The following is a 115,343-nucleotide window of genomic DNA, read 5'->3' as shown; positions in this document are numbered from 1 at the left end:
GAACGGGACGACAACGCGAGTGTGCCGTAGAGGACGACGGGGAGCTGGCAGTTGTTGGCAAACCGACGGTCTGGTCCCCCGTCCTTGTTCACGAACCGCCATGTCGTCCCCAAGACCCGGGCGTCGCGCGGGACGCTGCCATCCTCAATGAATTGGACCTGCCCGGCCTCGATCCGGAGGTCGAGGTACGGGACGGCGCGGACACCACCTCGGCCGAAGATCAGCAGCCGGTCGGGGAAGAAGTAGAGTTGCGTCCCCTCAACATCGAGGAAGCCGACCCGGGCATTGGTCTTAATGAACGACGGGGCACCCCATCCCACGTTGACCCGGCGGCGGCCCACCGAGGTCCCTGCGCCGGCATTACGTTTCCATTCCCCATGGACATGCTCCGTGTGTACCGACCAGACAACATGCGTCCGTTGGAAGGCGGCCAGTGTTTTGCTTCAGACGGAAATGGAGAGACGCCCCACCCGAGTTATACTAAAACTCGGCAGGAGTCTCACTATGCGAAAGATCCGAAAGAACTATACGCCTGTCGAGAAGGTCGCCATTCTCCGGCGTCACCTGATCGACCACGTCCCCATCTCCGACCTCTGCGATGAACTCCAACTCTCGCCCACGCTGTTCTACCTCTGGCAGAAGCAGTTCTTCGAGAACGGCCCCGCCGCCTTCGAACGCAAGAACGCCGCGCCCAACACCGACCACCTCCGCACTCCGCGACAAGCTCCAACGCAAGAACGAGGTCGTCGCGGAATTGATGGAGGAACATATCAAACTAAAAAAAGAGCTTGGGGAACTCTGACCGGGGCCTGGGTTCCCCATGATACCCGCGACTCCATCATCGACTTTGTGCGGCACTGGTCCCAACGCACTGAGATCCCCCTCAGGCGGTTCATCAATTGGCTCGGCATCGCCGCCAGCAAGTTCCATGACTGGAGGACTCGCTACGGCCTGGTCAACGAGCACAATGCGCTGGTCCCCCGCGACTGGTGGCTCGAACCTTGGGAGAAGCAAGCCGTCTTGGAGTTCCACGCCGCTCATCCCCTGGAAGGCTACCGCCGGCTCGCCTTCATGATGCTCGACGCCGATGTCGTCGCCGTGAGTCCCTCGAGCGTCTACCGAGTGCTTTGCGACGCCGGGCTGATGAAGCGTCATAGCAGCAAACCTTCACTCAAAGGAAAAGGCTTTCAGCAACCGCTCCGAGTGCATGAACACTGGCACGTCGACATCTCGTACATCAACGTCGCGGGGACGTTCTTCTACCTCTGTAGCCTCCTGAATGGCTGCAGCCGGTTCATCGTCCACTGGGAGATTCGCGAAAGGTAGCCGTTCACGACCCCAATACACTTACTGTGGTAGGCATCCCAGTTTTGCGCGCACTACCACCCATTTCGCGCAATGGGTGTTTTGCGAACGAATGGCTGAATTCCTTTCTGGACTCTCGGATCAGTTAGCGCATACCACTCCCTTCGATCTTGGCTGGCGTTCGCGTCGCATTCGTGACTTCCCGGTCTCTCGACCTTGCGTCTTAACCAATGCTGGCGACGTCAACCCACTCGCGTGAATCACGATTCCCAATCACTCACACTCGTCGCATCTCTGCTCTCAAGTCGGTGTTTCCAACGGTAAGAGCGATGGCGACGGCAGTCCGTTGAACCAATTCTCAACGCTTTCCTTCAGATAACCAAACACCGACCGGCCCTGTCCAGCACACGTGGCGATCGTCGTCCAAATCCGTTCGCTCCACCGCCGCCCGGTTTCGCTTCGCGTACCCTGCGTAATGTGGCGATCAATCACCACGAAGCGAATCGCTTGCTCCGCACGGTTGTTGGTCGGGTCCACCTCCGGCGTCGTGATAAACGTAAAAAACGCCGCACCGTGATTGCGAAATCGATTGGCCATGTTTTTCGCTTCCCGGGTCGGCGGCACGTCTGTCATGCCGGCGTTCAGCACCACGTCGCGGGCCGCATTCAGTTGCCTCTCAAAGTCCACCGCCGACAGTTCATCGCGGCGATGGATCACCGCGAACAACCCCTTCAACCCCTGGCGCAACCGCTCGCCGTAAGCCTTCGTCGCCGCGTCCGGCAACGTCGTCAGAAATTTCACGTCGCGGATCAAATGCGCCAAACAAAACTGAATCGTGATGTCGCATTCACGCATGAATCTCCGGTAAGCCGAGAAATAATCGCAACCGATCGTGCCCTCGAAATCGCGTCCGAGCAAATCCATCAGCACGTCGGCACTGCGATGCGGGTCGATCTTGAAAACCGTGTACAAGTCCGCTCGCAAGCACCATGTCCACCACAAATCCTTGTTGCACTTGTGGCCCGTTTCGTCGATGTTCAACACGCTCTCATCGGGCAGCAGGCGGAGCAATTCGTCATAGGGACCGTCCAGAGCTTCACTGACTTTGCGAATCGCATTGGCCAACGTGCTTCGCGCCAGAGTGACGCCGACACAATCGCGGAGAAACGTCCGGATCGTCGAAAACGAAGCGTGACACCCTCCTTTCATGAACGCGATGAGCGCCATGAGGTGCGGGCCGACCAAGCCGCCACGCTCGATTTTCAGTGGCGGCGACGCCCAGAATGGCATTCGACAGCAATCGCACCAGTACTCGGGGCAGGTGTGCTGTTCGATGGTCAACGGCGTCGTTTCGATGTCGACCTGTTGGACGACGCGCGGATTGGTGGGGTTGAGCCGCAAGGTGCCACCGCAACTGGGGCAGGCCTCGAGTGAGTGGGTCTCAAACTTAGTGACTTGCTCGGGCGTGAAGGGTTCGCGTTCGTGCTTGACGTGGCCGGGTTGACCACCGATGGAACGCTTTTGGCCATCGGAACGCTCGGGCGGCTTGGGCTTGACGATGTCCGAAGAGGGAGGCTTCGACGACGTCGCGGAAGTTTTCTTGGCTGCGGCCAACTGCTCGCGCACTCGCTTCAGTTCCGCTTCGAGTGACGCCACCTCGGTCGCAAGAACTTGGCACTGGGGGCACATGTCCGATGTAGATTTCATCGTTGAACTGTAACCGAGTTCAAGCCGAAAAGGCTAAATAGCTCCTTGCAACTGGGAAAGTCCTACGGTCCAGCCTCTTACGGCAAGTGACGAAATTTCGTCACCCCCGCTGCTTTCCCTGTTGCGAGGAGCTATTTAGATTGGGTCGTGAACGGCTACCGCGAAAGCATGACGGAGGCGGAAGTCGAGACGATCGTCCAGCGGGGCCGCGAACGCTTCCCCGGCGAGCGGCCCCGGATCATCTCGGACAACGGCCCCCAATTCATTGCCAAGGACTTCAAGGAGTTCATTCGGATCTGTGGAATGACTCACGTGAGAACATCACCGTATTATGCTCAGAGCAATGGGAAGATCGAGCGGTGGCACAAGACCCTGAAGGGCGAGTGCATCCGAGTCAAGACACCCCTGAGCCTGGAGGACGCGAGAAGGCTCGTCACCGAGTTCGTGGCCCATTACAACGAGATTCGCTTGCACAGTGCGATCGGCTACGTCGCGCCGGCGGACAAACTGGCCGGTCGCGACCAGGCAATCTTCGCCGAGCGGGACCGCAAGCTTGATGCGGCGAGAGAAAGGAGGAGAGCCGCCCGCGCGCAAGTTCAGCCCGCCGTCTGAGCGTGTGAACGTCGGTCGAAAAACGTAGCGCGCGCCGGTCTCCGATGTTCGGTCGAAAAGCGTAGCGCTCATGGATTCACTCGTGGCGTCTGGTACACCAAGGTGAACATTGTTTCGCCTCGATACCCCACGCGTCGCGAGGTCTATGGGTGTTCACACACATGCAAAACTGGGCCGAGATCCGCCGTCGCGTCCTCGTGGACAGGCAGAGCAAACGTTCCATCTGCCGCGAGTTCGATATCCACTGGGACACCCTCCAAAAGATCCTCCTCCATGACGAGCCTCCGGGCTATCGCAAAGCCAGGTCCCGCGCTCGTCCCAAGCTCGAACCGTTCTTGCCGGTCATTCATCAAATCCTTCAGGACGACCGCAAAGCTCCGAGGAAGCAGCGACACACCGTTCGTCGCATCTTCAAACGACTCAAAAATGAACATGGCTATCTTGGTGGATTAACCATGGTTCAAGGTGTCGTCCAGGACTGGCGGCAAGGGCAAGCCGAAGCCTTCATCCCCCTCGTGCACCGCCCCGGCGATGCTCAAGCGGATTTCGGACGTGCTGTCATCTGCATCGCCGGGCAATCCTGCACCGCCGCGATGTTCGTCATGACGCTCACTCATTCCGATGCGATCTTCTGCGCCCTCTTCCCGCGGGAATGCACGCTCGCCTTCCAGGAGGGACATCGCCTCGCCTTCGCCTGCTTCGGCGGCATTCCCCGTCGGATCACCTACGACAATACCCGGATCGCCGTGGCGCGGATCGTCGGCCAGCGGGGGGAGGCCGGGACGACCGAATTCCTCAGACTAAAAAGTCATTATCTGTTCGAGTCGCATTTTTGTCGAGTTCGTTCACCTAACGAAAAAGGACATGTCGAGTCACTCCTGGGCTACGCACGACGCAACTTCCTCGTGCCGGTCCCTGATGCCGATTCCTTCGCCGCGCTCAATGCACGCCTGGAGCAGGACTGCCGGAGCGACCTGGACCGCACGACGCGGGGCCAGACGCTGACCAACGGCCAACTCCTGGAGCAGGAGCGAGCCGCGCTGCTGGCCATGTCCGAGGAGCCTTTGAGCATCCGCCAGGTGGAGACGGTCCGGGCCAATTCGTTGTCGCTGGTGCGCTTCGACCGCAACGATTACTCCGTCCCGACTCGATACGCCCATCGGCGGCTGACCGTCGTGGCGGACGTGGAACGGGTGCGGGTGGAGTCGACCGAAACGATCGTCGCGGACCATCCGCGATCCTGGGATCGCGGTCGGACGATCTTCGATCCGGTCCATTACCTGGGCCTGCTGGAGCGGAAGCCCGGCGCGTTGGACTTCGCCCTGCCCCTGGAGGGCTGGGAGTTGCCGGAGTGCTTCGCCGCGCTCCGTCGCCGCCTGGCCGAGGACAGAGGGTCGCGGGGCCAGGTGGAGTACATTCGGGTCCTGCGGCTCCTGGAGCAAGCCACGCTCGAGGAGTTGACCGTGGCGGTCGAGCAGGCCTTGAGCCTGGAGGTCTCGGCGGCTGACGGGGTGCGATTGATCCTGGAACACCGGCGGGATCGGCCGACGGCGCCATTGGATCTGGAAGGCCGCCCCCAGTTGCAACGGGTGAGCGTTGCACCACCGGATCTGAGTGGCTACGGCTCGTTGTGTGGGGAGGTGCCGTCATGAGCAAGCCCAACTCGGCGCCAGGGGATTTGGTGCGTTTGAAGCCGATGCTTCGGTCATTGAAGCTGCCGACGATCGGGGCGGAATGCGAGAAGGTCGCCCGGCAGTGCGCGAGCGAACGGGTGGACCATCTGGGTTATCTGCCTCGAGTGTGCGAGTTGGAGATGATCGAACGGGAGCGTAAGGCGTCGGCGCGTCGGCTGAAGGACGCGCGGTTCCCGGCGGTGAAGACGCTGGGCGAGTTCGCGTTCTCGGCGCAGTCGGTGATCCCCGAGTTTGTGATCCGCGATCTTTCGCGATGTGGATATGTCGACAAGCGAGAGAATGTTCTGTTGATTGGTTCTTCGGGAACGGGGAAGACGCATCTGGCGACGTCGCTGGCGGTGGAGGCATGTCAGCGAGGCAAACGGGTGCGTTTCGTGCGGGCGACCGAGCTGGTCACGAGCTTGCTTGAGGCACGGGATCAACACCAACTGACGCGGTTGAAGGTCCAGCTGAGCAAACTGGACCTGTTGGTGCTCGACGAACTGGGCTATGTGCCGGCGAGCAAAGTGGGGGCCGAGTTGCTCTTTGATGTGATCAGTACAGAATATGAAAGAGCAAGCATGATTGTAACGACGAACCTGCCGTTCGAGCGTTGGCCGGAAGTCCTGTTGGACGCGAGCTTGACGGCGGCCGCGTTGGATCGACTGACGCACCGCTGCCACATTGTAGAAACGGGCAGTGAGAGTTATCGCCTCAAGGAGGCGAAGCGTCGTCTCGTCGCACCAGATAGCCTGAATCGCGAAAGGAGGGCATCGACCACTGGCCCAGTGAACGAAAGTCGAGTGCCTGAGCGGTCGTTCCCTGTGGACGCCCCGAGCTCAAACAGGTAACGTCTGTTTACCGGGCGCTACGTTTTTCAACCGGCGCGCGCTACGTTTTTCGACCGACGTTCACATCCTGGGCTGCATTCGGCATAAGTTGTTTGTTCTGAATGCGTTACTGGGTGTCCATGGTCCCGATCAGGTCGCCGTATTCGTATTTTCGTCGGTGGGAGCCCGAGGGCAACCTAAGTTGGCCACGGTCCCTACTTTTGAGCTTGAGGCGGGTAAGCAAAACGCGTTCCAGGACGCTCGATACTCTGCCGTGCGGGCGTGGCCACTACTCGCTCGTCAGGCCAGTACCCTGACGATCACCAAGGTTCGCCATTGCCGAATGACCAATCCTCGCGGTCGACGAAGACCAGACTGATGAAGACATCCTCGGGACGCACACTGAGCCGCCGATTTAATTCGTCGGCAAGGTAACGGAAGAAAGCAAGCTTCTGGTCCTTGGTATTTCCGACGGTGCTGGTCACCTGGACGTAGATGAGATCTGGCGATCGCTTGATGCCGAGGAAGTCAGGATCGTAGATGAAATTCGCCGGTGCATGTTCGCCGATGATCATGAAGCGGTCGCCATCCGGCGCCTTCAAGATGCCGACGATCCCCTCGTAAACGACGTCCGCCACAGTGGCTCGATACTCTGAGGGTTTCCCCTGGGCCAAATCGATTCGCGCAAACGGCATGAAAAGCTCCCTAGATAGCGTTTGCCCATCCGCGCGTTGCTTCACGGGACCTCAACCACGTCGAGCGGCCCGAACCATCTTACCCTGATTCTGCTGAGGAGCCAGAAGTCGCTATCGGTCCGCACCTAGCCCACCCCAATCCTCGTCATCCGCTCGGCAGAAATCAAAATCGACCGGCCGTCGACACCCGTGGTTCCCAGTGAGGCCGGTTCTTTCAACCGACGTGGGCCGGAGGAGAAAGGTTGGGATTTCTTGTCCTCGCAGGTCCGTTACCTATGATCCGTTAGAGTTCTCAATGGGCCGCGATATAACAGGATGGATGCGTGTCGTCGAGGGAGCCATGCTTGCAATGTCGATCAGCCGCTCTTCCTGCCTGACTCCGAGCGTCGAAAACCTCGAACCTCACCTGGCCCCGAGCGGCGTGGGCGGCCCAATCCTGGGATCGCTCGCAGCGGACCGGTCCGCCCTAATCGCGGACGCCTCCGGGATTTTGCAGCTTCTCCACAAGGTAGCGCAGTCGCAGAGAGCGACGGTTCGCGAGGCCCGTGAAATAGCGAGGGAAGCTCAGCACAACGTGATCGGTCAGCAAGCTGCCAAAATGCGGGAAGCTGCGAACTTGTCGCTCGCCTCCGGGATCGTTTCGGGGGTAGCTTCCATCGCCAGCGGCTTCGCGAACATCCAGCAATCTGCCCAACTGATACGGACCGAGCACCTCAAGCACACTCCCCCGATTGAGTTCGACTACGCCTTGGCCGAGCTGGATCACCGCATGGGGAAGACAAGCCAGGACCTCTCGAAGGTCGATGATCGAGCCTTACCGAACTTGACGCACAACATGGAGGCGATGATGCAAAAGGTGAGAGACCACATGGCTCAACTGGTCGCGGCCCAACGGGCAACGCTGGAGGCCATTACGAGAGGGCACCCCTAAGCCGTTGGTCTCGGTTTTCTTTGATTTTCTGATGGGTGATCGCGGGGATGCATAGCCCACTGGGTGCCACGGGTTGTACTCAACCCGTGAGCGATTGCCCGGGTTTTTGGCTCACGGGTTGAGTACAACCCGTGGTACCCAGGGCTTGTACATCATTTAATGTTAAGGAAGACCATGTCCACCTGCTTAGCGGCTGAGAGCCCGGCGAGATTGACTTGTCGCCATTCCCACAAAATTACTTCTCGACTCCTGGGCGGGTGGTGCGAGATCACGTTACCGGGCTTTGGCCTGAACCTCCAAACTTGTCACAGGCACCGGCCCGTCCCCAGCCATTAAGAGATCGCGCACAGGGTCGTCATGACGACCGTCTCGCCGACGCCCTTCATGGCTTCTTCCTGTTTCGATACGCGTGGAACTCATCCTGCACCCGGCCGAACATGTCAAAGTAGTTGATGGCACGGGCTTCGGCTTCGCGTTTCTCTTTGGCGAGCTTCGACGAACTGGCCTCCTCGTCGGTTAGGGCCTTCGCCACAATGGCAAGTTCGTTCTTGAGCCGGAGGATCTCCGCTCTCAACCTTAGCCTGTCCGAGACATGCCAATCGGACATCCTCTTGGTTGGCGAGTCAGTCATCGCTGGCCCCACCGGCCAACCCGCAATCAGAGCAAGGCACCGCCACGCCACGGTGCCGGTTGCTTTCACATCGAGGGCAGTCGGGGGGTGCCGGCATCAAGGGCTTCTGGTCGCTGAATCCGGTCATCATAGAAGTCCGCGTTACATCGGGTAATTCAACTTCGACGGTGTGACCGTTCTTGACCAGAGCCTTCCAGTACAGATCATGCGGTGTAATCAAATGGCCGCCCGGGTCGTTATTCCAAAGTTGTTCTGGAGTACCATTGTAAAGACCGGCGGCGATGACGTACTCGCACATTTCTTGGCCTGAAATCGCTGGGGGGCTCCTTGCCGTCCACGAAAATATCTCCTACCAGCATTTGCTTCCCCCATCTTTAAAATCGTTCGTCGGACGCCATACAGTGGTAGGGCCGTCTTCCGGTTGCAAAATAGGAACAACATTCTCCGCGCTAATCCACCTCAACGTCTTGAACCATTCGAGGAATTCCTCCTGCGGAAAGTGATTGAAGCCCGCCCCCGCAACCTACGTTCCGCACATCTCTGGTTCATTATCTCCGAATTTCCGGCGGCCTGCAATTTCAGCGATCGTAGGCCGTCGCCATGCCAAGCAGGTTCAGAATCTGGCGTTGCAACTTGGAGAGCTCGGTCGTGAATTCCACTGGCGCTTGCCCCTCCACGATCAGCTGATGACGCTGCACCTCCTCGAACAAATCAATCACCCGACGTGCCGTCGGGCGATGGCACGCTCGACCTTCCGGGTACAGAGGCACACTCTTCACACCATCGCGTTTCATCGCCGCACGCAGTTCCCGCTCCAGCAGCGCCTCGGTCAACAGGGCCAAGAAATAGACGCAAAGCAGCGACTGGATCCGCCCCACGTTCTGCAGGTACACGGGAGCCACTTCGAAGTCTGTCTTGAGTTGCGAAAACCGCTTCTCGATTACCGGCTGACGCTTGTATGCTAATAGCAATTCTTCCTCAGTAAGCAATAACTCGTTGGTGATTAGGGGAAAGACACCGTCGACGCACATTTCCGCCGCGAGAGCAACATGGTCGATGCGGTAAGTCAATGCGATGCGAACGGTCTCCTCTTTCACGTAGCGCGTCTTGTCGTTGGGACGGCCACGCCCCTCCTGACGGTAAGTTTCCTCCCGTTTTTCCACGACTTCGACTGTGATCCACCGGGCCAAGTCCCGCGGCTCCAGGATGGCCGCGACCGCCTCCTTGACCTTTCCGAGTTGGCGATAGCGGCTACGCGGCGAGCTGAGTTTTAACCGCAGTTCCGACAACGCCAGCAACGCACGCTCCACTTGCTGATGACGTGATGATGCGTCGACTTCCGCTTTCCGTGTGCTGTGACACCAGATCAGACGGTAGCCCTCGGCACTGAGGGTCGCCTGGTCGGCCACGCTGTAGCGTTCCAGGAGAACTCCCTTCTCATCCCGCTTCTCATGGATCGGCTTCCAGGTCACCTGGTCCTGGTACAACAACGCGCGGAATTCGCCATCTTCGGAGCGGGTACGAGGCAGGATGCTCAGGAATCGGCCGCCGTGCTGGTGCAGGTAAGCCATGTTCTCGGCGGTGGCGAGCTTGCAGTCGGCCACATAGAGAAAGTCCCGTCGCCCGGTCAACTGGCACAGCAGGTCCCAGGTGGCACGATGAGTGCGGTCGTCGGTGGTATTCCCGCTTTCGACGCGGAAGTGAACCGGTACGCCGCCATCGCGAGTGACGGTCAGGACGTAGAGCAGTTGTTTGAGGTCAGGGCGATGATCCTTGTTGTGCCCCCAGGTAATGGCCTGGGTCTTCTGGCCCCGCATCAGGTCCTCTTGGGCCGCCTCGCGATAGTCGCCGTGGAAGGTGATTGTGGTCGAGTCGTTATGGAGTTCGTCCAATGCGACGTTGAACTCCGCCACGGCATGGGTGGCGACGGCCAGGGTGAACGAGGGGACATTGGCGTCGAAGAGTCGGTCGAGACAACGTCCGACGCGGTCGTCGTTCCAGTGGGGCAGTTGGGCCGGGGTCAGAGCGAACCACTCGGCGGGGTGGCGACTCGCCCATTGGCCGACGCCATACATGGGTTCACGGGAGACGAGAAGGTTCTTGAGCAAGAGAAGGAGGCCGGTGGAGGTGGCGATCTTTTGGCGGGCATCCTCGGGGGGAAGGTATTGGCGGAGGAAGTCATCCAGTCGAAGTCGGCGGATGATCCGATCGAGGATGGGAAGGGCGCCGAGCCGGAAGGACTTGAGGGACTGACCGCCGGTGTGGGCCGCCTCGCCGGGACTGAGATCGGGAGCGGGATTCGACTGGCGCGGTCGTTTTTGTTCTGGCATGGACCATGGCCTCGAGAGGGATCAAATCGTCCTCGACATGCCCGCGATTGGCGACAGGCGTCGGGTTGTGATTCCCGTCGGCATGATTGTCCGAGAGTCGAGCGGGTCAAGGTGGAAAATTTTGTTGACTTGCAGAAATAATTACGCCTTGACGTAAGTCTAGGCCCGCAAGACTTACGTCAAAAGCGAATCCTCAAGTTTGACTCCGAAAGGAGGCAGGGAACGGTTGGGACATTGCCTTGCATGGGAAACAAGCGAAGAATCGATGGGGAACGATCACGATGGGTTGGCGGGACGAGGAGGCGTGATGTGAGCAAGTCAGTGGCGGAGATCATGGAAGGAGCGGGTCGCGGGAGCCAATACATCAGCGTATGCCAGAAATAGCAGGAGGTGAAAATTCCGAGAAATTGCAGGCGAGATGTGCGGAACGTATGCTCCAATGGCAAGCGGGAATGAATTCGCCCAAGACTATGCGGATCGGCGAAGATGGCCCCCCTCTGCATGTAGAGAGAATCAACGAGTGGCTGAGTGCCAACTATCGCGGTGGCACGCTGAAGATGCTGGAAGACTACACCGGCGGAAAAAAACGCCCCCAAATGAGCATTGCGGCATACGTTCCGCACATCTCGCCTGCAATTTCTCGGAATTTTCACCTCCTGCTATTTCTGGCATACGCTGATGTATTGGCTCCCGCGACCCGCTCCTTCCATGATCTCCGCCACTGACTTGCTCACATCACGCCTCCTCGTCCCGCCAACCCATCGTGATCGTTCCCCATCGATTCTTCGCTTGTTTCCCATGCAAGGCAATGTCCCAACCGTTCCCTGCCTCCTTTCGGAGTCAAACTTGAGGATTCGCTTTTGACGTAAGTCTTGCGGGCCTAGACTTACGTCAAGGCGTAATTATTTCTGCAAGTCAACAAAATTTTCCACCTTGACCCGCTCGACTCTCGGACAATCATGCCGACGGGAATCACAACCCGACGCCTGTCGCCAATCGCGGGCATGTCGAGGACGATTTGATCCCTCTCGAGGCCATGGTCCATGCCAGAACAAAAACGACCGCGCCAGTCGAATCCCGCTCCCGATCTCAGTCCCGGCGAGGCGGCCCACACCGGCGGTCAGTCCCTCAAGTCCTTCCGGCTCGGCGCCCTTCCCATCCTCGATCGGATCATCCGCCGACTTCGACTGGATGACTTCCTCCGCCAATACCTTCCCCCCGAGGATGCCCGCCAAAAGATCGCCACCTCCACCGGCCTCCTTCTCTTGCTCAAGAACCTTCTCGTCTCCCGTGAACCCATGTATGGCGTCGGCCAATGGGCGAGTCGCCACCCCGCCGAGTGGTTCGCTCTGACCCCGGCCCAACTGCCCCACTGGAACGACGACCGCGTCGGACGTTGTCTCGACCGACTCTTCGACGCCAATGTCCCCTCGTTCACCCTGGCCGTCGCCACCCATGCCGTGGCGGAGTTCAACGTCGCATTGGACGAACTCCATAACGACTCGACCACAATCACCTTCCACGGCGACTATCGCGAGGCGGCCCAAGAGGACCTGATGCGGGGCCAGAAGACCCAGGCCATTACCTGGGGGCACAACAAGGATCATCGCCCTGACCTCAAACAACTGCTCTACGTCCTGACCGTCACTCGCGATGGCGGCGTACCGGTTCACTTCCGCGTCGAAAGCGGGAATACCACCGACGACCGCACTCATCGTGCCACCTGGGACCTGCTGTGCCAGTTGACCGGGCGACGGGACTTTCTCTATGTGGCCGACTGCAAGCTCGCCACCGCCGAGAACATGGCTTACCTGCACCAGCACGGCGGCCGATTCCTGAGCATCCTGCCTCGTACCCGCTCCGAAGATGGCGAATTCCGCGCGTTGTTGTACCAGGACCAGGTGACCTGGAAGCCGATCCATGAGAAGCGGGATGAGAAGGGAGTTCTCCTGGAACGCTACAGCGTGGCCGACCAGGCGACCCTCAGTGCCGAGGGCTACCGTCTGATCTGGTGTCACAGCACACGGAAAGCGGAAGTCGACGCATCATCACGTCATCAGCAAGTGGAGCGTGCGTTGCTGGCGTTGTCGGAACTGCGGTTAAAACTCAGCTCGCCGCGTAGCCGCTATCGCCAACTCGGAAAGGTCAAGGAGGCGGTCGCGGCCATCCTGGAGCCGCGGGACTTGGCCCGGTGGATCACAGTCGAAGTCGTGGAAAAACGGGAGGAAACTTACCGTCAGGAGGGGCGTGGCCGTCCCAACGACAAGACGCGCTACGTGAAAGAGGAGACCGTTCGCATCGCATTGACTTACCGCATCGACCATGTTGCTCTCGCGGCGGAAATGTGCGTCGACGGTGTCTTTCCCCTAATCACCAACGAGTTATTGCTTACTGAGGAAGAATTGCTATTAGCATACAAGCGTCAGCCGGTAATCGAGAAGCGGTTTTCGCAACTCAAGACAGACTTCGAAGTGGCTCCCGTGTACCTGCAGAACGTGGGGCGGATCCAGTCGCTGCTTTGCGTCTATTTCTTGGCCCTGTTGACCGAGGCGCTGCTGGAGCGGGAACTGCGTGCGGCGATGAAACGCGATGGTGTGAAGAGTGTGCCTCTGTACCCGGAAGGTCGAGCGTGCCATCGCCCGACGGCACGTCGGGTGATTGATTTGTTCGAGGAGGTGCAGCGTCATCAGCTGATCGTGGAGGGGCAAGCGCCAGTGGAATTCACGACCGAGCTCTCCAAGTTGCAACGCCAGATTCTGAACCTGCTTGGCATGGCGACGGCCTACGATCGCTGAAATTGCAGGCCGCCGGAAATTCGGAGATAATGAACCAGAGATGTGCGGAACGTAGGTTGGAGTGCCCTTGAGATCAAGAATGGAAGGAGTCCATGGTGGCCTCATGCACAGTATTCCAGCCAAGTGAGCGCTTGAGAGCGGGATAGGAAGCGTGGCGCGCATTTTTCATAAGGAAGGCATCACATGGCAGCAACGATGCCTTCAAGGCGACGGGCTTCTCACTTGGGAAAGAACCCGCAGATGGGGCGGAGAAGGGGGGCCTGGCTCCGGAGCAGCGAACGATCACTACAAGGTGGCCATAATTTGCCAGGGGTCACGCACCGGGATTCAGTGTGTTCGTTGGGATATGGGCTGTAGATCCAACCAGCAGGGCGGCTGATCGGCTCGAGAATAGGACGGCCGTCAGGGGACATGGGGCCTTTTAGCGATAGAATAGGGGAGTTGATCGAAGACCGAAAACCCAAGGAGGCACGCCATGGGTACTCAGCATGAAGCGACCGCTTCCGGCGGTATTTCACTTGGCGGAACGGCGACCGCACGCATCGAGAGGAATCTCGGCATGACCCCCGAGGCCGACAAATTTCTCGGCGACTTGGCCAGCAGGTCGGGCTTGAGCGAGGGGGATGTGATCCGCTTGGCTCTCGGAATGTTCAGGACGGCGCTTGACGCCAAGCGGGATGGCAAGCATTTTGGCGTCGCCTCTTCACCCGAGGTTTTGGATATCGAACTCGTCGGCTTCTAAGGGGCATTCATGACTGCTCCCAAGCAGCCGAAGACGGTCGATCTTGCCGCGTTCAAAGAGGTTGGTGAGTTCTCGCTCAAATCGTCCGAAACGCCGGATGAGCATACATCCCGATTAACACGGGAAGAAGCCGAAGCTGACCACAAGCTTCGCATGCACGAAGCGGAGGAGACTCACAAGCGGAAGCTCAGCTTGTGAGTTCACGTCTTCGTGCTGGGTGTCGTCGGGGTCACCTTTCTGGTCAGCGCCTCCATCGCGGCGAAAGGCGATCCGAAGTCCGGGCTGACGGAAAAGGCGATGAACGTCATCACGGCCATCGTCGCCGGCGGAGTGGGCTTCATCACGGGTAAGGGGAGCAAGTAGGAGATGACCGACCTCCTGGCCGAAATCAGCCATCTGGTTGGTACTGTCCATCCCGGCGTACCTATCGCCGCCCGAAATGGTAACAATTTGGTAACAGGACTGGCCGTATCAGCCCAACGTGGCTACAATGAGCCAGGTGAATTCAATCACCATAACCACTTTGCAAATTAACGAGTTAACTGTCATTCCAACGCCACGCCAGCCCCACTCTCACGGCATACGCTGAGGACTTAAAATCCTCAGGGGGGTAACCCCCGTGCCGGTTCAAGTCCGGCCGCCGGTATTTATCGTCAGGACACGTCTGAAGGCGACAAGAGGCGTCTAAAGCCTCATCTTGCATGGCTTTACGGCTTGAAAATGCGCCGTCGCCGTACGGCCTTGCGCAAAGAAAAGCCCCGCGATCTCGCAAAGAATCGAGTGACGGGGCCAGGGTTGCGATACCGCGTGACGATCCAGAGTGACGATGGTTGCCGTGACTGCCCCAACGTCGTGCGATTTCCGATGGACTCAGTCGGATCGCTCCTGACGGCGACGGGAATGTACCAGGCATCCGGCTGCGGCGAGGCAAACCAGGGTCGCCGATGAGGGTTCGGGCACCGTCGACGCCGTCAAGGACGTGACCGTGCCGGTGAACATAGTCTGTGTGATGCCATCGTGGGCCCACGTAACGTTGAGAATCCCCTCCGAGAAGTTTGCGAGGCTCAGGGTGGACGTCGGTCCGTACGATCCATAAACAAGCCCGACCGGGTTCATCAATTGGAGTTCCGTGCGGAACCATCTCCCGTCGCCCGAAGAGGTAACCACCCCCATGATATCCATCCTCGACGCGGGAGGGTCATTGGACGTCACATTGAGAAAGGTCGAGCTCTTGACTTCTTCCCCACTTGCTGCAAACGTCATCGTCGGACTGCCGGAATAGGGGGGATCGAACGGCCGCGTGTAAGTGGCTGTGCTCCCCAAATAATCGCCTGGCTCCGCATTAGGGTCGTACGTGAAGGTGCCCGCGAATGGGGTCCCGGGAGCGAAGCCTGTCGAGGCATCAGCCGTGTTGATTGTGCCGGCGAATTGATATGTGATTGGGGCAGCGCGGGCCGCCGTGAGGTGACCGATCGCGAGCCAGAGGGCCGCCGTGTTCAACAAGACAACGAAAGGGCGGGGGGGCTTGCCGTTAACATCGGATCATCCATGATTCAAAACGGGATGCGTACACTACTGGTTGAGATCATCGCCGAAGCCGGTGTGGTATTCAACCCCAGTAATTACGGGGCCATTCCGTCCTCCAGCGGTTTGCCCTCGAGTTGCGCACGACTGGGTGGCTGGTGTCCGTACGCGGACCCGGTACGCGGGCCATCAGGAAAACCAGGGTCCGCGTACGGACACCAGCCACCCAGATCGCTTGACCTGTGGTCCATCCGAGCGCAAACCGCGAAAGTGCGGCTTTCCCATCGTCGCTGACGCTCTTGAGCCGGTACTCACGATGTCTCTGTATCACGCTGCGTCTTGAGCGCGACGGGATGTGTCCGAAAGGAAAGAGCACACAACCGCATGGGGAGAGCCGGGCTGCGTCTCAGAGAATCAATGGAAAAGACCGGCCAGCGGCTTGGAGCGATCGCCCTCCGGCTGACGCGTGGGACATGGGAGACGATTGCAACTCGCCCGAGATCGCCCACTCCGGGCTCAACCTCTTTGGGCGCGACCCCATCGAAAACCACTGTGGATGCTTGACGTCATGACCATGATCGTCGTCGGGAGCTGAACGTAGGTTTGCGCGGCGTGTCTTGAATCAAACGATTCTTAGCCATAAGCCTCAATAAGCCGATGGCATGTATCGTTGGTGGTCGTTATGTCGCGACTTGTAAGCTTGTGGAAACTTGGCGATCGAAGAACTCGACGTGGTAAGCCGTGATCTGGAGTTCGATTTGTTGGATCCTATCGTATTGTCACGTTATTTGTTGAACAATGGACGGATGCAATTCGGGCGTTGGAGCATTGCATTTGCTTTAGAAGGTATTACGATGATGGCGAACTCGCGGATCTGCAATCCTTGTTGCGAGTTACAAGGACAACGTTTGGCTGTTGGGCCTGGTCTCCGCTTTGCCAGGGCGTGTCGTACCCTGAACCTGGGCGAAGTTGCCGGCTGGGCAGGCGGATTGGACGTGATTCACTCCACGTCAAGAGTTCCCTCCATCCGTTCGAGCCATCATTGCAGGGAATCATGATATTGGTGTGCATGTCGTCAAAATGGGTTGGCGCATGCATTATGAGGATTGCAAACGCTTGCTCTGCAACATTGCCGTTTCCGAGGATTATGCCGTGGATCGGAACCTGATGGAGCGATTTTCCGAAGCCTGTGGCGCTGCCGGACCATTGCTTGTTGACGTCGAGGATGATGGGGCGGTCCACCGAGCGCGGCGAATCGTCCGCCAGCCGTTCTTGATTTGCGGGCGGCATCCTGATGCCGACGTGGAACTTCAGAATGAACAGGTCGGCCGACGCCACTGCTATGTGCAGACCGTGGGTGGGCGTCTGTTCGCCCTCGATCTCGGCTCCCGAGCGGGACTGGTCGTGGACGGAACCGAGTGCCGGGCGGGTTGGCTGGATGGGTTACGCGAGTTGCGACTGGGGCCGGTCGGGCTCAGGATGCGCGGGGGGGATGGACGGGAGCATGCTTCCCTCCCGGAGTCGCCGAGTCCGCTCTCGGCGGATTATGCGAAAACGCATCCGATGCCTGCGGTGACTCTTGAGGTCAGTAACGGGGGAGCCCGGCCGCAATCGTGGTCGATGAGTCGGGTCATGGTCCTCATCGGTCGCGCACCGACCTGTCAGCTAAGGCTTCACTCGCCCTTGGTTTCAGAGGTCCATTGCGCACTCTTGCGAACGAAGTCAGGAGTCTGGCTCATCGACCTCCTCTCGCACGGCGGGGTCTATGTGGATGACATGGCGACTCGCATCGCCTACCTGGCGGAGGGGGCGGAAATCGGCATCGGTCCGTTCACCGTTCGCATTCGCTATGACGCGGGGGGAGACAGTTTGGTCGCCGCGGAGTTGTCTGAGACAAGTCCGCATTTCGGCGATCTGCCGATTTGCGAGGATGATGCCGATCGGCTCGCTTCGCTCCAACCCTTCGAAGAACCGGCGTCGATGCCCGACCAGCTTCGGCAGGTTTTGATGATGTCGAGGGTCGTCGCCGCAATGCACCGCGATCATCGCGATGCGATGGACGAAGAGTTACGGGAGCTCAGAGGGCTTGCGGAGGAACTCCGCGGCCTGCGCGACGAGCTCTCATCGCGACGTGTTGCCACGCGGGACGTTGCGTCTCCGTTTGAGTCCTTGTTTGAGGATGGAGACGCGGAGTCGGCCGGCTTCCGTTGGCATGATGAGGTGGAGTCGATTCTCCGGAACGCGATGGAGGAGGTTCCCCCCTCGTTGGGGCGAGCGACCTCTCCGATGGATTCTCATGCTTTCGGACGAGTTGCCGACCATCGATCGCGGGCGGAGCCTGCCCGAGGTTCCCAACGCGATCCGCAGGTGCTCCATGCGATCGCCACGGAATTTCTCGCCGCCTACAGGCTGGAGAGCCGGAACCTGAGAGCGAAGCTGGTGAGAATCTTGCTCGGTTCGCATGACTCGGCGATGGACCTCACTCGTCCATCGCGCTGAGCCATTGGTTTCGCCCGACACGCCGGCCGTACGACGGGCTCAGGCCTTGCGGCCGGCGACTCGGCGCGGACGCTTCCGCGTGGTGCAGATGTCGATCACACGGCCATTTTCTTGAAGCGCCATATGAAACCGCTGCTCGCCCTCAAAGCGATGGAGGGTCATGTGGTACGCTTCGCTCGTCTTCGCCAGGTAAGGACGTTGCTCAGGGGAGGCGGGCGAGCGGAGCTTGCCCCATGACCCGTCACCCAGATAGAGGATGCCGTTGGCGTTCACCATCCCGTCTTTGAGAGGATGGGTTCGTTTGAACGTATGATCGTGGTGCTCGAGGACCACGTCGACGTTATGCCGCTCGAACAGAGGCACCCACTGGGTGCGGTTCAGCTCGCCGGTGCCGGCCTTGCCTCCCTCGGCCTCGAACTTCCGGAACGACGGGTAGGCCGGGACGTGGTTGACGGCGATCACGTGCGGCCGCTCGGCGCGCTCGGCCAGCACCTTGTCGAGCCAGGCGGTCTGCTCGCCGTCGATCGGAGCGATGTGCCCGGTATCCAGCAGGATCAGGCTCAGGTAGTCGCCGAAGTCGAGGGTGGCGAACGTGCGCTCGGCGTAGAGGCCGTCGTGGACGGCGAGGTAGAACGGGCTTTCCTTCCGCGTCTGGCCGTAGCTCCCTTTGACCTCGTGGTTGCCGATGCCGACGACCATCGGAATCAGCCGGCCCTCCGAGTCGATCATGTGCTGGCTGTAGTTGCGGAGAAAGCTCAGGCTTCGCTCAACGCTGGTCCCATTGTCATAGGCCAGGTCGCCACCGATGAGGGTGAACATCGGGTTCTGTTTGGCGGCCAGGATGTTGTTGGCGATCGCGTGTTGATTGACGTCGCAATCGCCGCCGGAGACGAACTGGAACGAGTCGGTCGCTTTGGCGGGCATCGTGCGGAAACGATGGACAGGCGATTGATTGTTGATCTGGAACTGGTATTCGGTTCCAGGCGTCAGTCCGGTCAACTCGGCCCGAAAGACCTTCAGGTTGGTCATCGGATAAGGGGATTGTTTCGTGGCGACCGTCTGGGACGCCACCGGTTTGCCGCGCTCCGCGCAGTCGACCGTCGCCCCTTCGGGTGCGGCCGGGGCGACCCACTGCACGGTCATGGTCGTCGTGGGGTCGCGCTGCCAGGTGAGGAAGAGGGTGTCGGGTCGGCCTTCGGCGTTCGCCTTCGAGTCGCGCTCCTGAGCCAGGAGTAATGTCCCCGTCGCGAACATCGACAGGCCGCCGAGGGTCGTGCTCATAAACGTGCGGCGATCGAGCGAATTCATGGCGGCTTTCCTACGGGAAGATGAGGAGCGCGAGCATGACCGAATCCTGAGAGGGTGTCCACCATACCCGAGGTCTGGCTCGGACGCAAAACGTCACCGGGCTTGGTTCGTGTTGGCGAATTCGCCCCGCCTCCTCCCTGAGGAAGAGATCGGGGCTGGGAGATCCCGGCTTGCCGCGATTGTCGAAAATGGGAAGGTATGGTAAGGTCCGCGACAGTCGGTTCCACGACGTGGAAGCCCAAGCAGGGCGGAAGTCGGTCACGACGAGAGCAGGGAGGCTCCGACGGTGAACGCGTCGGGACGATCAATCTGGTTCGTCGGCGACCTGGACGACCCCTGGGTGGTCGCGATCGTCGATGCGCTTCCTCGAGCCGTCCTGCGAGTCAACTGTGCGGGGGAATGGTCGGACGGCCTGCTCCACGAACTCCCCGATCCCGCGACGCTTGTCATTCATCGCACGCTCCTGACACGGCAAGATGCCGATCGGCTGGCCCGGCTGCGGAAGGATCGGGCGACTTCGCTCCGGGTGATCCTCTGCGTCGGGCCGCACGTCCGCTACGCCGACCTCTTGCGCTGGTCGGTCCTGGTGGACGTGGTCCTGCCCGAGGCCACCGCGCGTGAGACAATCGCTCGACACTTGGTCGGGAGCGTCGGCGTTGGCGTCGGTGAGGGCAGGGGGGACGGGCGAGGAACGACGCCCCGCCCTTCGATCGACGTCGTCAGCAGCAACTATGAGTTGCGCGAAGCGCTGGGCGACGTCTGTGCATCGGCCGGTTACCCGATCCGGAAAGCGGTCGACTGGAATGAAGTGGAACCGGGGGGCCTGGCGATTTGGGATGTCCCCGTCTTGGAACCTGACTGGGGTCGGACGTTGGCTCGGCGTGCTCAGGTCGGGACGGTCGTCGCCCTGATCGGCTTGGCCGATCGTGGGTTGGTCGGACAGGCCCGCGCGCAGGGGGCCTCGGCCTGTTTAGAGCTCCCTTGTGACCCGGCCGACTTGATCGACGTGCTCGACCGACTCGGTTCGTCCGCGCGGTCGGACCGCACGCACGAGGTGCCGCCGCCGCCCCGGGTGTTACGGCGGGGGCAGCAGAAGGTAGTGGTCGAACCGGGGAACGAAACTTACAATGAGTTGTGGCGTGTTCGGACCCGAGAGGCGGACTAGTCCGCCTCCCTTCATTTTCATGGATGGGATGGGCTTACAGACCGTCCGATGACTCGCCAATGGCCAAGGCTTCGTCCGCGCCCGTCGCGCCGGTCCGTGAACTGAAAGATCTGACCCGTCTGGTCCAGCGCGCCGACGGGTTCCCGGAGTTACTCGCCGCCCTCAAAAACGGGCGCAGTGGCACACTCGACGGCGCCTGGGGCTCTGCCGGCCCCCTCGCGGCCGCCGCCCTCGGTCTGCACGCGCCTCAAACTCTCGTGATCGTGCTGGCGCACGTCGGCGACGTCGATGACTTCCGCGATGACGTGGCGACCTTCGCCGGCATCACGCCCGAAGTCTTTCCCGCCTGGGAACGGCTCCCGCGCGAGGCGAACGTCGGCGATGAGGTGTTCGGCCGCCGACTCCAGGTCATCAAGCGGCTCTCCGGACCCGCCCCCCCTCGCTTGATCGTCGCGCCGTTCCAGGCGTTCTTGCAGCCGGTGCCGACCCCGGCCTTGCTCGCCCGCTCGTCGCGGACCATCCGGGTCGGCGATACGATCGCGATCGAGGAGTTGACGGCCTGGCTGGCAGCGCGCTCGTTGGCCCGCGCCGAGGTGGTCGAAGTGGCGGGGGAGTACAGCCTTCGTGGTGGAATTCTCGACATCTTTTCACCCGATTCCTCCGAGCCGGTTCGTATCGAGTTTTTCGGAGACGACGTCGAGTCGATCCGGCCGTTCGACCCCGAGACTCAGCGCTCGCTCGACCGTTGGGACTCGGTTACGCTGACCGTCTCCCCTTCGTTCGACGGCGACGATCCGACTGGCTTTGGCCATATCGCCGAGTACCTTCCCAAGGACGCCTGGGTGGCCTTGGTTGAACCGAACGACCTCAAGGAGGAGGGACGCCACTACCTCGGCCGGACCGACGACCCCCGCGGTCTCTACACGGTGGATAGTACGCTCTCACGCTTGTTCCAACGTCCCTCGATCACGCTTTCGACGCTCGCCGCCGACTCGCTCGAAACGACCTGCCACCTGCGGATCGAGAGTGTCGAACGCTTCTCCGGAGAACTGGCCAAGGTCAAGGTCGAGCTCGATAGCGCCTCGGGCGGCGATCGGGTTCTGATCGCCTGCCACAATGAGGCCGAGATCGAACGGCTCGGCGAGGTCTTTGCCGACACCGCGATCGCGCAGTCAGGGCGACTTCAGCTCACCGTGGGCCGGGTGCGGTCGGGGTTCCACCTGACCGACGCGAAGACGCTCGTGATCGGCGATCACGAGCTCTTCGCCCGGACCGACGTCCGCCGGCCGACGACCAAGCGGCGGTACGAGAGTCGAGCGATCGACAGTTTTCTCGACCTGAACGAGGGCGATCTGGTCGTTCACCTCAACCACGGGATCGCGCGCTATCGCGGTCTCCAGATGGTCGATCGAACGGCCGACCACACGGAAGAAACGCTGCTGCTCGAGTTTGCCGAAGGCACGAAAATGTTCGTGCCGATCGCCAAGATCGACCTGGTTCAGAAGTATGTCGGCGGCGGCAAAGGGGATCCTCCGCTCTCCAAGATCGGCTCCTCAGCCTGGGAGAAGCGGAAAAAACGCGTGGCCGACGCGGTGGTTGACCTCGCCGCCGAGCTGATCGACATCCAGGCCGCGCGGGCGAGCCAGCCGGGCATCGCCTATCCGGCCGAGGACAGCCACTGGATGGCCGAGTTCGAGGCCGCCTTTCCCTATCAGGAGACGCCCGACCAACTCTCGGCGATCGATTCGGTCAAGGAGGACATGGCAAAGAACCGGCCGATGGATCGCTTGATCTGCGGCGACGTCGGCTACGGTAAAACCGAGGTGGCGATTCGCGCAGCATTCAAGGCGGTGGATGGGGGCAAGCAGGTCGCCGTCTTGGTGCCGACGACCATCCTGGCCGAGCAGCACCTGCGCAGCTTCTCCGCGCGGATGGCCGAATTCCCGTTCGCGATCGAGGTTGTCAACCGGTTCCGCCCCAAGTCCGAGATCCGCAACGTCCTGAAACGGACCACGGCCGGTTCTGTCGATATTTTGATCGGGACCCACCGAATCGTTCAGAAGGATGTGGCGTTCAAGGATCTGGGCCTCGTCGTGATCGACGAAGAGCAGCGCTTCGGGGTCGAGGACAAGGAGTGGCTCAAGTCGCTCCGCTCGACGGTGGACGTGCTGACCCTCTCGGCCACCCCGATCCCACGCACCTTGCACATGAGCCTGCTCGGCATTCGCGACATCTCCAACCTGGAAACGCCCCCTCCCGACCGCAAGGCAATCGAGACCCGGATCCTCCGTTTCGATGCCGAGACGGTGAAACGGGCGATCCACCGCGAGCTCAACCGTGACGGCCAGGTTTACTTCGTCCATAACCGGGTCCACGACATCCAGAACGTGGCCGACCGAATCCAGGCGATCGTCCCCGAGGCCCGGATCACGATCGCGCACGGTCAGATGGGGGGCGAAGCGCTCGAGCGGACGATGCTCGCCTTCATCCGCCGCGACTTCGACATCCTGGTGGCGACCACGATCATCGAGTCGGGTCTGGATATCCCCAACGTCAACACGATCTTCATCAACGAGGCCGACAAGTACGGCCTGGCCGACTTGCACCAGCTCCGCGGGCGGGTCGGCCGGTACAAGCACCGCGCCTACGCTTATCTCCTGCTCGAGTCCGAGAAGCCGGTGACCCCGAACGCGGTCAAACGGCTCAAAGCGATCGAAGAGTTCACCGAGCTTGGGGCCGGCTTCAAGATCGCGTTACGCGACCTCGAGATCCGAGGCGCCGGGAACATTTTGGGCGCCGAGCAGTCGGGACATATTGAGAGTGTCGGATATGAGCTGTACTGCTCGCTGCTGGAATCGGCGGTCCGTGGCTTGACCAATCAGCCCGCGGAGGCGAAATACGACTGTTCGATCGAGCTTTCGTGGCGTGCCTACCTGCCGAAGGATTACGTCCCCGGCCCTCGAATGAAGGTCGAGCTCTACCGCCGCCTGGCCCGGCTCCGGAGCTTCGAGCGGCTGGCTGACTTCCGCCAAGAACTGATCGATCGCTTCGGCCCGTTGTCGACCCCCGCCGAGAACCTGATCGCCGAAGCCGAGCTCAGAATTTTGGCGGCACGGTGGCAGCTTGAACGGATCCACGTCGAGGACGAATACGTGGTCCTCACCTACCGGAATGCGAAGCGGATCGCCACCCTGGCCAAGCTTCATCCCGGGCGGGTTCGGGTGGTCGACGAGAAGACGGCGTACGTCCCGATCGAGGAGAAGCGGCCCCACGGCTCGGTGGTCGTCGGCCTGATCAAGCCGCTCTTGCGGGTTCCCTGAGACTTCGGCTGGGTCGAGACCCCGCCTCCGTGGCACATCCGTGAATCGTTCTGGAATCGGGAAGTGATTTGCGTTCCGTTCCTTGAGGCGCAATCGCCCGGGTCACGAAGTGAAGCGGCCACCGGGTTCAGTCCGCCGCCTGATCGGCTTTCTGGAAGATGGAAGCGAGCAGACGATCATGGTAAGAGAGAGTCTGTGAGTCGGCAGGGGACGATAGAATCGGACGGTCTGGATCCGGTTAATCTGACGGGCCGATGGGTCGGGTTCTGCCGCCACCGTTCGGAAGCGATGGGCTTCTGCCCGATTCCCGCGGAAATCCAGGACGGGCGACTCACAAGGTGAGTTGGACGACCAGGTCTTCCTTCGGTGCGTGCCACTCTGGCTTGTCCCTTGTTCACGCGGAGGGGAGAGTGGAGAGGAGGTTGTCAATCCGTCGGACAAAGGGGTGATCACGGTTGACCGATCGATCCACGATCGCCCCAGTCATCTCATCGAGCTCTATCCTGTCCTCCTCTTGCATACCCCCGCGGCTTCCGCGTCTCCGCGTGAGTCAGTCCTCCGGTCAAGCAATAAACATTAAAGTTGTAAAACTTGTTTGCGCGCAAGCGATAATAGGAGTGAATTGATGTTGTGTCAACGCGAACGCGGCCATGGCAGTTGGATCGTCTTGATCGCTCTGTCCGCAGTGAACGTGGTTGTTGTTCCCGCGTCGGCCCAGGATCTTCTGGGTGCGAAGGGGGCGATGCAACAGGTGCGGAAAGAGGCGGCAAAATCGACACCGGCGCAGGAAGCGGCGGAGCTGAGGAAGACGATTCGAACGCTGCCGAAGAAGTTGGAAATGCTGGCCCCGGCCGAGGCGGCAGCGGCCTGGCTGGCGATGTATGACGAATGGCAAGCGAAACCGCTGGCCGTTCGGGCGGAACAACAGCAGTTGCAGTTCAGCGAACTCTTCGACGCGCTACCGTCGCCCGAGGCGTGGCCCGAATTGGCGGCCTTGATCGATGCGCGTCCCGTCGCGGGAAACGACGAGGCCCAGATGCGAGCACTCGCACTGCGAATGCTGGGGCATCGGCTGACGAACCGAACGGATTTATTGAAGCAGGACCTCGAGCACGCCTTGAAATTTGTCGAGACACCAAAAAAACCGGGCGAAAACGAAAACGAAGGCGGGCAGGGGGCCAAGCTTGGAGGAGACTTCCGAGCCCGTGATGGCTTTGACGATTGGAGGCAGAATCTGCGGCGCGAACTCGTGCTGGTGAAACAGGAGGTTGATCCCCTCTCAGCGGTCGAGCAATTTCGCCTCGACTTGGTTTCACTCGACTTGGAGCAAGGTAGTTCTTTGACGGTCCCAGACCTGGTTCGCTTGATCGGACCGGAGGCGGCGACCCCGATGTTGGAGCAGGCGCTGCTGAAGAACGTCCAGCTCGAATTTCGCTCTCTTCGCGGTTTCGACCCGATCGAAGACGAGACCGTCAAGCTGGCTCGCGAGCTCGCGCGGAAACATTTGAAAGAGCTGACTCATCCGCACTGGGAATTGTGCCAATCGATTGATGCGAGCGATCTGTTTGAGGCGTTTGCCGCGATGCCCAAGTCCGCCGGCGCGTACTCCAATCAAGTCGATCGATCCGCAATCGCGGCTTACGTCGCCGGGTTAATCATCCGGGATCGTCCCAAGGACCTGGTCAAATACTTGACGGAATCGCCGAGCAAGGACGCCGGCACGCGGTCGGATCAAATCGCGATGTCGCTTCGATCTTCCATTGTGCCGCAACTGGAGCGTGCCGGTCACGCTCAGAAAGCCCATGCGTTCTTGGTCGAGGCGTTGAAGAGTCATCCCGAACTGCCACTCTGGGACACTTTCATCGAGTTATCGGCGCGGCTTGGTCAAAGCCCCGAGGCGCTCACCATTTTGGACTCGGCCTTGGCTCGCGACACCCTCTCGCCCGCGAAGCGACGATCGCTTCAGCAGGTTCGCGCCGATGCGCTGCTGGCCACGGATCGCATTGAAGACGGAGTGGCCCAATCGCTGAAACTGGCCGCCGATGACGGGGGCAACGGCGACTCATGGCAGGGAGGCCAATCGCGGTTGGGGCTGGCGTTGCGCGTGGCCGAAATCGGCCGGTTGCAGGAACGTGACGAGTGGCTCCGCCAGGGGACGGACCTCGCCGAGAAACTACTGTCCGATGAATCCCAGGGCGGTGACATTGCGGATCTCGTGGGTTTACTGATCGACGTGGGTCAATTGGCTCGCGCGGAGCGCCTGATCCTCAGTGACTTGGCCAAGCAGACGGCGGAAGAAAAGCCGATCGTACGATTCCAGCGCTCGCGCGATTTCGGCAACGATTCACCGCTCGAGCAACTGCTGCGGGTCTATGACAAGGCAGGCCGGGCCGCGGATGTCGTCACGCTGTTGGAGGAAGCTCCGTGGTGGAGTCAGACCGATATCGGCGAATTCCTGGTCGCGAATTCCACACTTCACGGCAAGCACGGCGAACGGCCGACGGTTCCGACACCGTTGATCGCGGCACGATCGCTCGTGGCTGTCGGGCGAACGGATGAGGCCCGTCGAATCGCCACCGCGATGGTGACCCAATGGCCGAGCTTCGATCCGGGCTGGCAGTTGGCGCTGGAGTTGACAGGCGACGAGTTCGCTCCGCTCGCCGAACGTGTGTTCGCGCGCGATCGATTCGAAGAGCGGCCGTTGATCTGGCTGGCGAAATTTCACCTCGATCGGGGTAACGTCGCCAAGAGTGAAGCGCTGGCCCGGCAGGCGATCGTGATCGATCCGTCGGACGGCGAGCAGGGACGCGGGGACCGGATGCGCGCCTACGCCGTCCTCGCGGAAGTCCTCAGGAAGCGAGGGGACGCCAAGACGGCCGCGATCTATGAGGGGGCGGTCAAGGCGATCCGCCTGGCGGAACGAGCCGACCAGTTCCATCAGGCCGGGATGCTCAGCCGCGGTATCCGGATGTATCGTGAGAGCCTCACCTATTTTGCGGACGCCTACTGCATCCAGTCGCGACTGGCCGTGCAACTCGCTCAATCAGGGGACCTCGAAGCCGCGTCGGAGCATTACAAGCGTGCGTTTGAACTGATGCCCGAGAGTTTTGGACGGGTCGAAAGCCACTGCTTCGGGTGCGAAGGCGTGTTCGGCGGCCTGATCGCCGAACAGATTGCCGAACAGGTGTTCATGAAACTCGTTGCCGCTGAGCCAGAGAACCCGCGAGTCCACTATTTGCTCGGCTACTTGCGCAAGTCGGAATCGCGTGACGCCGAAGCCGTGAAGTCGTTCCGCGAGGCTGTGCGGCTCGACCCGGATTACCTCAATGCCTGGCAAAAGTTGTTGAGCTTCGCCGACCCGGCTCTGACCGCCGAAGAGCGCGACCAAGCGACGTTCGAGGTGCTCCGCCTCGACCCGTTCGGCCGTCACCTCAGTGCTGACGTTTCCAGGCGGAATGAGAGCATCGACATTGCGAAGGTTCACGATCTGGCTCGCCTTTGGACCGTCCTGCGCGATCAGGCACGCTTGGTGTCGGCCGACCCGTCTTCACCCTTGTTCGAACTGAAGGCGGCCAAGGAGGCATTGGCCGAAGCCGAAACCAGACTCCGCGAGTCGGGCCTGGATGAGGACCAGTTCGGCCTGGAATTTGGTGCTCGCACCGGGCTCTCGTCGCACCGCACCCTGAACGCGATCGCGACCCTCATTCAGATCGCCGAACGCTGAGTCGAGCTCCGGTCGTTGCTGAGACCAACTGGGTCAGGAGCGAACGGTACAAGGTTGAGAGTAGGCACGGAGGGAAGGAAACAGGGACGTAGCTCGCTCGGAAGTCGGAAGGGCGGGGGTCAAAATTCAAAACGATGACTTTTTCTACCAGGCATCGCATCGACTCCCGTTCGCTTCGGGAATTGATTGCTTAGATGAACACTAAGGGAGATGCAATCAGTGCGTAACTATGAGAAGGAAATGGCAGAAGGGTGTCGAGGCGTCGCCAGGGTTGACGCATTTCGTGCATCACTTGTGTTGCTATGTTTTGGTTTTGTCGGCCTGCTGTCTTCGTGCAACTATGTGGCGCCGGAAGGCGAAGATAGTTGGCAAAATTATGTCGATGGTGGAATGTTTGTTACGGCATCGCCGTCGCTATCGCCAATTGGTGATCGCATGGTGTATGCGTCCGCCTGTACGGGGCATGGCGACATCTATGTCATGAACGGCACTTCCGTTGGCCCGGTTCGTTTGACCCACAACGACGATTTCGAGGCGTCGCCGATGTTCACGCCTGATGGCAAACGAATTGTATTTGCTCGCGAGCATGACAAGTTTCGCCATGTGTGGATTATGAATTCCAATGGATCGCACGAAAGCCAGCTTACACAAGGAGCTACGCTTGATGATCCACAGTCTTTGTCAAGCGACGGTCGCTATCTGCTGTTCAGTCGCTCGTTGTGGACAGGCGGCCTGGGAAGAACGTCGAAGATGTACTTGATGCGTATTGATGTAGTAGCCGGTAAGTCTATCCACGTGGGTGACATTGCGATTTTGTCTCCCGATTCTCGATTCGTCATTTATTCAGACGCAGGAGAACTTTGGCGGCTAGAATTGGATGGCAAGGAACGCAATCGCCGTCGGATATACGGGACAGGCTGGCCAACTGACACATCGGAAGATGGTAGATTGATCTTGATTATGCGACCGATTGCCGGGAAGGCATGGACCGGTGAGGAGGAGATTTGGGTGTTGGACACCGTTACAAAGAGCGAGAAGCTCCTGGGCATTGGTCATTCTGCGACTCTTTTCGGAGCGAATCGAGACAATGTTCTGTTTTTAGCGGGCGCTGACCAGATTCCCTATGTCACAACAATCGATGGCGGAATGACGAAACGCATTGATTGCCCATCAGGTTACAAAACAAGTGTTAGTGCGTCCTGGGATGGAAGAGGGGTGTTAGTAGGATCTTACGCAGCAGGTCAGAGGTCTGACTCCAGTGTTATCTTCATCGACTTCGAAGGACTGCGAGCCACCACGATTGCGTCGATTGCATGTGACGGTTCAACATTTCGATCGCCTTGAATTAGCCGATTGGATATTCGTCCCCGAGGCAAACTCCATCCGTGCGGGTTTGCTTAGTTCAAGTTTCGCACTTTTCCCAAATGTCAAATTCCGACTTGTAGATTCAATAGGGCTCCAAAAAAAACGTCGGCGTCTCTGTCAGTTTTTGGCAAATTGTTTGGGCCTTACACCGAACAATTTCCCCTGACACAGGACGCCGACCCATGGAACTTACACCCTCCTTCCTCCTCTTGCTACAGCAATTCACACCCGTCTTCACCAATCCCTCCTTCCACACCTTCACCTTGATCGCCTCCGGCTGGATCCTCTCGAATCGCCACCGCTATATTACCGAACTCATCTTCTCCAGCGGCCAGGTTGGCATCGGACATTGGTCACGCTTCCATCGCTTCTTCAGCCATGCCGCTTGGGACCTCGATCACTTCTCGATGTCCCTGGCCAAGCTTGTCGTCTCCATCCTCGCACCGGGCGCCACTTTTTACTGGGCCGTCGACGACACCCTCTGCCGAAAACGCGGACTCACCCTCTACGGCGCCGGCATGCACTACGACCCACTCATCTCCAGTCGAGCCAAAGCTCTCGTCAGTTGGGGACACGACTGGGTCGTCCTCTGCCTGATCGTCGTCCACCCGTTCTGGGCACCGACCAAAGTCTTTGCCTTGCCCATCGCCATGCGGCTCTATGTCAACCGCCAAGGCTTAACCAAGGGCAAAAAGAACCAGAAAAAGAAAAAGGCAAAGCCCGATCCCAATCATCGCACCCGCCCCGAACTCGCGATGGAATTGATCCACTTGGCGGCGGACTGGTTCCCCGACGACGAGATCGTCATCACCGGCGACAGCGCCTATGGGGGCCAGAGCATCCTCGGCCAACTTCCGCCCACGGTCCATCTCATTAGCCATGTCCATCCCAAGGGGGCCCTCTATGAGCCAGCGCCTCCCAAGGAGGAGAAATCCAAAGGGGCGCCCCGCAAGAAAGGCCAGCGCCTCCCCGGCATGAAGGAGTGGGCCGAGGATGCGAATCAACCCTGGACCCCACACGACTTTGACCAGTTCGGGCTCCATGCCAGCTTGGCGGTCAAGACGATCCAGGCCCTCTACTACAAGGCCGGCAAGGACCGACTCCTGACGATCGTCTTGGTGCGTGACCTCCAGGGGAAACGTCCCGATCAGATGTTCTACTGCACCAAGCTCGATTGGACCGTCCCGCAGATTCTCTCGGCCTACTCGTACCGTTGGGCAATCGAATGTACTTTTGAAAATACCAAGCAACTTCTCGGCCTCGAGGATCCCGCCAATCGCCTCCCCAAGGCCATCGAGCGAACCGCGCCGATGGCGTTGTTTCTCTACAGCTTGGTGGTGGTTTGGTTCCACCAGACCGGTCATCGATTTCTTCGTTTTCCGGTCCGCCCGTGGTATCCGAAGAAGCAAGAGGCCTCGTTTGCCGACCTGCTGACGACCTTGAGGCGGGTCAGCTATGAGGAGAAAACCGAGGGAGCGCTATCCAACCGGTATGACCTAAAAGCCTGGATTGCGCAGCTCACCGAGTTTCTCAGCCGCGCGGGCTGAGCCGACATCGGCCGGAGATTTCGGCCCTCACTCGCACTTGATCAAGGGGTCGCCGGGGTCGATAACAGGCCTCGGGCCGCTCCCGATCCGTCCCTGTTTATGCGAAACTTGAACTTAGTTAGAGTGTGTTATGAACTCCACACAACAGCGGAGCAGCTTTGTGGAGCACCAGGAAACCGAATGCGACGTAGTGCAGTTCCGCGAGCGTCTCGGATATTCGTTGGTAATCGCTCGCCAGACGGCGAAACTTCGCCGCCCGGCCAACGGAATGCTCAATTACCCAGTGTCTCGGCAAGAGAGCGAATCCCCGCGTTGCATCGGCCAGTCTGACGTCCTCTAACTTGATCCAGGTGCTCGGGTCGAGCACTGGACCGTGATCCGTGTGATCTGGTCCGTCCCCACCACCGGCACCAGATTCGGTCGGTCGATCGGATTCAGGGCAAAATGCGCTCTTGTCACCGATAAGTGTTGCGGCTAATCTGTCGCGGCCTATCCCTGCTCTGGCTGGTTCGAGCCGTCGCATTACAATGCATCTCCGGAAGCTTGCACGAACCTGTCGACACGAAATTCCCGACTTTTGGCCAGGAAGGCCGTCCGGAGTTTGCTTTGTTATTCCGAATCTCCAAGGATGGAGAATGCCGATGAACCGCCACGTCGTTGCCGGACTTCTCGGCCTGGCCCTGGCGGGCTGTGCTCAGAACCGCTCGGCCATTCCGGGTCGGGGGCCGTCCGCGGGGCCTGTGGGCCTCACGTCGTTCCCGTCGATTCATGAAACCATCAATCGTGAGAATCCGAAGTTCGATCCCCGGTCGTTGCGTGCCAGCGCGGCGACGCATGGGCCTGAGAACGGGATGATCCCTGGCCGGGGGTCGGATCCGCGCCGGCCCGACTCCGTGGCCGTTGCCCCCGCGATCGACTCGCCGGCCGCGCGGTTGCCTTCAACGAAGCTTCAGTTGGAAGCGGTTGAATCACCGAATTCTCTTTCAGCCAACGCTGCGTCCGGGGCGAATCCTCCGGACCTGGATGCCGCTCACCGGCACGACTTGCCGGCCGAACCGACGGCGGCTTCGCCCCCAGGCCCCGCGCCTGAAGCCTTGCTTCCGCCCGCGGTAGATGGCGGGCCCGACTTACTCTCGACGGCAGTTCCTCCGTCGGGTGCGGTCCCCGAGGCCGCGTCACCGTCGGCTCCCTCGGAACTCGCGCCGCCCGAGGTTGCCGCGCCCTCGCTGCCGGCTCCGGTCGAGGGAACGGGACCGGCGGAAGCGCCCGCGCCCCAGTCGCCCGAGACCCCCGCGGCGTCGGCTCCGGTTCCCGAGAATGCGCCCCCCGGGACGCCGTCTGAGCCCTCAGGCAGCCCACTTCCGCTCGATTCGGTACCGCCGATCGCGGTGCCGGCCGATCCCCCTGCGCCTGCGGCGGCTCCCGCACCGGCGCCCGCGGATCCGGCGACGATACCGCCGGCCTCCGAGGCCCCCTCAATGCCACCGCCCGCCTCTGAGGCCCCCTCGGAGATGCCTCCCCCGTTGGAATTGCCGTCCACTCCGCCGGCCTCGATGTCCGAACCGGCACCGAGCCCCGCGCCAGTCGGTGAACCCGGTGTGGGGGCGGAATTGCCGCAGGGCTCGCCGGAGCCGAGTGCGCCGGTCGCGCCCCCGATTCCCCCGATGCTGCCTCCGTCGCCCTCGGCCGAAACGCCAGGCGGCGACGTGCCGCCGAAGGTTGATTCCGCCTCGGTGGAGAAGATCGATCCTGCCGTCCAGCCGGTCGCGGCCGACTCGACGATGATTCGGTCGGAGATCCGGCCCCGCAACGCACAATCGGCCGGCAAGTGGGCCGCCAGGGTTGGTGACGAGGTGATCACCCTGAACGAGCTGAGGAAGGGCGTTGCGCAACGGCTCCAGGGAGTCGATCCCGCGCAGCCTCCCTCCGAACAGGAAGTGGAGATGGTGGCCGTCTCGGTCCTCCAGGAACTCATCGAACGGAGCATCGTCGTCCAGGAGGCGAAGCGCGAGCTGAAGAAACCCGAAGCCTTCAAAATGGTGATGGCGGATGCCGAAAAGAGTTGGCGGGCCGAGGAACTCGACCCCCTGTTGCGTAAGTATGCGGCTACGAATGAATACGAATTAAAACAAAAACTCAAAGATAAAGGTCAATCGCTCGATGATATGCGAGAAGCTTATTGCAGGTATCATCTCTCGCAAAGCTTCATGAAAGCGAAGATCGGGCCGAAGATGACGGTCTCGCTGCCCGAGATGCGCGAATACTACCTCGAGCATCTTCACGACTTTGACCGGCCCGCGCAAATCGTCTGGCGTGAAATTGTGATCGACTTCGACAAATGCAAGTCGCGCACCGAGGCACGCGCCAAGATCGACGCCCTGCTTGGGCGGCTCCGGCGTGGTGAGGACTTCGCGAAGTTGGCCGCGGCCGAATCGCACGGTCCCAATAAGGCCAAGGGCGGGATCTGGGAGACTTCTCCGGGCGGTTATGGGGTCGAGGTCGTCAACGCCGCACTCGAAGTGTTGCCGAATGGCCGGATCAGTCAGGTGATCGAGGCCCCGACGAGCTATCACATCGTCCGGGTTGAACAGCGCCGCGCCGCGGGCCCTGCCTCGTTTGCCGAGGTTGAAGTTCAAGATAAGATCAAGAGTACCATTTTCAATGATAAGATTCGCCGTGAGACCTCGGGCTTTGTCGCCAAGCTGCGGAAACAGACCCTGATCAGCACGATGTTCGACCCCCCCGATCGCGATCCGGCGACGATCCAGGCGGGAATGCCTCGCTGACCAGAAACCGATCCCGATTCACCTCCCTCTCTCCCCCCCCCTACACACCGCCGGGAACTCTCCGCCCGGCCCGACCATTTCTGGCTGAAAAGTCGGTCCCCTCGCGCTCCGGGCAAGTCCGACCTCGTCCCGCGCGTCGCGTGCGATGGCGCACCTCCTTGCCACTGAAGGGTGAGCAAGTCGTTGCGGAACTCGTGTGGCTTGGGTAGCATTCCTCAAGACTTTGATGCAGCCGGGCCAGTCGCGGTGGAAGTGTGAGGCCCTTGCACTTAACGGGGCGCGATCACCGATGGCCACGGCCTCTCTTAAACGGTCCGAAGATCCCCTGGACACGACGGTCCGGCTGATGACGCCGGAACGGATCGTATTCCAATATCCGCTGGCGGGTCCGTTTCGCCGGTACTTCGCGTATCTTCTTGACCTCGCGATCGTACTCGTCGCGGTCATCCTCACCACGATCGCACTTGTCGTGCTCTCACTTGGGTCGACGTCAGGGATCGGACCGATCTTTGTGGCCTATTTTGTGCTCATGTGGGGATACCGGGGCGTTTCTGAAGCCCTGTTCAACGGCCAGACCTTGGGGAAGCGGATGCTCGGGCTCCGCGTGGTCTCGGAGCGAGGCGTGCCGATCACAGGGGCCCAGGCCGTGCTCCGAAACCTAGTCGGCTCGCTCGACGGCACGGTCCCTTATTTCCTCCGACCCGACCTGACGAGCCTGCTGCTGCTGACCGGTCTGACGAGCATGCTCCTGACTCGGAAGTTCCAGCGGCTGGGCGACCTGGCTGCCGGCACCATGGTGGTGGTCGAGCAGCGTCGGAAACGGTCCGGATTGGTGCGGGTTGAGGAACCGGCGGTCGTTGCGCTGTTGCCCTGGCTTCCCCTGCGGGTGGAGGCGGGCCCCGAGCTGGCCCGAGCGCTCTCCGACTACGTCAATCATCGCGCCCGGTTGCCCCGCGCCCGGCGTGAAGAGATGGCCATGCACCTGGCGCGGCCGCTCAGCGTGCGTTACGGGTTGCCCGAGAACGTTCCGGCCGATGTCATCGTCTGCGCCTTCTATCATCGCGTGTTCGTTGGAGAGTGACGATGAGGGTCGCTGACCGTCTGGCCCAGCGCGAGGCCTCGTGGCGCGAGTTGGATACTCTGCTCGACGGACTCAACCGCCGCCGCCAGCTTCCCTCCGCCCGCGCGGCGGAGGTCGTACGGCTGGGAGAACTCTATCGCGCGGCCTGCACCGACCTGATGCTGGCGGAAACTCACGACCTGCCCCGCGAGACGGTGGCCTACCTTCACGCCCTGGTCGGGCGAGCGCACAATGCGGTCTATCGGGCGCAGGGGTTTCGCTTTGTCGACTGGGCGAACGCCCTGTTCGGTACGGCTCCGCGCCAACTCCGAGCCGATCCCGCGCTCCGAATCGCGGCCTTGGTCTTCTTCGGCAGCTTCTTGGTTTGCGCGCTCCTGGGGGCGGGACGTCCTGGGTTCGCAACGGCGGTGGTTGGCGAGTCGATGATCGAGATGATGGAGCAGTCTTACGCCGAGCCAATGGGGGCCGACCGTAAAGACGGGTTGAGTCGGAACGACACGATGATGGCGGGATTCTATATTCAGCATAACACCACCATTGGTCTTCAATGCTTCGCGTATGGTCTCTTGTTTGGCCTGGGAAGCCTGTATGAGCTGGTCTCGAACGGGGCGATTCTCGGGACGATATTCGGCCACATGGCGACCAGCCCGAGCGCCTCGAACTTTTATACGTTCGTGACAGCCCATGCGCCGTTTGAGCTGATGGCGATCGTCTTTTCCGGAGCGGCCGGGCTCCGGCTCGGCTATGGTTTGATCGACACTCAGGGACAGACCCGGCTGGGCTCGTTGCAGCGTGAGGCGCGACGGGCGCTTCCCACGGTGGGGGCGTCGGTCGTCTTGTTTTTGCTGGCGGCGTTTCTCGAAGGGTATGTTTCGGCGTCGGCTCTCCCTTATTCGGCCAAGGCGTCGATCGCGTTGGTCTGTGCCGGCCTGCTCGTCGCCTATCTCGCCCTTGGGGGGCGAAGGCGGGTCGTGGAACCCGATTGAGTCACGGTGGGGGTGGGGGTTGGCCTACGATCAGACCTTGGTACAAATCCGCGAACGCTCGTTTCTGGAGCTTCTCGACCTGGCCCTGGTCGTGCTTCGGCGTCGGCCGTTCACGATCGGATGCGCCGCGGTCGCGGGTGCGGCCCCGTTCGCGATTTTCAACGCCTGGCTCACCCGGGAGCAGGATCTTCCGTTCATCGGCTACCTGTTCGTGCTCGCGCTCGAGATCCCTTGGGCGACCGCTCCGCTCACGATCGTGCTCGGGGGCTTGATGTTCGCCGAACGCCGCTCGGTGGGACGCGTGCTCAAAACGATGATGCAGTCGTTCGTCTCGATGGTCCTGTTCCAGTTCATTCTCCGCGGCTTCTTGCTGGTCACGGTGCTTCTGATCCCGTTGATTCCGGTTCGAATGGCCTTTTTGAACGAGGTGATCCTGCTCGAACGCGGGCGGTGGCGGAATGCCCTTCGACGGAGCTCGACGCTCTGCGAACCGCGGGGCGGCGAGTTGCTGGGTCAATCGCTGGCGCAGTTCTGCTTCGGCACCTTGTTCGTGTTGGCCTTCTGGGCCGGTTCCGGAGCGTTGATCCAGGCCCTCTTCAGCAGCGAGCTGACCTGGGAGCCGACCTGGAACGACCTGGTAGGCCCTCGGTTCCACATCGCCATCTGGGTAGCGATCGAATTCTTCGCCATCGCCCGCTTCTTCAACTACATCGATCAGCGCATCCGCTTGGAAGGTTGGGAAGTCGAACTCCGACTTCGCGCGGTGGGACGTACTCTGGAGGATGCGAGACGATGGTGAGCCTGACGCTCTGGCTCATTCTGGGAGTCGCCGGCGCCGTGGGACCGGATTCGCAGCCCGACAGCGAAGCCGATCTCGCCGTGCGCGCTGCGCTCGGGCGCGGAGGATATCCCTGGTACAACGCGAAAACCGATTCGGTGATCCCGCTCTGGCCGCCGCAGCCAAGGTCGTTTCGCGGGTTCGATCGCTGGTTTGGCTGGCTGGGTCGGTTGCGGCTCGGGAGGCTCCATCTCGGCGAGCTCCTGATCATCGGCATGGTCATTCTGGCACTCTCGGTCCTGCTCGTCGTGCTCGTGGAGCTCTGGCGACGCTATCGGCCGATCTCGAGCGACTCCGAACCCGGGGTGACCTCGATCGCGAGGGCCAACCGGATCGAAGGGCTCCCCGCCGGCGTTCGCCCCGAGACCGATGATCCCTGGGCCGAGGCGGTGCGTTGGCGCGCGAGTGGAGACTACGCGAACGCGATCGTCTGTCTGTTCGCCCATCAGCTTCTGACGCTCCATCGGCTCCGCATCCTCCGCCTCAAACCAGGGCGAACCGGCCGGCAACTCGTCCGCGCCATCGACGATCCTCGATACCGAACGCCCGTCGACGCGACGCTCGGCCTTTTCGAGTCGGTCTACTACGGACACCTCACGCCGTCGCCCGAGGCCTTCGACGGGGTCTGGACGCAGGCCGAAGACTTTGAGCGGCTCGTGGCCGCGGGACCGGTCTCATGAACAAGCGGTCCTGGTTACGATCGACGTCGACGATTCTCCTGACCGTGGCGGTGCTGCTCCTCTCCGGATGCGCGACGCGACAGGTTGATACGAGCTACGGACGGGCCCGAGATCAAAGCATCAACGGCACGAGGACGCTCGTCGAACTTTTCAAGAACCAAGGACATACGGTGCGGACGGCGGTCCGACTCTCCGATGAGTTGGCCGATTGGGCCGACGTGATCGTCCGGATCGCGCCCTACTCGGGCCCCCCTGAGAAAGAGGAAGGGGACTGGTATTTCCATTGGTTGAGCCAGATCGGCGAGCGGCAGATGATTTATGTCGCGCGCGACTACGATGCGCTGGCCGACTACTGGCAGGAGACCATCGACCAGCTTCCCAAAGGGGGGGATCAAGCGCTCCGGGCACGCGCCGAGACGCTGCGCAATGAGGCGGCAAAGCAGGACGTGGGGGAGGGGGCCAGGCCCAAGGAGATCGCCCGTCCGGAAGAATGGTTTGCCGTGAACCCAGCTCCAGATCCGGCGACGACCTGCAAGACGCTCGATGGTTTCTGGAGCCAGGGGATTGACCCGGCCCGGGCGCGACTGCCGCGCCACGAGACGCTCAAGGTCGAGTCGGAGTCGGTCTTGCTCGAGGGGGATGGGAAACCCCTGGTCATCGACTGGACCCTGTTCAACGGAAGCAGTGTATTGGTCGCGGCCAACGGTTCCTTCCTCTTGAATGGAGCGTTACTCAATCACGCGCGTCGTACGCTGGCGATGCGGACCGTGGAGTGGGTGGGGGAGGACGCGCTGAACGTGGCGTTTGTCGAGGGCCGATACCTCCTCAACGGTCCCCCGGCGGCTCCGTCGGTGTTCGCCTTGCTGAAGATCTGGCCGTTCGGTTGGGTGGTGGCTCAGCTCTTGCTCCTGGGGCTGGTGGCCTGCCTGGCACGTGCGCCTCGGCTGGGGCGGCCTCGGCCGGATCCCCCCTCCGGTGAAGATCGACCGGTCGCTCATCCCGAAGCGATCGGCTCGCTGTTGGCCCGAATCGGCCAAGCCGCCGAGGCTCGGGCCTTGCTGGAAACGTATCGTCGCTGGCGCTTTCCCTCGAACCAGACGCGAGTCGGCCCGACCCCGGCCGCGCCCTTGCCCTCTGCGTCGGTCGACTCGACCGAGAAACCACTTCAACCCGGGTCTCTCACGCATGAATGACTTTGATTCTCCTGCCGAGTCCGAGATCCAATACCCTGATGAGCTGGCTGCCTCGGCCGCGTTCGAACCCCCGGAGCCGGGGTCTGAGAGGGCGTCAACGCCTGACTCCGGGCCCGTGGCGGCGTGGTCGAAGCGGATCGGGGCCGAGATCAACAAGGTCTTCATCGGTCAGGACCCGCTGGTGCGCGGGGTCATTGCCGCGCTCTTGGCCGAGGGGCACGTTTTGATCGAGAGCGTCCCCGGTCTCGGTAAGACGCTCCTGGTGCGGGCGCTGGGACGGGTCCTCGGGTGCTCCTTCAACCGGATCCAGTTCACTCCGGACTTGATGCCTTCCGACGTGACCGGTTCCCCCGTCTACGACGAACGGATCCATGATTTCCGGTTTCGTCCCGGCCCGGTCTTCACCCAGTTGCTGCTGGCGGACGAGATCAACCGCGCGCCTGCGAAGACGCACTCCGCGCTCCTCGAGATCATGCAGGAGACCCGCGTCACGATCGACGGAGTCGCGCATTCGATCGAACCCCCTTTTCTCGTCATGGCGACGCAAAACCCGATCGAGTCGGAAGGGACGTACAACCTTCCCGAGGCCCAACTCGACCGCTTCCTGTTCAAGCTCGTGGCCGACTATCCGAACCTGCACGAAGAGACCAACATCCTGCGACTGCACACGCGCGGGCTCGGCCCCGACGTGGCGCTGAGCCAGGACCTCGAGACAGTGACCGGACCCGACGAGATCCTGGCGATGCAGCGGCACTGCGCGGCGGTCCTCGTCGACGAACGCGTCCTCGGGTACATCGCGTCGCTGGTCCGAAAGACCCGCGAGTGGCCGACGTTTGCCCTGGGGGCGTCTCCGCGGGCCGGCGTCGCGATTCTCCGCGGTGCCCGTGCGATCGCGGCGCTCGAAGGACGTGACTTCGCCCTCCCCGACGACGTTCAGGAGGTGATTCTGCCTGCGCTCCGGCATCGGGTGATGCTGACGCCCGAGGCCGAAGTTGAGGGCCGAGGGGCCGATGAGCTGCTCACCGAACTGATCCGCTCGGTGGAGGTCCCCCTGCGATGATCTGGCCCGGCCGCGCGCTGGCCTTCTCCCTGCTGATCCCTGCACTGCTCTCCCTGGGCCTGTTCGTTTCCGACAGCCTGGGGCCAGCGGTCCTTGCGCTCGATCTCGTCGTCGGCCTCGTGGCGGTGGCCGATTTGGCCACGCTGATCGGCGCCGGGGCGTTCCGCGCCGAACGGCGCTGCGGGACGGTCAGTTCGCTGGGCGAAGCGCAGCAAGTCGAACTGAGCCTTTTCAATCTGGGTCGGCTTGGTCGGATCTTTCGAGCCCGCGATGACGTGCCCGATGCCTTCACCGCCGACCCTGCCGACTTCGTTGTGAGCGTCCCGGCTCGCGGGCGGGCCACGCTCTTGTACACGATCGTCCCCAAGCAAAGAGGGACCTATACGTTCTGCTCGGTGGATGCCTTGGTCTCGAGCCGCCTCGGGTTCTGGCAACGCGCTGTCTCATGGCCGGTAGAGACCGTCGTTCGGGTCTATCCCGACATCCGCCAGATCGGCCGCTACACCGTGCTGGCCCGCCGCGATAAGCTCAGCACGATGGGTGTGCGCCGGACCCGCCGACTGGGGACGGATAACGAGTTCGAGCGGCTCCGCGACTACACCGAGGGGGATGAGCCGAGGCACATGGACTGGCGGGCGACCGCGCGACGACGCAAGCTCACCGTGCGCGCCCACCAGGTCAACCAGAGTCAACGATTGATCTTTCTCATCGACTGCGGTCGGATGATGGCCGGGGATACGGGGCAGGGGCTCTCGCCCTTGGACCATGCGCTGAACTCGATGCTCATGCTCGCGCATATTGCCTTGATCCGAGGCGACCAGGTGGGCCTGCTCGCCTTTTCCGACCGCGTGCTCGCCTATGTCCCTCCCAACGGAGGGGCCAAGCGGGTCAAGCGGCTGGTGCACAGCGTGCACAACATCTTTCCCGAGATGGTGGAGTCGAGGTACGACCGCGTCTTCGTCGAGCTCGAGAAGCGTTGCCGTAAGCGATCGCTCGTCGTCATGATGACGAACCTCTTCGACGACGTGAATGCCCAGATCATCGGCGACCATCTGGCCAACGTTGTGGGGCGTCATCTGCCCTTGGGCGTGTTCCTCCGCGACCACGACATCTTTGCCCTGGCCGACAATGCGCCGAACCAGGGGCTCGGCCTCTATCAAGGAGCCGCCGCGGCCGCCCTACTCAACTGGCGAGAGCGGGCGCTTTCCTCCCTGAGAACCCGCGGCGTCATGACACTCGACCTCTTCCCCAACGAGTTGACAGCACCCCTGATCAATCAATATCTTCAGATCAAGGCCCGCCACTTACTCTAAAGCGGTTGGCCTGTGCATTGCATCCGAGCCAAGAATTCGAGGAGAGCGGCATTGGCACCGTCTCGTCGTGATTCGTTTTTAGCCCCAACAGGGCGGCCCAAGGAAGCCCAGGCAAAGCCCTGGGGATTCGGTCACCAAGGTTCCAAAGCCCTGCAGGGGCGGCCTAACCGGTTACCCTGGCCAGGCCGACCAGCCCAGGTCGATCATTCGGATTAGACTACTCTTGTATGGCTATTGCGTGCAAATATGTTGATTTGATGTGGTATTGCCTCGGGCTACTTTGGGCTGCCCCGTTGGGGCTAAAAACGGTGGCAGCGTGCGCAACGCGTTTGCAAACCATTGTAATCAATGCGAGACGAAACCAGCCTCGATCTTTCCAGAGTTCGTCTCATAAATAAGTGATGAGCATCAATTTTTCTTGTCACACGTCCCAATACGGAAAGGAATTCACCCTTGTCGTCGTTTGATCCCTCTTCGACGCAGGAGTCTCTGAATCCCTACGCCGCTCCGCTCGCCGACCTCGGAGCCGTCGAAACTGAGCGAGCTGGGGACGATTCCGAGGCGGAAATCGTTCGTCGGCTCTACCTCGGCCATGAAGCCGCGGTGAAATCCGTCGGATCGCTTCATTATTTTGGCGCATTCCTCGGCGCGATGGGCGTCATGGGAGTGGCGGTTGTCATGACGTATTCGGTTCAACGAGATCCGCAGTTGCCCACGTTCGCCGTGTTGGCCGTCTATGGCGGAATGACCGTAGTGAACTTCGGGCTGGGTTACGGCCTCCGCCATTTGCAGAGTTGGGCGCGATGGACGGAAACCGCATTCTTGCTGCTCGGTGTGCTCAGCATGGTCGCGGTGATGATCGGCCTGTATTTCACGGGTCACGGTGGACTCGTGGTGACCTATCTCTTCGTGCTCCTGATCTATTTCTACGTCCTCTACCTCTTACTCTCGCCGAAGGGGACGATGGTCTTTTCGCCCGGCTACTCTGCCATTATCGAAAAGACTCCGCACGTGAAGTACAAGACGAGCCGGATCGTCAGGATTGCGGTTGCGATCTTCCTTGGCTTGATCGTCCTCGGGGTCATCCTCGGCGTGATCGGCACAATCTTCGGGGACGTGAAAGTGAAGTCATGACGCTCGATCCACGTGCCCCACGTTCCGGGTGGCCGGCCGTCGGAAATTAGCGCGGCGGTGCCGTGTCGGCGGGGCTTTCGGCGGCAGGGATCGATTCGTTTTTCAACGCGCCGGTTGGGTTTGTGGAGAGCTTTTCGAGAAAGTCGACCACCGAGGGATCGTCCCATTGCGCGGACCCAACCTCGGAGACGACGACCCGCCCGTCAGGCGCGATTACGAACGTGGCCGGGATTCCCTCGGTCGCGAACGCGGGCGGAATATCGCTTGCCATGAGGATGGTCATGGGCCAGTTCTTGCCTTTCAAGAACGAGCGGACCACCTCGGGTGACTCATCGGTGGAGACGCAGAGAAAGGCGACATCCTTGAGCCGGGGGTTGCCGGCCAGGTTGGCGATCGCGGGGAGCTCCGCCACGCAGGGCGGGCACCAGGTTGCCCAGACATTCAGGAAAATCGTTTTCCCCTGATATTTCTCGAGGGGGACGGAGCCCCCCGCAAGGTCGTGGAGACTCCAGCCATACGCCGCCACGCTCGCTGGAATCGGTGCCTTGAGCTCAGGCACCGACAAATTGCCGCTGCCCGAGCGCGGGCCGAAGAGGAGCAGGAACACAATCCAGGCGGTCGCCAGGCTCGCCGTCACGATCAACCAGGTCCGAGCAGGCGTGGGTTTGGATTCGTTCATCGTTCGATTGACCGCAAGTCCTGGAATGATTTCATGTTCCTAACTCCTCTTTCACATTCTCTCAGTCATCGCCACGGGTGGCGGCGACCGGGGCGAGCAGGTTTTCGACGGGGGCGTAGTCGTCGGTCAAGATGATGCCACGCGACCGGATCTCGACCTGGCGCTGATCTTCCTTGCCGAACGGTTTCGGTTCAAAGAGCTGGTCGCTCTGGAAGAACTTGGGGTCGTCGTCCTGGCTACCCAGATCCTTGATCAGGTCATCGAGCGGCTGCTTCGAGGCGACCACCACGAACGTTTCACGCAGTCCCGATCCCGGCGTGTTATCGGTTCCAAAAATATACACATGCGGGAAGGTGAGCTTGGCGGTTTTCACCCAGGCCCCGAGGAATCCGCCGTAGCCGAGAGCACGTTTCTGCTCGTCGCGTTCGACCTGGGCTTTGGCATCGGCCCCGGTGATCTCGTCTTTCGCGATCTTGGTGCGCGCTTTCTCCTTGGAAATTTCGTCGGACTCGTAGGCATCGATGATGTTGATCATGTAGATGCCGTTCGGGGACATCATCTTGGCGATCTTGTCGTTGAACTGCTTGGTCGTCAGGTGCCAGGGGACGGAGAAGTCATTGAAGGCGTCGCCGAAGACGAGGTCATATTGCTTGTTGTTCTGGTTGCGCTCGACGAACTGGCGGGCGTCACCCCAGGTGGTCTTGATCGTCGTGTCTTCCGGGAGGCCCAACGCCATGTGGTTGGCCCGCGTGACGGCGGGGTCGATCTCGGCGACGTCCACCTCGGCCCCGGGATAGGTGTGTTGCATGTAGCGCTGGAAGGTGTAGGCACCGCCGCCGAGGAAGAGGTTGTTGAGCGGGGTCGACTTCGCCTTGGCCGCGTCGTTCTCCTTCTTTTTGGCCTGGGCCTGGCGATGGGCTACCAGGGCGTAGATGTGCTCGTAGTCGTAGTCGAGCCGCTCCGGGTGGCCGAGGATGAAGTAGCCGTGAATCAGGTTGTCGAGGACGAGCGTGCGTTTCTGGCCCTCGGCGTCGGGTTCGTTGGTCACCTTGATAAAGTAGTAGTCGCTTTCATCGATCCAGGCGATTGCGTCCTCGGATGTGGCCGGGTTGCCGATCTCCTCGCGAATGCCCCACTGAAGCCCCTGCTTCTGGAACCAAGGTGCGGGGAAAAACGCGATCACGCAGAGCCCGAGGGGAATCCCAGCCCAGGCGGCGTGCCAGACCGAGCCGAGCGAGGTCGCCGCGAACGCGAGTGCCGCCGCCAGAACGAGCAGGACTCCCTTGCTCCCCATGGTGTCGATCAGGACGAACCCGGTCAGGAACGTGCCGAGGATGCTCCCGACCATGCCCCAGGCATAGACCTGGCCAATCGCCGTACCGGTCCGCTTGCTCCCGCGCAGCCGCTCGACGGCGAGCTTGGCGACGACCGGGCTGACCGTCCCCATCGCGACCGAGGGGAGGAAGAACACGGCAAAGACCGCGAGCAAGACCCGCGCGGGCCATTGCAGGTGGACTTCAGCGCCACCGGGCAAAGTCAACTTGCTGACCGAGATCGGCAGGCTCAGAATGGCCTTGCTATCCCCGTCCATCCATTTTTTGGCGGCCCATTGCGGTGGCGTTTCCAAAAGCAGGATGCTCAGCGTCAGGACCGAGGCCACCAAGAAGAGCCAGCTCGCCTGCTTCTCGCGCTGGATGTAATCGGCGATTTTACCGCCGAGCAGGTTGCCCAGGCTCAAGCCGCCCAGGAGGACGCCGATGATGCTCGTCCAGCCGTAAATGCTCGACCCGAGGTGGCGCGTGACCAACCGGCCCGCCACCATCTCGAGCGACATGAACGCCAGGCTGGCCACGAACGAGAGGACTGCCAGGTCGGCGAGGCTCGTCTTGCCGGCGGTTCCCTCGTGGCCCGTACCGATCACGTCGGACGCGGCCTCAACCGCGCTCGCGCGTCGCGCTTCCAGGAGCCGGCGGACGCCGATGATCGCCAGCGCGACCGAGAGGACGTGTCCACCCAGGGCGAGCGGATTGATCGGGATCGACCCGAGCGTGATGCCGTGAACCGGAATCAACCGGACCAAGGGAGCAATCGACCCGAGCCCGAGCAGCGCGGCGGTCAGCAGACCGACCCCCGTGCCAATCGGCGTCCCGATCAAGGCGGCCGCCAGCAGGGCGAGGGCCGCCGCCACGATGGTGACGATCGTGGAGATCGGCGCCAGGTACATCAGGATGAAACCGGCGAGGAACGTCCCGACGATCGACCCGACCGCGCCAAAGAAATAGACGTCGCCAATCGCGCTGCCGGCCTTTCTCGACTGCTCGACGGCCATCTTGGCGACGACCGGCCCGATCATCCCTAGCACGGTGGCCGGGATCAGGAAGTCGAGCGTGACGACCACGACCGTGCGGAGGTTCCACGGCATCGACTCGAGGCCGGGGGTCAGGCCGACCACCGCATTCATCCAGAGGCAGCTCAAAGTCAGGAACGCTCCGAGCGCGTACAAGGGACCGACCGCTTTGGAAGGATCCACCCGGTCCGCCAGGCGTCCACCCAGGACGTTGCCCAGACAGATTCCACCGAGCATGATGCCGATCACGCTCGTCCAGACGCTGAGCGAGGCCCCGACATGGGTCGCCACGAGCCGGCTGGCCACCAGCTCCAGGATCATGATGCAGAGACTGCTCAGGAACGAGAGAAGATAGGGTAGCAATCGAATGACGAGGCCCATCATGCGGGGGCAACTCCTGGATGCGACAGTCCGACTCGTTGTAAATACAAGGCAGGTCCACGATATCCGACGGAGAGAAGGCCGACAACCAGTTACCGTTACCGCACCGCGTCGGCCCGAAACGAAGGGAAGTCACGTCTCCAACGTCGGTCTTTCTGAAGGCGAATGAAACTTTTAGGTGAGCGAAGCCATGACGGTATGCAGACCGTGCCGGGCCCGTTTCGCCTCATCGGGATTTTCGAGGCGTTTTTTCCAAAGACGAAGAGGTTGCTCTTCGCGGCGATCCGAAGAGAATAGCATCGTGAATCCACTTCCAGCCGCTACCCATCGAACCGGTCGCTCCATGATTCTCTGTGTCACTCTGAACCCTTGCCTCGATAAGACCTTGACCGTCCCCGCCTGGCAGCCCGGCGACTCGGTGCGCGGACAATCCGTGCGCGAGGTGGTCGGCGGCAAGGGGAACAACGTGGCCCGCGCACTGAAGCGCCTGGGCCGAACGGCCCGCCCGGTCACGTTCCTGGGAGGGCCGGTGGGCGACCACTGTGCCGCCTTGCTCCAGCGCGACGACGGCCTCGACCCGTTGATTACCTCCACCGAGGCGCTCACCCGCGTTATCCTGACGGTGCGGACCGAGCACTCCCCACTCCAGACTGCCTTCTTCGACCCCGATCCGGCCGTCACCGTGACCGAAGCCGAGGCCCTGTTTCATCGCGTCGAGGGGGCGCTGGCCGAGGGGACCGTGACCGCGCTGACCCTCTCGGGATCGAGCCCGGCGCCGGTCACCCACGGCCTCTACAGCGACCTGATCGCCCTGGCCCGATCGCGGCGGATTCCGGTCTTCCTCGACACCTACGGCCCGGCCCTCGAAGCGATCTGGGGGTTCTGGCCCGAAGTCATCCAGCTCAACCGGCGCGAGGCCGCGCTCCATCTCCGCAAGCCGACCGTCACCGACGCCGACGTACTCGGCATGCTCGAGAGCTGGTCGCGCCACGGGGTGCGCTACGGCCTCGTCACCGACGGCCCAGGCCCCGTCTTGATCCGGCACCGCAACACGATCTTCCGCGCGACCCCGCCTTCGATCGACGCAGTGAACCCGATCGGCTCGGGCGATTGCCTGCTCGCAGGCTTGGCCGATGCCTGGCTGTCGGGTCTCGACCCCGAAGCGACGCTTCGCCACGCAGTGGGTTCGGCCGTGGCGAATGCCCTGGTCTGGGATGCGGGGGCGATCGACCCCGAGGAAGTGAAGCGCCAGGGAGAGGCCGTCGAGATCGCCGTGTTGGATTGATCCGACGGAGTTACGCACGCTTTCAGAATGATGCTTCGATGCGGCCGGGATGCTTGAAGTCCGAAGCGGATTCTGCGTCCCGGCCATGAGGTTAGGTCATTGGAAGCTGCCACCCTTGTCTGGTGCCGGTTTCAATCGCTCCTGATCGAGTCGCCATCCTTCCGCCTTGAGCTTTTTGATTTCATTGAGGGTCTTGAGCATATCCACCAGTTCACTCGCTTCGTCGGGCGTGAGCTCACCCCGCTCCGCCTTGCTCTCCAAGTTGGTGAGGGGGTTGTCTTCATCGTCCTCGTTGGAGATGAAGAGCACCCCATCCTTGACCTTGTAAGCGAGCCCGATTTGACGAAGCAGGAGAGAGAGGGTGGTTTTGAGCGGTACTCCCTTCAGGTCGATGGTTACCGGCGAGGTCATCGTCCTTTCGGCCGTCTGCAGGCCGACTGGGTCGACGTAGATCGGGATTCCCTTTCCCTTGGGACCCGCCAATGTGGAATTGATGTGCTTGAGAATATCTTCAAGAGGCGTTTCGTCGCTGAAAACCATGTCGATCGGTTCCTCGAGCTTTTCAAGGAGGGCCTTCGACTTGGGATCTTCATCGGACCGTTTTGGCCCGGGGCGAGGGCCGGGTACTGGTCCTTCTGAGTCGGTTTTTGCCCGGGCCAACATCTGGTTGGCCTCTTGCTGGTAGTATTCCACCTGGAGGAGCAGGTTATTCTTCGCCGCACTTGGCTCGAGACGGATCACAATTTCCCTCAGAGTACGCATGCGGCCAAGATGGTCCGAGAGGGCTTCGGCCCGCTGGGCGGCCGTCTGGTTCGAGTCGTTCAAGATCGCTTTTGACCAATGGATGAGGCTAGTGAGCTTGGCCCCAGCCGGGTCATCCTTACCTCTGAGTTCTTCTTGAAAAATCTGGTTGGCCAGTTGGCTTTGCGACTTGGCCTGGGAGTGACGCTCCGGGTCGAGGTTTGGCCTCTCAACCGCCTTGACTTCGTGACCGGCGGGTGACGAGGCTGCCTTCTCCGCTGCCTGGTCATCTTGACCTCGGATTTTCAGCGTCTCTCCGATCACGGGTTCGGCCGGACGTTCTTCGTTCGACGGCTGGGCGACGACGCCTACGCTTCCAGCCAGAAACCCCAGAATCAACAGGGCCGCTGTTGTGGTTCTCAGTTTGGTCCAGAACATCGTTGTAAGCACCCCTTCCAGGAGAGCGGCCACCGAAGCCGAGACCATCCCGGCCGTGATCGGGCCAGCCGCCACTTTCATGGCTGTTGCCACCGTAGTCGCACGTAGGGTTTCGGGGACGACGGCCAACGACTTGCGCGACAGCGTCGTGGCCGTGAGGGCAAGGGCGAGGCTGAGGCCACGGCGGATGAGCCTTACCTTCAAGAGTTCGCGAGCCCGGACGAGCCGGCCTTTGACAGTGCCCAAGGGCCATTGGAGTTGGTTGGCCGCCTCTTCGTGGGTGAATCCTTCGAGGTGGCAGAGCACGATCGGTGCGCGGTACTTCGTGGGCAGGCGGCCCAGCTCCTCGTCGAGAAGCGGCCCAAGCTCAAAAGTGGTGACGTCCGTTTCGGGAGCCACGGGGGGAGTCGCCATACTGGGCTCACGCCACCGCCGTTGCGCCGCCTCGGACCGTGCTCGCAGCGCCACGCGATGGGCGACGCCGTAGAGCCAGTGGCCGATCGCGTCGCGCTCGCCCAGCGAGTTCGCTCGTCGCACGAGGACGAGGAATGTGGCCTGGAAGGCATCATCAACGTCGTTCGGATCGACGAGCAGGCGACGACAGACCCCGAGGACCATCGGCCCGTGACGCGCCACGATCGCTTCAAAGGCGACTTCATCCCGATCGTTTAGGTACCGGCTAAGCAGTTGCCATTCCGACAGGCCCGCAACCGTCCCTCGGCCGAAGAGTCGACCGAGCTGGTGCAGGACTGCGCCTTGGTGCGCGCTGGCCATTTGAGTGGAACCCCTCTGCCCTCGACAGGTCTTCCCATAATGCGGGAACGAGGGCCTTGGGATACAACTTTTTTTGGGGAATTCTGAGGCGAGCCGGGAACGCACGCTCCCGCTCGCCTTGGGAGGGCAGAAGACAGGGAGCACGCCAACGTGGGATCGTCGATTCAGAGCTGGGTTTCGGCGATCTCGATCGCCTTGAGCAGCCCGCGCGCCTTGTTGATCGTCTCTTCGTATTCGTCGGCGGGGACGCTGTCGTAGACCACGCCGCCCCCGGCCTGGACGTAGGCGGTCGTCCCCTTGAGCACCAGGGTTCGCAGCGCGATGCAGGTGTCCATATTGCCGGTGAAGTCGATGTAGCCGACCGCGCCGGCGTACGGACCGCGTTTTTGCGGCTCGACCTCGTCGATGATCTGCATGGCGCGAACCTTGGGCGCGCCCGAGACCGTTCCGGCCGGCAGGCCGGCGCGCAGGGCATCGAAGGCCGTCTTGCCCGCGCTCAGCCGGCCGGTCACGTTTGACGTGATGTGCATGACGTGCGAGTAGCGCTCGACCTTCATGACGTCGGACAACTGAACCGTCGTGAAGTCGGCCACCCGGCCCACGTCGTTCCGGCCCAGGTCCACGAGCATGATATGCTCGGCGCGCTCCTTGGGATCGTTCAAGAGCTCCTCGGCCAGCGCCTGATCCTCGGCCTCGTCCTTGCCGCGCCGGCGCGTTCCGGCCAACGGGCGGATTGTGACGGTGGAATCTTCGACCCGGACGAGAATTTCCGGCGAGCTGCCGATCAGGCAGAAGTCGCCGAACGGGAGATAAAACAGGAAGGGGCTCGGATTGACGACCCGGAGTACGCGATAGATGTCGAAAGGGGCGGCCGTCGTCTCGAGCTGAAACCGCTGACTGGGCACCACCTGGAAAATATCGCCCGCCTTGATGTATTCCTGGCAGTGGCGGACGACCTGCTCGTACCCTTCGCGTGTGAAGTTCGACTGGGGCGTCAGCCGCAACGGGCCGTCGGTCTCGATGTCGCGGACCGTCAACTCGGGCCCCGGCTGGGCAAGGCGGGCGGCCAGTTCGTCGACTCGGGCGCAGGCCTGGTCGTAGGCGGCGCGGAGGTCGCTCTTGGGGCCGGCCGCGACGTCGGCATGGGCGACGACCAGGATCGTCTTGCGGATGTGGTCGAAGAGGACCATCCGGTTGTAGAAGGCGAACAAGAGGTCGGGCAGTCCGCGGTCATCGGGCGGGCCGTTCGGGAGTCGCTCGGTGTAGCGGACCGCGTCGTAGGCGGCGTAGCCGACCGCTCCCCCCGCGAACCGGGGAAGACCCGGGAGCTGGACCGCCCGATAGCGTTCGAGCAGGCCTTGGAGGTTCTCGAACGGATTTTCCGACGTGAGCCGGAGCGCATTCTCGGGAGCGACGGTCTCGGTGATCGTGACCTCGGTCCCGCGCGCCTCGAACGTCAGATAAGGCTCGGTGCCGAGGAAACTGAACCGGCCGACTTTCTCGCCGCCGATCACGCTCTCGAACAAAAACGAAGGGGCTGATCGCTCGATCCGATGGAAGGCCGAGACCGGAGTCAGGCCGTCACCCATCAGTTGGCGATAGACCGGAACGCATGGCGCCTGTTCGGCCAAGCGACAAAATTCTTCGAAAGAAGGACGGTGGGGGCCCATAACCTTCGCTTGCTCGCCCGGACCGGTCTGTCGTGCCCCGAGTCCTCAACGTGATGCTCGTTCGCGCGATCCCGGCCGCACCGATCCGGGCTGGCCGAGGCGTTTGATCTTAGCAGCCAGGGGGCGGATAGGCAAGTCGTCCGCCCTCCGATCGGTCGCGGGTCGGCGGGACCGCCCCCTTGTCCAAAAGCCTTTTGATGTCAAGATTTAACGCGTAACCGTTTAACAGGGGCGAAGGGCTTGCTCGGGGGGCTGGGTTGCTTGACACCCCGGATGGCCGAATTACAATAGGATTCAGCGGAGCCCCGTGTCCGCGGAAGTCGAGTGCAACCGGTCCGCGGCGATCGACCGCGGACCAGGGGCAAAGGTCGTCGGCAACCGGTCGGGGTCGGTGGAGATTGCCAGATGAAATGCCAGAAATGTGCCAAGCCGGCCACGTTTCATATCACCGACATCGAACGGGGAAAACCTCGCGAATATCACTTTTGCGATGAGCATGCGCGCCAGCACCTGACCCCGGTCGAGGAAGCGCAGGAGCCGGCTCCGATGAGCGAGCTGGCCAAGAAGTTGATCGTCAGCGGAACCGGATCCGCTCGTGAGTCGTCTCCGGCCGACCGCCAGGCTTGTCCGATCTGCCAGATCACCTTCTTGGAGTTCCGCAACTCGGGCCGGCTCGGTTGTCCCTACGATTACGAAGTTTTTCGCGACGAGTTGATGCCTCTCCTCGAGAATATCCACGATGAGACGCGGCACTCGGGAAAGGTTCCGAAACGCGCACCCCGGAATAGTCAGCAGCAGACGACGTTGATTCAATTGCGGAACGACTTGAAACGTGCCGTCGCGGCCGAAGATTATGAAACGGCGGCGCATGTGCGTGACAAGATCAAGTCGATCGAGCACGAACAGGGGCGTTGAGAACCGCCTCGTCGGATGGATGGTCGACTCATGACGTGTCAGCACTGTCAGGACGAAGCGACGGTCCATCTGACCGAGACGGTCGATGGCCAGCGCCGTGAACTTCACCTGTGCGTGGCCTGCGCCCGCGAGGCGGGCGTGGCCTTGCCCGAGTCCGCTCCGAGCCTGGCGCTCGATGCGGTCATTCAGAGTCTGATTGTGACGAATGTAGGCGAGTTGGTGGGCGAGCTCGCCAGTCTGACTTGTCCCGACTGTGGCCTTAAGTTCATGGAATTCCGAGCCAAAGGCCGGCTCGGATGTCCCCACGACTATCGCGTGTTCGCGCGGGGCCTGCTCCCCTTGATCAGCCGTACGCACGGTGCGACGCGGCATGTGGGCAAGGTGGCGCGGAGGCGTCCGGCTGAGAGCGAGCGGCTCCGGCTCCGGACCCAATTGCGAGACGCGATCGCCCGCGAAGATTATGAGCTGGCCGCGCGGCTGCGCGACCAGCTCCGCCCCAAGGACGCCGACGCATGAATCTGGATGACTTGACGAGAAACTCCGGCGAGTGGCTTCGTGGCACGGGCCCCGAAAGCGATATCGTCATGTGCTCGCGCATTCGACTGGCGCGCAACCTAGCCGACTTTCCCTTCAGCAACCGCGCGAGCCGGGGCGAGAAGACCGAGATCGAGGGAAACTTTAAGTCCTGCCTGACCACGGCCGGCCTCGACCTGTCTTACTTCGACGTCAACAACATGACGTCGCTCGACCGCCAATTCCTCGTCGAGCGCCAGCTCGTCTCGCGCGAACTCGCCAACGGCGAAGGAGCCCGGGGCGTCGCGATCGGGCCGCTGGAAAACATCTCGATCATGGTCAATGAGGAAGACCACCTGCGGATCCAGGTCATGCTCTCGGGCCTGTCGCTCCACGAGGTCTGGGACCGGATCAACCGGCTCGATGACCAGCTCGAAGAATATCTCGCCTACGCCTACAGCGCCCAGCTCGGCTACCTCACCGCCTGCCCGACCAACGTCGGCACCGGAATTCGGGTGGGCGTGATGCTTCACCTCCCCGCCTTGGTCCAGACCAAGCAGATTGATAAGGTCTTCCGGGCCCTCCAGAAAATCAACCTGGCGGTTCGCGGCCTCTACGGCGAAGGAACCCAAGCGTTCGGCGACTTCTACCAGATCTCGAACCAGCAGACCCTCGGCAAGAGCGAGCTGGAATTGATTCGGATCCTCACTGATGTCGTCCCGCAAGTCATTCAGTATGAGAGGACCGCCCGCCAAGTCCTCATGAATGAGCGGCGACAACACCTCCACGACCAGGTGAGCCGGGCCTACGGCGTCCTCAAAACCGCGCACACGATCTCGAGCGAAGAGACGATGCTCCTCCTCTCGAGCGTGCGGATGGGGATCAACCTCGGCCTGATCGACGACCTCGAGATCGCCACCGTCAACGAGCTCTTCATCCAGACTCAGCCCGCCTATCTCCAGAAAATCCAAGGGACGGAACTGGGAGTGGAGGAGCGAAACGTCGCCCGCGCCTCGTACCTTCGAAGCCGTTTGTCGAACGGCCGGCACGTGGAACCCGAATGAGCGACCGCTCGTTGTCGACCGATCCTTTCCAACACTCACTCACTCTCCTCTGGGTATTGTAACCTAGACTTTTCTCTGAGAGCCGGGCCTGTGCGCAGTCGACCGATTCGATTCGCGACGCCCGCAATGCGCTTTGAGTCGTCGAAGGCCGGCCTTCCCAGGGGATAGGTGTGATCGCATTCAGCTTTCAAGTCGAGCCGCACGTGGTCCTGGAAGTGACACCTGAGGCCACGCTCCGGGAAATCCACGAGGCCTACCGACGCCAAGCCAAGAAGCATCACCCAGATACCGGCGGAACGGCTTGGGCGTTTCGGATCGTGTCCCAGGCATACGAGGTTTTAAGCACGGCACGGCTGGAGCAGGCGAGCCGCCGGGTGACCGAGGCGGAAGCGCGGTCACGCTCGCCCCGGCCCGAATCCGCGACCACCGCGGCTCAGAACGAGCACGAAGAGGCCCCGAATCAACCGACGGACCCCAGGCGACGGGTCGGCGTCGAGAAGCTCTGGGTGCGCTACGAGTCGGAACCGCTCTGGTTGATCCAGGACCCGATGCGCGATGAGCATTCCCTGAGCTGTTCACTCAATTTCAAGTGGCCCGACCCCTCGTTCGAACGCGTGCCGGTGGAATCCGCGGAGGTTGAGCCAATCCTCAATCAACTGGCGGGGGTCTTCGAGGCGATGTGCGGTAAGACGACGGTTGATACGTCTCGAATCCGGATCAATGACGATTCCTTTACCGGTTGGCTGAGCTATTCTTCGGGCGAAAAGGCGGTTGCGGCCTACCAGTTACTCCAAGAAATGCTTCTGAGTTATGGGTTTGCCGTTCGGAAATGGGATCGTGATCTGCTGATTCCTCACACCTGGATCTGACCGCCATTCTGCCCGCGGGTTGGGTGGGTGGCCGTTTGCCTGCCGAGGCGAAACCTGGTGGGCCGTGCCTACCCTACAAGATAGATCGTTATATAGACACGGCTCGACAGTGGGATTTCAGCCGGACTGCCCCTGCATCTTGGCCATGATCGGGGCGATGATCTGCTCGGGAACGAATCGGCCGAGCGAGGATGCTCCGCCGTAACGGGCGATCTGTTTGATGAGTGAGCTCGAGACGTGCGAGTATTCGCCGTCGGCCATGAGGAAGACGGTCTCGACGAACGGGTCGAGCCGGTTGTTCGTCAAGGACATCCCGAACTCATATTCCATGTCGGACAGCGTGCGAACCCCGCGCAAGATCACCCGTGCGCCGATCCGACGGACGAACTGGACGGTCAGCTCTTCGAACGACTCGACCGAAACGTTCGGGAATGAGGCGACGATGTCCCGCGCCAGGGCCACGCGCTCGTCGATGCTGAAGAGTGAGGCTTTGTTCGGGTTGACGCCGATTCCGATGACCACGTGCTCGAAAAGGAGACGGCCGCGGCGGATCACGTCGAGGTGCCCGAGCGTGAGCGGGTCAAAGGTGCCGGTGAACACGGCCGTGCGCGACGGGTCGGAAGTTCGCGGAGTCATGATCATCTTGGGTTGGAGGAATGAGGGAAAGACCAGCGGTTCGGCTCACCCCGAGGCGCGGGCCTGACTCGAGACGAGTCCGATTCGGAGCCGTTCGAGGTCGGCATCATTATTATAAACATGCGGACTGATTCGGAGGCGTCCCCGCCGCGAGGCCACCGCAATTCCGTCGGCGCGGAGCCGACGAACGACCGCGTCGGGGTCGATCCCCTCGCGCTCGAGGGCCACGATCCCCGAAAGGTCGTCCGCGCGGGGCGAGCCGTAGACCTGCCAGCCGGCCGATCGGGCCAGCTCCCGGACGGCCTCGGCTCGCTCGAGGATGCGTTCCGAGACCGCCTCCTTGCCAAGCTCCATGATCAGGCTCAGGCTTGCGCCGAAGGCTTGAAGACCCGGCATGCTAAATGAGCCCCCTTCCCACCGTTCCGCACTCGGTTTCAAGGTGAAGTTGAATCCGGGGGTGTTGAAGGAGTTGACCACGCTGTGCCAGCCGACGCCTAGGGGGCGAAGCCGGTCGATCCAGTCGCGGCGCACGTAGAGCAGGCCCGCTCCCTCGGGACCGAAGAGCCACTTGTGGCCGTCGGCCGCGAGGAAGTCGATCGGCGTCCGCTTCACGTCGATGACCAACGGGCCGAGCCCCTGGATCGCGTCGACGAAGAAGGCGATCCCGCGTGCCTTGCAGAGCTCGGCGAGGGCGTCGAGGTCATTCCGGTAGCCCGAGGCAAATTCGACGTGGCTGATGGTCAAGAGCCGGGTCGAGTCGTCGATCGCCGCGGCCAGGTCACGTGCCCAGACCCGACCGTCGCGGCTCGGGACGGTGCGCAGCTCCACGCCTCGGCTCGCCAGGTTCATCCAGGGGTAAATATTCGATGGGTATTCCTCGGCCGCGGTGACGACGTTGTCGCCATTGCGCCAGGGGAAACCCTCGGCGATCAGGCCGATGCCGTGGGTGGTGCTGTTGACGAAGGCGATCTCATCGACCTCGGCATTGATCAACTCGGCGATCTGGCGGCGGGTCGTCCCGAGTTTGCGCTCCCAATCGAGCCAGTGGATCACCCCGTTCTGTTCCTGGTCGTCGGCCCAGGCTCGCAGGACGTTGCCCGTGCGACGCGGAATCGGTGCCACCGCCGCGTGGTCGAAGTAGGCCCAACGCTCGGTAATGGGGAACTCGGCCGCTCTCAGGGATTCCCAATCCAAGGGCTGATGACTCCGAACGATCCTGTCGACCGGGTTGAAAACTCTCGACAAGCCTAACGATCGGCGGCCGGACGCACCATCCCCGACTCTTTCTCAAAATCAACGCTCAAGAGCTTGTGAGGGCGTCGATCAGCCGAGAGATGTCCTCATCGTGGTGGGCCGCGGAGAGGCCGATGCGGAGCCGAGCGGTCCCATCGGGGACGGTCGGGGGCCGGATCGCCGGGATCAGGAAGCCCCGGTCTCGGAGTCGCTCGGCCAGTTCCAAGGTTTTTTGCGGGGAACCGATCAGGACCGGCACGATGGGGCCGGCCGACGCACCCACGTCGAGGCCGCTGGCCATGAGGGCTTGGCGAAGCCTGAGGCTCATGGCATGGAGCCGTTCCCGGCGCCACGGTTCCGCTCGTGCGATTGCGAGAGCCTGACTCGCGGCGGCCGCGGCAGGGGGGGGCAGGGCCGTCGAATAGATCAGCGGACGGGCGCGATTGATCAGCCAGTCGATCAGCCGTTGCGAACCCGTGACGAACCCTCCCACTGACCCCAGGGCCTTCGAGAGCGTGCCCACCCGGATCGTCACCCGTTCGGCCACGCCGCAAGCGGCGGCCGAGCCTCGGCCGTCGGGACCGAACACGCCGGTCCCGTGCGCTTCGTCGACGAGCAGCATGGCCTCGAACCGGTCGGCGAGGTCGGCGAGGTCGGCGAGCGGAGCCAGGTCGCCATCCATGCTGAAGACGCCGTCGGTGGCGATCAAGGAGCGGCGAAACCGCCCTCGATCCCGCTGCAAGATCGTGCCGAGCCGGTTCGCATCGTTGTGGGGGTAGACCCGAAGCCGGGCACCTGCGAGCCGGGCCCCGTCGATCAGGCAGGCATGGTTGAGGCGATCGACGTAGACGGCGTCGTCGGGGCCGACCAAGGCCGTGATCGTGCCCAGGTTTGCGGCGAAGCCGGAGGGGAACAGGGTGACCGCTTCGGTCTGTTCGAACGCTGTCAGGTCCGCGCAGAGCGATTGGTGGGCGTCGCTCCAGCCGGTCACGAGGGGAGAGGCCCCCGCCCCCCAGCCTTGCGCCTCGGCGGTCCGGACCGCGGCCGCGATGACGCGGGGATCGGTCGCCAAACCGAGGTAGTCGTTGGAGCCGAAGTTCACCAGCCAACGACCGTCGCGCTCTTGCCGGCCGGGAGTGGCGGTCCCGTGAGGCACGAGCGTTCGGGCGAGCCCACGCTGGCTCCAATCGGCCGATTCGGCGTCGATCCAGGCGAGTGGATCAGCCATAGGGTTGCTCCCTCGGTCGTCGAGCGGGGGTCTCGGGTTGCCGGAGCAGGGCCGCCGCGAGGTGGCCGCCGAACCCAATCGAAAGCTTGAGCGCCGAGCGAATGGGCGTCGCGCGGCCGGTATGGGGCGTGCCGTCGAGGTCGCACGCCGGGTCAGGATCGTTCAGGTTCAGGGTCGGCGGAACAAAGCCGTCTCGGATCGCCAGGCAGGTGATTGCCAACTCCACGGCCCCCGCCGCTCCCAGCAGGTGGCCGATCTGGCTCTTGTTGGCCGAGCAGGCGACGCGGTCGGCATGGGGGCCGAGAGCCAGCCGGAGCGCCCGGCACTCGATCGGGTCGTTGATCCGAGTGGCCGTGCCGTGAACGTTGATATAATCGAGCTCCGAGGCTGAGACCCCCGATTGCGCGAGCGCCCGGCCGATCAAGGCCGCCAAGCCGGCCGGGTCGGGGTTCATCGTCGTCTCGTGGTAGGCGTCGGCCCCGAGCGCACCGCCGGCGACTTCGGCATAAGGGAGAACGCCTCGTGCCTGGGCGTGGTCAGCCCGTTCGAGGACGAGGATGGCTCCCCCTTCGCCAACGACGAACCCCGATCGCGCCTGGTCCCAGGGGCGTGCCGCCTGAGTCGGATCTCCGTCGGAGCGGGCCAGGACCCCCATCCTCCGAAATGCGCCCAGGAGCAACGGTTGCAGCGAGGCGTCGGCACTGCCGGCGAGCGCGACGTCGCAGACGCCGTTGCGGATCAATTCCGCCCCCTGGAGGACGGCGACCAGGCCGGTGGCGCAGGCGGCGACCGGCGCCAGGCAAGGGCCGCGCAGGCCATGCCGCGCGGCGACCCGACTTGCGCCGGCGTTGGGCCAACAGAGGTGTTCCCAGATCCATGAATCTGCGGGACCGTCTGCGAACTCGGCTCGATCTCGCCCGCCTCGAGCGAGCCGGGCAAAGTTCTCCATGCAGCCTTTGCTCAAGCCGATCAAGGTGGCGACCCGGTCGGAATCGACGATGAGCGCTCGCCCGGGTTCCGCATGCCGCGAAATCAGGCGGGCATCGTTGAGGGCTTCAGTCGCGGTCTGCTCGACGATTGAGAGCGTCCGTCCCTGGGGCCCGATCGTGCGGTCGTCTTCAAGGAGCGGGCATCCCACGGCGGGACGGCCCCCCGCCGAGAGCGCCTCGGCGAGTGGACGGGCGGCGCTGCAACCGGCTCGGAGCGCACTCCAGGTCGACTCGCGATCGACCCCCAGGCCGGTCCACAAGCCGATGCCGGTGACGACGACCTTGGCTGCGCTCGGAGTTGGGCTTGGAGACACGGAAGAACGCCCCGCGGGGCCAGGCTCAGGAGCCGAGCAAAGAAAAAACCATCAAAAAAATAGGTTTACGTGAATTGTAGGGTGGGCACGGCCCACCATCTTCGTCTTCGCGCACCAGGAAGCCAGGGAGCGCTCAGCGCCCCGCGGAATATTCCTGGTGAGCGAGCGGTGGGCTGTTCCCCTCAATCTCCCAGGCGGATTCCTTGGTGGGCCGTGCCCACCCTCCAAGAGAAACCATCCCGGGAGCGATCCATGGGGCGAATCAGCCGGCGTGGACCTGGTCGGCGGTCATTTCGAGGGGCCGCGGGGTCAACCCGAGGCGTTCGAAGAGGATCCGGTCGCGGTCGACCTTGGGGTTGGGGGTGGTGAGCAGCTTGTCGCCCGCGAAGATCGAGTTGGCCCCGGCGAGGAAACAGAGCGCCTGGTCGGTCTCGCTCATGTCGACCCGGCCGGCCGAGAGCCGGACCATGGACTCGGGCATCAGGATCCGGGCGGTCGCGATCGTGCGGACCATCTCCCAGATATCGACCCGCGGCCGGTCGGCGAGCGGCGTGCCCTCGACGGCGACCAGGGCGTTTACCGGAACCGACTCAGGGGGCTCGGGGAGCGTGGCCAAGGTGTGGAGCAGGCCGATCCGGTCGTCCTCGGTTTCTCCCATCCCCACGATGCCGCCGCAGCAGACCGAGATCCCGGCATCGCGCACGTGCCCGAGCGTCTGCAACCGATCTTCATAGGTCCGGGTCGAGATGATCCGATCGTAGAATTCCTGCGAGCTGTCGAGGTTGTGGTTGTAGGCGTCGAGACCCGCCTCTTTCAGCCGTTTCGCTTGATCTTCGCTGAGCATCCCGAGGGTGCAGCAGGCTTCCATCTCCAGCGTCTTGATGCCGCGGACCATCTCCAAGACCTGGTCGAATTGGGCGTTGTCCCGCACTTCACGCCAGGCGGCGCCGATACAGAACCGGGTCGCACCATCGTCCTTGGCGCGACGGGCCGCGGTCAGGACGTCGCCCACGGCCATCAACGGCTGGGCCTCGACGGCCGTGTGATACCGGGCGGCTTGCGGACAGTAGCCGCAATCCTCGGGGCAACCCCCCGTCTTCACCGACAGGAGCACGCAGACCTGCACGTGCGAAGGGTCGTGGTGCTTGCGGTGAACTGCCGCGGCGCGAAAGATCAGGTCGAGGACCGGGGTCCGATAGATCTCCGCGACCTCGGCGAGCGAGAGGGAAGGATTGGTGACCGGCATCGTTCAAAGGATCCAGGGGTCATCGAAATCATCGAAAGCAGACATGACGATGAGAACTGATCTCAGTCGGCCGCTTTGAACCGGGAAACGAGCGAGGTCGGGGTGCCCTAGGTTCCGTGCACGGAACTTTTGTTCCTCGGCCCCGGTACCCGGCTGACGCTCTTGATTCGTGGTGATCGGCTGTTCGATCCGCCCAGAACCGAGATCGTCTCTCAACGGCGAGCGGACTTGCCAACGACGAACAGGGCCAGGAACGCGAGGATCGCCGTGGCGATGTAACCGTCAACCGGGCGGCCGGACGCCTCTCCCTCCGCGCCCGCGGGGGCTGGCTCCTGGGCGGTCACGGGCCTTGGTGCCACGGCGAGACCGAAGGTGGCCGCCAGGAAGAGCGTGGCACACAAGCGGGAGAATCGAATCATTGGTCACGCTCCTTGAGTGGTTTGGGACGCCTGGGAGCCTCGATCGTCATCGGCAGCCATTCTTGCAACGGACGGACGCGGCGGCGGAACGCGGCTCGGGCCATGGCCACCGCCTTCCAGGCCGGCCCTCGCGACCGCAGGTGGGCGATGTAATCGTCCAGCCCGACGGCCCAGAAGCGATAGTCCAACCCACGGAACTCGAAGGCGCCGTTCTCTCGAGGAAGCGGGAACGGTTGCAGCGGCTCCGCGTAAGCGAAGGTCAAGATCGCCCGAAACCCGGGGCCGAACATCTCCTGCCAGCTCGTCAGCCCGCTGAGATCGTCCGTGGTCACCCAGTTTTCCCAAGGCCTCCGACCCTTTGCGTTCTTGCCGCGCTTGCCTTTCACTTCGACCACGAGGTTGGGACCACATCGAGGATACAGCAGAAAGTCAGGGTTTTTAACCCCCCCGTCGCCGAAAAAGGCGCGCTTCGCCTCATCCACGGCCACGCAGGGGATCCGGATCGACCGGATATAGGCCTCGAACGCCGCCTCGTAATGGTTGGAGCGATTGGCCATCGAGGTCTCGGCCGTCCGGTGATGAATTAGTTCAGCGTGACGATGGGAAGTAATGGGCCGCCCGCGTTCGCCTTGCTTGCTCGACGGCGCGGAGGCAGGACGGCCTCGGCATATTCCCACACCTGCTCGGGGGTCTCAAAGACTTTCTCGAAGGTCCAGTCGGTGTCGTACTCGCACTCGTCGGTCGTATAACTCTGGCAGACCTTCGGCCGGCTGAGATAGATCTTGCAACGGTTGTCCGCCGCCAGGTACTTGCACTTGCTCATCACGACGATGAACCAGTCCCCTTTTTCGACATAGACCAAGGTCTGTCCGTGGGCCAAGTACCAGCGAATCGCGTCGTAATCGTCCCAGGTGGTGGGAACGTCGAGCGGTACGGTGAAGTAGCGACAGCACTTGCCATAGCAGTGGTCGCAGAGGCAGGTGCCGGGAACCACGTCCTCCCGTCGGACTTTATTCTTCTTCACGGCACGTCAGCCTCTTCCTCAATCCACTCAACGGCCGCCGTCGCTTCGTCTACCGGCCAGTTCCTCCATGATACCAGGCCGCGCGCAAGGCGGCCACATGGGACTCGTTGGACCCGCAACACCCGCCCACCATGACCGGCGCCAGGGCCAGGAGCGCGGCGGCCTCCCGGGCGAACGATGCGGGACTGGCCATGACCTCGCCCGGAAACCCCACGCTCGGTTTGACGATTAGCGGGAGACCGGTGACCTGCCTCAGCGACTCGGCGATTCGAAGGGCCGATTTCATGCCGACCACGCAGTTCAGGCCGACGGCCGAGGCGCCGCGGTCGGCAAGCCGACACACGGCCTCGCGAGGGGACTCGGGCCAGGCGAACAGACTGACCAAAAGCGGCACGGACGAGCTCGGAGCCACTTCCCCGAGCGCGACCTCGGCCTGGTCGAGGCGGTGGGTCTCAAACAGCAGGCCATCGACCCCGGCGTCGACCAGAACCTCGGCCTGTTCGCGATAGGACCTGGGGGCTTCGGCTGCCATCGGGCTGATCGAGCCGACCACGAAACCGTTGGTGCCTGCCTCTCGACGTGCCAGTTCCACGGCCCGCCGGTTGATCGTCGCGAACTCGTCGGCCCGGCCGAACCGGCTGAGCCAGTTGCGGTTGGCGCCAAACGTGTTGGTCAGCAGAACCTCGGCACCGGCCGCGATGTCGCGGCGATGGATCGCGGCGATGACTTCGGGCACCGAGAGGTTCCAGAGTGCGGGGTCGTCGTCGGCGAGCCGGAGCCCCTGTTCTCCCACCAGCCGCGTCCCCATGGCGGCGTCGAGCAGCAACGGACCACGTGTCATGGCGGCGCGGAACCGGTCAGTCATGAGCCTTGGGCCGGTTGCGATACTTGACGCTGACGCGAACCAGGAACCGATGTTCTTCATCGGTCAGGGCATGCCGGCCTTCGCGATGAAGTTTCTCGAGAATCTCATCCATCCGCCGTTCCTCGGCGGCCTCGCGGGCTTGTCTCCGTTGCCGGCGGAGGTCGGAACGCCGACGCCTCCACCGCTTGATCGCGCTTTCTCGGTAAGGTCGGACCTTGGCGGCGTTCGCCTCCAGGCTGGTGTAGCCTTCGGAGAAGTCGTAGCCGAAAACGCCATCCTCGAAGTAGCCGCCGTCATCCATCAGCTTGACCTCCGAGCGAACGATGAGTTCAATCGGAATCGCCAGCGAGATCAGGAGCAAGCCGTCCGGGTGCGCCGAGACGACCCGGATCACGCCGATAACCACCAAGAGGGCCGCGCAGGTGTGGGCCGTCCAGACGCCGTAATACCCGTCTCGCGCGTGGTTGACCGAGGAATTCGCCAAAAAGAGGCGAAACAGCCGGCCCCCATCGAACGGAAGGGCGGGGATCAGGTTGATGACCATCATCACGTAATTCAGATAGCCAAACCAACCGAGCCACCACAACGGCTTGAACGGGGCTGCCGGCAGGTTCGTGGCGAGCAGCAGCGGCGCACCCGAATCATGGACATTGCCAAACGGGTTCCAGACGAACTGGGCATTGAAGATCGCGAGGATCAGGGCGGTGAGAATCGCCATCGAGGCGTTCGCCAACGGACCGGCCAGCACCACCAGGATGTGGTCGGGCGATCGCGTGACACTCGGCTGGCAGGCCATGTTACCCAGCGGCCAAAGCTGGATTTCCTCGGGAGGTTCGCCGCCGGTCCAGGCCGCCACCATCGCGTGTGCGAGCTCGTGAATGACCAACGCGACCAGGAGCAGTGAAATCCAGGCCGCGGTCGCCAGAAAACGTGGTTCCTGGGCGATGAGGGCGTTGAGCAGGACAACGACAACAAAGACGACCAGGAATATGTGCAGGCGAACCTGGGTTCCAAACCAACGGCCCAGGTTGATAGGCGCCCAAATTAAGGGGTCGGTCATCATTGGCCACCCAGACCGGGTTGCGGACGGGGGATGGACATTCCTTCCACATCACCTGGATTATACTGTAGCAGCCGGCGAGTCAACCCGCAACGCAACCGGGCGTCAACACTCGGCGATCATCTTGACGATACAGGATGAGAGACTTGCAACCCCTGGGCCGGTGAAGGAAACCTCGACGTGGCCTCATCATCTATTTCGATCGAACCGGAGTCGCGAGTGCTCGTGGAGCTTGGTCCACGCTCGTACGTGGTTCAAGTGGTCAGCGGGCGGCAGGATGCGTTCGCGGCGTTCGCTCGCTCGGCCCTGGACGCCACCTGGGCGGGCCGGTCGTGCCGGCGGGCGCTCTTGGTGACCGACCGGAACGTCGCACCGCTGGAAGGCCCGTTTCGCGCGGCGCTGGAAAACCTCGGGATCGCGACTTCACTGGCGGTGATGCCTCCCGGTGAGTCCACCAAGTCGCTCGACTGCGCCGCTGACCTGTTTGATGAACTGGTGAGAATCCGGGCCGACCGCCATACCGTGGTGGTGGCGTTGGGCGGAGGGGTCATCGGCGACCTGGCCGGGTTCGTCGCGGCGAGCTACGCCCGCGGACTCCCGTTGCTCATGGTCCCGACCACCTTGTTGGCCCAGGTGGACAGTTCGGTCGGCGGCAAGGTGGGGGTCAACCACCCTCGGGCCAAAAATATCATCGGCGCCTTTCACCAGCCGGTCGCCGTCTGGATCGACACCGAGAGCCTGCGCACGCTCTCCGACCGCGAGTATCGGTGCGGCCTGGCCGAGGTCATCAAGTACGGCGTGATCCTCGACGCCGACTTCTTCTCGTTCCTGGAACAGTCGGTCGACGCGATCCTGGCCCGCGAACCCGCGGCGCTGCGCCATATCGTCGCGCACAGTTGCCAGCTCAAGGCCGACGTTGTTTCCAAGGACGAACGCGAAGAGACCGGCCTCCGCGCGGTGCTCAACTACGGCCACACCGTCGCCCACGCCATCGAATCGGTCGCGGGATACGGGGGCCGCTACCATCACGGCGAGGCCGTCGCCGTGGGCATGGTAGTCGAAACTCGGCTCGCGGAACACCTGGGTTGGGTCGACTCGGCAACCACCGAACGGGTCGAAACCCTCGTCAAACGTTACGGCCTTCCAGTCTCGGCCCCCGAACTTGATCGCGATGCGCTCATTGAGGCGATGACAAGGGACAAGAAAAATCAGAAGGGGAAGATCCGCTTCGTCCTGCCCCGCACGATCGGCCGCGTTGAACTGACCGATGCCCCTTCCGAGGCGGATGTGCGCAAGGCACTCATCGACGCCTAATCCAAGCGGGTGCGAGCCGGTGTTTTGTCAGGGGGCACGGTCCACCAGGCTGTTTGGCGAGTGGGTGGGACGGCGAGGGTTCCCACTCGTTCTCGGGGGCGAAACCTGGTGGGCCGTGCCCACCTTACAAGAAAAAAGCGTCGTGAGGAGGGCACCACCTCGAGTCAGGGAACATGTCTATTCGGACAGTCGTTCGCTCGCTACCATTGGGCCGTGACTCCTCTCCTCAAAGCATGACCAAAGCCGGCGCGAGGCCGAATCCATGACCGACTCGGAGCTTCGCGACCTGGTCTGCCTGACAATGGTCGCGGGCGTGGGACCGCACACCAGCCGACAACTGCTCGAACGCTTTGGAACGGCGGGACGGGTGCTCAACGCCTCGGTCTCGACCCTGCGCGACGTGCAGGGGATCGGCCCCAAGATTGCCGACCGGATTGCGACGGCCCGACGTGACCACGATGCAGGGGCTGAACTCGAGCGTTGCCGTCGCGAGGGCGTTCAGGTGGTGACCTCGAACGATCCGCTCTATCCCCCGCCGTTGCAAGATATTCCCGATCCCCCCTTTTTGCTCTATATCAAAGGGACTTACGAACCGCGTGATCCACTGGCGATTGCCCTGGTGGGCTCAAGGCGTTGTACCCCCTACGGGATGCGGGTCGCGGAACGGCTGGGCGCTTCGCTGGCCCGGGTCGGGATTACCGTGGTCTCGGGCCTGGCGCGAGGGATCGATGCGGCTGCGCATCGCGGAGCGCTCAAGGCGGGCGGGCGAACGCTGGCCGTCATGGCCAACGGCCTCGGCGGGGTCTATCCGCCGGAGCACGAGGATCTCGCCGCCCAAATTGCCGGGGCGGGCGCGGTGATCAGTGAAATGCCGATGGGGCAGGGGCCGCTCGCCGGATTGTTCCCTCAGCGGAATCGGATCATTTCAGGACTCTGCCTGGGAGTCGTCGTGATCGAGGCCACCCCACGCAGCGGTTCGCTGTCCACGGCGCACCACGCGATGGAGCAGAACCGCGACGTCTTCGCCGTCCCCGGACCCGTCGACAGCCTTTCCAGCCACGGCTGCCACCGGCTGATCCGCGACGGTGCGCGGCTCGTCGAGACGGTCGACGACATCCTTGAGGAACTCGGCCCGTTGGTGCGTGAAATTCGCCCATCGTCGGCGGAGACCCCGGTCCGCCATCCCGCCGAATTGACGCTGTCCGACCTGGAGCGATCCCTCCTGGGCCAGCTCGACGACCATCCCACCGCCGTCGATGAACTGATCGGCAGGACCGGCCTGGTGGCCTCGCAGGTGCTCGCCACTCTGAGCGTTCTCGAGATGAGACGGCTGGTGCGTCGGTTGCCCGGGCACCAGTTCGTCCGCGCCTGAAAGCCAAAATGCGGAGTAGGAAGCCGGTGAGCCCACGCTCCTCAGAGTTCCTGAGATCGGCGTTAGCTTTGGTCGAGGCGAGGGTTGAGCCAGGCGACGATGTCGGCGAACACTTGCTCGCGGCCGATTTCGTTCAGCGGCTCATGGAGCATCTCGGGGTAGATCCGCAGCGTCTTGTCGGCGCTGGCGATCCGTTCGAAGACGAGGCGTGATGGCTCGGGGTCGATGACCTGGTCGCGGCCGCCGAGCATCATCAGCAACGGCACCTGGAACTCGGCGGCACGGTCGATCAGGAGTTGCCCCCCTTCCACCATCCCGAAGAAGAGCGGGGCACTGATCCGGCTATGCCGGAGTGGGTCGGTCTCGTGCTCGCGTCTCATGGCGGGATCGCTCGTGAGGATCGCGGCGTTTAACTTCGCGCCGAGCGTGACGGACGGTGCGAATCGGAGGAGGAGCCGCCCGATCAAGAGCTTGAGGCGGGCCACGTGAGTCGCCAGCTTGATGGAAGGGTTGGAAACGATGACCCCGTCCAGAGCGGCGTCGGGATCGAGCGCGAGTCGGAGCGCGAGCTGGCCGCCGTTGGAGTGGCCGAGGAGAAACGTCGGTAGACTGGGTTGGTCCTGACGTGTCCAGTCGACGGCGGCGCGGAGGTCGGAGATCAGATCTTCGTAGCGGCCCACGACCCCGCGACGACCGGGGCTGCGGCCGTGCCCGCGAAGGTCGGGCGAGAGGATATCGAGCTCCAGCGCGGGTCCCAATGCCTCGGCGACGTGGCGGTAGCAGCCGCCGTGTTCGCCGAACCCGTGGGAGATAACCAGCACCCCGCGTGGGTTTGGCCGGGTCCAATGCCAGCCTCGCAGCGTCAGGCCGTCGGGGGTCGCGATCGCCACGTCGCGCGGCGGTGATTGCGTCGTCATCATCGGGCGTTCTCGCTGACGGGACCGTATCGACCGAACGGTTCTCAAGCAGGCCCGTGGCCGGTTTCTCCTCAAGCCTTAATTCTTATTTTCGGCGTCCGGCGGCCCATTGTTCAGTGCGGGTGATCGCGTCGGTCCTGGGCGGCGGTCCAAGCTTCGGTAGGTGGGCATGGCCCGATCGATCCGATCGGGCCATGCCGAGGGCGAGCGCTTGGTTTCCGACTTCGCGATCAGCTCTTTTTGAGGGTACTGACCGCCTCACGGACGGCGGCGAGACAGGCTCGCAGGTCCGCGACCGGGTTCAGGACGTTCTCTTCGTACTCGAGAGCCAGGCAATACTGGTAGTCGAGCCCGGCGAGAACTTTCAGCAACTCGGCGGTGCGCAGGTCGCCGTGGCCGAGCACGGTGAACTTCATCCGTTCCGTGACGTCCTTGGCCGCCTTATTCTCTTTGACGTCTTTCAGGTGGACGCCGTAGATTCGCTTACCGAAGACTTCGGCGGCGCGAACGGGGTCTTCGTTTGACCGGAGGAAGTGGCCGGTGTCGATGCAGCAGCCAATTTTGGGGTGGTGATTCTTGATCGTCGCGGCAATCGTATCGATCAGGGCGTAGTGGTGTCCCGGACCATGGTTGTGGATGCCGACACCCACGCCGTACTCCTCGACCAATTTGTCGAGGCTGTCGAAACTGTCCAGGGCGGGATCCGCCGACAGGTAGCCGAAATCCATGGCCTTGGCGTACTCAAAGAATTTGCGGTTGGCCTCATGGTCTTTCGTGAATGGGATGACGCCGTAACCAATCACCGAGACCCCGTGGGCCGCCGACTTCTTTTTGTAGCCGGCGATTTCGTCCGCGGACGCGACGATGGGGAAATGGGCGGGATAGGCTTCCCAGTGGTGCAGGCCCAGATCCTTGGTAATCGCCAGCGCTTTTTCGACGTCCGGTTTTCCGTTGGCCATGTAGCCTCGGAGCGAGTAGCTTTGCAGGCCCATCTTGAACGGGCCGTACGGCCCTTCGGCGGCACTGGGGGCGGCCTTCACTTGGGTGTGAAGCGCCAGGGCGCCGGCCGCGGCCAGACCGGCCGTCAGGAGCTCTCGCCGTGTCAGCTCTCGCGAAATGTCTGATCGCATGGTCGGTTCCCCCTGGAATCGTGGAGGTCTCGAGTCGCACACACGGCTCTCGAGGTGCCTCGGATTCATTTCGTGGCATTTTGGCCCGAAGCTATCCGAAGGGGAGGCTCGGTTCCAGACCCTGACCTAGATTTGATTTCGTGATCGACCCGGGTCGTTGGTCGCTCTTGAGCGCACGTGGTCGACCTGGCTACCATGAAGGCTCATTCGTTCCCATTTAACCTCATTCTCTGTCAACGTCGATGGGAGGACTCTCCATGACGTCCGACACCAAGGTGCTCGGGATCCTGACGCCCACGGGCGGCGGGGACCCCATCTCGTTGCTCAAGGCCGAAGTCGTCGTTGGCCGCCGGGCCTCCTGCGACATCAGTCTTGACTTCACCAATGTCTCGGGTAAACACTGCGTCTTGCGGCTCGTGAACAGCGTCTGGCACATTCGCGATCTCGGCAGCACCAACGGGACGACCGTCAATGGGTCGCAAATCGCGAGCGAGCACAGCATCATGCCCGACGATGAGTTGGGCATCGCCACCCACTTTTTCACGATCGACTATGAGCCAGGCGGTCCCGTGGGCATCTTCAGCAAGGATCAACTCCTTGACGAAGAGATCTCGGAGACCAAGAAGCGGCATTCGCTGATGGAATTGGCCGGCCTCGATACCGATGACAACAAGCCGAAGCATCGGAGCCGAGCCACCCACGCTCCCGAAACGATCGAGCGGGTCTCGGCCGACGAGGCCGACTTCGACGACGTCCTGCCCGAGGACTTCAAAATCGCCCCTGCGCCGATGATTGAAGCCAACGACGACGACTTCCTCAAATTGATCCAAGAGGACGTTGAGAAGTTGAAACCTTGATCGAATGAGCGCTTGCCGATTCCGGCAAGTGTGGATGCCGGCCGGATGCGAGCGCGTACTCGGCCGGCATCACGTGACACCAAGAACCCGGCGCACTTCAGCGGGGGAGGTCAGCCCCTCCTCGATCGCGTGTCGAGCGCGCGCCCAGAGGTCGATCATCCCGGCTTCGACCGCCAACCGGCCGAGCCGTTCCACGTCGGTGCGTGCCAGGATCGCGGTCCCGAGCGCGTTCGACTCGGGGACGAGCATCTCGGCCAGGACCATCCGCCCGCGGTAGCCGGTCCCGCCGCAGAGGTCGCATCCCTCGGGCAAGCAGGCCCGCGCGACCGCGAGGCCGAGCAGGTGCGTGGGGTTCGTGGTTGCGCGGGCGCAGGTGCAAAGCTTGCGGACGAGCCGCTGGCTGACGATCGCGAGCGTGCCGCTGCGGAGCAGGTACGGCTCGATCCCCATGTCGGAGAGCCGGCCGATCACGCCCGCCGCGCTCCCGGCGTGGAACGTGGTCAGGACCAGATGGCCGGTGAGCGACGCCTGGAACGCCATTTCGGCGGTGGCCGGGTCACGGATTTCCCCGACCACGATCACCTCGGGATCCTGCCGCAACAGGGAGCGGAGCCCGGTCTCGAGCGTGAACCCCGCCGCGTGATTGACCTGAGACTGGGCGACACCGGCGACCGGCACTTCGATCGGATCCTCGAGCGTGGCCAGGTTCCTTCGGCCTTCGGTCGAGGCCACGAGCTCGCGGAGGCAGGCGTAGATCGTGGTCGTCTTGCCGCTTCCTGCCGGCCCACTGAGGATGATCGCTCCCGAGGTTGCCCCGAGGAGCCGCCTGAGCGTCTCCTGAATCTCGGCCGGCAACTGCAAGTCGTCGAGCCGAAGGTAGCGCCCGGAGGCGGCGAAGAGACGGATGACGGCCTTCTCGCCGTAGAGCGTTGGGAAGAGGCTCAGACGCATCTCAACATCGCCCGGCGCGGCCCGGATCCGACCTTCCTGCGGGACGTCGGTCCGATAGGTCAGCAGGTCCGCCAGCACCTTGAGCCGCGCGATCACGTTGGCGGCCACCCCGAGCGGCAGGTTCCCCCCCGGTTGCAAGACGCCGTCGATCCGCCAGCGGATCTCGAGTCCGTCGGCCGTCGGCTGCAAGTGAGCATCGCTCGCGCCCAGCGCCCGGGCTTCGGCCAAGATCAGGTCGACGACCTCGGTGGCGTACGACGGACGCCCAGGCACTTTGGCCGCAAGGTCCTCAAGGAATTTTCGGCTGGGCAACGTCAACGACGCCATCGCCTTTGGTCCTCTCGCCACGGTCCCACAAGCCGGCCGCCAAGTTCGTGGTTCATCCTAACGGATTCGGATCTCAATGTCGAAGCGTGGCAACCGGTTGCGGGCGACCTTCAAGGCTGAGGAGGGCCGGCCGCCTGATCCGGTACGGTTCGCTTGCGGCGCGACCGCTCCCTACCCGCGCTCAGGTCGTTCGGGTACAGTCTCGCGGGACAGGATCCAGTGGATCAGCCCCCACGTTTAAACGGGACTGAGAGAGTTTACCATGATAAATGGTGCCGATATCCTGGTTGATGGGCTGTTCCGACATGGATTCCGACACCTCTTCGGGATGCCGGGTTCCCATTCGACCTCGATTTACGATGCGCTCCGCCGCCAGGGCTCGATCGCCACGATTCTGACGCGCAACGAGCAGGCCGGCGCGTTTGCCGCCGACGGCTACGCCCGAGTGACCGGCAGGCCGGGCCTGGTCTGCACGACGGCCGGTCCCGGTGCGACCAACGCGCTGACAGGGGTCGCCGAGTGCTGGGCCGACTCGGTGCCAATCCTGCTGCTCGCCGGACAGGTCAATGCCGATCGCATTCATCAGGAATGTGGGGCCTATCATGAGATTGACCTGGAGTCGATCTTCCGGCCGGTGACCAAGTGGTGCGGCACCGTCTGCAACGTCGATGACATTTCCGCGATGCTCGTTCAGGCGTCCGAGGCGATGAGTCGTGGCCGACCGCGCCCCACGGCGCTCTTCCTGCCCCAGGATCTCATGCGGGAAGAACGACCGGCCTCCACCTCCGTGAGTGTCGCGGCGGCTCCGACCCCCGCGGTTGAGTTGCCGACCGCGGCGATCGCCGAGGCCGTCGCGTTGCTCCGTGATTCCCAACGACCGATCATCCTGGCCGGAGGAGGCGCGCTCTGGGCGGGGGCGGCGGCCGAGGTTCGCGCCGTTGCCGAACGCCTCGGCGCGCCGGTCGTCACCTCGCTCAACGGGAAGGGGATTCTCGACGAGCGCGATCCCTACTCGCTGGGACACGCCCGCTCGGCACGCGCCAAGGAAGCCTTGCACCACGCGGATGCGATGCTCGCGATCGGTTGCCGATTCACCGAGGTGATGACCGACTGGAGACGCATGCCGGTTCCGGCGAACCTGGTCCAAATCGACGTCGACTCCGATCAGATTGGCATGAACCACCCGGTTGCCGTCGGCATCGAGGCCGACGCGAAGGCCGCGCTCACGGAGCTCCTTCGGGAGTTACCCGAGGGACAACGAACCGGCGGCTGGGACGCGATCTGGGAACAGGCGCGGGCAGCGCGGCCCGCGCGTCCCGAATGGCTGATCGAGACGCTCCGCGCGGTTTTGCCTGACGCCATTCCCGTCTTCTCGGACGCTTGCGAAATGGGCTACCGGCTGCACACGGATTGGACCTCGTACGGACCACGGCGCCTTTTCTATCCCTCCAACTATATCACGCTCGGATGGGGATTTCCCGCGGCCCTCGGCGCCGCCGTGGCACGTGAAGGCGCGCCCGTGGTCTCCGTCAGCGGCGATGGCGGCTTTCTGATGACCGCCCAGGAACTCGCGACGGCGACCCGATACCAACTCCCCGTGATCGCGATCGTTCACAACGATTCCAGCTACGGTGCGATCAAGAACATCCAGAAACGGGTCCATGAGGAAAGATATCTCGACGTCGAGCTGAACAACCCCGACTTTCTCAAGCTGGCCGACGCGTTCGGCGTCCCCGCCGCTCGGGCCAACGACGCCGCCGCGCTGAGGGAGGCCGTCACCGCGGCCCTCGAGCGTCAGGGGCCAACCCTGATCGAGGTTCCCGACCGCTGGAGATCGTTCCGAAGCTGACGGTGTGCTTGGCATGATGCATCGGTGGGAACGCGGCCGAATCCGGGGCAATCCGGTTTGCCTTCGCCCGCGGATCGGCGGGAAGTGGCGTTGACAGGTCGGCTCGACTTTTCGATAGTAGCGACCGACGGGTTCGCTCAGGTGACGATCGGTTTCGGTGCGGCTTTGGCCGTCAATCCGAACGTCATTGGGCCATGGAAAGAGGTCCCTGTCGCCACAGAATATGCAACAGAGATCAGCCGCAAGGACGAGGCCCCGGCGCTGAGTACACGTCTCGCCTTGCCGCCCGCCCCTTCACTTGATCACGTTTTAAACACCGCGAATCATCAGCACCCAAGGATGGACTTCCCATGCGCATCCTCGTCACCGGCGGCGCCGGCTATGTTGGCTCGACTCTCGTCCCCATGCTCCTGGAACAGGGGCACAGCGTGCGGGTCTATGACTCGCTCAAGTTCGGCGGCCAGGGACTCCTCCCTTGCTGCCAGCACCGGTCCTTCGAGCTGATCAAAGGGGACGTCACCGACGAAGCCGGGGTCAAGAAGGCCCTCGATGGTGTCGACGCGGTCGTCCACCTCGCCGCGATCGTCGGCTACCCGGCCTGCAAGAAAGAGCCGCAGTTGGCCCAGGCGACCAACGTCGACGGCACCCGCACCCTGCTCAATCTGCGGAAGCCCGACCAGAAGGTCATCTTCGCGTCGACCGGCAGCATCTACGGCGCCGTGCCCGACTACATCTGCAACGAGAAGACCCCGCGCGCTCCGATCACGCTCTACGGTGAGACCAAGGCGACCGCCGAGCAGATGGTGCTCGACGCCGGCAACGGGATCGCCTACCGCTACGCGACCGCCTTCGGCGTCAGCAACCGGATGCGGCTCGACCTGATGCCCAACGACTTCACCTACCAGGCGGTGAAGAACAAGAGCCTGATCGTCTACCAAGGCGGGTTCAAGCGGACCTTCGTCCACGTCCGCGACATGGCCCGTTCGATGATCTTCGCCCTGGAGAAGTGGGACACGGTCAAGGACGACGTCTACAACGTCGGCCACGAGACCATGAACTTCACCAAGGAAGACGTGGCGCGGAAGATCCTCGAACATGTCGACTTCTACCTCCACTTCGCCGAGTTCGGCAGCGACGCCGATCAGCGGAATTACGAAGTCTCGTACGAGAAGATTCGCGCCAAGGGGTTCGAGACCACGGTCGATCTGGACCGCGGCATCGCCGAGCTGGTCCGCGCCGCCCAGTTGATCGAGTTCCAGAACCCGTTCGCCAACGTCTAAGTCGGTGGACCAGGTCTTTCTTGATATGGAATGATCTGTAAGCCCGGGTGCCACGGGTTGGACTCAACCCGTGAGCCCAAAGCCTGGGCGGTCGCTCACGGGTTGAGTCCAACCCGTGGCACCCAGCGGTTTTTGCATCGCGACCACGGTCGCCGATTTAAGAGAATCAAAGAAAACCGCGACCAACGGCTTAGCGGTTTTCGATCGGTTGGATCAATGGCGGAGCGCTCTGAGTGGCTGGGGTCCGTACTTGGCCCCCGGTCTTCTGGCCCACGCACCGGGCGGGGTCCGAGAACGGACCCCAGCCATCCCGAAGTGCGAAACTCGAGCGTCAACCGCTCGAATCGACGATGATGCTTTCGACGCAAGGCATGCACCAAAGCGAGACAGGACCTCAGGGAGGACGGACACCGATGCAAGGCTTCTGGTCGGACAAGCGCGTGACGGTTACGGGGGGGGCGGGGTTCCTCGGCCAGCATCTTGTCAAGCGGCTCGAGGGGTTGGGGGCCAAGGTCTTCGTTCCTCGCCAGCGTGACTATAACCTGACGACGCTCGAAGCCTGCCTGAGGTGCCTTCTCGAGCATCCTTGCGACATGCTCTTCCACACCGCCGCCTATTACGGCGGGATTGGAATCAACGTCGCCGAGCCGGCCAAGCTCTATTACTCGAACTTGGTCATGGGCGCGAACCTGATGGAGGCCGCCCGCCTGGCCAAGGTCAATAAGTTCGTCGCCATCGGCACGGCCTGTAGCTATCCCGGCTACCTTGAGGGGAACCTCAAGGAAGAGGATCTCTGGGCCGGTCCCTGCCACGCGAGCGTGGTGAACTACGGCCTGACCAAGAAGATGATGGCCGTGCAGGCCCAGGCGTACAAGCGGCAGTACGGCCTCGACTCGATCCACCTGATCCTGACCAACCTGTACGGCCCGGGTGACTCGTACAACCCCGATCGCTCGCACGTGGTGGCGGCCCTGGTCCGCAAGTGGGTCGACGCGGAGCTGAACAAGTCACCGAGCCTCGAGGTTTGGGGCACGGGCAAGCCGATCCGCGAATTCATTTATGTTGAAGACTGTGCAGACGCGATCGTGCTGGCGGCGGAGAAGTACGACGACGCGGCCATGCCGTTGAATATCGGTACGGGCATCGGCACGTCGATTCGGGAGCTGGTTGAGACGATCAACACGGTGACCGGCTACGCGGGCCAGGTCGTCTGGAATGCCGACAAGCCCGATGGCGCGGCCAAGAAGGTCCTGGACGTGACCCGGATGACACAGGCGCTCGATGGCTGGATTGCGCCGACCGACTTGTCGTCCGGCCTGGCTAAGACGATTGCCTGGTACCGGGCCAACAAGGCCCAGGCGGACACCAAGTGGTGAAAGCATGGTTCAGAAGGGCTTTCGGCGTTTTCGCGCGAGGTCGAGAAGCCTCGCCGCGCGCTCGTGAAATGGCCGGCTCCGGTTCCCGGCAGCTTGGGGGGGAAGACACGCCCCCTCTTCAGTCCGGGCGGCTCCTGTTCGTCAACCAGTACTACTGGCCCGACCACGCGTCCACCGCGCAGCATCTGGCCGATCTGGTCGAGTCGCTGGCGGCCGACGGCTATGAGTGCCACGTCCTCTGCGGGCAGGGGGGGTACAAGCCGGGCACGCCGCGTCCTCCCGCGTTCGAGGTCCACAACGGCGTCCAGATTCATCGGGTGCCGACGACTTCGCTGGGCCGGCGCAGCACGCTGACCCGGATGATCGACTACCTGAGTTTCTACGCGCGAGCGATGGCCTCGGGGCTGACCATGCCCCGGTTCGACGTGGTCGTGACCCTGAGCACGCCGCCGATCATCGGGCTCATCGGCACGCTGTTGAGGCGCTTCAAGGGAACGCGGCACGTCTACTGGAGCATGGACCTCCATCCCGACGCGAGCTTGGCCCTGGGCCGGATGTCGCGTCGCAACCCGATCGTGGCCGCACTCGCCGCTCTGAGTGACTTAGTCTATCGCCAGGCCGATACGGTCGTCGTGCTCGGTCCTTACATGGCCGACCGGATCGCGGCCAAACGGGTCCATCGAGATCGCCTGGTCACGGTGCCGGTCTGGAGCCGTCGCGAAGAGATTTACCCGATGCCTCGCTTCGGGCATCCGCTTCGGGCCGAGCTCGGGCTGTCGGACAAGTTCGTCGCGATGTATTCCGGCAATCTCGGCCTGGCGCATTCGTTCGAGGAATTCCTCGGCGCGGCCCGGCGACTCCGCGAGTGCTCGAACATCGTCTTTCTCTTCGTGGGGGCCGGACCTCGTCTCGTCGAGGTGCGCTCGGCGAAGGAGACCGAGGGGTTGGACAACATCCGGCTCCTCGACTATTTCCCGAGGGAACAGTTGCACGCGTCTCTCTCCATCGCCGATGTCCACTTGATCTCGATGCGTCGGGAGATGACGGGCATCGTGGTTCCGGGAAAGCTCTACGGGGCCATGGCTTCGGGGCGACCTGCGATTTTCGTCGGGCCCGAACATAGCGAATCGGCGGATACGATTCGTGAGGCGGGCTGTGGTCTGACGCTTCGCCTGGGAGATGTTGACGGCCTGGTCGACGCGCTGAGCGGGCTTGCCTCCGACCCCGACCGGGCCGATCGGATGGGCCAACTCGCCCGCGCGGCCTTCCTCGATTCGCACGAGCGGGCGACTTGCTGTGCCCGGTGGAACGAGGTCATCCGCGACCTGATCCCCACGCCTCAGCCGGCTCATGACCCGCGCCCGGTGGCCGCACAGGTCGCCGGCGGATCGGCCTGACGTTCGATGACGTGGGTCGTTCGGGCCCTCGTCGAACGAGCCCGACAGGATGAAAAAAAAGAGAGGACTTTCGTGTCGAACTTCCAGACTCTGATCGCCACTCTGATCCTGACCGCGGTGACCGCCTCGGCGGTCGCCGCCCAGGAACCGAAGAGTCCGACCGTCGCGGCGCTCCAGGACAAGCACGATCGCGCCTTGCTTCAAGACCTGAAGCTCTACATCAATGAACATCCAAAAGCCGAGGATGTTGAACAGGCCTACATGCTCCTCTTCAATAAGGCCATCGAGCACGACTGGTTCGCTGAGCACGAGGCGATCGCGGCCCGATACCTGGCCGATCAGCCCGACGGCCCGATTCAATCGCTCGCACGGATTGTTAGCACGATGTCCCGCGCCCAGGCTGGAAAGTATGCCGAAGCCCTGGGACGCTACAAGGAACTGATGCGCGGGCTTGGCAAAGACGACCAAGAAGAGTTCGCCGCGAACTTTACCGACACCCTGGCCAACGCCGCGACGGCCGCGGGGGAATACTCGGTCGCGCGTCAGGTTTACGAGACCTTGCTGGAACGGTATGGCGAGAGCCCGACGTTGCGGCAGAAGATTCAGAGCGACCTGAGCCGGCTCGACAAGGTGAATAAGCCGGCCCCCGACGCCGCGGTCAAGGACGTCAAGGGAGCGCCGTTGCGGCTCGCCGACCTCAAGGGTAAGTACGTCCTGGTCGACTTCTGGGCGACCTGGTGTGCCCCTTGCATCGCCGAGCTGCCGAACGTCCAAGAGGCGTACGCAAAATATCATGGCGGCGGGTTCGAGGTTGTGGGCGTCAGCCTTGATGAAACGAAGACGGCGCTTCTCGACTTCGTCAAGGCGCGGAACATCCCGTGGCGGCAAGTCCATAACTCCAGCAGTGGCGGCGACCTTGTCGAGGCCTTCGGCGTAAACTCGATCCCGGCCACGTTCCTGATCGACCCCGAAGGCACGATCATTCGCCTGGAACTGCGCGGGCCCGCTCTCGATCAAGCGTTGGCCAAGCTCATCAAGACCCCGGCGGTGACCCAGCGGGCCGGCCTGCCCGTGCGTTGAATTTTCCGGGATTTCCCCTGTGGCTCTGAACGATTGCCGTTTTGGGATTGCTCAGGGTAGAGCCTCATTGAACCCATTGTGAAATCATCAATGATTCATGATCGGTTCGCGGCGAGAATCGAATTCCTCCCGTAGAGTGGGCACGGCCCACCATCCTGATCTCCTTGCCAAATGGGAGGTTAAGATGGTGGGCCGTGCCCACCCTACGGGAAGATTCCGCCATGCCTGACCCGCAATCAGGGCCGGTCGGTTCCCCGCAGGACGGTGTAGTTTCCATTCAGCCAGTCCAGCAAGCCATTCACATACCATGGCGAGAATCGGCGGTCGCTCGGGCCGCCGGGGAGTGTGGTCTGCATCTCGTCGGTGGCCAGGTCGGTGACGAAGCGGTACGACGGGCCGCAGGCGATCCGGCGCCCTTGGGCGCGGAGCCACTGACCTTGATGGACGGTCGCCCGGCCTCCCTTGAGTGGGATCGGGCCGCGATCGAAGCCGAGAATCGTCGGCAACTTGGAGCCGAGGATGAGATGCTCCAGCTTCATCCCGCGAGAGTCGCCGTAGCGTTGCGGTTCGAGGCTGAGGACTCGAGCGAGGGCCGTCGCATAGAGTTCGTGACGCGGTCGGCTGCCGAACCAGAGGGAATGCTCGGAGAGGAGGACGGCGTCGAAGGCGCCGTAGTATTCGGCCATCAGGGTCGTCTCGTCGAGCAGATGGTTCACGACCGGGACGCCCAGGTGGGTGCGCGGGTGCTGCGTGACGTGCTGACCACCGAAGACGGCTTGGAGTAACTCCCGGTAAAGCTGTTCGAACAGGTAGGCGCCGCGCGAGTCGTCATGATAGGCGAGATCCCAGTCGAGGAGGATCTGCCGGTTCTCCCCCGGTTCGGCGGCGTCGAGCAGCGGCCGAAGGATGGCCATGAATCGTTCGGCCTGGGTGGAGTGCACATCAAACTGTAACGTCTTCATGTCTTCGAGTGTGAACGGCCCCGGACGGGAGAGTTCGGCCCGGATTCGCTCGGCGCGATAGGGAGCGACGCACAGGCTAATTGGTTTAAGCTTGCCATACCGGTTCAGGTTATCGTTGGCGGTCGCCAGATAGCCCTCGGGCGGGTTGACGCATTGGGGCAAATCCTCGGTTGCGGCGAACCCGCGCCAGTCGTTCTCAGGCTCCCAGCCGGGCAAAGGGACGAGCCCCGAGGTTCCCGGCCGACGGAGCGGCATCTTGCCCGCCATCTGGTAGCCGATGTTTCCGTCCCGGTCAGCGAGCAGCCAATTCCATGAAGAGTTGCAGAGATGCCTTAAGTTCGCCCGTCCCTCATCAACGGATCGAGCCTCGAACATTCCCAGGATCGCCTCGAGCGACATCGCGCCGGTCTGTTCGCCACACGACCAGCGGGTGGTGAGGTAATGGCCTGGTTTGTGGGGGTCTCCGGCTAAGGTGCCGTGGTCGTTCTCATGATACTGAACCGCGACTGGCGGGTTCCGTTTGCGCTGGATCGTTTCTTCGCGGACTCGAAACGGGAACCAGTCCTGGCCGCGACGATACTGCCCGTCGCGACAGTCTTCGATCCAGGAATCGACGCAGTCCATGAACGCGTAGGTGACGGTCCAGGCCACGTCGGGGTTGCGTCCGATGACGATGCCGGGGATACCGGGGATCGAGCCCCCCATGGCGTAGCGCAGGGCCCCCTCCTGGGAGGTCCAACGGAGCACTGCCTCGTACCAGAAGGCGGGGAGCCGGTTGACCTGCAAATGCGGGTCGTTGCAGGCGATTGGCCGGCCTGAACGGGTTTTCGTTCCGGCCACGACCCAGTTGTTCGAGGCCATCGCCGCGGGGAGCCCCGGCACCTGCCAGAGGGCTTCGGGCACGATCCGCTCCTGAAGCTGAACGCGACGCAACGCCTCCTCGTCCAGCCCCTCGAGCTGTCCCGGAAACAGCTCTTCGAGCAAGCGCCGGCTGATGCCATTCTGCACGCACTCGATGATCCAGCGTTCGATCTCGTTCTGGCTGATCGCGAGTGCGACGTAGCCGATCACCTTGGCCATGAGATAGACGTCGGCAAAGGTCCAGGGGTCGTCCCTGGACGTTCCGCCGAGGACCCGAAGCTCCCAGGGGACGCCAAGCTCTTCGAAGGCGAGGTTCACGCCCTGGTCGTACGCCTCGTTCCCCTGTTGCACGCGAGGTGTTAGCGCCGCGGTTTGCTCGGCGGCGTCGCCACAGAAGTTGAGGCGGCGGAAGAAGCGATCGATCTCGAGCATCGCCTCGCTGTCACGGAGCCGCTCGCAGGCCTGCCCGCGTCCGAAAATCCGGACCAGTCGCATCTGAAGTCCACGGTCGCGCCCATGGCAATATCCGAGCCCGAGCAAGGCGTCGTCGGCAGTTTCGGCCGTGATCTGGGCGATCCCTTTTTCAGTCCGCTCGATTCGGATCGGACCGGCATTGCCTCGGAGCATCGAGCGCTCTTGGCTCATCGCATTTTCCTCGTGATCCCGGCGTGGCCGAACCCGGAAGTGGATTCGGCCAATGACCTACCCGAAGCAATTTGGAGGCCGTGTCTGCAGAATGATTCTATTCCGCGCGAGGGTCAATCGAGTCGATTTCCCCAGGGCCGAGTCGATTTGGTTGATTTAAGCGTTCGAGCGAGGTGGGAACCGCGCTTGTCGCAAAGGGGGACATCGGTTACATTCCGCGCCGTGTGTGAGTGTGGATCCTCGAGACTATCGATCCGTCTCTTGACGGAGGCATCAGGAGTATACGCACGCGCCGGGTTCCCCTCCTGGACTTGTCCTGCCGAGACAGATCGGGTGACGTTGGACAAGGATGGACGACGTGATCGGGGTGGGGGCACGGAATGGTGAGGCCGGTTGAATCCGCGGAATCGCGAAGAGATCGCACGGGCTGGACCCGTTTCCGCTCGACGCGAGTGATCAAGCGAAGATCGCTGATCTCGACGGTGTCTCTCTTCTTGTCGACGGATTCGAGGGGCGTTGATCCAAGGAGGGATCATATGCAGCCGAGTAGAGTTCGAGTGCGGCTTGCGATTGCAGGGCTCGCCTTGGCCGTGGCCCTGGGGATCGAGCCGCACCCAACGGCTGCGGCTCAGTCCCCCCCCTCTGCGAAGGGGCCGCCGGTCATCTATCAAAAGGCGCGATCCTTTCGCGTTCCGTTCCAGATCAATCCCGATGAGCGTGCGCGACGACGCGAGCTCCAACTCTGGGGCTCCGACGACCAGGGACGTCATTGGAAGCAGCAAGGGGTGACCACCCCCGATCGGCCCGCGTTCACCTTCAACGCCGAACACGACGGCGAGTATTGGCTTGCCGTCCGGTCCGTGGACTCGCAGGGGCGGCTCATTCCGGCCGACGATGCGCGGATCGAGCCGAGCATGAAGATCGTCGTCGATACGACGCCGCCGTCGATTGTGCTCGAGCCGCTGGTCCGGAGCGCGAGCCTGGCCTCGGTGCGCTGGGAGGTCCGCGATGACTATCCCGATATCCATCCGCCGGTCCTCGAATACCAGGTGGAGGGACAAAAAGTATGGCGCCCGGTCCCGATCGACTCGCACGAGGCGCCCGGGGTTGTGACCTGGGATTCCGGCGTCGCTCAGCCGCTGCATATCCGTGCCACGGCGCTCGACATTGCGGGGAATAAGTCGGAAAAGATCCTTATTCTTGGATCGAGCAAGCCAGGACCATCGGTGGTAACCGCGCCCGCTTCGGCGAACACGAACGAGCCCCAGCCCGCGTCCGCTCCCCAACTCGACCGGGCTCAGGATTCGGCGTCCCCGGTCGACCCGATTTCGATGGCGGCTTTACCAGGGGGCTTGCCGCCCCGTCAGTCATCCGCCCAGGCGGAAAGCCAGACGCTCCCAAGGCCAGGCGATGCCAAGGGACTCCCTGGGAATCGGGATTTCCAACCGGAACCCCAACGAGCCGTGGCCCCGATTCTGGCTTCGGCTCAGGACATTGCCCACCTCTCTTCGGTTCCCGTACCCGCCTCCATGCCCGCTCCGGTGGCCGTCGAGCCGCACGCCGACGGGACCGCATCGTCGGTTGCGACGGGCGACGGGGCTCCCTTCGCCACGCAAATTGCATCCGCGCCGCTTTCGCTGGAGTCGCTGGCAAGTCCCCCGGTCGGAGTCGGAGACAAGGGGACTCGTGAAGCACCGGCTCCAGGCCACGACGTTCCCCAGGGAGCGGGCCTCGAGCAACCGGTGCCGCCATTGCAGACCTCGAAGGCTCAGGCTCCCTTGGATCTCGGAACCGATCCCGGCGTTGGAATGGCTGCCTTGACGAGACGCGCCGACGCACTCACTCCGTCCGCGGCTTCGGCACCCCACGCGACCAACACGCTCAAGGTGCCTGGACCTCAGTTCCTTCTTGACTACGCAGTCGACCGCGCCGGTCCTGACGGCCGGCCCGCGGTTGTCGAGATCTGGGTCACCGAGGATGGCGGTAAGACTTGGAGCAAGCAGGGCAAGGACCCCGATCGCGTCTCGCCGATCCAGGTGGACCTCAAGACGGCCGGTCTCTTTGGAATCAGCCTGATCGCCCGCGACGCCGATGGCCTGGGTGACAAGCCCCCCGCGCCCGGAGACGTGCCGAAGATGTGGATCGAGGTCGCGGCCCAAGCTCCGGCTCCGGCTCCGGCTCAGACCCCGCGCCCCTCTCGATCCTCGAGCTTACTCCAACGGGCACTCCGTCGCTGAGCCCACCACCGATCGGTTGCGAGCGTCGATTTCCCAGGGACCGCGGGCCCTCCGCCCACGGTTCCCGGGAAATCGTCGCGGTTTATAACGGCCCGGACCCCGATCGAGCAGCCCGCCACAATCAGGGCCGCTCCACCGTTCCCTTGGTCGTTTGTTCACGACGAACCGGATCCGAATCGGTACGAGATAAATCGCGGATGCACACGGGTTCTCGTCGCAAAATCCCTTCCCTATTGGTCACTTTGAGTCTATTAATGTCTTGATTTTTCGTGTTTCTGGGCAACACGCACGATGGCCTATAACCTTTGGCTGGAAAAGACTCCCGAAGGGTGCTAGGATCGAATTAGATTCCTTTTAGCACTTCAAGAGGTAGGCCATGAATCTTGACCGCGACATCCATTCGCTGACCGATTTCAAGAAGAATACTCCCGACTTCCTCAAGCAGTTGAAGGATACGGGTGAGCCAGTGGTCCTCACCATCAACGGTAAGGCCGAACTCGTGGTGCAGGATGCCGTGTCTTACCAAAAATTGCTCGATTTGGCGGAAGAGGCCAAGGTGATCGAGGGCATCCGCCGGGGCTTAGATGATGTTGTCGCCGGGAGGACGAGCAGTCTGGACGAGTTTAAGGAACACGTCAGGGCAAAGCACGGGATTACCGTGTGATGTATCGGATTTCGATCACCGCCCAGGCCCAAGCTGAAGCCGACGCCGCGTATGCTTGGATGTACGAGCATATCTCACCGATCTTCGCCGAAAAGTGGTATCAACAACTGTTCGAGAACATCGAGACGCTTACACGCCATCCCAACCGTTGCCCCATCGCTTCAGAAAGTCACAAATTTCCCGTCGAAATCCGCGAGTTGCTTTACGGCAGGTCAAAGCACAGCAAACATCGCATTCTATTCACCGTAGCTGATGACGTGGTTCAAATCCTCTACGTCCGCCACACCGCCCGCGACGAGGAAGAGTCGTAATTATGATGCTAAGGACACTCCAAGAGTGTTCGGCACTCCGTTTGCTCTGCGAGTTTCGACCCGAGCATCTGCCTGTCGGCGGGGTGGGAATGGCAAAGGGAAAAATATTGCAGCTCTATGACTTGATGCGGTTTACGTAAACGGGATAAACCTAACGAGCGAGCTCTTTGTGGGGGAGGGCTGAGGTCACGCTATAGATCGTCTCCTCGAGCTTGAGGAAATCGACCGGCTTGGTCAGGTGTTCGGAGAAGCCCGCGGCCTTGCTCATCTGGACATCGTCGTCGGAGCCGAACCCGCTGAGCGCGATGCCGGGGAACTCGAGGCCGCCACCCAGGCGTTGCATCAGTTCAAGTCCGCTGCCGTCGGGTAGTTCAATGTCGCTGATGACCAGGTCGAAGGTATCTTCCTGCGCGACTTCGAGCGCCCCCCACATGCAATCGGCCGTGTAGACCTTGTGCTGGTGTTGCGCCAGGATCCAGGAGAGGTAGCGGAGGGTCTCCTTGTTGTCCTCGACCAAGAGGATCTTCAACGGGCGGTGCGTCGAGCTTGTCCTCAAGGAAGGCGTGGGGGCTTGCGCCACGGGGGCGAGGGCGGGGACGGTGGCGAGCTCGAGCGTGAAGTTGGCTCCCTGGTCCTTACCCGCGCTGTAGGCCGAGAGCCGGCCGCCGTGGGCCGTGACGACCGATCGACTGATCGCCAGCCCGAGTCCGAGGCCGCCGAACCTCCGCCGGGTCGCGGAATCGCCTTGCTCGAATGCGTCGAAAATCTTCGGCAAGGTATGCGGCTCGATGCCGATGCCGGTATCGCTGACCTCGACGACGAACCGCGCCGCGGTGGCGTTCGGAAACGGGTCGGCATGGAACGAACGAATGGACAGGCTGCCCCCGCGCGGCGTGAACTTGACCGCGTTTTTGATCAGGTTCCAGAAGACTTGCTGGAGCCGAGCGGGGTCGCCGTCGACGTGGTGTTCGCCGGCGGCGAGTTCCAGACTGAGCTGGAGTTCGTTGGCGCGGATATCGTCGCGGCAAATTTCCAGGGCCTGCTGGATCAGTGCGTGCGCGTTGACGTTTTCGCGGTTGAGGTCGAGCTTGCCTCGGCTGATGCGGGTGATGTCGAGCAGGTCGTCGATCAACCGGGCTTCGAGTTGGACGTTCCGCCGCGTGAGCTCGAGCATCGTGCGGATCTCGGCGGGGGTGTCCGGTTCCTCGAGCATTGCGGTGGCCATGAGCAGAACCGGCGTCAAGGGGGTCCGCAACTCGTGGCTGAGCATCGCGAGGAACTGGTCCTTGGCCCGGCTGGCGGATTCGGCGGCCTCCTTCGCCTCCTGCAAGGCGGCCTCGGACCGCTTTCGCTCCGTCAGATCGAGCGCGAAGCCGATCCAGGTCTTGGGATAGCGTTCGAGTGCCGCGGCGCCGATCAGGACCGGGACAAGCTCGCCGTCCTTCCGGGTGAACTGCTTCTCATAGGGAACGCAGGCCCCCGAGGCCCAGAGCTCGTTGGTGGCCTGCTGGTCGAGTTCCATGAATTCGGGAGGGGTCATGTCGGACCAGCGCACCTGGCCGAGGTTGAGATCTTCCCGGGTGTAGCCGACCATCCTCAAGAAGGCGTCGTTGGCTTCAAGCACATCGCCGGAGAGGTCGGCGGTGATGATCCCGATGATATTCGACTCGACCAGGCGACCATGGCGTGCTTCGCTGATCTGAAGCGCGCGCAAGGCCTTGTCGAGGTCGCGTTCCAATCGCTTGCGTTCGGTCACTTCTTCGACGACCGCGAGCAGTCCGACCACCTCGCCGCGATCGTTGGTCACCGGGCTGGTGGTGACGGTCGCCCAGAGCCGTGAGCCGTCGCTCCGGCGGAATCGCAGGTCCTGCTGGTCGCTGTGTTCGTGGTCGCGGCGGGTGAGGTCCTGGGCCGATCGAATCCGAAACCCGTCGACGAGGAACTCACGAAAATCCTCGCCGAGGAGTTCGCGCTGCGCATAACCGAGCATCTCGGCCAACCGGTTGTTGACGTAGGTGGTGCGCCAGTCGTTGTCGAAGACCCAGAAACCTTCGCGGGCCGTTTCCAGCAGCTTCCGGTTCCATTCTTCATTGCGGCTCCGCAACGCTTCGGCGAGCCGGTGGGACAAGGCGAACCGCGTCAGAAAGTAGCAGCTCAGGAGGAAGACGCCGAGCCGGATCCCGTGCATCGGTTCGATCCGGATCGAATGGTTCATCGCCAAGGAATTGGCAAAAACGACGATCGCCGAGAAGACCGCGGCCATCGTCCCTTGCCGGAGGCCGCCGTACCACGTGTTAAAAGTGACCGCCAAGAGCAGAACGCAGAGCCGTATCTGAGCATCGACGAAGGGAGACAGTATCGACACAATCAGAACGGCGAGAAAGACGGCGGCCTGCTGGAGCGAGAAGGGACGTGCGGCTTCCTGCATAATGTCTAACTCGGATCGAACCGTAGCGCGCCGTTGGGGAAGATCTCGCAAGACAGAAGGGGGGGTGGCCCAAACCAAAGTTGCCGGCCACGAATGACGCGCCACTTGGATGAGCTGCCTCAACCGAGAGTCAGCCTGGTTTGTCATAAGTATCTTCTACGTCCCCCTATCACTCTGTCAAGGACGTCCCCTGAGACCAGGGGCTCCCTCCTCAGGGATGTCAACCGCACGTCTTGAAACCGCGATTTGTCGATCACTTGCTCCGGTTCCTTCAGAACCGGTCGGATGGGCGAGCGCTTGGAACGACGGGAGCGTTCCATGAGTATGCCGGTATTACGACGCTTTCAATCCTCGTATTTGAGCCTCCGTCGGGTCAACTTTCAAGTCATAAAAGAGTTATAGTGCGCGTTTTTGCCCCGTGTTCCCCTCTACTGGGAACCTTGTCAACGAGGCGGTCGCAGGTCTGATCCGCTTCGGGGCGGCACGATTCCGGACGGGGTCGAATCCGGCGCCGAATCCTGATCGCGATCCTCAATGCCGTCGGTGGTTCGGACCTCGAACGCTCGCAAAAAAAGAACCATGAGATTTGGCGCCTGTTTGTTCCTGACCTAGGCTGGCCTCAGGGTTTTCCGCATTGGAATCTTCCCCGTCGGCGGAACAGGATACGCCGTCATTGAACCGGAATCGTTCGCTCGCGTCGATCGGATTGCGGTCGGACCGCCGGGATCCCCAATTGACTCAAGGAGAGAGTATGAGGCTCGTCCGTCGTCAAAATCTGCCGCGTGACAAATCGAGTTCGACTTGTCCCGACGCTCCCGCGACTCTCGAGTCCCTCCAGGTCACGGCCGGTCCGATGCTTTGCCGGCTCCACATCTGGACCGAGCAGGAGTGGGAAGCCCTGGCCGACCGCGATCGCCCGATCGAGTCGGTCCATGTGCTCGGTCTTGGCTGGGTCGGGGCCCTGCCTATCGGATGCATGAATTAGACGCTCACGCTGAGCGATTGCCCAAAAATGCCGCCTCTGCGAGTTTTTAGGCTCGGCCGCGGGTCGGAAACGGGGCGAGTGAGAAAAGTTGGTGAAATTGTTCCGGTCTACAGGTCAATTTAAAAATCCATTCTAAGCTGTTCTTATCAGGAACGCGACGCATGGAATGGACTTTGGGGAGGATGGAGTCTCGGGACCGGTTGACTCTGCCGTGGTCGATTCGGGCGAACGCGCCTGGCCAGGGCAACCCCACGCAGGAGCTTTCACGTGGCTCGGCTCGCGACAGCCAAGAAACCGGCCGCCAGCGTTTCGACTTCCCAAGCCACTGAGCTGGGCTCCCCTCCTCGGAATCCCAGGCGAGTTCCGGCGGCCCGCGTCTCCAAGTCGACCCGCACCGCCATTCCTGCTCTGGCCGTCGCGCCGGTCTTGGATCACTGCCAAACACCAAGCCTGGAATCCGAATTCATGCAGGCCATGCAGGAATACAAGAAGCGGAGTGGCCGAATGTTCCCGACCTGGAGCGAGGTCCTCGAAGTGCTCCAGAGTCTCGGCTATCGAAAAATCGAAGCAGCAGGGAGCGCGGACGCTCCTCGTCTCACGTTAATCTGACCCGGTTTTGCCTGCTTGGCGTGAATGCTCACCTCCCGCGGTTTTTCTTCGAGCGTCGGATGGCCCACGCCACGCTCTTCCTTTTCGTCGCCCTGATCGAGATAATGGCAATGCAACGGGGGAGGGAATCGTCACCCTTCGCCCCTTGAACTCCTGGCGATCGGTCCAGTGTGAGAAGGATGGGTCTATGTTCGGCCTGAAGACGAGTCTCGCCGCGTTTGCCCTCCTCGGTGCGATTGGCACGTCGGCCCAGGCGCAAGGCGTGGTGCCAGGTGGCTGGTCGGCACAGTTTGGTTATCAGCCGATCGGTGGTTCCAGCTTTGTCAGTGGCTCAGGTTCGGGCTACGGGGGCTACGGCTACGGCGCGGGATACGGCGGCGCCGGCTATGGCGGCTACGGTTCTTACCCGATGGGTGGGACTTCTCAGGCGGGATTCGGGCCAGCGGGCTTGTCACAAGCGATGCCCGCCGCGCAGCCCGGTTTTTCAAACAGTCAGGTTCTGGGCCTGTCACCGGGAATGCCTCAAACCTCGAACGGTACCGACCCGCTGCTCGGGGCGATCCACCGGTCCGTGCGGCGATCAAAGCGCCGATAAGTCGACGGCTTGAGACTGGCAACGCCTGGGGGATCGCCTCTTCCTCGTTCGTCCTTTGCCTCGGCGGCGAGCCACGTGACCGTTCGTGAGTGCGGTGTTGTTGCCGAACGCCACTTCATGGAACTCCTCTCCTTCCCCTCGGGCCGATCCTCGCTAAACTGGGTCGCGGCCGTGGCGTACGAGCACTGTTCGGGCCGGGGGTGTGAGTCGGATGATCGTGACCGAAGGATTGACCAAGCGTTATGGCGCCGTCACGGCGCTGGCCGATTTGTCGATGACGGTTCGTCGCGGTGAAGTCTTCGGACTCTTGGGGCCAAACGGGTCGGGCAAGACAACGACGATCCGGCTCCTGCTGGGGCTCCTCAAGCCGAGCTCCGGCTGGGCGACCGTGGGCGGGCATCACTGCTGGTCCGACAGCCTCGAGGTCCGCCGCCTGGTCACCTACCTTCCGGGCGAGTTGCGGATGTTCGGGTCGATGTCCGGCCTGGGGATGCTCCGATACCTCTCCGACCTCCGGGGCGGTGACGCGCTCGATCGTGCCGTAGCACTTGCCGAGCGGGTCATGAGGCTCGACCTGAGACGCAAAGTCCGCACGTATTCCACCGGGATGAAGCAGAAGTTGGCGCTGGCGCAAGCGTTCTCGGACCCGGTCGAGATCCTGATCCTCGACGAGCCCACCTCCGCCCTCGATCCGTCGGCCCGCGCCGAGGTCCTCGACCTGGTCCGTCAGGCCCGTGACGTGCAGAAACAGACCGTGGTCTTTTCGGGCCACGTGCTCTCCGAGGTCGAGGAGGTCTCCGACCGTGTCGCGATCATGCGCGAGGGCCGGCTCCTTCACCTTGAGGATATGCACGAGCGTCGTTCGCTTCGGATGGTCTTGCTCCGGTTCGCCGAGGGCGTTGCCCCCAGCTTTCCCGATGAACTCGAGTTGACGGTGCGGGAGCGAAACGGTTCCACCTGCCTCCTGGAACATCGCGGCAGGATCGGCACTCTTCTGAGTTGGCTGAGCCGCAGTCCGATCGAGGATGTCGCCATCGGCACCGACGACCTTCGCAGTCTCTACGAGCAATATCACAGCCCCGTGCCCGCCGATTCGGAGGTCCCGACGCGATGACCCCGTTCTTGGCCCTGGTCCGCAAGCATCTCGCCGAGTCTCGCTGGTTGCTCGGCCTCACGGCCACGGCCCTCTTCGCCTTGAGCTGGCTGACGGTTGTGATCACGTCTTTGACCGAGGCCCGGGTGCGTAAATCGATGGGGGGCTCGCACGGGCTGCGCGGGCTCGCGTTCCGGAGCGTCGAAGGCCCGGTTCGCGAACTGGCCTCGGTGGCGTTCGAGGTGGCCTGGTGGAATCATCCCTTTATCCTCATCAACGTCTTACTCTGGGCGATCGCTCGAGGGTCGGCCGCCGTGGCCCTGGAGATTGAGCGGGGGACGCTGGATATGACCTTGTCTCGCCCCGTCTCGCGATTCTCTTACCTCGCTTCCCAGGTTCTGGTCGGGGTTTCAGGGATCGTTCTCCTTTGCTTCGCGATGGTGATGGGGAACCTGCTCGCGGGCCGTTTTTATCGGGTGGAGACCCCGCCGACGCTGCTGATTCTCACCCGCCCCGCGTTGAATCTCGCGGCGCTGGGGTTGGCGGTCTACGGATACACGCTACTCTTCTCGGCGATCGATAGCGTTCGCTGGCGACCGAACCTGATCGGGTCGGTGCTGACCCTGACCAGCTTCGTCATGCTCGTGATCGCGAATGTGCCCGTGCTCGAAGGCTGGAAGTGGCTGGGAAATGGGTCGATCTTCAAGGCCTACGACCCTGTCTCGGCGGCCGTCACCGGCCGCGACCTGGCATTCAACGCGACGGTTCTCGGCGCGATCGGTCTTGCGGGTATCGTCCTGGGCTTCGTGGGCTTCCTGCGCCGCGACCTACCGGCCAACAGTTAATCGAATCTTCGCGCGAACAGACTGTCCGTGTGCTCATTTCGGTACATTCCGCGTGGTCGGGCCATAGCGGTTGAATCGGGCGTATCGGCAGAGTTCATGGATCGCCTCGACGGTCGCGATGGCTTCGCGCTCGCGGTTCGTCAGCGCGGGTTCCAGCCGAAACGTCCAGCGGAGCTTTTGAGGCGCTCCGGCCAATCGGTAGATGAAGGTCAGCTCGGTCGGCCGGAGCCGATGATCGACGACCAAAGCGCGGAGCGCTTCGAGCCTCGGGAATGGGGGAAGGTCCCGCGGATCGCGCACCGCGTCCATCTTGGCCAGTGCCACTAACGTGGCGTGGATCGACGCCAGGCGGGCCTCGTCGGGTTCGGGCACGCCATCACCCTCCACCTCGATTGTGGGGCTGGTCAGCCGGAGCCGGTGGGCCGCGGGGTCGTACGACGTCGAGAAACGGGGATCGATCAAGTCGCGGCTCATCGCGGCCGCGATCTGGTTCCCCTTGCCCCCTTGCGCCTCGCGCTTGGTCGACGCGGCCGCGATCGCGTCGTGCAGCTTGTTCGTGTACTCATCGAGTTTTTTGAGGGAGATTTCCGATCGGATCTTCCGCTTGAGATCGATCATTTCCAGACGCCCCGCGCTGGGGTCATGGATCATCACCTCCAACGGAGGGCCAGGATTGAAAAGGAAGGCCCGTCCCTTGTGGACCACCAGTTCGGTCGTGCTGATCGGCTCTTTGGCGACGCCGTACATGGCGATCACCAGCTTGTAGTCGGCCGGGCCCACTGGACTTGGTGGAGTTGAGGTAGGCTGATCGTCGCCGCCGGCCCCCAGTGCCAGCACCGCGGCCATGGCCATTGCGGTCCGCATCCGCATCGTTTCCCGTCCCCGCAAATAGGATGTCGTCGCTCGCTCCGGGTTGGCTGTCCCCCCGGGCTAGCCCGCCTCCATGTCCCGACCCCATCATCGTATCCCACGGCCTGGCCACCTGCCAACGCTTTGGCACGCGCCGGACGATTCTCGCGAGGGGCCCACTTGACGGCCTCTTACAGTTGTGGTGAAATGGTCTTTCACAAATGTCATAGCTCTGAAATGAGGTTGTGATGGCGGAATCGGCGAGCGAGCTGCCGGGGGGGAGAACGATCTCGCTTGGCCATCTGATCGCGTTGAATGACGAGATGGCCGCACTGACTCGAGCGGGCCTGCCATTGGAGCGCGGTTTGCGCGACGTGGGTCGCGACCTGTCAGGAGGCTTGAGCGCGGCCATGCTCCGGTTATCAGCCCGGATGGATCAGGGGGAAGGGTTATCGGAAGCGCTGGCGGCGGAGCGAGAAGGGTTTCCTCCCATCTATCGGGCCGTGGTCGAGGCGGGGATCCGGGCGGGTCGGTTGCCAGCGGCCCTGGAAAGTCTGGCCGGCTTTGTCCGCAGCTATAGCGATGCGCGTCGGACCATCGGATTGGCGTTCTGGTATCCGATGATCGTCCTGGGCGTGGCCTACACCCTCTTTGTCTTGATGGTCACCCAGATGGTGCCCCGATTCTTGGATGCCTTCGAGTCGTTGGAAGTCGCCGTTCCGTGGAGTGTGCAGGCGCTTGGGGCGGTCGGCGCAACGGCCCTATACTGGGGGCCGATCTTGCCGTTGGTGCTCGTCGGTCTGGCGGTCGGGTGGGTCTGGACGGGGAGAGCATCGGCTTTTCCCTCGAGCGGGGCGCGCTCCCCTCTGCGTTGGTTTCCCTGGATGCGGACGATGATCGCCAATGCCGAGGCGGCCAACTTCGCTCAACTGCTCTCGATCTTGATCGCGCATGGAGTTCCCTATCATCAGGCGGTCCGACTCGCCTCGGAGGCCTCGGGAGATCCCCGACTTCTGGCCGCGGGACGCGAGGTGGCGGCCGCCGTGGAACGGGGTGACCTCCGGGTCTTGGCGGGCGAAGCCCGCGGAATTCCGCCGTTGCTGCGCTGGATTTTGAGCTCGGGACAAGGGCAGGGCCGCCTCGCCGAGTCGCTCGGTCTGATTGCAGCCATCTATCGCAAACGCGCCTTGTATCAGGCCGAGAAACTCAAGGTCTTTCTGCCGACGGTGATGCTGCTGACCATCGGGCTCTCGGCGACTTTGCTCTATGCCCTGACGTTTTTTGTGCCGATGGCGGCGTTGCTCCGCGGCCTGGCCGTGCCCGTCAACTGATCGGGCGGGAGCGCGGTTTTCGGATGATTTTGGCGGTTCGGTCCGGCAGGTTCCATACGTCTGCGATTGGGAAGACATCCCTATCGGATCATGGGGGAGACCAAGCTGGTGGCCGTTGACGCGGCCGCGAGACCATCGTTATGACGAAACCATCAGAGGAAACCAACGGGTCGCATGGTCGCTTGTCGAGCGATGATGTCGCTCAACTGACCGGCCACATTGCCAGCCTGACGTCGGCCGGGATGCCGCTGGCCTCAGGGGTGCGTGCCCTCGCAGAAGAGATCCCGAGTCGCCGGCTTCGCGCGGTGCTCAACCGCCTGGCCGATCAACTCGAGTCGGGTGCCTCGCTTGAGACGGCGATCGAGCGGCAAGGAGATCGGCTCCCGCCCCACCTGCGGGGCCTTGTGGTCGCTGGGACGCGGTCGGGAAAGCTGGGCGATGTGCTCGGTCGATTCGCGGGTTATGCCAACATTGGATCGGACCTGAGACGTTCGCTCTGGTTGCGGCTCGCCTACCCGACGTTTACGATCGCGTTGGCGGTCGTCGTCTTCGTGTTCGTCTGTGTCGTGTTGGTCACCGGCTTCTCGCGAATCTTCCAAGATTTCGGCATGCCGATTCCCGTCCTGACCGGGATCGTCTTTCAGGTCGCCAAGGCCGTCGACCGGGCCTGGCTACCGCTCTTGCAAGGTCTGATCGGGCTGGCCGTGCTCGGCGTGATCGCGTCGCTCGTGCTTCGAACCGACGTCCGACGGAGCCTGGCCTGGGTCATCCCGTTGATCGGTCCGGTCTGGCATCTCAGCGATCTCGCCGAGTTCTCTCATCTGCTCGCACTGCTCCTGGAGAGCGAGGTCCCCTTGCGTGAGGCGTTGCCGATGGCGGGGGCGGCGGTGCGCAACAGCGAGATCGCATCAGGAACGAAACAGGCGGCGCAAGAGATTGCGGAAGGTCGATCGCTGGCGCTGGCCCTGACTCGACCGTCGCTCTTTCCACACGGGTTTGCGCGGATCATCGATTGGGCCGAGAAGCACCGTGGAATGCCCGAGGCGCTCCACATGGCCGGCGAGATGTTCGAAGCCCAGGCGCGGAGTCAGGCTTCGTTCGTCAGTACCGTCTGTGGCATCCTGGCGATCTGGTCGATCCTCTGCGGCATCGTGGTCGTGGTCGTGGCCATCTTCTTTCCGTTGATCTCGTTGATCAATCGCTTGTCAGGCTAAGGACCGTAAAGTCGGTTCCGTTCGCTTGTGGAGAACCAGGTGAGTTCCAACACCTTGATCGACGAGCTTCCGCCCAAGCAGGATTTGCCGTTCGACGGCAAGGCCGGGCGCTGGCGGATGGGGATGCGGCATCTGCTCAGCGCGGTTTTCTACAGTGCCTTGGTCTGTTGGCTCCTGACCCTGGTCGCCCCGCTCTTGGTCGGCAGCCTGATCGCGATCGTGGCGGCGTTCATCGCCCTGGTGACCATCGTGTCCCGGCGGCGATCGACGCAGCAGGACGCATTGGTGGCAATCATCGCCGTCGCCGCGGAACGTGAGATGCCGCTGGCGCCCGCCTTGGATGCCGTCTCCGACCAGTTCACGGGAGGGTATCAGCGCAAGGTTCGGGCCCTGGCGCATTACCTGAAGGCAGGGGTTCCGCTCCCCGAAGCGCTCGATCGTGTGCCCGGCACCTTGCCGATCGAGAGCGAAATCCTGGCGCGGGTCGGGAGCGTGGTCGGGAACCTGGCCGGGGCCTTGCGCGAGGCGGGGGCGACCCGGTTCGAGGTCAAGCCAGTCTGGAACGCGATCGCGGGACGAATCGGTTATTTCTTGTATGTTTTCTACGTGATCCAGATCGTGAGCGGGTTTCTCTGTTACTTCATCGTGCCCAAGCTCGAGGCGATTCTCTACGATTTTGGGGTGACTCCGCCGTGGCCGACTCAGATCGTCATCCAGTCGGGCCAGGTCCTCGGGCACTTTGGGGGGCTCTACGCGCTCCTCCTGCTGTTTGAGACGGCGGTGTTGCTGGTGCTGTTGTTGAGTTTCACCGGCTGGTCGCGACTCAAGGTTCCGCTGGTCGACCGGTTCCTGGTCCGCAAGCACTCCGCCCTGATTCTCCGGTCGCTCGCCTGGGTCGTTGAGGCCGGTTACCCGATCACGCGCGGGCTCGAGCTCTTCATGGGCTGGTATCCCTCGAAATGGGTCCGAGAACGTCTGGGACGCGTCATTCAGGACGTCAATCACGGCACCGACTGGGTGGATTCGCTGACGCATCACGGCCTGCTCCTCAAGCCCGATGCGTCGGTGTTGGAGTCGGCGCGGCGGGCGGGAAACCTCCCTTGGGCGCTCCGAGAGACGGCGCTGAGTGGCGAACGCCGCCTGGCCTATCGTCTTCAACTCGTGCTGCAACTGCTGACCCCGATTGTTCTGCTCGCGCTCGGCCTGTTGGTCGCCTTGTTGGCGGTGGCCTATTTTGCTCCGCTGATCGTGATCATAGAGAGGTTGATGTGATGATCTTAGGTCGCGCCAGGGCGTTTACCGGCCGCAGGGCATTCACGATGGTGGAGGTCGCGATCACGTCGTTGCTCTTGGTGATCGCGATGACGGTGACGTTGCAAGTTCTGGGTTGGGTCGCCGCCGAGCGTCGGTCGGTGGACCGTCGTCAGTGTGCGATCCGCGAGTCGGCCAACCTCATGGAACGACTGACCGCCCGCCCCTGGGACGAATTGACCGCGGTGGCCTTGAAGGAGATCAAGCTCTCTGAGCCGGCCGCGCGAACCTTGCCGGGCGCGGAGTTGAGCGTGACCGCGGACGAGAAGACGGAGTCGGGTGGTTCCAAGCGGCTCTCCTTACGACTTCGCTGGCGCAACCGCGCCGGTGGCTGGGAGGCGCCCGTGCGGCTGAGCGCCTGGACTTACCGAGGCGGGAGGCAACGATGAGGCGGAAGCGACGGCCTGGGTATGTGATCGTCGAATTGATGCTTGTGATGAGTGCGCTGGTGATCATCTTCGGGGTTTGCGTCGTCCTGATGCACGGGCTCATGAAGTTGGATCGCGCGGGTCGTGCTCATCTGGCCGAGGCGTCCAGTCGCGACCGGCTCGCCCGCCAATTCCGCGTCGATGTCCGGTCGGCGTCTCGCTCGAAGCCGGGCCTCGAGGATCCGACCCCTTCGGACCATCTTGAGCTGGATCGTCCCGATGGCCATGTGATCGAGTATCGCGTCCATAAAGGGCGGATCGTGCGTGACGAGCACGACAAAGGCGGCCAAGTTTTCAGTCACGAGGCCTATCGGCTTCCCTCGCGAGCGCTTCCTCGGTTTCAATTTCGCCAGGACGAGAAGGCGTTGTTTGTGCTCCTGCAATGGAACCTGGAAACGGCCCGAGAGGGAACGCGATCGTCCGACCCCGGCTCTGAGGCCCTCTTGGGCAAGGACCTTCGATTCGCCGACACGCAGGGGAGTGCACGATGAGATCGGTCAGCCGAGCGCAGGGATCGAAGTCGTCTGAGGCTCGAGTCCGGCGGAGCCCGTTGCGTCGGGGGTCCATCACGGTCTTCGTACTGGTCTGTCTGGTCGCGATCACCATGATCTGCGGAGTCTTACTGCGGATTGGGCTGGCCGAGCGGCAGCGGATCCGCGCGGAGGAGCGCAGGCTCCAGGCCGATTGGTTGGTCGAATCGGGCCTGGAACGCGCTGTGGCGCGACTGGCTGAGTCCAAAGGTGAATATCAAGGAGAAACCTGGGAGGTTTCGCCGACCGACCTGGGAGGCCGTGATTCCGGGCGGGTGACGATCGCGGTGGAGGCCCCCAAGGAGGAGTCGGGCCAGCGTCGGGTGCGGGTCCAGGCCGACTATCCCCACGACGCAACCGCACGCGTCCGACTCCGTAAAGCGTTGACGGTCGTGATCAAGCCGGGATCGACGAGTGAAATGCCATGAGTCGACATGTTGGCAATCCTCGTGGTTACACCATGGTCGAAGTGCTGGTCGTCATCTGCCTCATCGGCGGCATGATCGCTTTGCTGCTCCCCGCGATCGTGGGGGGGCGAGAGCTGGCCAGACGGACCCGATGTGTCAATAACTTGAAGCAACTGAGCCTGGCGATGCATAACCACCACAACACCCATGAGGTCTTTCCGCCGGGGGTTGTCAACCTCAACGGGCCGATCAGGAACGAACCGGTCGGCTATCACCACAGTTGGGTTGTGCCGTTGCTTCCGTTCATGGAGCAAGCCAGCATCGCGGGCCGCGGAGCCGACCGGCTAGGAATTTACGAGCCGAACAACAGTGGTATGCGCGCGGTCCAAGTCACAACGCTCCTCTGTCCGTCCGATCCCGGACCCCTCAAACGCAACGATGGCATTTCGGAAAACAGCTACGCGGGATGTCACCACGAGGTTGAGATGCCGATCGACGTTGCGAATCACGGTGTCCTCTTTCTCAACAGCCGGATCCGCTATGAAGACATTGAGGATGGCCTTTCCACGACCCTGATGCTCGGCGAGAAGCTTCGAAACGGTTTCGACCTCGGCTGGGCCTCGGGCACGCGCGCCACGCTCCGAAATACCGGCAGCCCGATCAATTCCGGCGACCTGCTTTACGCGAAGTCGAGCCCCAGATCGTGGAGCGACGGTACGAAGATCATCGACTCGGACAAGTTACCGGATCCGACGAACCCGTATCTGGTCGGAGGGTTCGGGAGTCTGCATTCGCGAGGCGCGAACTTTGCTTTTTGCGACGGCTCGGTCCGGTTCCTCAGCGAGACCATCGATCGACGAGGTTATCAGAGTCTGGGCCACCGCGCCGACGGAGACCTGATCGACTCCTCGAAACCCTGAACTCTGACTGAAATGGATTTGGAAACGATCGCCATTCCGGACGCAGTCGGCCACCGTTCGCGACAGCGTTCCTTGATCGAACGACCCCTTCCCGAGGCTGGAGAGAGACGATGCGCCGACCGACTCGTAATCATCGGGGTTTCACGCTGATCGAACTGCTCGTGGTGATCGCGATCATCGCGGTGTTGATCGCCTTGCTGCTACCGGCCATCCAGGCGGCACGCGAGGCCGCCCGACGGTCGCAATGCGTCAACAACCTGATGCAGCTCAGCATTGCGCTACAGAACTACGAATCCGCGTTCGAGGTCCTTCCGCCGGGGGTCGTCAACCCCACCGGACCGATCCAGAATGTTGCCAAGGGCTATCATATCAGTTGGACCGTGCAGATCCTGCCGTTCATCGAACAGAAAAGCCTGTTCAAGCATATCGACTTCAAGACGGGTGCCTATGATGCAACCAATCTCACCGTACGGTCGATCACGGTCCGCTCGTTCCTCTGTCCCTCGGACGGAGGGGCCAGAGGGGGGGCGTTAACGAATGCAGCGGCGCCGAACAATTATGTCGCCTGTCACAATGGTGTGGAGGCGCCGATTGCTGCCAACAACAACGGGGTTTTCTACCTGAACAGCAGCGTACGCTATGAGGACATTCCCGACGGTAGCTCTCAAACGATTTTCTTGAGCGAAAAGCTCTTGAGCAATACCGATCTGGGGTGGATCTCCGGCACCTCCTCGACGCTCCGGAACACGGGGACTTCGCCCAACGGCGTGAACCGAGGGCTGGCGAAGCTCCCGGTTCCCCCGGCAGGCCTGGAGGATGGGGCCGCGTCGGGAGGTGCCGATACCGCCGGAGCAGGGGCTGGAGCTGCCGGGGCCGCGGCTGAGGACAACCCGAGCCTGATCGTCGGTGGCTTTAGCAGCCGGCATTCCGGAGGCATCAATTGTGCATTCGGTGATGGTTCGGTTCGGTTCGTTAAGGACTCAGTCAGCGCGAAGGTCTTTGAATCGCTCGGGAACCGTGCCGATGGGGAATTGATCAGCGACGAAGAATATTGAGAGTTGAGAATTTGGTGGTTTTGTGGCCGATCCGAGCCGACATGGGCCGCGAAACCACACACCAGAATCTGACGGCGACTCGCCAAGGGCCGATACGTTATGATCGGGCATTAGGATTGCTCCCGGTCGTCTTGTCGCTGGAGGTGACTGTGTGTGGGATCGTCGGCTATACAGGAGTGCACGAGGCCAGCCCGGTCCTGGTGGCCGGCTTGCGTCGTCTGGAATACCGCGGCTACGATAGCGCGGGGGTTGCGATCGTCTCCGAGGGGCGGGTGGTCGTGCGCAAGCGCGCGGGCCGGGTTCGCACCCTTGAGGAGGCGCTCGATCAGGAGCCCGCGGCCGGGAGTTGCGGGATCAGCCATACGCGTTGGGCCACGCACGGGCCCGCCAACGACCGGAACGCGCATCCGCACATGGGCGGGAGGGCAGGGGCAGGGGCGGTGGCGGTCGTCCACAACGGGGTGATCGAGAACCACGCCACGCTGCGGGCCGAACTCACGGCCGACGGATTTACGTTTCTCAGTCAGACCGACACCGAGGTCATCGCCCACCTGATCGCCCGCGAGCTTGGAGACGGCGACGGCCTGTTCCAGGCGGTCCAACGCGCGTTGCCCCAACTGGAAGGGACCTACGGTCTGGCGGTCATCAGCGCTCGCTGCCCCGGCCAGGTCATTGGGGCCCGGTTGGGAAGTCCCCTCGTGATTGGACTGGGAGAGGGCGAGCACTTTCTGGCAAGCGATGCCTTGGCCATCGCGCCTCATACGGCGAAGGTCGCCTATCTCCAGGATGGCGAAGTGGTTCGGCTCGGTCCCGACGACTTCGAGATCCGTCATCGGGAACGCGGGTCGATCACCCCACGAATCGACCGGATCGATTGGAAGCCCGATGCGGTGGAGCTGGGCGGCCACGCCCACTACATGCTCAAGGAGATTCACGAGCAGCCCGAGACGGTCCACGATGCTTGTCGGGGCCGGCTCCGGCACGCGGAGGCCACCGCGCACTTCGGCGGCTTGAACATGACGCCGCGGCAACTCCGCCGGGTGCGCCGGGTTGTCTTTGCCGCCTGTGGAACGAGCTGGCACGCCGCGCTCGTGGGCGAGTACCTGATCGAGCGGCTGGCCCACCTCCCGGTCGAGGTCGAGTACGCCAGCGAGTTCCGCTACCGCAACGCACCGCTCGACGATCGGACGCTGGTGTTCGTCCTCAGCCAGTCGGGCGAGACCGCCGATACGCTCGGAGCGCTTCGGGAGTCGAAACGACAAGGACACCCCACGCTCGCGATCGTGAATACGGTGGGGAGCACGATTGCGCGCGAAGCGACCGGCGGAATTTTCCTCCATTGCGGCCCGGAGGTGGGGGTGGCCAGCACCAAGGCGTTCACCGCGCAGGTCGCCGTGCTCACGCTGTTGGCGATTCATCTGGGCCGGCTTCGTCACCTCTCCTTCACCGACGGCCTGGCCGCGATCGAGGCGATCGAGTCGATCCCCCGGGCACTTGGGGACGTCCTCGCCAAGTCCGAGCCGGCGATCCGCGCGGCGGCCGAGCGGATTGCGCCCGCGAAGAGCGTGCTTTACCTCGGCCGGGACTTGCACTTCCCCGTTGCGCTCGAAGGGGCCCTGAAGCTCAAGGAAATTAGCTACATCCACGCGGAGGGTTATCCGACGGCCGAGATGAAGCACGGCCCGATCGCCTTGGTCGACCGCGAGACGCCCTGCGTGTTCGTCGCTCCTCGCGGCGTGCTCCACGCCAAGACCTTGAGCAACGTCGAAGAAGTCCGCGCCCGCCATGGCACGATCATCGCGGTCGGGACCGAGGGGGACGAGTCGCTCGAATCCATCTCTGATATCTTCTTGCCGATCCCCGACGTTCCCGAGATCGTTCAGCCGTTGCTCGCGGTCGTTCCGCTCCAGCTCCTTGCCTACCAGGTGGCCTTGCTCCGCGGCTGTGATATCGACAAGCCGCGTAACCTGGCCAAGAGTGTCACCGTCGAATGATCGCGACGCGGGAGGAGGGGAGGTGGATCGGTCAACCGACGCATTCTGGAAGGCAGGAACTCGCCGGATTGCCTGGGCCTTTGAGGATGGTCCCCGACCGGGTTGTTGGGGATGGAAGTCGTGTCGGTTAGGCTTGAGCCTGCCGTCCTTTTGGGGACGGGCAGGCACAAATCCACCCGATCAGGCTTCGGGACGCCCCGAGGCTGACCCAGGCATCAACCCGGTTCGGAATCCGACGCATCGAGCCCGAGCACCCGGCAGGTCTCAGCGTACACTGCGTCGTAGGACTGCTCGCCGTTGACACTCCGGAACTGGTCCGGGGCATGATTCCGATAGTAGTCGAGGATCGGCAGTCCATGCTTGTTATAGATTTGCTGCCTCACCTCGATGACGTCGGCCGTATCGTCGGGCCGTTGCTCGAGTGCCGCGCCGTCGCGATCGCAACGCTCGGGGACTCGCGGCGGCTGGTTGACGAGGTGGTAGGTCGATCCGCAGACGGGGCAGACTCGCCGGCCCGTCATTCGCTTGACCGCGGCCTGATGACTCACGGCGATCTCGAGATAACAGTCGATCCGAAAATTCAAAGCGTGTTCAAATTTGGCAAGGATCGGCACTTGCCCCATGGTCCGGGGGAAGCCGTCGAACAGGAGTCGATCGGTCCCGGGAGCCTTGAGGGTTTGCTCGAGGAGTTCGCTGATCAGGGAGTCGGGGACGAGATTGCCCCCTTTGATGAGCTGTTCGGCGCGAACTCCGAGCGAGTCGCCTCTGCGGATCGCGTTGCGGAGCAGTTCCCCCGTGCGGATCAACTGGAACCCATGGTCAGCACCCAGTTGTTCGGCCAGACTACTCTTGCCGCTCCCGGGCCTGCCGAAAATCACCACGTGGCTTGGGGGGACCTTCCAGGACAAACGACCACCTCCTCACGACCTTGTTGGGATTCAAAACCAGACGCTGCGCTGCATCCGTTATACGAATTCGACGACTCGAGGCCAATCCCGCCACCGGCCTGAGCCTTTGCTCGTTGAGGATCCCGGTCCGTTGGGGACGGGGCGAGAGCCGGGGCTGGGGCTAGGACGATTTGCTGTTGCTCGACTCACGATGCTGGCGTTGACCCCTCTTCGGAAAGGGGCGGCGTGACGACACCAGACCGCCAGGATTCTGTGCATGCTTCCCGGACCTGTCTTCAATGCCGAGCTGCTGACCACCGCGCGGCGGACGCGCTACTTTGTCGTGCGCTTCATCTACGGTGCGATTCTCCTCTATTTCATCTGGCGGAACGATCCCGACCATGGGGCCTGGGGCTTCCGGAGGACTGCGGGCGAGCTTTCGATTCGGGAAATGGCTCGGCTCGGCTGGGCCCTGTTCCTCACGATCCTGATCGTCCAGTCGGTCGCGGTCCTGTTGTTGACACCGACCCTGGTGGCGGGGGTGATCGCCGAGGAGCGGCAGCGGAAAACGCTGCACTACCTGCTGGCGAGCCGGCTCTCGAGCGGAGAGATCATCCTCGGGAAGCTCGCGGCGCGAATGCTTCACCTGGGAGTGTTCGTGGCCATCGGCCTGCCGATCACCAGCTTGTTGAGCCTGTTCGGCGGCGTGGATCCGAATCTTGTTTTGCTGAGCTTCGCCGTGACAGCGACGACCGCGTTTTTCCTCGCCGCCCTTTCGATCCTCGTCTCAACGCACGCGCGTCGGCCACGCGAAGCGATCTCTCTCGTTTATTTGCTTGAATTTTGCTGGTTGTTCGGGCCGACTTTCATTCAGATTTTGATGCCGATGGGCGGACCTCGGTGGGTGCAGCTCTACGAATGGATTAAGCCGATCAACGAGTGGATTGCGCCCACAAGTCCGTTCGCGTTTGCTCGGGGCGGCGCTTTGAATGCGAGCGCAATACTCGATCTTTTTGGCTGGATGATGGGGTTGCAGGCCGCCTATGGAATCCTGTTCGTCGTAATCGCCTTATTGCGGTTGCGAGGAATCAATCGGCGGGATGGAGAGGGACGTCTTACGGCACGGTTTGCGGCTTTTCGTCACGGTCGACGGTTGTTGCCTCGGCCCGAGTGCGGTGACGATGCGATGATGTGGAAAGAACGGTACGTTTCGCGCACCAATCTGGTCACGAAGATTGCCGTCATCGTGATCGTGTTTGCCGTCCTCTGTGGCCTTGGCTATTTGACCTACGACTTCGGAAAACCCGCGTTCGTGGAACTGGCTGCGAACGGCTATGGCCCTTTCCACAGCGACCCGGCTCGACGCGAGTTCAATGGGTACCTTCGTGTTGTCTGCACCTTGATGTACGTCCTTTTGGCCATGGCGGTTGCCAGTTCGGCATCGAGTGGTCTGACCAGCGAGCGCGAGGAAGACACCTGGATTAGCCTGGTCGCAACGCCGCTGGACGGCCTGGAGATCATTCGTGCCAAGATGGTCGGGGCACTCTGGGCCCAGCGATGGCTGGTGGGAGTGCTGGTCCTCCACTGGCTCATCGGGCTTGCGGCCGGATCGATCCATCCGCTCGGCGTTTTGGCGGTGGCGCTGGAGACCATGGTTTACCTCTGGTTTGCCGTGGCCCTGGGCACCTACTACTCTTTGCGGTCCAAGACGTCGGCCCGCGCTCTGGTCGCGACGATCGGCACCATGATCCTGGTCAACGGAGCGTACTTGATGTGTTGCATTCCGTCGTGGACCTCGAATTGGCTGCAATCCGTCGGAGTAACGCCGATGGTCGAGGCGATCTCCCTGTTCTCGTTCGCCGACTTCCGCGACCTCTCCCTCGGCAGGGTCCGAGGAAGAGGGTCGTGGGAGAGCGTCGAAATGATCGCGGCTGGGTTCGTTAGCGTCCTCTGCTATACCGTCGCCGCGCTGGTCTTGACGCTTCGGGCCCTGGATCGGTTCGACATTGAGGCGGGGCGACCGAGTCGGGAGGACGCGATCCCGCCCGCGACGCTGATGGCGTTTGACGACGTCAGTGAGGAAAAAGAGGTCGGCGATCGTCAGGATGAAATTCTGTCGTAGGCCGGCGATCGGAGCTTGGCGAGCCACGAGAATGGTGGTCTACGCAGGGAATTCGCAAACCCGACTCGTCGCGTCAGATCCGGTGGGCACGGTCCCTCATCTTCGTCATTGCTTTGAGCGGTCCGGCGGAAGGCGGACCGAACAAAGCAATGTGTCGCGGAAACGCGATTGCAACTCAGAAACGTCATGCGCACATTTTAAAATAATGCACTCATTGGCAGTCCCGCAGGGGTGACCGTTCATAGGGTTTGGACAGGTAGTCCTCGGCCCCTTGCTGGATGCAACGGACGACGGCCTGAATCTCGTCGAGCCCGGAGATCATGATGACCGGGATCTCGCGGAGCCGAGAGGCCCCCTTCATGCGTTCGAGGACCTCGTGGCCATTCATCTCGGGCATCATCAGGTCGAGGAGCACGAGGTCGAACGGCGTGCTCTCGAGCAGCCCCAACGCCTCACGTCCATCCCCCGCGGTGGTGGCGCGGTGACCGAGGCTCGCGACGAGGGCCCGGGTTGGTGGCCACGCGTCTGAAGGGGGTAAGGCGGGGAATCTGGAAAACCGATCGCGGTCAGGGACCAGGCGTCCATCTCCACTGGGTTTCCCAGACTTCCCCATTGAAGTGCCTGGCTATTCCTTGACGCTGGGGCTGAGCGCTCGCTCCGGGACCTTGGAGTGATCGCCCGGAAGGTGTCGTGCGGGAACAAGACCGAGCGGGGAAAGAGAGCCTGAGAGCGTTTGACGAGCCTGGCAGCGACCTGCCAGAAGCGCGGTCATGACTTCGTCTACTGGCTGGCCTGGTGCCTGCCCCTGAACGCCCCCGTCATACCCATCCCCCGGGCCCGCTAAATACGAACGACCCGCCAGTGATGTCTCATGATCCCCTCCCGAGGCGATCTGCCTCGGGCAGAGGATAGGGACAATGTCGAGAGCCCGCTGGGATCAGCGGGAAGGACGGGACTCCGACGCCATCCGGAGGAGGCGGATCAGGCAGAACTTGTCATTTGCGATTAGACCATTGAGCGGACGTTCGCCTGGCTGGGGCGGAATCGGCGACTGAGCAAGGACTATGAGCGGCAGCCGGAGTCAAGCGAAGCTCTAATCCATATCGCAATGATTCATCTCATGCTCCGGCGCCTTGAGACCAAGTAGCTATGGCTTTTCGTGCACCATTTCAGTCACCACCGGGGAGAGTGATGGCTGAGAACTCCGGCGCCACGTCCCGAACGCGAGCAAGCTCCCTTCAATGATACCGCGCCCTGACGAACCCATCCGGGCGCGGTATTCTGACATGCCCAACTCGGCCGTCGGGGATCGGGCGGGAGTGCCCGGCCGAGCATAGCGTGCGGCCTTGTTGCTTTGATCCGGCCGTATGTGAGCAAAACTCCGCCAGCCAGGGCGGTCGGCCCTGGCGGCTGGCCCGTCATAAACACATGACCGTCTCGGCGGCGATCGATATCCTCGGCAAGGACTTGCCACGGTTGAAGGTCGAGCGAGAAGGGTAAGAATCCTACCGACAAAAACTTCCGTTCCGTCCACTCTTGACGGCCACAGGTCCAGGTTCGAAAATGAGCCACCTTGGGACACGTGTAAGAGGCGTGGGCCGACCTTCGCCTCGACCGGCTCCTCCTTGGATTCAGGACCGAGCGATGCCCTGGGAGTTCCCCAAGCCCCGCCTCAGCCTCCGGATGCTGATCGTCCTGGTCGCTTTTTCGGCCATCGCGATCTGGGCCTGGCTCTTCTTCCTCAGCCCGACCCGGCGCTTCACCCGGCAATTACAGGCCCAGCAGCCGGCCTATCAGCGACGCGAGGCCGCGATGGGGCTCGGATATGGAATCCCGCCCTGGGAGTCCGGGGAAGCGATCGGCGTCCTACTCCGGGCGATGAACGATCCCAACCCCCGGGTGCGCGAATGCGTTGCGGCCGGTCTCGGTGCGCATGGGAGAAGAGCGGAGTCTGCCATTCCAAGTCTCGTTGCCCTCTTGAGTGACCAGGACTGGGGGGTCCGGTTCACGGCAGCCGCAGCTCTGGGGGCGGTGATCGGCCCGGATGGCGACGGCCACGATATCGCGATGCTCGTCTTGGCCCGCGCCCTACAGGACCAAAACGTCGAGGTCCGCCTCTCGGCCGCCCGGTCCCTGATCGATAACGGGGAATTCAAGGAATCCGCCGCGACGCTTGCCGTGATCATGGGGGGCACTGAGGATCACCTGCGCTCGCAAATCCGCCTGGTACGATCCCGTCTCGGCGCTAACACGAGGCTCCTGATCCCCGGCCTCGCCACCGCCCTGAGAGACAAGGATGTGCGAACCCGCAAGGGAGCGCTCGAACTCCTGCTCGAGATCGCCCCGCCATCGACGGTCAGGGCAGCCCTCCGAGTCGCTCGCCGGGAGGGTGACCCGGACATCCGGCAGTGGGCTTCGGAGAAATTAGAACGCCTGACGCCTGCCACGGATTCAGATCCCGAGTGAGTACAGTGATTCTGTTCAGATTTGGACGCTCGAGGAGGTGTGGTCGGCGGGCGGGATAGTGAGAATATTGAACATTTCGGGACGCCCCACCCTCAAGGCGTCTTCCAACAGCTCTGCCATCGGTTCCCCTCCTCCGGGCCACCAGAGTAGCTTAACTGGTGGTCCGAATTCTGGGGTCCACTATACAGCCGGTTCGTGCTCTCTTGGCGGCTGTCGAACACGCTCGACGGTCGGTTCTGCCTGGAGGCGTTGAATGCGGCGTTGGAGGGAGGACGCCCCGAGATCTTCAACACCGACCAGGGCGTGCAGTTCACGGCGCGGGCCTTCACCGGCCGGCTTGAGGCGGAAGGGATCGCCGTGAGCATGGACGGACGCGGGAGGGCGTTGGACAACGTGTTCGTCGAGCGGCTGTGGCGGTCTCTTAAATACGAGGACATTTATTTGAAAGCCTATCGCAGTGTCAGAGAGCTGGAAGCCGGCCTTGAAGGGTGGTTTGCGTTTTACAACCACGAGCGTTTGCACCAGAGCTTGGCCTATCGCACGCCCGCCGAGGTCTACCATGGGGCCGAACCGGTCGGGCCTTGAGAGGGGAGAGCGGGGTGGAGTCCCACGTTCGTTCCGGCCACCGATTGCGTGCCGAGCCGGTCGGGCCTTGAGAGGGGAGAGCGGGGCCGAAGCATAACTTAAAAACCGGGCCGAGTGGTCTGGACATTGGGGACCACTTCAGAAGCTGTGGGCGCCGATCTTGGTGACGATGCCGTCCTGTTTGGCCCGACGTCAAATCATTCGCCAGACGTAGGCAAAAGGGAACGGATTGTGGCCGGGATCGTAGCCGGTATTCGATGCGATGTTGCGTAGGCTAGCACGGCTGGAAAGGAGTTATCTGGCCGAATGTCGCCGACAAACGTTTGATTTGTATACGTTTGTTCCTATCGCCGTGTCATGGCCATTTACAAAATTCGACAGATCTCAAAAAAGAGATTGATTGGCTTCTCACGATACGCTAAGGTAAGCTCGCTCCTGCTGAGATTGCGTCTCAATCTTAATTGCCGATCTCGCTCCCACCGCGAACGGACGGAATCAGACGTTGGCCACCCGCGTTAACTGGGGATTATCTAAATGTCACAATTGTACGCGTAGTCCGTTCGTATTACTGTTAATGCGTATTTTTACGATTGTTATAAATGCAATTACTGATACGCTCAATTTCATCGTGTTGGACGTACGCGAGTGGTGCGTAAGCCGCACTGTCGTAACAGTATCCGCCAACTCGGCCTAGCCTTGCTCTCTTCGCGAGTTTAACGCTAAAGCGACTACCAACTGATAGGATCCAGTTCATCCACACACACTATCCGGATTTTGAACATTGGTTTCCTCAATTTTGGATATTCGCCCATGTTATCCTTAATCGACCTGTAATCTAATTCTCTGCGCGTTTGGCTTCGTTGGCCAAGCTGATCAGCCTCGGTTTTCTGACTGTCACTGAGAGGAGAAACGCGATGAGACACATCCTGTTTGCAGGTCTGACGATGGCTTCTCTTGCAATCACGGCATTTGCATCGTCGGCACCGGTCGGGCGTCTTGTTAGTCAAGATGAAGCAGCCGGCATACACGGGGCACAGTGTGTTTGGGTCAAGGATGGCGGCTTCAACTCGTGTGGCTCGACACATATTACGTGTCTGTCATGCGCATCCGGATACGGCTGGAGCGACGGCCTCAAAAACGCGCCAGATGGAGGAGATACTGATGATGCCCCAATCGTCCTCCTTTGTTCATGCGGAGGGTCATCCTACTACATCACGAACCCAAGCTGCGCATCCTCTCGGTAATCATTAAATGGTTGCAGGCAGCGACAATAAGGCGAAATGAAAACGCAAATCTGGGCGCGGGAGGCTCATAGGATTATCGGAAAATTCGGCGAAGCGAGGTGGATTGGTCGGTAGTTCAACAAAAACTACGACCAACCCATGAATATCAGAAATGAAGTATGCCAAGTCGAATCACGTTGCTTTGCTAATCCTATGCCGCAACCCCGTTCGCAACTTCAACAGAAGTCGTCGCTCGCCAGGTACCATTGGAGGTCCGGTCCGACTCAAGGAAGTCGGACCGGATCAGTCTTCGCAGCAATCTCAAATTGCGTGAATCGCACTAATAACCGCAGCATGACCAGCTGACGTTCCAACAAAACATGAATGAACTGCTGGAACGGAACTAAGTTTCGGCATGGATTGCATGCCCATAGGACGACTGACATGTCCAGACGGTTTTTGTTAAGGACTCTACTCGAGTAAGCTGGACTGTTGGGCATCAATACGGAAAAACTTGACAATTTTGCTTTGAACGAATGCGACAACACAAGGATTACATATGCCATTGTTGAAACACCTCAAGCAAACACAAATAAGACTGAATTCACGCCTCTCCAAGTTTGCCGATGCAACATGCGTGCATTTGATTGATTTGTCTGTATTGCGAAAGTTGACGCGTGCATGTATGGCAGTCGTCACGATCACGCTTGTTTTCTTTACAAGGCCCGTGTTTTCACAACACGGAGCCCCCTTTAGAGATGCCCAAGGCCATATCCGCAATCAAAAATTCGATGATGATCCCGATGTTCGCGAACAGCTCGGAAAACCAATGGCTTACAACCCAGACCCAAAAATAATTACTCCGGACTATCTCCGACTGGAAAAGCCTCTCCAGGAAGCTGTTCGATGCGGGCCGAATGCATTGTATGTGCTTTTGCGCACATATTCAATCCATGCATTGTATTCAAAAGTGCTTAGTGCCTGCCGCCTCACTGAGAAGGGCACAACAATGGAAACATTATCTTCAACGGCAAATCGCTTCGGTCTTAAATGCTCCATACGTCAAATGACGCCTGAGCAACTCTCTACACTCACAGTGCCAGTTATTGTCCATATGTACCGATTGCCGGATCGTCCAGGGGGCGCAGACGATCATTTTACCGTTTTCTTTGGAAAAGCCGACGATTCGTACCGTGTGATCGATACAAGAGATGGGACAGAGATCGCCATTCCAAAGGGGAGTTTCGTGAGAAGCTTTTCGGGATATTGCCTTGTTCCCGACTCTCCAACATCCATAAACAGTTTTTTTGTATGCTCTGTTGTTGCATTACTATTGATTACATGGGCAAATATCTACTTTATATCGAAAGCAAGGTGATATGCCATGATTACTTTGTTGGACAGGGTAAAATGTTTTGCACGCACGTATGCCGTGCTTCTTGGTTGTGTATTCGTCGCGACTAGCATCGCGCTTCTGTTTGCTCTGAGAAATCATGAGAGGTCGCGTCAACAATCGCTATCCTTCAAAACGCCCGACACTATTGTTCGCATTCGCGAACGACCGCTTCAAGCAATCGTTTATCCATTCGCTTTTTCTCGTTCGATCACTCCCGCAGCCTTGGAACGCGCAATGAACGTCGCGCGACCTCGATTCAAGTTAAAACGACTTCCAGTTCCATTGGTCTTACACGCACTACGCCTTTGGGGATCGAACACTAAATGTCAAGTTTTGACAGTTGACAGCAATAAGCCGTCATGGACTGATGGCCCGAAACTTGCGGACATCTTATTGAACGACAAATCGTTTGTAGGAAATTCATCATATGTGATGCAGCATTATTTAGAAAGAAGTCGTTGGGGTATCCAAGTCGCAACCGATGCTGAACTCCGAGAATCAGGCGCTAGAGCAGCGTCTCATGTCGGAAAGTTTCACGATACCATGGCTCGAATTGGCATGTCGTCTTCAACACGTCTTTACTTGCACGACGGAACAACGGCAACACTCGGCGATGCTATCGTTGACGAGGCAGTGCGATATCATGTCGATGGTGAGATTGAATGGAGTTCACAGGCATTGTTTAGCTATGTCAGTTCTTCGAGATGGGTCGACCGCTACGGTCAAGTTGTCGATAAGGAGAGAATTGTTCTTAATCTTCTGGATAAAGATCTTGGCACTGGGAGCTGTCATGGAATGCATGTGCCTATGGCACTTGCAACGGCGCTAAATATTCATGGCCAGATGCCATTCTTGTCCTCTTCGACAGTAAATTTGGTTCGATCCCGATTGCAGTCGTACGCTCGTCTGCTCGAATCGTCCCAAGACAATGATGGATCATGGAAACCTCTTTGGTATGCGAAGAATTCTTCAACGGATCATGGAGGCGTATACAAACACCCCTTGGTGCGTCAGCTCGACGTTGTAGGGCATCATATGGAGTGGCTGATTATTTGCCCTCCTGAGTTACGGCCTCACGATCACGTGCTTAATCGCAGTGTTATGTTTATAATTAATCGTATGCCAGAAATTGATGATACCGTTTTGAACGATTGGCATCATTATCTGCCGATCAGCCATGCTGCCCGGGTACTTCGTGTCGCTTTTATCGATGTCATGTGCAAATCCGGAACCGATCTTGTTAAGTTAGACGCGTCCCTTCTGGGAAGTGCTAAAGAATAGGCTCTGCTTGCGGACCTAGGGTCAAAAATATTCGGGTGGTGGTCACTCGATTGTACTTCGGTTCAATTGCAATATGCCTACGAATGGTGAGTGACCAAGGGCGGTTGCCATCCTCAACATCCATCAAAACGCGGTTATTCGGTTGAATAATGCGTTTTAGAAAGAGTACGTTTATGACGGGGTTTCGCTATTGTTTGCAACGGGTTTTTCACGCTCAAACCATGTTTTTCATGATGCTAGCGTTTGCCGTTGGCGCCGATGAAAACGCGACTCGTCAAGGAGAGAGATCACGTCCTGCGACATTGTCGCTCGAGGAGATTTTGCTAGGCATGGATGCACATGCTGCCAAAGTGAACGATATGCCATTCTGGGAGTTAATTTACGACCACGAGAGGCATTATACAAATCCGCTACCGCAGTATGCTGGCTATTATCCAAAGCTCCGAATTACGAATGCTAAATCCCGAGACAAGCTATTCCTGAAGAAAGAATATTATGATAAGCAAGCGACGGTTACTGCCATTTGGGCAGATGGGGTGTCAGTGGTCCACGAGGGGAGGGTAAGAACAATTACCCCTGACCTTTATGTGTCATTTGTTGAATTTTTTCTAATTACTGACGCAATGTTTATCGACATTTACGATAAACTGGAATTTAAGTCGCCAACAATGCGACAGATGCTAGGAACCGCGTCCCCATCGGAGGCGAAATTCTTTCTACTTCCACGAGAGATCCGTTATGATTTGGCTCACTATCGAATTCGGCCCAATCTCGAAACTATTGATGGGCATGAGTGCCACGTCCTGGAGTACCCAGGAAAGGATGTAGTTTGGGTTGACGCTGGAAGCGATTACATTGTGCTCCAACGTCATAATTTTCAATCACCCACTACTCTTCTCTATTCAATACAGAATCTTGGATACACGGAATATCGGCCTGGATTTTGGATACCCGCGAAAACGATCAAGCGAATCTATTTGAGTATCTACGATGATAGTGATGCCAAAGGACAAGAGCACAATGACGAGGTGAACACGTTGGTGTCGGTAAATACAAGTGGCGAGCGTACGATGCAAAGTTATTTTATGCCGCCAAAATTAAATGTAAGGGATATGGTTGATGATCAAGTTCGCGGTATGTCATATCGAATTCAACCTGATGGCGTCAAACATTTTGATGATGCTGCAAGTCGAATTGATAAAACAATGAGGATTTGTGTGCGCAGAACAGGTGCAAAATATTTGAAGGGTGCGTTTGTAGGAGCAGTATTGGTAGGAAATGTGCTGCTGGTTATTCGGCGCCAGCGACAGTCGACTGGAAGTTGGCATGCAACCGCATGATAAGCAGTGCATGGGAACGTCCGTCGGTTTGGTTGTCACGTTATGTTGGACTCGCGCATTCGATGATATTGGCAGACAGTGTTAATAATGCTTGCCGACATTCCCAATTCGTTTAGGAAGTGTCGCTACCAACGGAGATCACCGTATGCGGTTGAACTCAAAAGTGTTGCCACTGAATGGCTTCACGCTGATTGAGATGTTAGTGGTGGTAGTGATCACCGGCTTACTTTTCGCGATCTTGCTGCCAGCTGTCCAGCGTGCCCGCGAGGCCGCCCGCCGCCTTCAATGCACAAACAACCTCAAGCAAATCGGTGTCGCCGTTCAAATCCATCAAACGTCGCATGGTGAATTTCCACCTGGTTATACCGTCAAGCACGATAAGATTACGCCAGGGTGGGGTTGGGCGTTTTATCTGCTGAATAGCATGGAGCAAGAAAATATTTACAATGCAGCGAATCTAGTGATACCGATGGCGCTTTCTCCCTTTCAAGTGACCGTGACGAGAAGCCAGATTAACACATACCTTTGTCCAAGCGAAAACAATAGCGAAAAAATCAATATGGGGTTCACCAATAAGCCAAAAAAGGCATTTGAGGATTATGCGCCAAGCCAATACGTTGGGTCGGCTGGATTTATGCAGATATACAAGCACAATAAAGGCGCAGCAATGGAGATTGATGGTTCAGGAACTGGTGTGTTCTATATGAACAGCCATATTGGGCCAAAAGATATCGGCGATGGACTTAGTCATACGCTCATGGTCGGGGAAAGATCACGCACGGTTTCCGATGCCGTTTGGGCAGGCGTTTTCGCTTCAGTTTACAACCGATTTTGCACAAAGACCAAATGGACAGTCCAGTCTTGCACTTCCTCGGCTTTTATGGTGCTTGGGAGGGCATCCGCGCCTTTTGCCGATTACTCGGAAGACGTTCCGACTCATTATACGCCCGGTGCAAATGGTATTGGTTCTGACAGCTTTTCGAGCAGTCACGGAGATGGGGCTAATTTTGTATTTGCTGACGGCTCATCAAAATTCATTCGTTCCACAGTCCAAGCTCAGGTTTTTCGCTCTTTATCTTCGCGAGCCGGCGGAGAGGTCATCGGTGCTGATGATTTTTAGGGAAAGTGGGGGAGGCGTATTTAAAAATCGTTTCACCTCGCAGTGCTTTGTTATGAGGTATTTTCGGTTCGTTTAGCGATCGTCTCGAACGTTAGTTGCTGAACGATCAATGACGTTGTTGACGCTTGTTGTGCGGTCATTGATCAGCACAGAGTCGAACTCGGGATTCCGGCCATCGACGACGTCCAAATTATCGTTTGAGACCTATTCAGTCTGGAATGGCCAGATCGGGCGAAATGTTGCAAGCGATCATGGACGCATCCCAATGCGTGCCATCCGCTCACAAGAATCAGGCGGACCCCAAAAATGCACGCACTCGCACAGTCGAAAAAAATTGCTGCGTTTACACTCATTGAGGTGTTGGTGGTCGTGGCCATCATCGGTTTACTCGTGGCGATTCTGCTTCCGGCTGTCCAGGCCGCCCGCGAGTCCGCCCGCCGCCTCCAATGCACGAACAATCTTAAACAAGTCGGGATTGCGCTACATGCGTATCACGACACCACTAGAATGCTCCCTGCCGGTGTCGTGTTTGGCAAATCGTGGACTGAAAACAGCGCTCCGGCGTCAGGATGGGGTTGGGCGTGTGCAATTTTGAACGGATTAGAGCAAAGTGCGATCTACAATGCTATTAATTTTCATCAGCCGCTCGCTATGATCGATGCAAATCATTCCGTCATACAACTTCGGGTATCGAGTTTTCTCTGCCCGAGTTCTTACGATGATGGGCCTGCGTCGTCCGGCTTTATAAAATCTAATATTGTTGGCCTCAATCAGCTAGCCCCCAGCCAATATGTCGCATCTTCAGGCGAGATTTTTACTGGAGCGAAGGCCGCAGGCAAAGGAGGAAAGCGCATTCAAGTAAGCGATGGAAACGGTGTTTTGTTCGTTGACAGTCATGTAGGGTTGCGCGATGTTTCCGACGGATTATCGTCTACACTGTTGATCGGTGAGCGTTCGCGGAAGGTCGCTGACGCGACTTGGGTTGGGGTCGGCTCGCCCTCGGCTCTGTTTTGTACTAAAGTATCATGGCCGGTTCGGGCCTGCGTTCCCGCCGTGTTCATGGTACTTGGACGTACCGGACCTCCGTCCGATTTCTACTTAGGAGATTTCCAGAGTACCAGTACTCCAAACGCACCGAACTCCGGACCGGACGGATTCAGTAGTGCGCACAACGATGGATGCAACTTTCTGCTGTGCGACGGATCTGTTCGGTTCATCAAGAGTGGGATTGCACCGACCGTGTTTCAAGCATTGGCGACTCGCGCCGGCGCCGAAGTTATAAGTAATGAACAATATTAAAGTTGTTGGAAGGCAACTTGAGTGTGGGGTTGATGGTTGGTTAGCTTGCTCCGCAACCTGGTGTGGCGAGATCCTGCGGTATCGTCTCTGGATTCCCGTTAGTTCGGAGCAGGGGGGTGGAACACGGCCAGCGCACATCAAATTGCCCATGTTTCCAGGGAAAAGTCGGCCGTTTGGCCTCAGAAGAAGCCGATTTTCTACGACAGAATTCGCAGAAAACCCTTGATTTCAAGCAATTTGATGTGCGCTGGCCGTGGGGGGTGGAACCAATCAGTCTGGGACTAGAGCCCAGCCTATAGGCAGTGATCTTGTCGACCACATATCTGATCGGCTGTGAGAAAGCGTCAAGAGGTTTACGAAATGGCGAGCGAACGTTCGGGGCTGGTTAGTATCGAAGTTCTGGCCGGCGTTGGAATATGGTCAACAAGTGGTAAACGCAACAGTATAGCCTTTGCCCGTTATCGAGCCGAACCGCTTCGCATTCGCGTCGACCGCCTCAGTTAAAGCCGGATTTTCTCGACCTCGTCGAGGGTGACCTGGTCGTTGGTGCGGTCGTAGAGCTTGGTCTTCCGGGGGCTGGCATGTGCGGCCATCTGCTGGGCCTTTTCCAGGGTGCCGTCGTGCTCGAGGTAGTTGGTGATGCCGGTGGCGCGGAAGCTATGGCAGCCGATTTTGGTGGCAATTCCGGCGTGTGCGTCCGGCGGACCACGTCCCCCTTGGCAATTGGCCGAGGGGCCTTGGCCAATTTGGTGACCGTCGGTTGGAACCCCACGCGGTGTCATGATCCGGCGTCAGCAGACGCGACGCGCTCTTCAACCCGTGTCGAGCCTGGCCCGAACTCCGCGGTGGGAGCGTGCCGCGTTTCGAGTGCCGGCGGGAGCCGTTGTCAGCTCGGGGAACCGTCGGCGATGGGACCCTCTGGGGTCGCCGGAGGATCGGCGACTTGGGGAGGCGACCAACGATCGGGGAGAAGGTCGGCCAGATTCTCTTTGGGAAGGGTCGGCAACCGGGACAGCACGTCACGCAAGTAGACGAACGGGTCATGACCGTGACGCTGGCAACTCGACACCACGCTGAATAACACAGCCATCGTCTTCCCGCCGGTCTCACTGCCGGTGAAAAGCCAATTCTTTCGTCCAGTCGCAATCGTTTTCATGTGTTGCTCGGCTACGTTGTTGTCGATCGAAAGGTAGCCCGAGCTGGTGTACCGTTTCAACGCCTCCCAGTGGTTCTCCATGTAACCGATTGCGCCTCCCATCGGACTCTTGGGGAGCACCTGCGGTCGCTCCTCCTTCAGCCACTTCTCGAGGCGCTCCCAAACTGACACCGCCCGCTCCTGGCGGACCCGCAGCCGAATCGCGGCCCGCGTCGGCTCGTCGGCGTCCTCGGGCAGCTTGGCGAGCTCCGCTTTGATCTCCTTCTCGATCGCGTAGAGCTGGCGGTAGTAGGCCAGGGCCGTACTCGCTCGCGCCAGGTCCGTCTTCTGCGCCTCGACGAACTTGCGGCGGGCGTGGGCGTTGCAACCCACCTCCACGACGTTGCCGCCCGCGTAGATGCCGTCGTAGCCGCTGAAGGCATCAGCCTGCAAATAACCGCGAAAACCCTTGAGAAACAGACTCGGACCGTCTCGCTTGCGGCTCCTCGTGAAATCAAAAACATTGTAAGGATAAAGATAATCGCCGAAGTAGATCCAGAGCCGGGCCAAGGCCTTAATCTTTCGCTCCGAGTCCCGCAGCTTCACCGAGGTGTCGTCGGTGTGAATCGTGCCGCACAACAGGATCAATGTCTTCATCAGGTCGTAGAGCGGCTTGAGAGTTTGGGCGGCGCCGGCCATCCAGTCGCAGAGGGTTGAGCGTGACAGCTCCACCCCTTGCCGGGCCAGGCGGCGTTCCTGGCGATGGAGCGGAATATGATCGGCATACTTTTCCGTGATCACATGAGCGAGCAATCCCGGTCCAGGCAAGCCCTTGGAGATCGGCTGGGCTGGCTTGCCGGCGGTGACGACTTGACCTTCGCAGTGCGGGCAGGCGTAAATGCAGCGCACGTGCTCGACCACGAACAGGGTCGCCGGCACGTAGTCGAGCTGCTCGCTGCGTTCGGCGCTGATCTGGGCCCGGGTCTCGCCGCATTGCGGACAGCGGCGTTCGGCTTCGGTCAACTCATAGACCCGAGGCTCGCGGCGGAGGTCCTTGGGCAAGGGCCTGCGGCCGTGGGGGCGTGCCTTCTTCGCGGGGGTCGCTCCCGGTTCGGACTCGGGTGGGACCGCGTCGCCGGTGGCCGCGGGTTCCGGTTCCGGGGCGAGCGGCTCGAAGGCGTCGGGGATGAGCAGCGGCTGATTGGGGTCGAAGCGTTCGGTGCGTGGGCCGTAGATCCGCCGCAAGAGGAGGTCAAGGCGATGCTGCAATTCCTCGTTCTGACGCCGTGTGTCGCGGAGGGCGGCGAGCAGTTCGATGATCATCTGCTGGAGGAAGGCGGGATCACTGGGCAACGTCGCCGTGGGATCGGCAGGGGTCTCAGGGGTGATGGGGCGGGCGTCTGCGCTCATGCCCTCTTAGACGTATGAGGTCCTTATATTATTCGATGATTCTTCGGAAAAACACCGCGGCCGGCCGGGGACTCACACCGTGGCTCTGGGGACGGGTCGGTGATAGCGTTTGCCGCGTTTCACGCTCGAGAGGTCGATCCCTTCGAGGAGCATGACGAGGTCCGCGGCGCGGACCTCGAGGCGTGGCTGAGCCTCCAGAGTCGGCGGAAAGCGGAAGGTGCCGGCTTCCAATCGCTTGTACCAGATCGCGTATCCGTCCTCTTCCCAGATCAAGAGCTTGATGCGATCGGCGGCCTTGTTGCGGAAGACGAAGACGTCTCCCGAGAGCGGATCGCCCTGGAGCCCTTCGCGGACCAGGGCCGCCAAACTGTCGAACGATTTTCGCAGATCGACCGGCTGCGCCGCGAGCCAGATCCGGACGGTCGGAGCCAAGCTCACCATGACCGTCCTCCGGCTTCGAGCAGTTCAACGACTTGCACGAGGGTCTGGGG

Annotated in this window: 95 protein-coding genes, 1 tRNA gene and 3 pseudogenes (2 of these 99 running past the window's edge); 66 read left to right on the top strand and 33 right to left on the bottom strand. The window is 61.6% G+C overall.

What is annotated here, in order from left to right; translation table 11 throughout:
* Positions 1-341: the 5' portion of a tellurite resistance TerB family protein gene (locus tag BUS42_RS11780; protein WP_074307082.1), read on the bottom strand. The gene continues 841 nt to the left of window position 1, outside the view; the window shows 341 of its 1,182 coding nt (coding positions 1-341); its start codon is at positions 339-341; the stop codon falls past the left edge of the window.
* A 163-nt stretch (positions 342-504) separates the two neighbouring features.
* Here BUS42_RS11780 and BUS42_RS45030 point away from each other — a divergent pair, with 163 nt between their 5' ends.
* On the top strand, positions 505-1,326 hold the full coding sequence (locus BUS42_RS45030) for a transposase (protein WP_254053452.1): 822 nt from the start codon (positions 505-507) through the stop codon (positions 1,324-1,326).
* A gap of 279 nt (positions 1,327-1,605) precedes the next feature.
* On the opposite strand, the gene tnpC (BUS42_RS11765) is transcribed toward BUS42_RS45030, so the two are convergent.
* A complete protein-coding gene (gene tnpC, locus BUS42_RS11765) occupies positions 1,606-2,994 on the bottom strand; it encodes an IS66 family transposase (RefSeq protein WP_074307080.1) in 1,389 nt (462 codons plus the stop codon).
* Positions 2,995-3,159: 165 nt separating this feature from the next.
* On the opposite strand from tnpC (BUS42_RS11765), the gene BUS42_RS11760 reads away from it, so the two are divergent.
* From BUS42_RS11760 to istB, 3 genes are all read left to right on the top strand, one after another.
* Positions 3,160-3,624, top strand: a complete 465-nt coding sequence (locus BUS42_RS11760; RefSeq protein WP_074307079.1) for an integrase core domain-containing protein — start codon at positions 3,160-3,162, stop codon at positions 3,622-3,624.
* 161 nt (positions 3,625-3,785) lie between these two features.
* A complete protein-coding gene (gene istA / locus BUS42_RS11755) occupies positions 3,786-5,276 on the top strand; it encodes an IS21 family transposase (protein WP_254053451.1) in 1,491 nt (496 codons plus the stop codon).
* Positions 5,273-6,148, top strand: coding sequence for an IS21-like element helper ATPase IstB (istB, locus tag BUS42_RS11750; RefSeq protein ID WP_074307077.1), 876 nt, complete (start codon positions 5,273-5,275; stop codon positions 6,146-6,148). The genes istA and istB overlap by 4 nt, the downstream gene beginning before the upstream one ends.
* Positions 6,149-6,447: 299 nt before the next feature.
* Here the strand turns inward: istB and BUS42_RS11745 are convergent, their stop codons facing one another.
* Entirely contained in the window at positions 6,448-6,822 is a 375-nt protein-coding gene (locus tag BUS42_RS11745) for a tautomerase family protein (RefSeq protein WP_074307076.1), read from the bottom strand.
* A 349-nt stretch (positions 6,823-7,171) separates the two neighbouring features.
* On the opposite strand from BUS42_RS11745, the gene sctB reads away from it, so the two are divergent.
* Positions 7,172-7,753, top strand: coding sequence for a type III secretion system translocon subunit SctB (gene sctB, locus BUS42_RS11740; protein ID WP_143206300.1), 582 nt, complete (start codon positions 7,172-7,174; stop codon positions 7,751-7,753).
* 382 nt (positions 7,754-8,135) lie between these two features.
* Here the strand turns inward: sctB and BUS42_RS11735 are convergent, their stop codons facing one another.
* Together BUS42_RS11735 and BUS42_RS11730 are read right to left on the bottom strand one after the other, a co-directional pair.
* Positions 8,136-8,384 carry a hypothetical protein gene (locus tag BUS42_RS11735; RefSeq protein WP_143206299.1) on the bottom strand — a complete coding sequence of 83 codons (249 nt, stop codon included), beginning with the start codon at positions 8,382-8,384 and terminating at the stop codon, positions 8,136-8,138.
* A 578-nt stretch (positions 8,385-8,962) separates the two neighbouring features.
* A complete protein-coding gene (locus BUS42_RS11730) occupies positions 8,963-10,714 on the bottom strand; it encodes an IS1634 family transposase (RefSeq protein ID WP_083670021.1) in 1,752 nt (583 codons plus the stop codon).
* A 452-nt stretch (positions 10,715-11,166) separates the two neighbouring features.
* Between BUS42_RS11730 and BUS42_RS11725 the strand changes: the two genes are divergently transcribed.
* The 7 genes from BUS42_RS11725 to BUS42_RS43595 all read left to right on the top strand — a co-directional run bounded on the left by BUS42_RS11725 (position 11,167) and on the right by BUS42_RS43595 (position 14,897).
* Complete coding sequence (locus BUS42_RS11725; protein WP_143206298.1) at positions 11,167-11,439, top strand: hypothetical protein; 273 nt, start codon at positions 11,167-11,169, stop codon at positions 11,437-11,439.
* Positions 11,440-11,757: 318 nt separating this feature from the next.
* The gene (locus BUS42_RS11720; RefSeq protein ID WP_083670021.1) at positions 11,758-13,509 is read left to right on the top strand and encodes an IS1634 family transposase; all 1,752 of its coding nucleotides are present in this window, start codon (positions 11,758-11,760) and stop codon (positions 13,507-13,509) included.
* Positions 13,510-13,984: 475 nt separating this feature from the next.
* Positions 13,985-14,251 (top strand): hypothetical protein, encoded by a 267-nt coding sequence (locus BUS42_RS11715; RefSeq protein WP_074307072.1) that lies wholly within the window; start codon positions 13,985-13,987, stop codon positions 14,249-14,251.
* A gap of 9 nt (positions 14,252-14,260) precedes the next feature.
* Positions 14,261-14,449 carry a hypothetical protein gene (locus BUS42_RS45025; protein WP_254053450.1) on the top strand — a complete coding sequence of 63 codons (189 nt, stop codon included), beginning with the start codon at positions 14,261-14,263 and terminating at the stop codon, positions 14,447-14,449.
* A 12-nt stretch (positions 14,450-14,461) separates the two neighbouring features.
* Entirely contained in the window at positions 14,462-14,614 is a 153-nt protein-coding gene (locus BUS42_RS45020; RefSeq protein WP_254053449.1) for a hypothetical protein, read from the top strand.
* A 3-nt stretch (positions 14,615-14,617) separates the two neighbouring features.
* Entirely contained in the window at positions 14,618-14,785 is a 168-nt protein-coding gene (locus BUS42_RS43600) for a hypothetical protein (RefSeq protein WP_159452204.1), read from the top strand.
* Positions 14,786-14,811: 26 nt separating this feature from the next.
* A tRNA-Leu gene (locus BUS42_RS43595) sits at positions 14,812-14,897 on the top strand.
* A 224-nt stretch (positions 14,898-15,121) separates the two neighbouring features.
* On the opposite strand, the gene BUS42_RS46400 is transcribed toward BUS42_RS43595, so the two are convergent.
* Positions 15,122-15,250, bottom strand: a complete 129-nt coding sequence (locus tag BUS42_RS46400) for a PEP-CTERM sorting domain-containing protein (RefSeq protein WP_410001704.1) — start codon at positions 15,248-15,250, stop codon at positions 15,122-15,124.
* A gap of 1,617 nt (positions 15,251-16,867) precedes the next feature.
* Here BUS42_RS46400 and BUS42_RS11700 point away from each other — a divergent pair.
* Entirely contained in the window at positions 16,868-18,274 is a 1,407-nt protein-coding gene (locus BUS42_RS11700; RefSeq protein ID WP_074307070.1) for an FHA domain-containing protein, read from the top strand.
* Between the two features lie 39 nt (positions 18,275-18,313).
* Here the strand turns inward: BUS42_RS11700 and BUS42_RS11695 are convergent, their stop codons facing one another.
* The gene (locus BUS42_RS11695; RefSeq protein ID WP_074307069.1) at positions 18,314-19,582 is read right to left on the bottom strand and encodes a purple acid phosphatase family protein; all 1,269 of its coding nucleotides are present in this window, start codon (positions 19,580-19,582) and stop codon (positions 18,314-18,316) included.
* Positions 19,583-19,868: 286 nt separating this feature from the next.
* On the opposite strand from BUS42_RS11695, the gene BUS42_RS11690 reads away from it, so the two are divergent.
* The 14 genes from BUS42_RS11690 (at position 19,869) to BUS42_RS11620 (ending at position 41,774) form a co-directional block, all read left to right on the top strand.
* Positions 19,869-20,747 (top strand): hypothetical protein, encoded by an 879-nt coding sequence (locus tag BUS42_RS11690; RefSeq protein WP_074307068.1) that lies wholly within the window; start codon positions 19,869-19,871, stop codon positions 20,745-20,747.
* Between the two features lie 59 nt (positions 20,748-20,806).
* Positions 20,807-24,067: a transcription-repair coupling factor gene (mfd, locus tag BUS42_RS11685; RefSeq protein WP_074307067.1), complete on the top strand. Its 3,261-nt coding sequence runs from the start codon at positions 20,807-20,809 to the stop codon at positions 24,065-24,067.
* Positions 24,068-24,692: 625 nt separating this feature from the next.
* A complete protein-coding gene (locus BUS42_RS11680; protein ID WP_074307066.1) occupies positions 24,693-27,791 on the top strand; it encodes a tetratricopeptide repeat protein in 3,099 nt (1,032 codons plus the stop codon).
* A 219-nt stretch (positions 27,792-28,010) separates the two neighbouring features.
* The gene (locus tag BUS42_RS11675; protein ID WP_159452202.1) at positions 28,011-29,135 is read left to right on the top strand and encodes a TolB family protein; all 1,125 of its coding nucleotides are present in this window, start codon (positions 28,011-28,013) and stop codon (positions 29,133-29,135) included.
* Positions 29,136-29,338: 203 nt separating this feature from the next.
* Positions 29,339-30,703, top strand: coding sequence for an IS701 family transposase (locus BUS42_RS11670; protein ID WP_074304624.1), 1,365 nt, complete (start codon positions 29,339-29,341; stop codon positions 30,701-30,703).
* A 641-nt stretch (positions 30,704-31,344) separates the two neighbouring features.
* The gene (locus BUS42_RS46140; RefSeq protein WP_261340752.1) at positions 31,345-33,489 is read left to right on the top strand and encodes a peptidylprolyl isomerase; all 2,145 of its coding nucleotides are present in this window, start codon (positions 31,345-31,347) and stop codon (positions 33,487-33,489) included.
* A 289-nt stretch (positions 33,490-33,778) separates the two neighbouring features.
* On the top strand, positions 33,779-34,570 hold the full coding sequence (locus BUS42_RS11655; protein WP_074307064.1) for an RDD family protein: 792 nt from the start codon (positions 33,779-33,781) through the stop codon (positions 34,568-34,570).
* A gap of 2 nt (positions 34,571-34,572) precedes the next feature.
* Positions 34,573-35,556 carry a stage II sporulation protein M gene (locus tag BUS42_RS11650; protein ID WP_074307063.1) on the top strand — a complete coding sequence of 328 codons (984 nt, stop codon included), beginning with the start codon at positions 34,573-34,575 and terminating at the stop codon, positions 35,554-35,556.
* A 19-nt stretch (positions 35,557-35,575) separates the two neighbouring features.
* Positions 35,576-36,355, top strand: coding sequence for a hypothetical protein (locus tag BUS42_RS11645; protein ID WP_074307062.1), 780 nt, complete (start codon positions 35,576-35,578; stop codon positions 36,353-36,355).
* Positions 36,349-37,074 (top strand): DUF4129 domain-containing protein, encoded by a 726-nt coding sequence (locus tag BUS42_RS11640; protein ID WP_074307061.1) that lies wholly within the window; start codon positions 36,349-36,351, stop codon positions 37,072-37,074. Before BUS42_RS11645 ends, BUS42_RS11640 begins: the two co-directional genes overlap by 7 nt.
* Entirely contained in the window at positions 37,071-38,267 is a 1,197-nt protein-coding gene (locus BUS42_RS11635) for a DUF4350 domain-containing protein (protein WP_074307060.1), read from the top strand. The genes BUS42_RS11640 and BUS42_RS11635 overlap by 4 nt, the downstream gene beginning before the upstream one ends.
* Positions 38,260-39,327: an AAA family ATPase gene (locus tag BUS42_RS11630; protein ID WP_074307059.1), complete on the top strand. Its 1,068-nt coding sequence runs from the start codon at positions 38,260-38,262 to the stop codon at positions 39,325-39,327. The genes BUS42_RS11635 and BUS42_RS11630 overlap by 8 nt, the downstream gene beginning before the upstream one ends.
* Positions 39,324-40,640, top strand: coding sequence for a DUF58 domain-containing protein (locus tag BUS42_RS11625; RefSeq protein WP_074307058.1), 1,317 nt, complete (start codon positions 39,324-39,326; stop codon positions 40,638-40,640). Before BUS42_RS11630 ends, BUS42_RS11625 begins: the two co-directional genes overlap by 4 nt.
* Before the next feature lie 453 nt (positions 40,641-41,093).
* Positions 41,094-41,774 carry a hypothetical protein gene (locus BUS42_RS11620; RefSeq protein WP_074307057.1) on the top strand — a complete coding sequence of 227 codons (681 nt, stop codon included), beginning with the start codon at positions 41,094-41,096 and terminating at the stop codon, positions 41,772-41,774.
* A gap of 46 nt (positions 41,775-41,820) precedes the next feature.
* Here BUS42_RS11620 and BUS42_RS11615 read toward each other — a convergent pair whose 3' ends face one another.
* The gene (locus BUS42_RS11615; protein ID WP_074307056.1) at positions 41,821-42,453 is read right to left on the bottom strand and encodes a TlpA family protein disulfide reductase; all 633 of its coding nucleotides are present in this window, start codon (positions 42,451-42,453) and stop codon (positions 41,821-41,823) included.
* A gap of 61 nt (positions 42,454-42,514) precedes the next feature.
* The gene (locus BUS42_RS11610; protein ID WP_074307055.1) at positions 42,515-45,184 is read right to left on the bottom strand and encodes a fused MFS/spermidine synthase; all 2,670 of its coding nucleotides are present in this window, start codon (positions 45,182-45,184) and stop codon (positions 42,515-42,517) included.
* A 340-nt stretch (positions 45,185-45,524) separates the two neighbouring features.
* Between BUS42_RS11610 and BUS42_RS11605 the strand changes: the two genes are divergently transcribed.
* Complete coding sequence (locus tag BUS42_RS11605; protein WP_074307054.1) at positions 45,525-46,466, top strand: 1-phosphofructokinase family hexose kinase; 942 nt, start codon at positions 45,525-45,527, stop codon at positions 46,464-46,466.
* A gap of 96 nt (positions 46,467-46,562) precedes the next feature.
* Here the strand turns inward: BUS42_RS11605 and BUS42_RS11600 are convergent, their stop codons facing one another.
* Together BUS42_RS11600 and trpE are read right to left on the bottom strand one after the other, a co-directional pair.
* A complete protein-coding gene (locus tag BUS42_RS11600; RefSeq protein ID WP_074307053.1) occupies positions 46,563-48,419 on the bottom strand; it encodes a sigma-70 family RNA polymerase sigma factor in 1,857 nt (618 codons plus the stop codon).
* Between the two features lie 164 nt (positions 48,420-48,583).
* Complete coding sequence (gene trpE / locus BUS42_RS11595; protein ID WP_074307052.1) at positions 48,584-50,089, bottom strand: anthranilate synthase component I; 1,506 nt, start codon at positions 50,087-50,089, stop codon at positions 48,584-48,586.
* 405 nt (positions 50,090-50,494) lie between these two features.
* Between trpE and BUS42_RS11590 the strand changes: the two genes are divergently transcribed.
* From BUS42_RS11590 to BUS42_RS11575, 4 genes are all read left to right on the top strand, one after another.
* Complete coding sequence (locus BUS42_RS11590; RefSeq protein WP_074307051.1) at positions 50,495-51,004, top strand: UvrB/UvrC motif-containing protein; 510 nt, start codon at positions 50,495-50,497, stop codon at positions 51,002-51,004.
* 30 nt (positions 51,005-51,034) lie between these two features.
* Positions 51,035-51,520, top strand: coding sequence for a UvrB/UvrC motif-containing protein (locus BUS42_RS11585; RefSeq protein ID WP_015249579.1), 486 nt, complete (start codon positions 51,035-51,037; stop codon positions 51,518-51,520).
* On the top strand, positions 51,517-52,581 hold the full coding sequence (locus BUS42_RS11580; protein ID WP_074307050.1) for a protein arginine kinase: 1,065 nt from the start codon (positions 51,517-51,519) through the stop codon (positions 52,579-52,581). The genes BUS42_RS11585 and BUS42_RS11580 overlap by 4 nt, the downstream gene beginning before the upstream one ends.
* Before the next feature lie 170 nt (positions 52,582-52,751).
* Positions 52,752-53,450, top strand: coding sequence for a J domain-containing protein (locus BUS42_RS11575; RefSeq protein ID WP_074307049.1), 699 nt, complete (start codon positions 52,752-52,754; stop codon positions 53,448-53,450).
* A gap of 117 nt (positions 53,451-53,567) precedes the next feature.
* On the opposite strand, the gene coaD is transcribed toward BUS42_RS11575, so the two are convergent.
* The 10 genes from coaD to BUS42_RS11525 all read right to left on the bottom strand — a co-directional run bounded on the left by coaD (position 53,568) and on the right by BUS42_RS11525 (position 62,467).
* The gene (gene coaD / locus BUS42_RS11570) at positions 53,568-54,086 is read right to left on the bottom strand and encodes a pantetheine-phosphate adenylyltransferase (protein WP_074310977.1); all 519 of its coding nucleotides are present in this window, start codon (positions 54,084-54,086) and stop codon (positions 53,568-53,570) included.
* Between the two features lie 45 nt (positions 54,087-54,131).
* The gene (locus BUS42_RS11565) at positions 54,132-55,280 is read right to left on the bottom strand and encodes an aminotransferase class V-fold PLP-dependent enzyme (RefSeq protein WP_074310975.1); all 1,149 of its coding nucleotides are present in this window, start codon (positions 55,278-55,280) and stop codon (positions 54,132-54,134) included.
* 106 nt (positions 55,281-55,386) lie between these two features.
* Positions 55,387-56,547, bottom strand: a complete 1,161-nt coding sequence (gene bioF, locus BUS42_RS11560) for an 8-amino-7-oxononanoate synthase (RefSeq protein WP_074307048.1) — start codon at positions 56,545-56,547, stop codon at positions 55,387-55,389.
* Positions 56,540-57,850: a beta-ketoacyl-[acyl-carrier-protein] synthase family protein gene (locus tag BUS42_RS11555; protein WP_074307047.1), complete on the bottom strand. Its 1,311-nt coding sequence runs from the start codon at positions 57,848-57,850 to the stop codon at positions 56,540-56,542. Before BUS42_RS11555 ends, bioF begins: the two co-directional genes overlap by 8 nt.
* Before the next feature lie 262 nt (positions 57,851-58,112).
* Positions 58,113-59,096: a biotin synthase BioB gene (bioB, locus tag BUS42_RS11550; protein WP_074307046.1), complete on the bottom strand. Its 984-nt coding sequence runs from the start codon at positions 59,094-59,096 to the stop codon at positions 58,113-58,115.
* 212 nt (positions 59,097-59,308) lie between these two features.
* Positions 59,309-59,515 carry a hypothetical protein gene (locus BUS42_RS11545; RefSeq protein WP_074307045.1) on the bottom strand — a complete coding sequence of 69 codons (207 nt, stop codon included), beginning with the start codon at positions 59,513-59,515 and terminating at the stop codon, positions 59,309-59,311.
* On the bottom strand, positions 59,512-60,072 hold the full coding sequence (locus tag BUS42_RS11540; protein WP_074307044.1) for an HYExAFE family protein: 561 nt from the start codon (positions 60,070-60,072) through the stop codon (positions 59,512-59,514). Before BUS42_RS11540 ends, BUS42_RS11545 begins: the two co-directional genes overlap by 4 nt.
* A 26-nt stretch (positions 60,073-60,098) precedes the next feature.
* Entirely contained in the window at positions 60,099-60,539 is a 441-nt protein-coding gene (locus BUS42_RS11535; RefSeq protein ID WP_074307043.1) for a YkgJ family cysteine cluster protein, read from the bottom strand.
* Between the two features lie 49 nt (positions 60,540-60,588).
* Positions 60,589-61,404 (bottom strand): homocysteine S-methyltransferase family protein, encoded by an 816-nt coding sequence (locus BUS42_RS11530; protein WP_074307042.1) that lies wholly within the window; start codon positions 61,402-61,404, stop codon positions 60,589-60,591.
* Positions 61,397-62,467, bottom strand: coding sequence for a site-2 protease family protein (locus BUS42_RS11525; protein WP_074307041.1), 1,071 nt, complete (start codon positions 62,465-62,467; stop codon positions 61,397-61,399). The genes BUS42_RS11530 and BUS42_RS11525 overlap by 8 nt, the downstream gene beginning before the upstream one ends.
* A gap of 216 nt (positions 62,468-62,683) precedes the next feature.
* Between BUS42_RS11525 and aroB the strand changes: the two genes are divergently transcribed.
* Together aroB and dprA are read left to right on the top strand one after the other, a co-directional pair.
* Positions 62,684-63,778 carry a 3-dehydroquinate synthase gene (gene aroB / locus BUS42_RS11520; protein WP_074307040.1) on the top strand — a complete coding sequence of 365 codons (1,095 nt, stop codon included), beginning with the start codon at positions 62,684-62,686 and terminating at the stop codon, positions 63,776-63,778.
* A 262-nt stretch (positions 63,779-64,040) separates the two neighbouring features.
* Entirely contained in the window at positions 64,041-65,150 is a 1,110-nt protein-coding gene (gene dprA / locus BUS42_RS11515) for a DNA-processing protein DprA (RefSeq protein WP_074307039.1), read from the top strand.
* Between the two features lie 62 nt (positions 65,151-65,212).
* Here dprA and BUS42_RS11510 read toward each other — a convergent pair whose 3' ends face one another.
* Both BUS42_RS11510 and BUS42_RS11505 read right to left on the bottom strand, forming a co-directional pair.
* Positions 65,213-66,070 (bottom strand): alpha/beta hydrolase, encoded by an 858-nt coding sequence (locus BUS42_RS11510; RefSeq protein ID WP_074307038.1) that lies wholly within the window; start codon positions 66,068-66,070, stop codon positions 65,213-65,215.
* A gap of 227 nt (positions 66,071-66,297) precedes the next feature.
* Positions 66,298-67,197, bottom strand: coding sequence for a sugar phosphate isomerase/epimerase family protein (locus tag BUS42_RS11505; protein WP_074307037.1), 900 nt, complete (start codon positions 67,195-67,197; stop codon positions 66,298-66,300).
* Positions 67,198-67,454: 257 nt separating this feature from the next.
* Here BUS42_RS11505 and BUS42_RS11500 point away from each other — a divergent pair, with 257 nt between their 5' ends.
* Positions 67,455-68,054 (top strand): FHA domain-containing protein, encoded by a 600-nt coding sequence (locus BUS42_RS11500; RefSeq protein ID WP_074307036.1) that lies wholly within the window; start codon positions 67,455-67,457, stop codon positions 68,052-68,054.
* A gap of 69 nt (positions 68,055-68,123) precedes the next feature.
* On the opposite strand, the gene BUS42_RS11495 is transcribed toward BUS42_RS11500, so the two are convergent.
* Positions 68,124-69,332: a GspE/PulE family protein gene (locus BUS42_RS11495; RefSeq protein ID WP_074307035.1), complete on the bottom strand. Its 1,209-nt coding sequence runs from the start codon at positions 69,330-69,332 to the stop codon at positions 68,124-68,126.
* A 262-nt stretch (positions 69,333-69,594) separates the two neighbouring features.
* Here BUS42_RS11495 and BUS42_RS11490 point away from each other — a divergent pair, with 262 nt between their 5' ends.
* The 5 genes from BUS42_RS11490 to BUS42_RS11470 all read left to right on the top strand — a co-directional run bounded on the left by BUS42_RS11490 (position 69,595) and on the right by BUS42_RS11470 (position 76,314).
* Positions 69,595-71,181, top strand: a complete 1,587-nt coding sequence (locus BUS42_RS11490) for a thiamine pyrophosphate-binding protein (protein WP_074307034.1) — start codon at positions 69,595-69,597, stop codon at positions 71,179-71,181.
* Between the two features lie 350 nt (positions 71,182-71,531).
* Positions 71,532-72,461, top strand: coding sequence for an NAD-dependent epimerase/dehydratase family protein (locus BUS42_RS11485; RefSeq protein ID WP_074307033.1), 930 nt, complete (start codon positions 71,532-71,534; stop codon positions 72,459-72,461).
* Positions 72,462-72,874: 413 nt separating this feature from the next.
* Complete coding sequence (locus BUS42_RS11480) at positions 72,875-73,837, top strand: NAD-dependent epimerase/dehydratase family protein (RefSeq protein WP_074307032.1); 963 nt, start codon at positions 72,875-72,877, stop codon at positions 73,835-73,837.
* A 68-nt stretch (positions 73,838-73,905) separates the two neighbouring features.
* The gene (locus tag BUS42_RS11475) at positions 73,906-75,234 is read left to right on the top strand and encodes a glycosyltransferase family 4 protein (RefSeq protein ID WP_074307031.1); all 1,329 of its coding nucleotides are present in this window, start codon (positions 73,906-73,908) and stop codon (positions 75,232-75,234) included.
* A 72-nt stretch (positions 75,235-75,306) separates the two neighbouring features.
* On the top strand, positions 75,307-76,314 hold the full coding sequence (locus BUS42_RS11470) for a TlpA disulfide reductase family protein (protein ID WP_074310973.1): 1,008 nt from the start codon (positions 75,307-75,309) through the stop codon (positions 76,312-76,314).
* A gap of 236 nt (positions 76,315-76,550) precedes the next feature.
* Here the strand turns inward: BUS42_RS11470 and BUS42_RS11465 are convergent, their stop codons facing one another.
* Positions 76,551-78,782, bottom strand: coding sequence for a penicillin acylase family protein (locus BUS42_RS11465; RefSeq protein WP_074307030.1), 2,232 nt, complete (start codon positions 78,780-78,782; stop codon positions 76,551-76,553).
* 536 nt (positions 78,783-79,318) lie between these two features.
* Here BUS42_RS11465 and BUS42_RS11460 point away from each other — a divergent pair.
* The 3 genes from BUS42_RS11460 to BUS42_RS11450 all read left to right on the top strand — a co-directional run bounded on the left by BUS42_RS11460 (position 79,319) and on the right by BUS42_RS11450 (position 81,994).
* Positions 79,319-81,019, top strand: coding sequence for a hypothetical protein (locus BUS42_RS11460; RefSeq protein WP_074307029.1), 1,701 nt, complete (start codon positions 79,319-79,321; stop codon positions 81,017-81,019).
* A gap of 376 nt (positions 81,020-81,395) precedes the next feature.
* Positions 81,396-81,683 carry a type II toxin-antitoxin system Phd/YefM family antitoxin gene (locus BUS42_RS11455; RefSeq protein WP_074307028.1) on the top strand — a complete coding sequence of 96 codons (288 nt, stop codon included), beginning with the start codon at positions 81,396-81,398 and terminating at the stop codon, positions 81,681-81,683.
* Positions 81,683-81,994, top strand: a complete 312-nt coding sequence (locus tag BUS42_RS11450) for a type II toxin-antitoxin system RelE/ParE family toxin (RefSeq protein WP_083670150.1) — start codon at positions 81,683-81,685, stop codon at positions 81,992-81,994. The genes BUS42_RS11455 and BUS42_RS11450 overlap by 1 nt, the downstream gene beginning before the upstream one ends.
* 151 nt (positions 81,995-82,145) lie before the next feature.
* Here BUS42_RS11450 and BUS42_RS11445 read toward each other — a convergent pair whose 3' ends face one another.
* Positions 82,146-84,422: a hybrid sensor histidine kinase/response regulator gene (locus BUS42_RS11445; protein ID WP_074307026.1), complete on the bottom strand. Its 2,277-nt coding sequence runs from the start codon at positions 84,420-84,422 to the stop codon at positions 82,146-82,148.
* A gap of 751 nt (positions 84,423-85,173) precedes the next feature.
* On the opposite strand from BUS42_RS11445, the gene BUS42_RS11440 reads away from it, so the two are divergent.
* The 5 genes from BUS42_RS11440 to BUS42_RS11420 all read left to right on the top strand — a co-directional run bounded on the left by BUS42_RS11440 (position 85,174) and on the right by BUS42_RS11420 (position 88,549).
* On the top strand, positions 85,174-85,407 hold the full coding sequence (locus BUS42_RS11440; protein ID WP_143206295.1) for a hypothetical protein: 234 nt from the start codon (positions 85,174-85,176) through the stop codon (positions 85,405-85,407).
* 267 nt (positions 85,408-85,674) lie between these two features.
* Positions 85,675-86,016, top strand: coding sequence for a hypothetical protein (locus BUS42_RS11435; RefSeq protein WP_074307024.1), 342 nt, complete (start codon positions 85,675-85,677; stop codon positions 86,014-86,016).
* 187 nt (positions 86,017-86,203) lie between these two features.
* A complete protein-coding gene (locus BUS42_RS11430) occupies positions 86,204-86,611 on the top strand; it encodes a hypothetical protein (RefSeq protein WP_074307023.1) in 408 nt (135 codons plus the stop codon).
* 211 nt (positions 86,612-86,822) lie between these two features.
* Entirely contained in the window at positions 86,823-87,725 is a 903-nt protein-coding gene (locus BUS42_RS11425) for an ABC transporter ATP-binding protein (RefSeq protein WP_074307022.1), read from the top strand.
* Complete coding sequence (locus tag BUS42_RS11420; RefSeq protein ID WP_074307021.1) at positions 87,722-88,549, top strand: ABC-2 transporter permease; 828 nt, start codon at positions 87,722-87,724, stop codon at positions 88,547-88,549. Before BUS42_RS11425 ends, BUS42_RS11420 begins: the two co-directional genes overlap by 4 nt.
* A gap of 33 nt (positions 88,550-88,582) precedes the next feature.
* On the opposite strand, the gene BUS42_RS11415 is transcribed toward BUS42_RS11420, so the two are convergent.
* Positions 88,583-89,413 carry a hypothetical protein gene (locus BUS42_RS11415; protein WP_254053446.1) on the bottom strand — a complete coding sequence of 277 codons (831 nt, stop codon included), beginning with the start codon at positions 89,411-89,413 and terminating at the stop codon, positions 88,583-88,585.
* Between the two features lie 233 nt (positions 89,414-89,646).
* Here BUS42_RS11415 and BUS42_RS11410 point away from each other — a divergent pair, with 233 nt between their 5' ends.
* The 9 genes from BUS42_RS11410 (at position 89,647) to glmS (ending at position 98,588) form a co-directional block, all read left to right on the top strand.
* Positions 89,647-90,729, top strand: coding sequence for a type II secretion system F family protein (locus tag BUS42_RS11410; protein WP_074307019.1), 1,083 nt, complete (start codon positions 89,647-89,649; stop codon positions 90,727-90,729).
* A gap of 140 nt (positions 90,730-90,869) precedes the next feature.
* A complete protein-coding gene (locus BUS42_RS11405) occupies positions 90,870-91,943 on the top strand; it encodes a type II secretion system F family protein (protein WP_074307018.1) in 1,074 nt (357 codons plus the stop codon).
* Positions 91,944-91,982: 39 nt separating this feature from the next.
* Positions 91,983-93,215 (top strand): type II secretion system F family protein, encoded by a 1,233-nt coding sequence (locus BUS42_RS11400; RefSeq protein WP_074307017.1) that lies wholly within the window; start codon positions 91,983-91,985, stop codon positions 93,213-93,215.
* Entirely contained in the window at positions 93,215-93,643 is a 429-nt protein-coding gene (locus BUS42_RS11395) for a type IV pilus modification PilV family protein (RefSeq protein ID WP_074307016.1), read from the top strand. The genes BUS42_RS11400 and BUS42_RS11395 overlap by 1 nt, the downstream gene beginning before the upstream one ends.
* Positions 93,640-94,173, top strand: a complete 534-nt coding sequence (locus tag BUS42_RS11390; protein WP_254053445.1) for a hypothetical protein — start codon at positions 93,640-93,642, stop codon at positions 94,171-94,173. The genes BUS42_RS11395 and BUS42_RS11390 overlap by 4 nt, the downstream gene beginning before the upstream one ends.
* Positions 94,170-94,640, top strand: a complete 471-nt coding sequence (locus BUS42_RS11385; RefSeq protein WP_074307015.1) for a hypothetical protein — start codon at positions 94,170-94,172, stop codon at positions 94,638-94,640. The genes BUS42_RS11390 and BUS42_RS11385 overlap by 4 nt, the downstream gene beginning before the upstream one ends.
* Positions 94,637-95,539 (top strand): DUF1559 domain-containing protein, encoded by a 903-nt coding sequence (locus BUS42_RS11380; protein WP_074307014.1) that lies wholly within the window; start codon positions 94,637-94,639, stop codon positions 95,537-95,539. The genes BUS42_RS11385 and BUS42_RS11380 overlap by 4 nt, the downstream gene beginning before the upstream one ends.
* Before the next feature lie 110 nt (positions 95,540-95,649).
* Positions 95,650-96,594 carry a DUF1559 domain-containing protein gene (locus tag BUS42_RS11375; RefSeq protein WP_074307013.1) on the top strand — a complete coding sequence of 315 codons (945 nt, stop codon included), beginning with the start codon at positions 95,650-95,652 and terminating at the stop codon, positions 96,592-96,594.
* Positions 96,595-96,743: 149 nt separating this feature from the next.
* On the top strand, positions 96,744-98,588 hold the full coding sequence (gene glmS, locus BUS42_RS11370) for a glutamine--fructose-6-phosphate transaminase (isomerizing) (protein WP_074310969.1): 1,845 nt from the start codon (positions 96,744-96,746) through the stop codon (positions 98,586-98,588).
* A 215-nt stretch (positions 98,589-98,803) separates the two neighbouring features.
* Here the strand turns inward: glmS and BUS42_RS11365 are convergent, their stop codons facing one another.
* A complete protein-coding gene (locus BUS42_RS11365; protein WP_074307012.1) occupies positions 98,804-99,496 on the bottom strand; it encodes an adenylate kinase family protein in 693 nt (230 codons plus the stop codon).
* 256 nt (positions 99,497-99,752) lie between these two features.
* Here BUS42_RS11365 and BUS42_RS11360 point away from each other — a divergent pair, with 256 nt between their 5' ends.
* Positions 99,753-101,597 (top strand): ABC transporter permease, encoded by a 1,845-nt coding sequence (locus BUS42_RS11360; RefSeq protein ID WP_074307011.1) that lies wholly within the window; start codon positions 99,753-99,755, stop codon positions 101,595-101,597.
* Positions 101,598-101,808: 211 nt separating this feature from the next.
* Here the strand turns inward: BUS42_RS11360 and BUS42_RS45995 are convergent, their stop codons facing one another.
* Positions 101,809-102,210: a response regulator gene (locus BUS42_RS45995; protein WP_074307010.1), complete on the bottom strand. Its 402-nt coding sequence runs from the start codon at positions 102,208-102,210 to the stop codon at positions 101,809-101,811.
* A gap of 399 nt (positions 102,211-102,609) precedes the next feature.
* On the opposite strand from BUS42_RS45995, the pseudogene BUS42_RS11350 reads away from it, so the two are divergent.
* From BUS42_RS11350 to BUS42_RS11325, 8 genes and pseudogenes are all read left to right on the top strand, one after another.
* A pseudogene (locus BUS42_RS11350) lies at positions 102,610-102,744 on the top strand (transposase); the annotation flags it as partial.
* A 497-nt stretch (positions 102,745-103,241) separates the two neighbouring features.
* On the top strand, positions 103,242-104,063 hold the full coding sequence (locus tag BUS42_RS11345; protein ID WP_074307009.1) for a HEAT repeat domain-containing protein: 822 nt from the start codon (positions 103,242-103,244) through the stop codon (positions 104,061-104,063).
* 183 nt (positions 104,064-104,246) lie between these two features.
* Positions 104,247-104,648: pseudogene (locus BUS42_RS11340) on the top strand (transposase); the annotation flags it as partial.
* A gap of 1,782 nt (positions 104,649-106,430) precedes the next feature.
* The gene (locus tag BUS42_RS41850) at positions 106,431-107,249 is read left to right on the top strand and encodes a cysteine peptidase family C39 domain-containing protein (protein ID WP_083670147.1); all 819 of its coding nucleotides are present in this window, start codon (positions 106,431-106,433) and stop codon (positions 107,247-107,249) included.
* Positions 107,250-107,255: 6 nt separating this feature from the next.
* On the top strand, positions 107,256-108,548 hold the full coding sequence (locus tag BUS42_RS42680) for a hypothetical protein (RefSeq protein WP_143206294.1): 1,293 nt from the start codon (positions 107,256-107,258) through the stop codon (positions 108,546-108,548).
* A gap of 173 nt (positions 108,549-108,721) precedes the next feature.
* Complete coding sequence (locus tag BUS42_RS42675) at positions 108,722-109,888, top strand: hypothetical protein (RefSeq protein ID WP_143206293.1); 1,167 nt, start codon at positions 108,722-108,724, stop codon at positions 109,886-109,888.
* A gap of 145 nt (positions 109,889-110,033) precedes the next feature.
* The gene (locus BUS42_RS11330) at positions 110,034-111,008 is read left to right on the top strand and encodes a DUF1559 domain-containing protein (protein ID WP_074307007.1); all 975 of its coding nucleotides are present in this window, start codon (positions 110,034-110,036) and stop codon (positions 111,006-111,008) included.
* 306 nt (positions 111,009-111,314) lie between these two features.
* Complete coding sequence (locus BUS42_RS11325) at positions 111,315-112,307, top strand: DUF1559 family PulG-like putative transporter (protein WP_074307006.1); 993 nt, start codon at positions 111,315-111,317, stop codon at positions 112,305-112,307.
* Positions 112,308-112,807: 500 nt separating this feature from the next.
* On the opposite strand, the pseudogene BUS42_RS45005 reads toward BUS42_RS11325, so the two are convergent.
* From BUS42_RS45005 to tnpA, 4 genes and pseudogenes are all read right to left on the bottom strand, one after another.
* A pseudogene (locus BUS42_RS45005) lies at positions 112,808-112,996 on the bottom strand (integrase); the annotation flags it as partial.
* 197 nt (positions 112,997-113,193) lie between these two features.
* On the bottom strand, positions 113,194-114,852 hold the full coding sequence (tnpC, locus tag BUS42_RS11315; RefSeq protein ID WP_074306289.1) for an IS66 family transposase: 1,659 nt from the start codon (positions 114,850-114,852) through the stop codon (positions 113,194-113,196).
* Positions 114,853-114,924: 72 nt separating this feature from the next.
* Positions 114,925-115,293 (bottom strand): IS66 family insertion sequence element accessory protein TnpB, encoded by a 369-nt coding sequence (gene tnpB / locus BUS42_RS11310; RefSeq protein WP_074306290.1) that lies wholly within the window; start codon positions 115,291-115,293, stop codon positions 114,925-114,927.
* Positions 115,287-115,343, bottom strand: the 3' end of a protein-coding gene (gene tnpA, locus BUS42_RS11305; protein WP_410001703.1) for an IS66 family insertion sequence element accessory protein TnpA. The gene runs 204 nt beyond the window's last position; only the last 57 of its 261 coding nucleotides appear in the window; its start codon lies beyond the right edge, outside the window; the stop codon is at positions 115,287-115,289. Before tnpA ends, tnpB begins: the two co-directional genes overlap by 7 nt.

The sequence above is a fragment of the Singulisphaera sp. GP187 genome, from assembly GCF_900129635.1.
GTDB lineage: Bacteria > Planctomycetota > Planctomycetia > Isosphaerales > Isosphaeraceae > Singulisphaera.
Note: the sequence above shows the minus strand (reverse complement) of the source record. Positions and strands in the feature narration are given on the sequence as shown.

Coding starts and splice junctions, on each gene's coding strand:
- BUS42_RS45030 (WP_254053452.1), top strand. CDS start 505: ATGCGAAAGATCCGAAAGAACTATACGCCTGTCGAGAAGGTCGCCATT.
- tnpC (WP_074307080.1), bottom strand. CDS start 2,994: ATGTGCCCCCAGTGCCAAGTTCTTGCGACCGAGGTGGCGTCACTCGAA.
- istA (WP_254053451.1), top strand. CDS start 3,786: ATGCAAAACTGGGCCGAGATCCGCCGTCGCGTCCTCGTGGACAGGCAG.
- istB (WP_074307077.1), top strand. CDS start 5,273: ATGAGCAAGCCCAACTCGGCGCCAGGGGATTTGGTGCGTTTGAAGCCG.
- BUS42_RS11745 (WP_074307076.1), bottom strand. CDS start 6,822: ATGCCGTTTGCGCGAATCGATTTGGCCCAGGGGAAACCCTCAGAGTAT.
- sctB (WP_143206300.1), top strand. CDS start 7,172: ATGTCGATCAGCCGCTCTTCCTGCCTGACTCCGAGCGTCGAAAACCTC.
- BUS42_RS11735 (WP_143206299.1), bottom strand. CDS start 8,384: ATGACTGACTCGCCAACCAAGAGGATGTCCGATTGGCATGTCTCGGAC.
- BUS42_RS11730 (WP_083670021.1), bottom strand. CDS start 10,714: ATGCCAGAACAAAAACGACCGCGCCAGTCGAATCCCGCTCCCGATCTC.
- BUS42_RS11725 (WP_143206298.1), top strand. CDS start 11,167: ATGAATTCGCCCAAGACTATGCGGATCGGCGAAGATGGCCCCCCTCTG.
- BUS42_RS11720 (WP_083670021.1), top strand. CDS start 11,758: ATGCCAGAACAAAAACGACCGCGCCAGTCGAATCCCGCTCCCGATCTC.
- BUS42_RS11715 (WP_074307072.1), top strand. CDS start 13,985: ATGGGTACTCAGCATGAAGCGACCGCTTCCGGCGGTATTTCACTTGGC.
- BUS42_RS45025 (WP_254053450.1), top strand. CDS start 14,261: ATGACTGCTCCCAAGCAGCCGAAGACGGTCGATCTTGCCGCGTTCAAA.
- BUS42_RS43600 (WP_159452204.1), top strand. CDS start 14,618: ATGACCGACCTCCTGGCCGAAATCAGCCATCTGGTTGGTACTGTCCAT.
- BUS42_RS46400 (WP_410001704.1), bottom strand. CDS start 15,250: ATGTTCACCGGCACGGTCACGTCCTTGACGGCGTCGACGGTGCCCGAA.
- BUS42_RS11700 (WP_074307070.1), top strand. CDS start 16,868: ATGCATTATGAGGATTGCAAACGCTTGCTCTGCAACATTGCCGTTTCC.
- BUS42_RS11695 (WP_074307069.1), bottom strand. CDS start 19,582: ATGAATTCGCTCGATCGCCGCACGTTTATGAGCACGACCCTCGGCGGC.
- mfd (WP_074307067.1), top strand. CDS start 20,807: ATGGCCAAGGCTTCGTCCGCGCCCGTCGCGCCGGTCCGTGAACTGAAA.
- BUS42_RS11680 (WP_074307066.1), top strand. CDS start 24,693: ATGTTGTGTCAACGCGAACGCGGCCATGGCAGTTGGATCGTCTTGATC.
- BUS42_RS11670 (WP_074304624.1), top strand. CDS start 29,339: ATGGAACTTACACCCTCCTTCCTCCTCTTGCTACAGCAATTCACACCC.
- BUS42_RS46140 (WP_261340752.1), top strand. CDS start 31,345: ATGAACCGCCACGTCGTTGCCGGACTTCTCGGCCTGGCCCTGGCGGGC.
- BUS42_RS11655 (WP_074307064.1), top strand. CDS start 33,779: ATGGCCACGGCCTCTCTTAAACGGTCCGAAGATCCCCTGGACACGACG.
- BUS42_RS11650 (WP_074307063.1), top strand. CDS start 34,573: ATGAGGGTCGCTGACCGTCTGGCCCAGCGCGAGGCCTCGTGGCGCGAG.
- BUS42_RS11640 (WP_074307061.1), top strand. CDS start 36,349: ATGGTGAGCCTGACGCTCTGGCTCATTCTGGGAGTCGCCGGCGCCGTG.
- BUS42_RS11635 (WP_074307060.1), top strand. CDS start 37,071: ATGAACAAGCGGTCCTGGTTACGATCGACGTCGACGATTCTCCTGACC.
- BUS42_RS11630 (WP_074307059.1), top strand. CDS start 38,260: ATGAATGACTTTGATTCTCCTGCCGAGTCCGAGATCCAATACCCTGAT.
- BUS42_RS11625 (WP_074307058.1), top strand. CDS start 39,324: ATGATCTGGCCCGGCCGCGCGCTGGCCTTCTCCCTGCTGATCCCTGCA.
- BUS42_RS11615 (WP_074307056.1), bottom strand. CDS start 42,453: ATGAACGAATCCAAACCCACGCCTGCTCGGACCTGGTTGATCGTGACG.
- BUS42_RS11610 (WP_074307055.1), bottom strand. CDS start 45,184: ATGATGGGCCTCGTCATTCGATTGCTACCCTATCTTCTCTCGTTCCTG.
- BUS42_RS11605 (WP_074307054.1), top strand. CDS start 45,525: ATGATTCTCTGTGTCACTCTGAACCCTTGCCTCGATAAGACCTTGACC.
- BUS42_RS11600 (WP_074307053.1), bottom strand. CDS start 48,419: ATGGCCAGCGCGCACCAAGGCGCAGTCCTGCACCAGCTCGGTCGACTC.
- trpE (WP_074307052.1), bottom strand. CDS start 50,089: ATGGGCCCCCACCGTCCTTCTTTCGAAGAATTTTGTCGCTTGGCCGAA.
- BUS42_RS11590 (WP_074307051.1), top strand. CDS start 50,495: ATGAAATGCCAGAAATGTGCCAAGCCGGCCACGTTTCATATCACCGAC.
- BUS42_RS11585 (WP_015249579.1), top strand. CDS start 51,035: ATGACGTGTCAGCACTGTCAGGACGAAGCGACGGTCCATCTGACCGAG.
- BUS42_RS11580 (WP_074307050.1), top strand. CDS start 51,517: ATGAATCTGGATGACTTGACGAGAAACTCCGGCGAGTGGCTTCGTGGC.
- coaD (WP_074310977.1), bottom strand. CDS start 54,086: ATGACTCCGCGAACTTCCGACCCGTCGCGCACGGCCGTGTTCACCGGC.
- bioF (WP_074307048.1), bottom strand. CDS start 56,547: ATGGCTGATCCACTCGCCTGGATCGACGCCGAATCGGCCGATTGGAGC.
- bioB (WP_074307046.1), bottom strand. CDS start 59,096: ATGCCGGTCACCAATCCTTCCCTCTCGCTCGCCGAGGTCGCGGAGATC.
- BUS42_RS11545 (WP_074307045.1), bottom strand. CDS start 59,515: ATGATTCGATTCTCCCGCTTGTGTGCCACGCTCTTCCTGGCGGCCACC.
- BUS42_RS11540 (WP_074307044.1), bottom strand. CDS start 60,072: ATGGCCAATCGCTCCAACCATTACGAGGCGGCGTTCGAGGCCTATATC.
- BUS42_RS11530 (WP_074307042.1), bottom strand. CDS start 61,404: ATGACTGACCGGTTCCGCGCCGCCATGACACGTGGTCCGTTGCTGCTC.
- BUS42_RS11525 (WP_074307041.1), bottom strand. CDS start 62,467: ATGATGACCGACCCCTTAATTTGGGCGCCTATCAACCTGGGCCGTTGG.
- dprA (WP_074307039.1), top strand. CDS start 64,041: ATGACCGACTCGGAGCTTCGCGACCTGGTCTGCCTGACAATGGTCGCG.
- BUS42_RS11510 (WP_074307038.1), bottom strand. CDS start 66,070: ATGATGACGACGCAATCACCGCCGCGCGACGTGGCGATCGCGACCCCC.
- BUS42_RS11505 (WP_074307037.1), bottom strand. CDS start 67,197: ATGCGATCAGACATTTCGCGAGAGCTGACACGGCGAGAGCTCCTGACG.
- BUS42_RS11500 (WP_074307036.1), top strand. CDS start 67,455: ATGACGTCCGACACCAAGGTGCTCGGGATCCTGACGCCCACGGGCGGC.
- BUS42_RS11495 (WP_074307035.1), bottom strand. CDS start 69,332: ATGGCGTCGTTGACGTTGCCCAGCCGAAAATTCCTTGAGGACCTTGCG.
- BUS42_RS11490 (WP_074307034.1), top strand. CDS start 69,595: ATGATAAATGGTGCCGATATCCTGGTTGATGGGCTGTTCCGACATGGA.
- BUS42_RS11485 (WP_074307033.1), top strand. CDS start 71,532: ATGCGCATCCTCGTCACCGGCGGCGCCGGCTATGTTGGCTCGACTCTC.
- BUS42_RS11480 (WP_074307032.1), top strand. CDS start 72,875: ATGCAAGGCTTCTGGTCGGACAAGCGCGTGACGGTTACGGGGGGGGCG.
- BUS42_RS11475 (WP_074307031.1), top strand. CDS start 73,906: ATGGCCGGCTCCGGTTCCCGGCAGCTTGGGGGGGAAGACACGCCCCCT.
- BUS42_RS11465 (WP_074307030.1), bottom strand. CDS start 78,782: ATGAGCCAAGAGCGCTCGATGCTCCGAGGCAATGCCGGTCCGATCCGA.
- BUS42_RS11460 (WP_074307029.1), top strand. CDS start 79,319: ATGCAGCCGAGTAGAGTTCGAGTGCGGCTTGCGATTGCAGGGCTCGCC.
- BUS42_RS11455 (WP_074307028.1), top strand. CDS start 81,396: ATGAATCTTGACCGCGACATCCATTCGCTGACCGATTTCAAGAAGAAT.
- BUS42_RS11450 (WP_083670150.1), top strand. CDS start 81,683: ATGTATCGGATTTCGATCACCGCCCAGGCCCAAGCTGAAGCCGACGCC.
- BUS42_RS11445 (WP_074307026.1), bottom strand. CDS start 84,422: ATGCAGGAAGCCGCACGTCCCTTCTCGCTCCAGCAGGCCGCCGTCTTT.
- BUS42_RS11440 (WP_143206295.1), top strand. CDS start 85,174: ATGAGGCTCGTCCGTCGTCAAAATCTGCCGCGTGACAAATCGAGTTCG.
- BUS42_RS11430 (WP_074307023.1), top strand. CDS start 86,204: ATGTTCGGCCTGAAGACGAGTCTCGCCGCGTTTGCCCTCCTCGGTGCG.
- BUS42_RS11425 (WP_074307022.1), top strand. CDS start 86,823: ATGATCGTGACCGAAGGATTGACCAAGCGTTATGGCGCCGTCACGGCG.
- BUS42_RS11420 (WP_074307021.1), top strand. CDS start 87,722: ATGACCCCGTTCTTGGCCCTGGTCCGCAAGCATCTCGCCGAGTCTCGC.
- BUS42_RS11415 (WP_254053446.1), bottom strand. CDS start 89,413: ATGCGGACCGCAATGGCCATGGCCGCGGTGCTGGCACTGGGGGCCGGC.
- BUS42_RS11410 (WP_074307019.1), top strand. CDS start 89,647: ATGGCGGAATCGGCGAGCGAGCTGCCGGGGGGGAGAACGATCTCGCTT.
- BUS42_RS11405 (WP_074307018.1), top strand. CDS start 90,870: ATGACGAAACCATCAGAGGAAACCAACGGGTCGCATGGTCGCTTGTCG.
- BUS42_RS11395 (WP_074307016.1), top strand. CDS start 93,215: ATGATCTTAGGTCGCGCCAGGGCGTTTACCGGCCGCAGGGCATTCACG.
- BUS42_RS11390 (WP_254053445.1), top strand. CDS start 93,640: ATGAGGCGGAAGCGACGGCCTGGGTATGTGATCGTCGAATTGATGCTT.
- BUS42_RS11385 (WP_074307015.1), top strand. CDS start 94,170: ATGAGATCGGTCAGCCGAGCGCAGGGATCGAAGTCGTCTGAGGCTCGA.
- BUS42_RS11380 (WP_074307014.1), top strand. CDS start 94,637: ATGAGTCGACATGTTGGCAATCCTCGTGGTTACACCATGGTCGAAGTG.
- BUS42_RS11375 (WP_074307013.1), top strand. CDS start 95,650: ATGCGCCGACCGACTCGTAATCATCGGGGTTTCACGCTGATCGAACTG.
- BUS42_RS11360 (WP_074307011.1), top strand. CDS start 99,753: ATGCTTCCCGGACCTGTCTTCAATGCCGAGCTGCTGACCACCGCGCGG.
- BUS42_RS45995 (WP_074307010.1), bottom strand. CDS start 102,210: ATGGGGAAGTCTGGGAAACCCAGTGGAGATGGACGCCTGGTCCCTGAC.
- BUS42_RS11345 (WP_074307009.1), top strand. CDS start 103,242: ATGCCCTGGGAGTTCCCCAAGCCCCGCCTCAGCCTCCGGATGCTGATC.
- BUS42_RS41850 (WP_083670147.1), top strand. CDS start 106,431: ATGCCATTGTTGAAACACCTCAAGCAAACACAAATAAGACTGAATTCA.
- BUS42_RS42680 (WP_143206294.1), top strand. CDS start 107,256: ATGATTACTTTGTTGGACAGGGTAAAATGTTTTGCACGCACGTATGCC.
- BUS42_RS42675 (WP_143206293.1), top strand. CDS start 108,722: ATGACGGGGTTTCGCTATTGTTTGCAACGGGTTTTTCACGCTCAAACC.
- BUS42_RS11330 (WP_074307007.1), top strand. CDS start 110,034: ATGCGGTTGAACTCAAAAGTGTTGCCACTGAATGGCTTCACGCTGATT.
- BUS42_RS11325 (WP_074307006.1), top strand. CDS start 111,315: ATGCACGCACTCGCACAGTCGAAAAAAATTGCTGCGTTTACACTCATT.
- tnpC (WP_074306289.1), bottom strand. CDS start 114,852: ATGAGCGCAGACGCCCGCCCCATCACCCCTGAGACCCCTGCCGATCCC.
- tnpB (WP_074306290.1), bottom strand. CDS start 115,293: ATGGTGAGCTTGGCTCCGACCGTCCGGATCTGGCTCGCGGCGCAGCCG.